The sequence below is a fragment of the Paenibacillus sp. FSL P2-0322 genome, assembly GCF_037975315.1.
GTDB classification, from domain to species: Bacteria; Bacillota; Bacilli; order Paenibacillales; family Paenibacillaceae; genus Paenibacillus; species Paenibacillus polymyxa_B.
Map to the genome: position 1 here is coordinate 447,501 of NZ_CP150243.1, position 115,343 is coordinate 562,843.

General features: G+C 47.8%; 101 protein-coding genes, 2 rRNA genes and 3 riboswitches (2 of these 106 cut by a window edge). Of the genes, 61 read left to right on the forward strand and 42 right to left on the reverse strand.

Annotation, left to right across the window (positions count from 1 at the left end):
- Positions 1–985 (forward strand): 23S ribosomal RNA (locus MKY24_RS02025); it begins 1,941 nt to the left of the window's first position.
- Between the two features lie 152 nt (positions 986–1,137).
- Positions 1,138–1,254: ribosomal RNA gene (rrf, locus tag MKY24_RS02030) — 5S ribosomal RNA — on the forward strand.
- A 179-nt stretch (positions 1,255–1,433) separates the two neighbouring features.
- Here the strand turns inward: rrf and MKY24_RS02035 are convergent.
- Complete coding sequence (locus MKY24_RS02035; RefSeq protein WP_023986660.1) at positions 1,434–1,592, reverse strand: hypothetical protein; 159 nt, start codon at positions 1,590–1,592, stop codon at positions 1,434–1,436.
- 294 nt (positions 1,593–1,886) lie between these two features.
- Between MKY24_RS02035 and MKY24_RS02040 the strand changes: the two genes are divergently transcribed.
- The 5 genes from MKY24_RS02040 to MKY24_RS02060 all read left to right on the forward strand — a co-directional run bounded on the left by MKY24_RS02040 (position 1,887) and on the right by MKY24_RS02060 (position 8,168).
- Positions 1,887–3,218, forward strand: coding sequence for an extracellular solute-binding protein (locus MKY24_RS02040; protein WP_023986661.1), 1,332 nt, complete (start codon positions 1,887–1,889; stop codon positions 3,216–3,218).
- A gap of 228 nt (positions 3,219–3,446) precedes the next feature.
- Complete coding sequence (locus MKY24_RS02045) at positions 3,447–4,337, forward strand: sugar ABC transporter permease (protein WP_023986662.1); 891 nt, start codon at positions 3,447–3,449, stop codon at positions 4,335–4,337.
- 14 nt (positions 4,338–4,351) lie between these two features.
- Positions 4,352–5,176: a carbohydrate ABC transporter permease gene (locus MKY24_RS02050; protein WP_028541244.1), complete on the forward strand. Its 825-nt coding sequence runs from the start codon at positions 4,352–4,354 to the stop codon at positions 5,174–5,176.
- 30 nt (positions 5,177–5,206) lie between these two features.
- The gene (locus MKY24_RS02055; protein WP_023986664.1) at positions 5,207–7,003 is read left to right on the forward strand and encodes a sensor histidine kinase; all 1,797 of its coding nucleotides are present in this window, start codon (positions 5,207–5,209) and stop codon (positions 7,001–7,003) included.
- Complete coding sequence (locus MKY24_RS02060; protein ID WP_023986665.1) at positions 6,984–8,168, forward strand: response regulator; 1,185 nt, start codon at positions 6,984–6,986, stop codon at positions 8,166–8,168. Before MKY24_RS02055 ends, MKY24_RS02060 begins: the two co-directional genes overlap by 20 nt.
- A gap of 72 nt (positions 8,169–8,240) precedes the next feature.
- On the opposite strand, the gene MKY24_RS02065 is transcribed toward MKY24_RS02060, so the two are convergent.
- Positions 8,241–9,146 carry a LysR family transcriptional regulator gene (locus MKY24_RS02065; RefSeq protein ID WP_028541241.1) on the reverse strand — a complete coding sequence of 302 codons (906 nt, stop codon included), beginning with the start codon at positions 9,144–9,146 and terminating at the stop codon, positions 8,241–8,243.
- 160 nt (positions 9,147–9,306) lie between these two features.
- Between MKY24_RS02065 and MKY24_RS02070 the strand changes: the two genes are divergently transcribed.
- The 6 genes from MKY24_RS02070 (at position 9,307) to MKY24_RS02095 (ending at position 16,020) form a co-directional block, all read left to right on the forward strand.
- Positions 9,307–9,897, forward strand: coding sequence for a flavin prenyltransferase UbiX (locus MKY24_RS02070; RefSeq protein WP_339201318.1), 591 nt, complete (start codon positions 9,307–9,309; stop codon positions 9,895–9,897).
- A 28-nt stretch (positions 9,898–9,925) separates the two neighbouring features.
- Positions 9,926–11,344 carry a non-oxidative hydroxyarylic acid decarboxylases subunit C gene (locus MKY24_RS02075; RefSeq protein WP_028541240.1) on the forward strand — a complete coding sequence of 473 codons (1,419 nt, stop codon included), beginning with the start codon at positions 9,926–9,928 and terminating at the stop codon, positions 11,342–11,344.
- 41 nt (positions 11,345–11,385) lie between these two features.
- A complete protein-coding gene (locus MKY24_RS02080; protein WP_339201319.1) occupies positions 11,386–11,610 on the forward strand; it encodes a non-oxidative hydroxyarylic acid decarboxylases subunit D in 225 nt (74 codons plus the stop codon).
- A 71-nt stretch (positions 11,611–11,681) separates the two neighbouring features.
- Positions 11,682–12,143, forward strand: a complete 462-nt coding sequence (locus tag MKY24_RS02085) for a pyridoxamine 5'-phosphate oxidase family protein (RefSeq protein WP_075153601.1) — start codon at positions 11,682–11,684, stop codon at positions 12,141–12,143.
- Positions 12,144–12,307: 164 nt separating this feature from the next.
- On the forward strand, positions 12,308–13,468 hold the full coding sequence (locus MKY24_RS02090) for a serine hydrolase domain-containing protein (RefSeq protein WP_339201322.1): 1,161 nt from the start codon (positions 12,308–12,310) through the stop codon (positions 13,466–13,468).
- A 215-nt stretch (positions 13,469–13,683) separates the two neighbouring features.
- Entirely contained in the window at positions 13,684–16,020 is a 2,337-nt protein-coding gene (locus tag MKY24_RS02095; RefSeq protein ID WP_023986671.1) for an Ig-like domain-containing protein, read from the forward strand.
- A gap of 69 nt (positions 16,021–16,089) precedes the next feature.
- On the opposite strand, the gene sdaAA is transcribed toward MKY24_RS02095, so the two are convergent.
- Together sdaAA and sdaAB are read right to left on the reverse strand one after the other, a co-directional pair.
- Positions 16,090–16,989, reverse strand: a complete 900-nt coding sequence (sdaAA, locus tag MKY24_RS02100; protein WP_013308429.1) for an L-serine ammonia-lyase, iron-sulfur-dependent, subunit alpha — start codon at positions 16,987–16,989, stop codon at positions 16,090–16,092.
- Entirely contained in the window at positions 16,979–17,668 is a 690-nt protein-coding gene (gene sdaAB / locus MKY24_RS02105) for an L-serine ammonia-lyase, iron-sulfur-dependent subunit beta (RefSeq protein ID WP_013308430.1), read from the reverse strand. The genes sdaAA and sdaAB overlap by 11 nt, the downstream gene beginning before the upstream one ends.
- A gap of 211 nt (positions 17,669–17,879) precedes the next feature.
- Positions 17,880–17,995: riboswitch (glycine riboswitch) on the reverse strand.
- A gap of 214 nt (positions 17,996–18,209) precedes the next feature.
- Here sdaAB and MKY24_RS02110 point away from each other — a divergent pair.
- The 7 genes from MKY24_RS02110 (at position 18,210) to MKY24_RS02140 (ending at position 26,845) form a co-directional block, all read left to right on the forward strand.
- The gene (locus tag MKY24_RS02110) at positions 18,210–19,799 is read left to right on the forward strand and encodes a DUF6359 domain-containing protein (RefSeq protein ID WP_053324470.1); all 1,590 of its coding nucleotides are present in this window, start codon (positions 18,210–18,212) and stop codon (positions 19,797–19,799) included.
- 325 nt (positions 19,800–20,124) lie between these two features.
- Positions 20,125–21,156 carry an ABC transporter ATP-binding protein gene (locus MKY24_RS02115; protein ID WP_023986673.1) on the forward strand — a complete coding sequence of 344 codons (1,032 nt, stop codon included), beginning with the start codon at positions 20,125–20,127 and terminating at the stop codon, positions 21,154–21,156.
- Positions 21,134–22,060 (forward strand): ATP-binding cassette domain-containing protein, encoded by a 927-nt coding sequence (locus MKY24_RS02120; protein ID WP_023986674.1) that lies wholly within the window; start codon positions 21,134–21,136, stop codon positions 22,058–22,060. Before MKY24_RS02115 ends, MKY24_RS02120 begins: the two co-directional genes overlap by 23 nt.
- 13 nt (positions 22,061–22,073) lie before the next feature.
- A complete protein-coding gene (gene opp4B / locus MKY24_RS02125) occupies positions 22,074–23,042 on the forward strand; it encodes an oligopeptide ABC transporter permease (protein ID WP_339201325.1) in 969 nt (322 codons plus the stop codon).
- Between the two features lie 28 nt (positions 23,043–23,070).
- Complete coding sequence (locus tag MKY24_RS02130; protein ID WP_023986676.1) at positions 23,071–23,979, forward strand: ABC transporter permease; 909 nt, start codon at positions 23,071–23,073, stop codon at positions 23,977–23,979.
- A 42-nt stretch (positions 23,980–24,021) separates the two neighbouring features.
- On the forward strand, positions 24,022–25,842 hold the full coding sequence (gene opp4A, locus MKY24_RS02135) for an oligopeptide ABC transporter substrate-binding protein (protein ID WP_028541232.1): 1,821 nt from the start codon (positions 24,022–24,024) through the stop codon (positions 25,840–25,842).
- A 160-nt stretch (positions 25,843–26,002) separates the two neighbouring features.
- Positions 26,003–26,845, forward strand: coding sequence for a LysR family transcriptional regulator (locus MKY24_RS02140; protein WP_233903875.1), 843 nt, complete (start codon positions 26,003–26,005; stop codon positions 26,843–26,845).
- A 27-nt stretch (positions 26,846–26,872) separates the two neighbouring features.
- On the opposite strand, the gene MKY24_RS02145 is transcribed toward MKY24_RS02140, so the two are convergent.
- The 4 genes from MKY24_RS02145 to MKY24_RS02160 all read right to left on the reverse strand — a co-directional run bounded on the left by MKY24_RS02145 (position 26,873) and on the right by MKY24_RS02160 (position 29,878).
- Complete coding sequence (locus MKY24_RS02145; RefSeq protein WP_339201327.1) at positions 26,873–27,523, reverse strand: amino acid ABC transporter permease; 651 nt, start codon at positions 27,521–27,523, stop codon at positions 26,873–26,875.
- A gap of 14 nt (positions 27,524–27,537) precedes the next feature.
- Positions 27,538–28,197 (reverse strand): amino acid ABC transporter permease, encoded by a 660-nt coding sequence (locus MKY24_RS02150; RefSeq protein ID WP_023986681.1) that lies wholly within the window; start codon positions 28,195–28,197, stop codon positions 27,538–27,540.
- Positions 28,198–28,268: 71 nt separating this feature from the next.
- Entirely contained in the window at positions 28,269–29,099 is an 831-nt protein-coding gene (locus MKY24_RS02155; RefSeq protein ID WP_068941025.1) for a transporter substrate-binding domain-containing protein, read from the reverse strand.
- A 41-nt stretch (positions 29,100–29,140) separates the two neighbouring features.
- A complete protein-coding gene (locus tag MKY24_RS02160; protein WP_028541228.1) occupies positions 29,141–29,878 on the reverse strand; it encodes an amino acid ABC transporter ATP-binding protein in 738 nt (245 codons plus the stop codon).
- 327 nt (positions 29,879–30,205) lie between these two features.
- On the opposite strand from MKY24_RS02160, the gene MKY24_RS02165 reads away from it, so the two are divergent.
- Positions 30,206–30,673, forward strand: a complete 468-nt coding sequence (locus tag MKY24_RS02165) for a cupin domain-containing protein (RefSeq protein WP_013308442.1) — start codon at positions 30,206–30,208, stop codon at positions 30,671–30,673.
- A gap of 89 nt (positions 30,674–30,762) precedes the next feature.
- Here the strand turns inward: MKY24_RS02165 and MKY24_RS02170 are convergent, their stop codons facing one another.
- From MKY24_RS02170 to MKY24_RS02185, 4 genes are all read right to left on the reverse strand, one after another.
- A complete protein-coding gene (locus MKY24_RS02170; protein ID WP_068941028.1) occupies positions 30,763–31,428 on the reverse strand; it encodes a class D sortase in 666 nt (221 codons plus the stop codon).
- A 115-nt stretch (positions 31,429–31,543) separates the two neighbouring features.
- Positions 31,544–35,059, reverse strand: coding sequence for a collagen binding domain-containing protein (locus tag MKY24_RS02175; protein ID WP_339201329.1), 3,516 nt, complete (start codon positions 35,057–35,059; stop codon positions 31,544–31,546).
- A 68-nt stretch (positions 35,060–35,127) separates the two neighbouring features.
- A complete protein-coding gene (locus MKY24_RS02180) occupies positions 35,128–35,271 on the reverse strand; it encodes a hypothetical protein (RefSeq protein ID WP_155613641.1) in 144 nt (47 codons plus the stop codon).
- Positions 35,253–35,333: riboswitch (cyclic di-GMP riboswitch) on the reverse strand. It overlaps the preceding gene by 19 nt.
- 50 nt (positions 35,334–35,383) lie before the next feature.
- Positions 35,384–36,265, reverse strand: coding sequence for an AraC family transcriptional regulator (locus tag MKY24_RS02185; protein WP_023986686.1), 882 nt, complete (start codon positions 36,263–36,265; stop codon positions 35,384–35,386).
- A 593-nt stretch (positions 36,266–36,858) separates the two neighbouring features.
- On the opposite strand from MKY24_RS02185, the gene MKY24_RS02190 reads away from it, so the two are divergent.
- Together MKY24_RS02190 and MKY24_RS02195 are read left to right on the forward strand one after the other, a co-directional pair.
- A complete protein-coding gene (locus tag MKY24_RS02190) occupies positions 36,859–38,115 on the forward strand; it encodes a DUF445 domain-containing protein (RefSeq protein ID WP_068941032.1) in 1,257 nt (418 codons plus the stop codon).
- Positions 38,116–38,148: 33 nt separating this feature from the next.
- Entirely contained in the window at positions 38,149–38,529 is a 381-nt protein-coding gene (locus tag MKY24_RS02195; RefSeq protein ID WP_023986688.1) for a TIGR02328 family protein, read from the forward strand.
- Positions 38,530–38,633: 104 nt separating this feature from the next.
- Here MKY24_RS02195 and MKY24_RS02200 read toward each other — a convergent pair whose 3' ends face one another.
- Entirely contained in the window at positions 38,634–39,308 is a 675-nt protein-coding gene (locus tag MKY24_RS02200; RefSeq protein WP_028541224.1) for an NAD(P)H-dependent oxidoreductase, read from the reverse strand.
- Positions 39,309–39,497: 189 nt separating this feature from the next.
- Here MKY24_RS02200 and MKY24_RS02205 point away from each other — a divergent pair, with 189 nt between their 5' ends.
- Positions 39,498–39,881, forward strand: coding sequence for a winged helix-turn-helix transcriptional regulator (locus MKY24_RS02205; protein ID WP_023986690.1), 384 nt, complete (start codon positions 39,498–39,500; stop codon positions 39,879–39,881).
- Between the two features lie 98 nt (positions 39,882–39,979).
- Here MKY24_RS02205 and MKY24_RS02210 read toward each other — a convergent pair whose 3' ends face one another.
- The 5 genes from MKY24_RS02210 to MKY24_RS02230 all read right to left on the reverse strand — a co-directional run bounded on the left by MKY24_RS02210 (position 39,980) and on the right by MKY24_RS02230 (position 46,944).
- Positions 39,980–41,227 carry a stalk domain-containing protein gene (locus tag MKY24_RS02210; RefSeq protein WP_023986691.1) on the reverse strand — a complete coding sequence of 416 codons (1,248 nt, stop codon included), beginning with the start codon at positions 41,225–41,227 and terminating at the stop codon, positions 39,980–39,982.
- A 236-nt stretch (positions 41,228–41,463) separates the two neighbouring features.
- A complete protein-coding gene (locus tag MKY24_RS02215) occupies positions 41,464–42,213 on the reverse strand; it encodes a YcnI family protein (RefSeq protein WP_339201331.1) in 750 nt (249 codons plus the stop codon).
- A 31-nt stretch (positions 42,214–42,244) separates the two neighbouring features.
- On the reverse strand, positions 42,245–43,963 hold the full coding sequence (locus tag MKY24_RS02220) for a copper resistance CopC/CopD family protein (protein WP_339201332.1): 1,719 nt from the start codon (positions 43,961–43,963) through the stop codon (positions 42,245–42,247).
- Between the two features lie 254 nt (positions 43,964–44,217).
- The gene (locus tag MKY24_RS02225) at positions 44,218–46,068 is read right to left on the reverse strand and encodes a diguanylate cyclase (protein ID WP_081365925.1); all 1,851 of its coding nucleotides are present in this window, start codon (positions 46,066–46,068) and stop codon (positions 44,218–44,220) included.
- Positions 46,069–46,350: 282 nt separating this feature from the next.
- A complete protein-coding gene (locus MKY24_RS02230) occupies positions 46,351–46,944 on the reverse strand; it encodes a DUF5317 domain-containing protein (RefSeq protein WP_025723384.1) in 594 nt (197 codons plus the stop codon).
- 202 nt (positions 46,945–47,146) lie between these two features.
- On the opposite strand from MKY24_RS02230, the gene MKY24_RS02235 reads away from it, so the two are divergent.
- The 5 genes from MKY24_RS02235 (at position 47,147) to nfsA (ending at position 52,702) form a co-directional block, all read left to right on the forward strand.
- Positions 47,147–48,376, forward strand: a complete 1,230-nt coding sequence (locus MKY24_RS02235) for a multidrug effflux MFS transporter (protein ID WP_316243213.1) — start codon at positions 47,147–47,149, stop codon at positions 48,374–48,376.
- 116 nt (positions 48,377–48,492) lie between these two features.
- Complete coding sequence (locus tag MKY24_RS02240) at positions 48,493–48,843, forward strand: metal-sensitive transcriptional regulator (RefSeq protein ID WP_013308456.1); 351 nt, start codon at positions 48,493–48,495, stop codon at positions 48,841–48,843.
- Positions 48,844–48,901: 58 nt separating this feature from the next.
- Positions 48,902–49,102 carry a copper ion binding protein gene (locus MKY24_RS02245; RefSeq protein WP_013308457.1) on the forward strand — a complete coding sequence of 67 codons (201 nt, stop codon included), beginning with the start codon at positions 48,902–48,904 and terminating at the stop codon, positions 49,100–49,102.
- A gap of 113 nt (positions 49,103–49,215) precedes the next feature.
- A complete protein-coding gene (locus MKY24_RS02250) occupies positions 49,216–51,672 on the forward strand; it encodes a heavy metal translocating P-type ATPase (protein WP_339201335.1) in 2,457 nt (818 codons plus the stop codon).
- Positions 51,673–51,958: 286 nt separating this feature from the next.
- Positions 51,959–52,702 carry an oxygen-insensitive NADPH nitroreductase gene (gene nfsA, locus MKY24_RS02255; protein WP_339201336.1) on the forward strand — a complete coding sequence of 248 codons (744 nt, stop codon included), beginning with the start codon at positions 51,959–51,961 and terminating at the stop codon, positions 52,700–52,702.
- A 148-nt stretch (positions 52,703–52,850) separates the two neighbouring features.
- Here the strand turns inward: nfsA and MKY24_RS02260 are convergent, their stop codons facing one another.
- Genes MKY24_RS02260 through MKY24_RS02275 form a run of 4 tightly spaced genes read right to left on the reverse strand, consistent with a single transcriptional unit; the run spans position 52,851 to position 55,777 of the window.
- Positions 52,851–53,723, reverse strand: a complete 873-nt coding sequence (locus tag MKY24_RS02260; RefSeq protein ID WP_075153605.1) for a TatD family hydrolase — start codon at positions 53,721–53,723, stop codon at positions 52,851–52,853.
- Complete coding sequence (locus MKY24_RS02265; protein ID WP_053326524.1) at positions 53,716–54,666, reverse strand: ABC transporter ATP-binding protein; 951 nt, start codon at positions 54,664–54,666, stop codon at positions 53,716–53,718. The genes MKY24_RS02260 and MKY24_RS02265 overlap by 8 nt, the downstream gene beginning before the upstream one ends.
- Before the next feature lie 44 nt (positions 54,667–54,710).
- Positions 54,711–55,487, reverse strand: coding sequence for an ABC transporter permease (locus tag MKY24_RS02270; RefSeq protein ID WP_075153606.1), 777 nt, complete (start codon positions 55,485–55,487; stop codon positions 54,711–54,713).
- Positions 55,484–55,777 (reverse strand): MTH1187 family thiamine-binding protein, encoded by a 294-nt coding sequence (locus MKY24_RS02275; RefSeq protein WP_016818835.1) that lies wholly within the window; start codon positions 55,775–55,777, stop codon positions 55,484–55,486. Before MKY24_RS02275 ends, MKY24_RS02270 begins: the two co-directional genes overlap by 4 nt.
- A gap of 242 nt (positions 55,778–56,019) precedes the next feature.
- On the opposite strand from MKY24_RS02275, the gene MKY24_RS02280 reads away from it, so the two are divergent.
- A complete protein-coding gene (locus MKY24_RS02280) occupies positions 56,020–56,202 on the forward strand; it encodes a hypothetical protein (RefSeq protein ID WP_144390571.1) in 183 nt (60 codons plus the stop codon).
- 7 nt (positions 56,203–56,209) lie between these two features.
- Here MKY24_RS02280 and MKY24_RS02285 read toward each other — a convergent pair whose 3' ends face one another.
- The gene (locus tag MKY24_RS02285; protein ID WP_023986704.1) at positions 56,210–57,253 is read right to left on the reverse strand and encodes an ABC transporter substrate-binding protein; all 1,044 of its coding nucleotides are present in this window, start codon (positions 57,251–57,253) and stop codon (positions 56,210–56,212) included.
- Positions 57,254–57,444: 191 nt separating this feature from the next.
- Positions 57,445–57,554: riboswitch (TPP riboswitch) on the reverse strand.
- A 270-nt stretch (positions 57,555–57,824) separates the two neighbouring features.
- Between MKY24_RS02285 and MKY24_RS02290 the strand changes: the two genes are divergently transcribed.
- The 6 genes from MKY24_RS02290 to MKY24_RS02315 all read left to right on the forward strand — a co-directional run bounded on the left by MKY24_RS02290 (position 57,825) and on the right by MKY24_RS02315 (position 65,324).
- The gene (locus MKY24_RS02290; protein ID WP_028541212.1) at positions 57,825–58,259 is read left to right on the forward strand and encodes a pyridoxamine 5'-phosphate oxidase family protein; all 435 of its coding nucleotides are present in this window, start codon (positions 57,825–57,827) and stop codon (positions 58,257–58,259) included.
- Between the two features lie 219 nt (positions 58,260–58,478).
- Positions 58,479–60,581, forward strand: a complete 2,103-nt coding sequence (locus MKY24_RS02295) for a bifunctional 2',3'-cyclic-nucleotide 2'-phosphodiesterase/3'-nucleotidase (RefSeq protein ID WP_339201338.1) — start codon at positions 58,479–58,481, stop codon at positions 60,579–60,581.
- A 275-nt stretch (positions 60,582–60,856) separates the two neighbouring features.
- Positions 60,857–61,918, forward strand: a complete 1,062-nt coding sequence (locus MKY24_RS02300; RefSeq protein WP_028541210.1) for an EAL domain-containing protein — start codon at positions 60,857–60,859, stop codon at positions 61,916–61,918.
- A 396-nt stretch (positions 61,919–62,314) separates the two neighbouring features.
- Entirely contained in the window at positions 62,315–63,328 is a 1,014-nt protein-coding gene (locus tag MKY24_RS02305; RefSeq protein ID WP_023986708.1) for an NAD(P)-dependent alcohol dehydrogenase, read from the forward strand.
- Positions 63,329–63,359: 31 nt separating this feature from the next.
- Complete coding sequence (locus MKY24_RS02310) at positions 63,360–64,517, forward strand: SMP-30/gluconolactonase/LRE family protein (RefSeq protein WP_053324490.1); 1,158 nt, start codon at positions 63,360–63,362, stop codon at positions 64,515–64,517.
- 18 nt (positions 64,518–64,535) lie between these two features.
- Complete coding sequence (locus tag MKY24_RS02315; RefSeq protein WP_028541208.1) at positions 64,536–65,324, forward strand: SDR family oxidoreductase; 789 nt, start codon at positions 64,536–64,538, stop codon at positions 65,322–65,324.
- A gap of 307 nt (positions 65,325–65,631) precedes the next feature.
- On the opposite strand, the gene MKY24_RS02320 is transcribed toward MKY24_RS02315, so the two are convergent.
- Positions 65,632–66,723, reverse strand: coding sequence for a hypothetical protein (locus tag MKY24_RS02320; RefSeq protein WP_339201340.1), 1,092 nt, complete (start codon positions 66,721–66,723; stop codon positions 65,632–65,634).
- Positions 66,724–66,995: 272 nt separating this feature from the next.
- Here MKY24_RS02320 and MKY24_RS02325 point away from each other — a divergent pair, with 272 nt between their 5' ends.
- Positions 66,996–68,693 carry an alpha-glucosidase gene (locus MKY24_RS02325; protein WP_053324492.1) on the forward strand — a complete coding sequence of 566 codons (1,698 nt, stop codon included), beginning with the start codon at positions 66,996–66,998 and terminating at the stop codon, positions 68,691–68,693.
- Positions 68,694–68,764: 71 nt separating this feature from the next.
- Here the strand turns inward: MKY24_RS02325 and MKY24_RS02330 are convergent, their stop codons facing one another.
- Positions 68,765–69,532, reverse strand: a complete 768-nt coding sequence (locus tag MKY24_RS02330; protein WP_075153609.1) for an HAD-IIB family hydrolase — start codon at positions 69,530–69,532, stop codon at positions 68,765–68,767.
- Between the two features lie 161 nt (positions 69,533–69,693).
- A complete protein-coding gene (pdaA, locus tag MKY24_RS02335) occupies positions 69,694–70,491 on the reverse strand; it encodes a delta-lactam-biosynthetic de-N-acetylase (protein WP_023986714.1) in 798 nt (265 codons plus the stop codon).
- A gap of 262 nt (positions 70,492–70,753) precedes the next feature.
- Here pdaA and MKY24_RS02340 point away from each other — a divergent pair, with 262 nt between their 5' ends.
- Together MKY24_RS02340 and MKY24_RS02345 are read left to right on the forward strand one after the other, a co-directional pair.
- A complete protein-coding gene (locus MKY24_RS02340; protein ID WP_023986715.1) occupies positions 70,754–71,776 on the forward strand; it encodes an ATP-binding cassette domain-containing protein in 1,023 nt (340 codons plus the stop codon).
- Positions 71,773–72,438 carry a methionine ABC transporter permease gene (locus MKY24_RS02345; protein ID WP_023986716.1) on the forward strand — a complete coding sequence of 222 codons (666 nt, stop codon included), beginning with the start codon at positions 71,773–71,775 and terminating at the stop codon, positions 72,436–72,438. The genes MKY24_RS02340 and MKY24_RS02345 overlap by 4 nt, the downstream gene beginning before the upstream one ends.
- On the opposite strand, the gene MKY24_RS02350 is transcribed toward MKY24_RS02345, so the two are convergent.
- Positions 72,435–72,809 (reverse strand): MerR family transcriptional regulator, encoded by a 375-nt coding sequence (locus MKY24_RS02350; protein WP_279835079.1) that lies wholly within the window; start codon positions 72,807–72,809, stop codon positions 72,435–72,437. The two genes, MKY24_RS02345 and MKY24_RS02350, sit on opposite strands and share 4 nt — an antisense overlap.
- A gap of 99 nt (positions 72,810–72,908) precedes the next feature.
- Positions 72,909–73,889: an aldo/keto reductase gene (locus tag MKY24_RS02355; RefSeq protein WP_028541203.1), complete on the reverse strand. Its 981-nt coding sequence runs from the start codon at positions 73,887–73,889 to the stop codon at positions 72,909–72,911.
- 275 nt (positions 73,890–74,164) lie between these two features.
- On the opposite strand from MKY24_RS02355, the gene MKY24_RS02360 reads away from it, so the two are divergent.
- From MKY24_RS02360 to MKY24_RS02375, 4 genes are all read left to right on the forward strand, one after another.
- Positions 74,165–77,581 (forward strand): S-layer homology domain-containing protein, encoded by a 3,417-nt coding sequence (locus MKY24_RS02360; RefSeq protein WP_339201343.1) that lies wholly within the window; start codon positions 74,165–74,167, stop codon positions 77,579–77,581.
- Positions 77,582–77,742: 161 nt separating this feature from the next.
- Positions 77,743–80,886: an ATP-binding protein gene (locus tag MKY24_RS02365; RefSeq protein WP_339201344.1), complete on the forward strand. Its 3,144-nt coding sequence runs from the start codon at positions 77,743–77,745 to the stop codon at positions 80,884–80,886.
- 156 nt (positions 80,887–81,042) lie between these two features.
- A complete protein-coding gene (locus MKY24_RS02370; RefSeq protein ID WP_339201346.1) occupies positions 81,043–82,194 on the forward strand; it encodes a response regulator in 1,152 nt (383 codons plus the stop codon).
- Between the two features lie 240 nt (positions 82,195–82,434).
- A complete protein-coding gene (locus tag MKY24_RS02375; protein ID WP_167348614.1) occupies positions 82,435–82,587 on the forward strand; it encodes a hypothetical protein in 153 nt (50 codons plus the stop codon).
- Positions 82,588–82,750: 163 nt separating this feature from the next.
- On the opposite strand, the gene MKY24_RS02380 is transcribed toward MKY24_RS02375, so the two are convergent.
- Positions 82,751–84,520, reverse strand: coding sequence for an alpha-glycosidase (locus MKY24_RS02380; protein WP_339201348.1), 1,770 nt, complete (start codon positions 84,518–84,520; stop codon positions 82,751–82,753).
- 151 nt (positions 84,521–84,671) lie between these two features.
- On the opposite strand from MKY24_RS02380, the gene MKY24_RS02385 reads away from it, so the two are divergent.
- From MKY24_RS02385 to MKY24_RS02405, 5 genes are read left to right on the forward strand one after another with little or no spacing between them, the layout of a single operon-like run.
- Positions 84,672–85,346, forward strand: a complete 675-nt coding sequence (locus MKY24_RS02385; RefSeq protein ID WP_076265154.1) for a response regulator transcription factor — start codon at positions 84,672–84,674, stop codon at positions 85,344–85,346.
- A complete protein-coding gene (locus tag MKY24_RS02390) occupies positions 85,346–86,776 on the forward strand; it encodes a HAMP domain-containing sensor histidine kinase (protein ID WP_339201349.1) in 1,431 nt (476 codons plus the stop codon). Before MKY24_RS02385 ends, MKY24_RS02390 begins: the two co-directional genes overlap by 1 nt.
- 59 nt (positions 86,777–86,835) lie before the next feature.
- The gene (locus MKY24_RS02395; protein ID WP_023986725.1) at positions 86,836–87,753 is read left to right on the forward strand and encodes an ATP-binding cassette domain-containing protein; all 918 of its coding nucleotides are present in this window, start codon (positions 86,836–86,838) and stop codon (positions 87,751–87,753) included.
- Entirely contained in the window at positions 87,750–88,466 is a 717-nt protein-coding gene (locus MKY24_RS02400) for an ABC transporter permease (protein ID WP_028541199.1), read from the forward strand. Before MKY24_RS02395 ends, MKY24_RS02400 begins: the two co-directional genes overlap by 4 nt.
- On the forward strand, positions 88,466–89,194 hold the full coding sequence (locus MKY24_RS02405) for an ABC transporter permease (RefSeq protein WP_160790951.1): 729 nt from the start codon (positions 88,466–88,468) through the stop codon (positions 89,192–89,194). Before MKY24_RS02400 ends, MKY24_RS02405 begins: the two co-directional genes overlap by 1 nt.
- A 72-nt stretch (positions 89,195–89,266) precedes the next feature.
- Here the strand turns inward: MKY24_RS02405 and MKY24_RS02410 are convergent, their stop codons facing one another.
- Positions 89,267–90,223 (reverse strand): L-lactate dehydrogenase, encoded by a 957-nt coding sequence (locus MKY24_RS02410; protein WP_339201351.1) that lies wholly within the window; start codon positions 90,221–90,223, stop codon positions 89,267–89,269.
- A 535-nt stretch (positions 90,224–90,758) separates the two neighbouring features.
- Between MKY24_RS02410 and MKY24_RS02415 the strand changes: the two genes are divergently transcribed.
- The 3 genes from MKY24_RS02415 (at position 90,759) to MKY24_RS02425 (ending at position 92,781) form a co-directional block, all read left to right on the forward strand.
- On the forward strand, positions 90,759–91,583 hold the full coding sequence (locus MKY24_RS02415; RefSeq protein WP_071559412.1) for a MerR family transcriptional regulator: 825 nt from the start codon (positions 90,759–90,761) through the stop codon (positions 91,581–91,583).
- 142 nt (positions 91,584–91,725) lie between these two features.
- Positions 91,726–92,547 carry a serine/threonine-protein kinase gene (locus MKY24_RS02420; protein WP_339201352.1) on the forward strand — a complete coding sequence of 274 codons (822 nt, stop codon included), beginning with the start codon at positions 91,726–91,728 and terminating at the stop codon, positions 92,545–92,547.
- A 114-nt stretch (positions 92,548–92,661) separates the two neighbouring features.
- Positions 92,662–92,781: a hypothetical protein gene (locus tag MKY24_RS02425; RefSeq protein WP_013369112.1), complete on the forward strand. Its 120-nt coding sequence runs from the start codon at positions 92,662–92,664 to the stop codon at positions 92,779–92,781.
- A 179-nt stretch (positions 92,782–92,960) separates the two neighbouring features.
- Here the strand turns inward: MKY24_RS02425 and MKY24_RS02430 are convergent, their stop codons facing one another.
- From MKY24_RS02430 to MKY24_RS02445, 4 genes are all read right to left on the reverse strand, one after another.
- Positions 92,961–93,146 (reverse strand): hypothetical protein, encoded by a 186-nt coding sequence (locus MKY24_RS02430; RefSeq protein ID WP_075153617.1) that lies wholly within the window; start codon positions 93,144–93,146, stop codon positions 92,961–92,963.
- A gap of 92 nt (positions 93,147–93,238) precedes the next feature.
- The gene (gene gntK / locus MKY24_RS02435; protein WP_028541194.1) at positions 93,239–94,786 is read right to left on the reverse strand and encodes a gluconokinase; all 1,548 of its coding nucleotides are present in this window, start codon (positions 94,784–94,786) and stop codon (positions 93,239–93,241) included.
- A gap of 41 nt (positions 94,787–94,827) precedes the next feature.
- Positions 94,828–96,189, reverse strand: coding sequence for a GntP family permease (locus MKY24_RS02440; RefSeq protein WP_025722432.1), 1,362 nt, complete (start codon positions 96,187–96,189; stop codon positions 94,828–94,830).
- A gap of 131 nt (positions 96,190–96,320) precedes the next feature.
- Positions 96,321–97,016 (reverse strand): GntR family transcriptional regulator, encoded by a 696-nt coding sequence (locus MKY24_RS02445; protein ID WP_069290934.1) that lies wholly within the window; start codon positions 97,014–97,016, stop codon positions 96,321–96,323.
- 193 nt (positions 97,017–97,209) lie between these two features.
- Here MKY24_RS02445 and map point away from each other — a divergent pair, with 193 nt between their 5' ends.
- The gene (map, locus tag MKY24_RS02450) at positions 97,210–97,956 is read left to right on the forward strand and encodes a type I methionyl aminopeptidase (protein WP_013308498.1); all 747 of its coding nucleotides are present in this window, start codon (positions 97,210–97,212) and stop codon (positions 97,954–97,956) included.
- 318 nt (positions 97,957–98,274) lie between these two features.
- Here map and MKY24_RS02455 read toward each other — a convergent pair whose 3' ends face one another.
- The 3 genes from MKY24_RS02455 to MKY24_RS02465 all read right to left on the reverse strand — a co-directional run bounded on the left by MKY24_RS02455 (position 98,275) and on the right by MKY24_RS02465 (position 99,550).
- On the reverse strand, positions 98,275–98,772 hold the full coding sequence (locus MKY24_RS02455; protein ID WP_023986735.1) for a cytochrome c biogenesis protein CcdC: 498 nt from the start codon (positions 98,770–98,772) through the stop codon (positions 98,275–98,277).
- 165 nt (positions 98,773–98,937) lie between these two features.
- Positions 98,938–99,414, reverse strand: a complete 477-nt coding sequence (locus MKY24_RS02460) for a disulfide oxidoreductase (RefSeq protein ID WP_339201353.1) — start codon at positions 99,412–99,414, stop codon at positions 98,938–98,940.
- The gene (locus MKY24_RS02465) at positions 99,398–99,550 is read right to left on the reverse strand and encodes a hypothetical protein (protein WP_023986737.1); all 153 of its coding nucleotides are present in this window, start codon (positions 99,548–99,550) and stop codon (positions 99,398–99,400) included. The genes MKY24_RS02460 and MKY24_RS02465 overlap by 17 nt, the downstream gene beginning before the upstream one ends.
- Before the next feature lie 99 nt (positions 99,551–99,649).
- Here MKY24_RS02465 and MKY24_RS02470 point away from each other — a divergent pair, with 99 nt between their 5' ends.
- Positions 99,650–100,276: a nitroreductase family protein gene (locus tag MKY24_RS02470; protein ID WP_023986738.1), complete on the forward strand. Its 627-nt coding sequence runs from the start codon at positions 99,650–99,652 to the stop codon at positions 100,274–100,276.
- A gap of 106 nt (positions 100,277–100,382) precedes the next feature.
- On the opposite strand, the gene mprF is transcribed toward MKY24_RS02470, so the two are convergent.
- Positions 100,383–103,025 carry a bifunctional lysylphosphatidylglycerol flippase/synthetase MprF gene (gene mprF / locus MKY24_RS02475; RefSeq protein ID WP_023986739.1) on the reverse strand — a complete coding sequence of 881 codons (2,643 nt, stop codon included), beginning with the start codon at positions 103,023–103,025 and terminating at the stop codon, positions 100,383–100,385.
- Between the two features lie 212 nt (positions 103,026–103,237).
- Here mprF and MKY24_RS02480 point away from each other — a divergent pair, with 212 nt between their 5' ends.
- From MKY24_RS02480 to MKY24_RS02490, 3 genes are all read left to right on the forward strand, one after another.
- Entirely contained in the window at positions 103,238–103,999 is a 762-nt protein-coding gene (locus MKY24_RS02480) for an AAA family ATPase (RefSeq protein ID WP_339201354.1), read from the forward strand.
- Positions 104,000–104,246: 247 nt separating this feature from the next.
- Positions 104,247–105,449, forward strand: coding sequence for a tetracycline resistance MFS efflux pump (locus tag MKY24_RS02485; RefSeq protein WP_028541191.1), 1,203 nt, complete (start codon positions 104,247–104,249; stop codon positions 105,447–105,449).
- A 222-nt stretch (positions 105,450–105,671) separates the two neighbouring features.
- Positions 105,672–106,724, forward strand: coding sequence for a lactonase family protein (locus tag MKY24_RS02490; protein WP_339201355.1), 1,053 nt, complete (start codon positions 105,672–105,674; stop codon positions 106,722–106,724).
- A gap of 119 nt (positions 106,725–106,843) precedes the next feature.
- On the opposite strand, the gene MKY24_RS02495 is transcribed toward MKY24_RS02490, so the two are convergent.
- Together MKY24_RS02495 and MKY24_RS02500 are read right to left on the reverse strand one after the other, a co-directional pair.
- Positions 106,844–107,800 (reverse strand): ArsR family transcriptional regulator, encoded by a 957-nt coding sequence (locus MKY24_RS02495; RefSeq protein WP_023986743.1) that lies wholly within the window; start codon positions 107,798–107,800, stop codon positions 106,844–106,846.
- A gap of 272 nt (positions 107,801–108,072) precedes the next feature.
- The gene (locus tag MKY24_RS02500) at positions 108,073–109,038 is read right to left on the reverse strand and encodes a hypothetical protein (protein WP_339201356.1); all 966 of its coding nucleotides are present in this window, start codon (positions 109,036–109,038) and stop codon (positions 108,073–108,075) included.
- 273 nt (positions 109,039–109,311) lie between these two features.
- Between MKY24_RS02500 and MKY24_RS02505 the strand changes: the two genes are divergently transcribed.
- Entirely contained in the window at positions 109,312–109,944 is a 633-nt protein-coding gene (locus MKY24_RS02505; protein WP_023986745.1) for an NAD(P)-dependent oxidoreductase, read from the forward strand.
- A gap of 33 nt (positions 109,945–109,977) precedes the next feature.
- The gene (locus MKY24_RS02510; RefSeq protein WP_339201357.1) at positions 109,978–111,693 is read left to right on the forward strand and encodes an NAD(P)H-hydrate dehydratase; all 1,716 of its coding nucleotides are present in this window, start codon (positions 109,978–109,980) and stop codon (positions 111,691–111,693) included.
- Here the strand turns inward: MKY24_RS02510 and MKY24_RS02515 are convergent.
- On the reverse strand, positions 111,677–112,171 hold the full coding sequence (locus tag MKY24_RS02515; RefSeq protein WP_339201358.1) for a hypothetical protein: 495 nt from the start codon (positions 112,169–112,171) through the stop codon (positions 111,677–111,679). The two genes, MKY24_RS02510 and MKY24_RS02515, sit on opposite strands and share 17 nt — an antisense overlap.
- Positions 112,172–112,341: 170 nt before the next feature.
- On the opposite strand from MKY24_RS02515, the gene MKY24_RS02520 reads away from it, so the two are divergent.
- The gene (locus tag MKY24_RS02520) at positions 112,342–113,178 is read left to right on the forward strand and encodes an HAD hydrolase-like protein (protein WP_023986748.1); all 837 of its coding nucleotides are present in this window, start codon (positions 112,342–112,344) and stop codon (positions 113,176–113,178) included.
- Positions 113,179–113,349: 171 nt separating this feature from the next.
- Here MKY24_RS02520 and MKY24_RS02525 read toward each other — a convergent pair whose 3' ends face one another.
- Positions 113,350–114,300: a beta-ketoacyl-ACP synthase III gene (locus MKY24_RS02525; RefSeq protein WP_339201359.1), complete on the reverse strand. Its 951-nt coding sequence runs from the start codon at positions 114,298–114,300 to the stop codon at positions 113,350–113,352.
- A gap of 245 nt (positions 114,301–114,545) precedes the next feature.
- On the opposite strand from MKY24_RS02525, the gene MKY24_RS02530 reads away from it, so the two are divergent.
- On the forward strand, positions 114,546–115,226 hold the full coding sequence (locus MKY24_RS02530; protein WP_025723692.1) for a DNA-binding protein: 681 nt from the start codon (positions 114,546–114,548) through the stop codon (positions 115,224–115,226).
- 115 nt (positions 115,227–115,341) lie between these two features.
- On the forward strand, positions 115,342–115,343 hold a 2-nt sliver of the coding sequence (locus tag MKY24_RS02535) for a patatin-like phospholipase family protein (RefSeq protein WP_025723693.1). The gene runs 805 nt beyond the window's last position; just 2 of its 807 coding nucleotides fall inside the window; its start codon straddles the right edge of the window (only 2 of its three bases are visible, at positions 115,342–115,343); its stop codon lies beyond the right edge, outside the window.

The following is a 115,343-nucleotide window of genomic DNA, read 5'->3' on the forward strand; positions in this document are numbered from 1 at the left end:
GCCGTAACTATAACGGTCCTAAGGTAGCGAAATTCCTTGTCAGGTAAATTCTGACCCGCACGAATGGCGTAACGACTTGGGCGCTGTCTCAACGAGAGATCCGGTGAAATTTTAATACCTGTGAAGATGCAGGTTACCCGCGACAAGACGGAAAGACCCCATGGAGCTTTACTGCAGCTTGATATTGAATTTGGGTACGATCTGTACAGGATAGGTGGGAGCCGTAGAACTTTGAGCGCCAGCTTGAAGGGAGGCATCCTTGGGATACCACCCTGATCGTATCTAGGTTCTAACTTGGTACCGTGATCCGGTGCGAGGACAGTGTCAGGTGGGCAGTTTGACTGGGGCGGTCGCCTCCTAAAGAGTAACGGAGGCGCCCCAAGGTTCCCTCAGAATGGTTGGAAATCATTCGAAGAGTGCAAAGGCAGAAGGGAGCTTGACTGCGAGACCTACAAGTCGAGCAGGGACGAAAGTCGGGCTTAGTGATCCGGTGGTACCGCATGGAAGGGCCATCGCTCAACGGATAAAAGCTACCCTGGGGATAACAGGCTTATCTCCCCCAAGAGTCCACATCGACGGGGAGGTTTGGCACCTCGATGTCGGCTCATCGCATCCTGGGGCTGAAGTAGGTCCCAAGGGTTGGGCTGTTCGCCCATTAAAGCGGTACGCGAGCTGGGTTCAGAACGTCGTGAGACAGTTCGGTCCCTATCTGTCGTGGGCGTAGGAAATTTGAGAGGAGCTGTCCTTAGTACGAGAGGACCGGGATGGACGTACCGCTGGTGTACCAGTTGTTCCGCCAGGAGCACCGCTGGGTAGCTATGTACGGAAGGGATAAGCGCTGAAAGCATCTAAGCGTGAAGCCCCCCTCAAGATGAGATTTCCCAGTATGTAAGACCCCTTGAAGACGACGAGGTAGATAGGTTGGGGGTGGAAGTGCAGTAATGCATGGAGCTGACCAATACTAATCGGTCGAGGGCTTATCCTAAGAATAAAACGCAAATGAGTTTCGGATCCAGTTTTCAGGGTGTAACCTTGAAAGTATGTACAAGTGACATATGATAAGCGCATGGCTATTCATTCACACAATAAGTGATGAACCGAATAACCGTACGGTAGAATTTGCACAGCAAATTCATGTTTGGTGGCGATAGCGGAGGGGTTCCACACGTACCCATCCCGAACACGACCGTTAAGCCCTCCAGCGCCGATGGTACTTGGACCGCAGGGTCCTGGGAGAGTAGGACGTCGCCAAGCAAGATAAAAGAGCACAGCCTTAACGGGCTGTGCTCTTTTTCCTATAACCGATTCATTTATCATTCACATGAAAGATCATTATCGTGGATTCGGTCAAAAGTTGTATGGTATCCTGGTTGTCCTTTGTATAGTGGTGCTTAGTCAGCATTTTTAACTGAGGACAGTATTAACTGGGGAAGTTAATCTATTTCAACCTGTTCTGTCTGAAGGACACTCAAGGTTTGAAGTTTACGGGTAATTTCTTTTTGCCACTTTGTATCTCCGACTTGTACGGCAAGATTGAGAAGATCCAAATAATCATCAATATGCAGGGAGGTTTTATTAAAAGTTTCTTTCACTGCGGTCCTGCCTCCTTTAAAGTCTATGTGTATTTATCATTTAATAATGATAATCATTATCAAACTATGATCTTATTCATATTATGCCTGTGTTCTAGATAAATTGCAAGTTATGATATGAATGAATTTTGAAGCACGCAAATGAGGGCTTGAAAAAACAAACCCTTCTCCTTAAGTTCACGCATTGTTCACGTCTTTTCTATGGAACATAATGAAAAGAACAAGCGGGCATTGAGTGTCCACCAATAAGGAGGGCAAATTGCGCAATGCTTCAACAAGAGGAGGAAAAAGACCATGAGCAGAACAAAAATGAAAGCGTTTGCCATTGTGATGGCGAGCGCCTTGGCATTGACGCTGGCAGCTTGTAATAACGGACAAAGCGCAAGTCCGGGAAATTCAGGAGAACCGAGCAGAGGCACCGCAACGAAAGATGTTACGATTACCTTTCAGAACATTAATCCTGATCCGAGCACCCCTTCGTACAAAATGATTAAGCAAATTGTAGGTCAATACGAGCAGGATCATCCTCATGTCAAAATTGAATTGGATTCGCTAAATACAGATCAACAAAAGCTTAAGCTGAAAACACAGGCAGCGGCGAAGGAAGTACCTGATATCACGATTGTAAACCCAGCTGCACAGATGAAGCCATTCGTAGATGCCGGGCTGCTGGCTCCATTAAACGATGTGGCTGATAAAGAGGGGTTAAAAGATACGTTTCAGAATGGACTTCTTAATTACTATAGCTTCGACGATAAGCTCTATGCTTTTCCGGACGGTAACAATATAGAAGTGGTGTTTTACAATAAAGAACTGTTCAAGCAGGCGGGAATCCAGAAGTTGCCGACCACCTTTGACGAGCTGATTACGACGGTCAAGACGTTGAAGGCGAAGGGAATTACTCCGATTGCCATTGGGGAAAAGGATTCATGGACGGGTTCCCTCCTTTTTATGAATATTTTGTTGCGTACAAATGAAGGGCCGAATTTTCTCAATGATGTACTGGACGGTAAAAAGACGTTTAACGACCCAGCTTTTGTGGAAGCGGTGGATGCATTTCAGGAATTGGTGCAGGCAGGAGCTTTCCCGGATGGAGCTACATCTATTGACTACAATGCAGGTGGTAATATTTTTAAAACAGGAAAAGCCGCGATGTATATCATGGGTACATGGGAAACGGGGTCTATTGATGCTTCTTCGGTAGCGGGTAAGGTAGGAGCGTTTCAATTCCCTACGGTGAATGGCAAGGGTGATGTGAATGAGTATGTAATTGCGCCGGGCAGCGCATTTGCGGTATCTGCGAACAGTGAACATTTACAGGAGACGAAGGATTTTCTGCACTATTTTATTACGGAGATGCCCAAAATTCAGTTTGATCTGAAAAATGCGATTGGCAGTGGTCAGAAAATGAAAGGTGATCTGAAGGAAGCGGGCTACTCCGAGTTAGCGATTAGTCTTAATGAGCTGTTCAAGAATGTAAAAGGGGGCGATCTCGCTTTTGATAATACGATGAATCCGGCTATTGCGCAGGCGCATCTGAGTAGCATTCAAAACCTGTTCGTGCAAAAAGAAGACTCTGCACAAGTTGCCAAGGAACATCAGAACACTTTTGAAGCGAATAAATAAGTGAGGATTTTGCAAAAATCCAATAAGCGACTCCCAATGAACAATATATAGATCGAAATGGCCTAGTTCGTCTAGATATTGAACTTTGGAGCGACTGGAATCGAATTTTGCAAAATCCTGAAGTAGCTGACACTAGGGAGGGGGCAGAGTGCTCTTTCCCTGATTGGAAATCATGTAGGTTGTGCATCCTCAGAAGATGTTCAGAATCAACACAAAGGAGATTAGAGCATGAATGTACTGAAGGTGCCAGCACGTACCATTGCCGTTTTCGTGCTACCCTGCCTGTTGTTGTATACCTGTATGGTATTTGTTCCGATTCTGGTGTCGGTGTATTGCGGATTGCTGGATTGGAACGGAATCGCCGAGGCAAAGTTCGTGGGGCTGGCTAATTTTGAACGGATTTTTACAGCAGATTCAGTGTTCTGGCCGTCCGTGAAACGGACTATGATGTTCGCTGTGTTTTCCATGCTGGAAATTCCGTTCTGTCTGCTGCTGGCGATCTTGCTTAATCGCTATGTGCGTAAGGCCAATACGCTGGTAACGATGTATTTTCTGCCGGTTATTCTGTCGGTGGTTATTATCGGGCAGCTGTGGAAGACGATCTATAATCCAGCCTCGATGGGTGGAATGCTGAACGGTATTTTGCTGGCGATTGGGCTGGAAAGCTGGACGCGCTCATGGCTGACGGAACCGCAGATAGCGATGTACGCCCTCTATTTTGTATCGTTGTGGCAGTATTTTGGCTATCATTTACTTATCCAGTTTACCGGTGTACAAAATATACCGAATGAGCTGTACGAAGCAGCCAAAATTGATGGAGCTGAAGGATTCAAAGCAGACCGCTATATTACGCTGCCGCTCATTGTACCTATTTTCAAGATATCAATTGTATTAGCATTTATCGGCTCCCTGCAATCGTTTGATTTGATCTGGGTGATGACGGGTGGAGGACCAGCTCATGCAACGGATACAGTATCTACGTATATGTACAATATGTCCTTTTTATCGATGAAATACGGATATGGCAGCGCATTAGCTTCAATTCTCGTAGTGATTTGCTTGTCATTTACAATTGTGATAAATTTTGTTTTCAAACGAATCGAAAATAAGGTAAGCTAAAGGAGATGGAACTGTTGAATGCCTTAAAAAAAACGGGAGTCTTTTCCTTATTGGCAATCTTAATTGTCACGCAGCTGTATCCACTCTTTTGGCTGCTGACCTATTCGTTGAAGACGAATGAAGAGATATTGAGCTCAAGCTTCTTTGCACTCCCTCAAGTGCCCCAGTGGCACAACTATCAGGAAGCCTATGAATCAGGGAGCTACTTGCGTTATTTAGGAAACAGTGTACTGGTGACTGGGGTTACGATGATTTTCGTCATTTTGTTAAGCTCAATGGCTGCTTATGCGATTACACGTTTTCGTTGGCGCTTCGGGGCTGTTGTGCTGACTTTGTTTCTGATCGGGATGATGATCCCGATGCAAGCTACGCTGCTGCCGCTGATGGTGATGTTTAAAAACGTCCATATTCTGAATACGTATTTCTCACTGATTTTACCCTACATTGCTTTTCAGACACCGATTGCGGTCTTCATCCTATCCGGCTTTATGCGGTCCATTCCCCACGAAATTGAAGAATCCGCTTACATTGACGGAGCAAGCATTTATCGTATTTTCCGCAGTGTAATCTTACCCATCTCGATTCCGCCTATCATGACGGTATGTATTTTAACTTTCATTAACATCTGGAATGAATACATTATGGCTGCCACCTTTATCTCGTCCGAGAAGCTCAAAACTCTCCCTTTCGGCGTATATACGTTCGTCAGCCAGTATTCTGTGAACTACGGTAATATTGGTGCTTTTCTAGTCATGGGTGCCTTACCGGTCATTATTATTTATTTTGTTCTGTCCGAAAATATCACCAAGGGCATGGTTGCGGGAGCGGTTAAAGGATAGGCGGCCGATGCGAAAGGAGCGCACGGAGGTATGCTGCGCCGTTTTCAATCCATTCAATACCGCTTGTTTGTTCTGTTCCTGTTGAGCATGTCCGGCATTGTGCTGGCGGTCAGTCTATTATTTTACAACCGTACTACGGTGCAGTTCCATGATAAGGTCAGCGAGCTGGCGCGTAAAAATGTATCCCAGACGGCAGGCCTGTTCGAATTGCTACTCGGCAGCTATAACAGTCTCTCCAAATCGATCAGCAACAATATGGATTTGGTTCGTCTGTTGACGACGGATAGTAGTGATTTACCTGCTGTCAATTACATCAACGAACGTACGATTACGAATATTCTGGGCGCTATCTATTATTCGCGTGAGGATCTGATTGGCATCCATGTCATCACAGACACAGGCAAGGTATATAACTATGGCAATTATATGAATGTCATTGATACTCATTACGAACATACGGAATGGTATAAGGAAATTCGAAAGTCGGCGGGCAAAATTGCATGGCTGGGCGTGTATCCTCACTCTGTCATTGATCAGGTGGAAACCAGACCCGTGTTTGCGTTTGGACGGCAGCTCTATGATCTGGATGAACACAAGCCGATTGGTATTGTCCTGTTTGAGGCTGAGCCGCGTTCTGTTTTGTCCGCTCTCCACAATTTGCGGTTAGGCACCAATAGTCAGGTATATTTGTTGGGTCATGAAAATCGAATTGTGTCGGCCACTTCCTCTGATCCGCCACCGGATTTGCAAAATCTAGAGCAGCAGGTACCGGAGGAGGATGTTATTGTAAATCGAAGTAATGAAAGAGTTGTAATCGCTTCCAAGTTGCCGTTTGCCGACTGGTCTGTGATTAGTGTGACACCTAGTGAGGATCTGAACGTGGAGTTGGTGCAAAATCAAAGGTACTTATTTATCGTGGCACCTATACTTATTATTGTGTCGGCGTTAATTGCATCTATCGTCTCCAGAGGCATTTCCCTTCCACTCAAGCGAGTCATTCGGGAAATGAAGCGGGTAGAGACAGGAAATTTCCGTCATACGGTAAACACCAAATCCTATGAAGAAATCAACCAACTAGCTACCTCTTTTAACCATATGGTAAGACGGATTGCAGAGCTAATCGAGCTGGTGCGTATATCATCGGTCAGTGAAAAAAATGCGGAGCTGCACGCGCTACAGACGCAGGTCAATCCACATTTTCTGTATAATACGCTGGATATGATCTATTGGATGCTGGATGAAAAGGGACAAGATCAGCTCGGAGAGGTGGTTCTCTCCTTATCCCATATGTTCCGTTACAGCAGCCATTGGGAAGAGGGGGCCGATGTAAGCCTTCGTGAAGAAGTGGAGCAGGTTGGGCACTATCTCACCATTATTCAAACTCGGCTGGAGGGTAGGGTATCTGTAGACATTAGCATTGATGAACGATGGATGGATATCCGCCTGCCGAAAATGACCTTACAGCCATTGATTGAAAATGCAGTGAAGCACGGACTGGAGCCTCTTCATGCGGATACAGGTGGCAAGCTGCTCGTCAGAGCGGAGGAATATGACGGTGTATTGAGCCTGCACATCATCGACAACGGTGCAGGGATGGAGTACGAACGATGGGAGGTGGTCCAGGTCGCTTTGGCAGAACCCGGCAAACAGGCGGGCAGCGGGCAGGCGGGAGGCATCGGCCTGCAAAACCTAAATTTACGGCTACGGCACATGTTCGGAGAAGAGTACGGCCTACGGATCTCTAGCGCACCTGGGGCCGGAACAACAGCCACTGTAAGTGTGCCTCTGCCACAGAAGGAGGAGAAACATGAATATTCTGATAGCTGACGATGAAAATATGATTCGGCAGGGGATTCGGCGTACCATTGGCCAAGCTCTACCAACCTGCGGCATTCATCTCGCTGCTTCCACCGAGGAGGCAGCAGGCATTCTGGCGGAGCATCCTGTAGATATTGTATTAACTGATATCCTGATGCCCGGTATGGATGGTCTGGAATTCATGCGTATTTCTAAGCGAAAGCATCCTCATCTGCAGTGGGTTGTCATTTCGGCCCATTCCGACTTCCATTATGCACAAAGAGCAGTAAAGCTGGGTGCCAAAGACTACCTGTTAAAGCCGATTGGTAAAAAAAAGCTGCTGGAGTGCATTGAAATACTGGCAGCCGAAGCGCTTGTGGCCTCGCAGCAGGCGAACGAGGGTAGGCTTCTCAAATCCAATATGGTTTATTTGCGTGAAGCCGTTTTCCAACGCTATGCCCTTGGACTGGATACGGGCAAGCTGGATATACAGCCTTTTGTCGAAAATTATCCGGAATTCCATCTCTTCATGGTTCGCATGGAACCTGATCACAAGCAGACACATCTGGAGCATTTTATGATTGAAAATGTACTGTCCGAGCTCATTGAGGCAGGAGGCAGCGGCTTTGTCGTCAGTCTAGACCGCCATAGTCTGCTGGGCATTGCAAGGGTAAGAGATGAGGCAGAGGCCGCACGGCTAGAGACGTTGCTCGAATCCCATTTGAAGCGTTATGTGAAGGTGCCCCTACAAATTACACGTTCGGGTGTTCATCACAATTTTGCCTCCATACCTGAAGAGGTGGCGCGACTAAGACGTACGCCAGAGGAGATTGCAGCCGCAGCAGCGGATACAGGAGAATGTCTCCGCAAAGGCATGCATACGGTAGATGTGGCATTGCAATACATTCGGGCTCACTTTACAGAGGAGCTGTCGCTGGAGAAGGTGGCTTCAATCGTATTTTTGAATCCGGTGTATTTCAGCCAGTTATTCAAGCAAAAGACGGGACAAGGCTACAAGGATTACGTCATTTGCTTGCGTATGGAGGAGGCGAAGCGGCTGCTCAGTGATCCTCATCTGCGGCTGGCTGATATTTCAGAGCGGATCGGCTATCAGGATATGAGGCATTTTACACAGGTATTCCGGCGCAAATGTGGAATGACTCCAACCGAGTATAGACATCAGGGAGTCAAATAAGGCGGTATCAACGACCGAATGAAGGAAGTTCTTCAAGCATCAGACTGTTTCAGGAGTAGAGCGGTAGAGCATCTACTCGGGAGCAGTCTTTTTCGTGTCTCCAGCTTGTAGCAGTTCAACAAATTTGCGAGCTGCATTGGATAAATAACGATCCTTGCGCCATACGACGGCAGGCCGTGTGAAGGGGAATGGCTCCTTAATGGAGAGTGTGCGAAATCTGTCCCCGTATTCTTGTCCCAAGCCAGCGTCTGGAATGATAGTAATTCCCATGCCTGTGGAAACGAGTGAGAGAATGGTCGATATTTCAGGACAGTCCAGTACGACGCGCGGAATAAGATGGTGTTCCTGAAATTTGCGGATGACGGTTTCGTATAGTCCGTGTCCTTCTGTTCGGCGTCCCAACAAGAGGTCATAGCTGGCAGCTTCCTGTAATGTAATTTCCCCACTGGGATGGCGATCTGCCCATTCACACGGAAGAACCGCAACAAAAGAAACGCCCTCCAGTTCAATCGTATGGTACGATTTGTCATCTACCGGAAGCAGCAGCAGGGCCAGATCCACTTTATTTTGGTGCAGCAGTTCTTCCAGATGATGTGTGTCTCCGTGTCCTATTTTAACGTATACCTCTGGAAAATCCTGATGAAAGCGGCTGAGTTGTTCAGTAATCAGAGACATACAGGCGGATGACGTGCCTATAGCAAGTGTGCCGGTTACTTTGTTTTCAAACTCCCCAATTTCTCTACAGGTGTCCTCCATTTCAGCCAATAATCGCTTGGCGCGTGTATACAGTGTATATCCGGCCTCGGTTACCTCCCACTTCTTTCCTTCACGGTAAATCAGCTTTACGCCAAGCTCGTCCTCCATATTTTTGAGTTGTTGACTCAGCGGAGGCTGGGCCATGTTGAGCGTTTTGGCGGCCTTGGTGATTTGCCCTTCCTCCACGATGACGCAAAAGTAATGCAGATGCTTCATGTCCATTGGGATTCCTCCTTATTTCTAAACAACGCTTCAATTTGAATACTTTTAAAGTATGTATTCCATATATTATATATATTTTTCGTGTGCAAGGAACGGGCGTATAATTTTTGACAGTAATGCATGGGTGAACATAAAACGATGGGATGGAAGGAGGGGACATATGAAGAAAATCATTGTAGGAATATCGGGAGCGACAGGGTCGATCTTTGGTATCCGTATATTACAACAATTACGAGAGGCTGGAGTCCAAAGCCATCTGGTGCTATCCCCGTGGGCTATTGCGAACATTCCCTATGAGACAGGCTACACGGTGAAGGAAGTGGAGGCAATGGCGGATGCAGTCTACTCGTATAAGGATCAGGCTGCGCGTATTTCCAGCGGCTCCTTTCGAGTAGACGGCATGGTCGTCGCTCCTTGCAGCATGAAGACCCTTGCCTCTATTCGTATAGGTATGGCGGACAACCTGCTTACCCGATCAGCGGATGTGATGCTGAAGGAGCGAAAGAAGCTGCTGCTCATGACCAGGGAAACACCATTAAGCAGTATCCATCTGGAAAATATGCTGGAGCTGTCACGTATGGGCGTGATGATCCTGCCGCCGATGCCTGCCTTTTATAATCATCCTGCAAGTATCGAGGAATTGGTGGATCATATTGTTTTTCGCGCATTGGATCAGTTCGGTATTGTCACAACTGCAGCCAAACGTTGGGATGGAATGAAGCAGACTGACTCCAGTCTGCACCAGAATTGAGAAATCGAAAGACGAAGGAGAATGAAGGATGGCTTATAAAGACTTTCGCGATTTTCTACACACCTTGGAAAAGGAGGGACAATTACTCACGATCAGCGATGAGGTAAAGCCGGAGCCGGACCTCGCAGCAGCTAACAGAGCATTAAACAATCTTGGAGATAAGACGCCTGCTCTCTTTTTCAACAACATCTATGGATATACGGATGCTCGTATTGCAATGAATGTGATGGGCTCCTGGCCCAATCATGCCCTCATGATGGGAATGCCCAAAAACACGCCGCTCAAGGAGCAGTTTTTTGAATTTGCCAGACGCTATGAACAATTTCCGGTGCCCGTGAAGCGGGAAGAAACCGCTCCTTTTCATGAAGTCGAGATTACAGAGGATATTAATTTGTTTGATATTTTGCCGTTGTTTCGTTTGAATCAGGGGGACGGAGGGTTTTATCTGGATAAAGCAATTCTAGTTTCACGCGATCTGGATGACCCGGACACCTACGGTAAGCAAAATGTCGGTTTGTACCGGATGCAGGTAAAAGGCAAGAACCGTTTGGGCATCCAGCCTGTACCACAGCATGATATTGCGATCCATATCCGTCAGGCTGAGGAGCGCGGCGAAAATCTGAAGGTGGCTATTGCCCTCGGATGTGAGCCTGTGATTACAACGGCTGCTTCTACGCCGCTGCTGTACGATCAATCCGAATATGAGATGGCGGGCGCCATTCAGGGTGAGCCTTATCGTGTGGTCAAAGCGAAGAATGCAGATCTGGATCTGCCTTGGGGAGCCGAGGTCATTTTGGAAGGCGAAGTGTTAGCAGGTGAACGTGAGTATGAAGGTCCATTCGGTGAATTCACAGGTCACTATTCCGGCGGTCGCGCGATGCCAGTCATTCAGATTAATCGTGTATATCACCGCAAACAGCCTATCTTTGAGCATCTGTACATCGGGATGCCTTGGACGGAAACGGATTATATGATCGGTGTGAATACAAGTGTACCGTTGTTTCAGCAGCTTAAGGATGCTTTTCCTAATGAAATCGTAGCCGTTAATGCCATGTATACGCATGGGCTGGTCGCTATTATTTCCACGAAAACCCGGTATGGCGGCTTTGCAAAGGCTGTGGGAATGCGTGCGTTAACGACTCCGCATGGATTAGGGTATTGCAAGCTGGTCATTGTGGTGGATGAGGATGTCGATCCGTTCAATCTGCCGCAGGTCATGTGGGCTTTATCCACCAAGCTTCATCCAAAGCATGATGCTGTCATTGTTCCTGGCTTGTCTATTTTACCGCTTGACCCAGGCTCTGATCCGGCAGGTATGACGCACAAAATGATATTGGATGCGACGACACCTGTAGCACCGGATATTAGAGGACATTACTCGCAGTCGCTCGATTCCCCGTTGGGTGTAGCAGAATGGGAGAAAAAGTTGAGCCAAATGCTTCGTTGAATATTTTTAAAAACAAAAAAAGATTAAAGGAGTGCTGACAGATGCATATTTGTCCCCGTTGTGAATCTAATCGTTCGGAGGTTGTTACCCGCTCGCCAGTTAAAGGCGCCTGGGAGGTTTTGTTGTGCCCAGTATGCCTGTTCACATGGCGGACCTCAGAACCGGATATCATTACTGATCCAGCAAAGTATAAATCGGCGTTCAAGGTAAACCCCAAAGATATTCCGAATGCTGCTCATGTTCCTCCTATTCCAGAGCGGATATAGGGTCGTTCGTAAGTAGCCGTAAATTATGGTACTTTGAAGTTATAGGCTAAATGTAAAGGGGATTATACTTCATGCAGACACCAAGGATCGGTAAGGAACTGTTCACGCTACTGGACGGTAAGGTATTGGAGGACAAGCAGCATGAAGCAATGATGCTGCTGACGGTCACGGAAGATCAGTGGCCGCACATAGCGATGATTAGTGTGGGCGAAGTTGTAGCGCTGGACGAGGGGAATTTGCGTCTGGCACTATGGCCAGGCACGACCACGACGGGCAACATGATTCGTACCGGGAAGGCGACGCTTGCGGTGTTTACCGGGGGGAAGGCGCATTATGTGCGGTTGTCGCTGGAACATCTGCCTGCTTTGCCCGAAGCCAAGCATGTACGTGAGCGATTTGCGGCTCATGTTTTTGCAGCCAGAGAAGATTCGGCCCAATATGCGGATATCTTGACAGGTGTCACGGTCCGTCTCAAGGAACCGGAATTGGTGATCCATCGCTGGAAGGAAACGGTGGCCGAGCTGTTAATGTAAAGCCATCTGATTATGACAAATAATCTATGTATTTACCAAGTTTACCGTTAAAATAAATGCGGGGAATAAGCGCTTACAAGGGATCGCGCTGAGCTTGTTGGAACAGGAAATTAGAGCGCGAGGGGAAGCCTGTTTCTTTTGAAGGAAAAATAGGAGGGATGAATATGTCTCGTTTTGACAAGGTAGATCAGCTATTGAAACATTTCGTAGCAAATGGGCCAGCAGGTTGCGGTTGTGCCATTGCCCAGAATGGTCAAGTGTTGTATGAAGGATATCATGGATATGCTGATCTGGAAGCCCGAAAGCCAATCACTGAGGATACAGTGTATCGCTTGTTTTCCATGACAAAGGTTGTTGTCTGTACGGCTGCACTTATGCTGTACGAACGCGGGCAATTTTTGTTGAATGAGCCCTTGTATGAATATTTTCCCGAATATCGTAATGCGCATGTATTCAAAACCGCTCCTAACGGATACACCTATGTGGATAAGGCGGAGAAACCCATTTTAATTAAGCATATATTCAATATGAGTGTGGGTCTTCCCTATGCTTCCGAGTCTTCAGAGACAGGACGGGCCATGCAAAAGGTCCTTAGAACGTTAAAGGAAAAGCAGGGGAAATATGATCTGCGCACAGAAATTAAAGCGCTTTCTGAGATTCCACTTTCATTTGAGCCGGGAACACGCTGGTTATACGGATATGGACATGACCTGGTTGCAGGTCTTATTGAAGTGATTTCAGGTAAATCATTAGGGCAATTCCTAAAGGATGAAATATTTGATCCGCTTGGAATGAACAATACAGGTTACCGATATCGTGGAGATATTGAATTGCGAATGGCCTCCTTTTACCAACGAACAGACGCCGGAGAGCTAGAAAAAATAGAGGGTTTCTTGGATGAATATCATCAGCCCGATGCTATATATGAAAGTGGGGGCGCAGGTCTGTATTCGACAGTTAAGGAGTACCTTATATTTTCACAAATGCTGTCGAATGGAGGTATGGTAGATGGTGTGAGGCTATTAGGGAGAAAAACTATTGATTTAATGCGCACCAATCATCTGAATACAGATCAATTATTGGATTTTACTAATTCTTATCATACAGGTTATGGTTACGGACTGGGCGTGCGCACGTTAATTGATAAAGCGGCTGGGCATGCAAATAGTTCTATTGGAGAATTTGGCTGGACGGGAGTAGCAGGCACTTGGGTTTCTATAGATCCAAGCGAACAATTCTCCGTCGTTTATATGCACCAACTGGCTCCTAATATGGAAGAATACCATCATTTGAGAGTTCGCGCAGCAGCTTATAGCTGTTTGTAAATGCGAGGTTGTGGGTCTGTTGGGTAAACTCTTCACTATGGCTCTGAAGCTACACAAATTGTAATGTCTAATCTTTATCAGAAATGATCTAGTTAATAAGGACCAAATTTCCTTCGAAGCCTAAACTATTCTTTTCCATATGACGACATAAAACGTAGGTGTAAGGATTTTGCGAAATCCTTAATTTAAGTTTTGGAATGGGAGGGAATTAGATTTTGAAGAATAGATGGTCCGGTTTTCTGGCGTTGGTCATCCTGATTTCAAGTTTTACATCATATGCAGGGTTTGCATCTGCTGCGGATGCGGTGCTTTCCAAGATTGTCCTTTCCTCTAACGAGGTAACTTTGCAGCAGGGAGATACGGCTGCGTTGACGGCTACTGCTGTTTTTAGCGATGGGACAACCTCGAATGTAACCGTAAGCACGGATTGGAAAAGTGATAATACAGCTATTGCTACCGTGTATAACGGTACAGTTTCGGCCAAGGCTGAAGGGGAAGCCACCGTGGTTGCGACCTATAAAGAGAAGGTGCAATCGGTTCAGGTACATGTAACGAAAAAGGTTAAGGCGCTGACATCCAGTGTACAAAGCCTGAACTTGCGTTCAAGCGGTACAGGACAGGTTGATTTGACAGCGACATACAGTGATAATACAACAGCTCAGGTTTCGGGTGATGCTACTTGGACCTCCGATAATCAAAAGGTAGCCACAGTAGTTAACGGATTGGTTACCGCTCAGGGAGCAGGTACAGCCAATATTAAGGCCGTATATGGTCAACAGACCGTAACCATTGCTGTGCAGGTGGAGCAGGTTAAACGTCTCGATGTCAGTTCATCAGAGGTTTCTCTTTTGCTGAAGGATACTGAGAAGGTTAAACTTACGGCGACGTTCCCGGATGGATCGGTACAGGACGTAACAGAGTCCGCTGAATGGAGCTCCAGCAATGCAGCTGTGGCGGATGTACTGAAAGGCACCATTACCGGCTACAGCGCGGGAAAGGCGACAATTACAGGTAAATATGGCACGATGTCCGCTACGATTTCGGTAGATGTCGATCAAACGAATAAGCTGAAAGCCAGCGAATCCAATATTTTTCTCCGTCTGGATGAATCTAAAAAAATACAAGTTTCTGCCGTTTATCCGGATGGGACGGTAACGGATATCACAGATAAAGCTACTTGGACATCAAGCGATGAAAAAATTGCGACTGTGAATAAGGGAACGATTATGGCCATTGGAGCGGGTTCGGCTACGGTGACCGCTAAGTATGGAGATAAGACTGTTTCGATCAAGACAGATGTCGAAACCTCCAGATATTTGGATTTGAGTGAGGACAAGCTGAGCCTGAATGCCAAGGAATCCAAAAAGCTCAAGCTGACCGCAACGTATGTAACAGGTACGGAAGAAGATATCACAAGTAAGGCAGAGTGGAAGTCCAGCAATGAAGATATCGCTTTTGTCAGTGCGGGAGAAGTCACGGGTTATAAAACAGGTGAGGCTACGATCACCGCTTCTTATGGTGGCAAAACAGTTACAGCTACGGTATCCGTAAATGTACCCGGTGATCTGTCTCTGTCCTCCAAAACGGCAACGATTGATATTGATGAGGACTATACTGCAACTTTGACGGCTACTTATGCGGATGGGCGTAAGGAAGATGTAACACAGGATGCAGAATGGGCTTCAAGCGCGGAAGATATTGCTTCTGTGTCCAAAGGAACGATTACGGGTAAATCCGCTGGTAAAGCGGTTATTACAGCGACCTATAATGGCAAAAAACTGACGATTAACGTACAAGTAGGCCTTGTAGACCGTCTGGAAACAGACTCGCGTGTAATTGCGCTTGGTGCTCAGGAAACGAAGCAGCTGAAAGTAACAGGAGTTAAGAGTGGCGGTACAAAAACAGACGTAACCAAGGACGCCACCTGGACAACTAGCAATGTAAAAGTGGTTGAAGTTAGCGAAGGTTTGATCAAAGCGAATGGTAGCGGTAAGGCAACGGTGACTGCTTCATATGGCAAGCAAAACATTACGTTTACGGTAGAAGTGGACGTAGCGCAAAAAATTGAAGCGGATGCAATCGCGCTATCGCTCAAATCTGGAGATCAAAAAACCATTGCGATTGTGGTTAAATCGAGTGATGGTAAAGAAAAGGACGTTACGACCCAAGCTGAATGGAAAACGTCTAATTATAAGGTAGCCACTGTTAAAAAGGGTCAGGTTACTGCGGTTAGCTACGGTAAAGCTAACATTCAGGCGAAGTTTGGCGGGAAGGTAATCAGCGTACCCGTGGATGTTGATACGCTTAAATACCTGCAAACAGACGAAGTTGCTTTGAATTTGAAGGCAGGACAGCTGGCCAAGGTTACGGCTACAGCCACGTATAAGGATGAGTCGGAGAAGGATGTTTCCAAACCGGCTGTCTGGTCCTCGTCCAGAATTGTTGTTGCGACCGTCAAAGACGGTAACATTAAGGCACAGGGCAAGGGCAAAGCAGTAATTACTGTGAAATATGCAGGTAAAATGACGAAGATACAGGTAACCGTTCAGTAAAAAAGAGAGCAAGCATACGTCCAAGGACGACATGCTTGCTCTTTTTTTAAGGAGGCTACCGCTTATAAATTATGACTTATCCTTCTTGGTCGGTGTGTTGCGTGTAAGTGATTCGGTCAAACGCTTGCCAGTCGGCGTCTGGGCCAAGCCGCCTTTGGCGGTCTCGCGGTGCTTCGACGGCATCGCACTGCCGACTTCAAGCATCACGTCAATGACTTCGTCAGACGGAATAGCGCTGCGCACACCCGCCAAAGCCATATCCGCTGCGGCAAGCGCAGTCACGGCTCCCAGCCCGTTGCGCACGATGCACGGAATCTCCACGAGTCCAGCGACGGGGTCGCAAATCAGGCCGAGCGTGTTCTTAAGAGCGAGGCCCACGGCGTGAACAGCCTGTTCAGGCGTACCACCACGCAGCTCGACCATAGCGCCAGCAGCCATCCCGATAGCTGAACCAATCTCAGCCTGACAGCCTCCCTCCGCGCCAGAAATGAAGGAGTTGTTGGCGATCACGTAGCCAATGGCTCCAGCGGCGAACAGGCCGTTCACCATATGCTCATCATCCCAGCCGAACCGCTCCTGCGCACTGATGAACACACCAGGGATAACCCCACATGAGCCTGCGGTAGGCGTGGCCACAATGCGACCCATGGATGCATTAACCTCCGACACGGAGAGGGCATAAGCCATGGCAAGCGCGGAGGCATCACCGGAGCAGGTTTCCCCTGACCGCAGATACTCGGCTAGGCGCTTGCCGTCACCGCCCGTCAATCCACTGCGGGATACGGTGTCTTGTGTCTGACCGCGATGAACGGCTTCCTTCATGACTTCATAATAATCAGACATTTGGCGAAAGATTTCTTCCTCCGTTGTATTCGTCTCTTGTACCTGCTCTTGAATCATCAAACGGCCAATTGTGGTGGATTCTTCAGCGCATAAAGCGCTGATTTCATGCAGATGGCTAAACCGCATCGGATTCAGCTCCTTTTTTCAAATTAATCATCTTAATTTCATACATATGAGGTAAAGAACGCAGTTCCGCAATCAGTTCAGCTGGAGCAGAACTGTCCGTTTCAATGGCGGTGAGTGCTTCACCATCCCGGCCTTTGCGATCTACGTGCATATAGGCAATGTTAATGTGGGCCGCGCCCAGCGCTGAAGTTATCGCGCCCAATGTACCGGGCTTATCCGAGTGGAGAAGCACCAGCGTAGGCAGCTCCCCGGTCAGATTGACCCGGAATTCGTTAAGCTGCTGGACATGGATGCTGCCGCCGCCGATGGAGGAGCCCAACAGTGTGCGCTGATCCTCGCCCTTCCACAGCTCGAAACGGACAGTGTTCGGATGAGGCGCGGGGAGTCCGCTGACGGCGAATTCCACGGCCATCCCGGCTTGCTCTGCCCATTGCTCGGCATCCGGAATCCGGTGATCGTCCGTATCGTAATTAAGCAGCCCTGCGATGAGCGCCAGGTCTGTACCGTGTCCTTTATACGTGTCGGCAAAGGAGCCGTACAGCGTCATGCGGGCACGGTCAGGCTGCGTCCCGAGCCAGTGCCGGGCAACGCGTGCGAGCCGCACCGCGCCTGCGGTGTGTGAACTGGAAGGTCCGGTCATGGCCGGACCGATAATAGAAAATACATCTTTGAAACGCATGGTGTGGCCCCCTGTATGTTCTAATACCATACTATATGGTATTTCCGCGTCTTTGCGCGGTTATGACGGTTCTTAATGCTGACGCACAATGTGAGCACAAAAAAGGACAGGATAAGGAAGTTTCCCTTATCTCTGTCCTCGTTACCTGAGAGTTTCGTGCGGTGTTCTTACCGCCTTACCCCTTGGGTGGCTTGCGCTCTCTCCAGAGTTGCGTCAGATGACGATACATGGACCTGAGAGATTATCCGTCAGCCGGGTGCTGACGTCTTGCTCCTTCGGTGCCGCCAGAGTGTAGGCTCCCTGGACAGACTCTCCCGTCATCTTCATTCGCGTATACCGTTCTACATGTCTTCCTTAGCGTAATGTATGCCGTGCTCAGTGTCAATCACAGGTTTAATTTTTACATAAACAGGTGCGTTTCCAATAAAAAAGATTAAAATTTACATAATTATGGATGAAACCAGGAAGGAATTAGAAGATTGGCGGCTAATCTGATAAAGGACAAGTATATTTATGGAAATCATAGGAGGGATATTGACGTATGGTAAAAGGCTTGCGATTCACAGGTTCACGCTTAAAAGGGATGTTGCATCTAGCAGCGATCGTATCACTGCTGATTGGGATCTTCGTTCCATTCGGTCAGGTCAAGGCGGAGGGAGCATTGACAGTAGCCGAAGCACTTCAGCGCCAAAGCAGTGGAGGTACGGTGACGGTGGAAGGTTACATCGTCGGACATGCTACCGGATCGAAAACGGCTAACTTTTCTTCCCCGTTCGCGAATGATTTTAACGTACTGATTGCCGATCAGGCAAATGAACGTAATACGTCTAATCTGTTGGATGTACAGCTGACTTCAGCGTACAGAGGGCAATATGGGCTATCAGGCCATCCTGAGCTGATCGGCAGCAAAATTCGTGTGACGGGTACACTCGGCGCCTACAATAATTTTGGTGGAGTGAAAAGTCCAAGTGCTGTTGAACTGGTGAGCGGAAGCGAGCCGGGGGAACCAGGCGAACCTGGCAACCCGGGTCAACCCGGTACTACACTGCCGGATGGAAAAGGCAAAAAGGTGCTGTTCGATAATACGCACGCACAGACCGCTGGTGCAGCAGATTGGGTCATTGAAGGCGCCTTCTCCGACTTTGCCAATGGACTGCGTAATGTAGGCTTTACGGTAGACCAATTGAATCGTCCCATTCCTTTTACTTATGGAGAGCAGGCTATAACATATGATAAGTTACGCCAATATGATGTGTTCATTATTGGTGAAGCGAATGTTGCCTTTAAGGCATCCGAGCAGGCTGCCCTGCTGCAATACGTGAATAGCGGGGGGAGCGTCTTCTTCATCTCCGATCATTATAATGCGGACCGTAACAAAAACCGTTGGGATTCCTCCGAGGTTATGAATGGTTACCGTCGTGGAGCCTATACTAATCCGGCCAAGGGCATGACTGCAGAAGAAGCTGCATCACCGGCGATGCAAGGATTAACAAGCTCCGATTGGCTGGCGGCCAACTTTGGCGTTCGTTTCCGTTACAATGCGCTGGGTGATGTGAATGCTACCGACATTGTAGCCGCAGATCAATCTTTCGGCATTACCAAGGGTGTGCGCTCGATTGCAATGCATGCAGGATCTACGCTGGCTATTATTGATCCTACCAAGGCTAAAGGCATTGCTTATATCCCTTCAGGCACGAAAAAATGGGGTAATGCGGTAGACCAGGGAGTTTATAACGGCGGGGGCCGTGCGGAAGGACCTTATGCTGCTATTTCCAAGGTAGGTCAAGGCAAGGCAGCGTTCATCGGTGATTCTTCCCCTGTAGAAGATGCTACACCGAAATATGTGCGTGAGGAAAACGGACAGTCGAAGAAGACATATGATGGTTTTAAAGAAGTGGATGATTCCACCTTCCTGGTGCAAACGGTTCAATGGCTTGCATGGAAGCAGGACTACACGAAATTGTCTGATGTGGCAGGTTTGACTCTGGATCAGCCAACGAAGCTTCTACCATTTGAGGAGCCTGCGGCTTCCACAGAACCGCAGCCTGAGCCTTGGTCTGCTCCAGCAGCAGGCTACAAATGGTACGATCCTAGAACGTTCAAGTCTGGCTCCTATGGAGCGGCTTCATAATTATCGCCAGAAGCTCAATGTGAGCTGGTATTAGTTAGTCGTTTGATCCCTGCAGAGGGATCAGGCGACTTTTTTTGTGATGAAAATTAACCTGTGGTTGGTTATTTCATTACATTTTGTGCCAGAAAGGCCGCGCTACTGCTGGATCATTGATTTTTTAAATGATGTTGATAGCATAATCTTAATTGATATATCCATATACTGGTGATAGGATGTATTCAAATTATTCCGACAAAAACGGTATGTAATGTTCATGAGAGGTTTTAAACATCAAACATGGTGAGAATAAGCGGGACAAGACCATGGAGAATGGAGGAAGCGCGCATTGAATACCGGACCCGTGTTGGAAATTAAAGGATTATCCGTATCTTTTCGCATCAAGGATCAATATCACCCCGCAGTCGACCATCTGGATCTGACGGTCAACCCCAATGAAGTGCTGGCTGTAGTCGGAGAATCCGGCTGTGGCAAAAGCGCGCTGGCGCTTTCGATCGCACAACTGCATGACATGGAACGCACGCGTGTAGAGGGAGAGGTCCTTTTTAAAGGCACGGACCTGAACCGTCTTTCTTCAGGGCAAATGAATAAAATCCGCGGAGCGGGCATTGGCATGATCTTTCAGGACCCGCTGACAGCACTCAACCCGTTAATGAGCATTGGTAAGCAGATTGAGGAAAATCTTGATTATCATACGTCACTATCTACGAAGCAAAAAAGGGAACGTGTGCTGGAGCTGCTGGAAAGCGTAGATATACCGAATCCTGTGCGTGTGTATGAGCAGTATCCGCATGAACTGTCAGGAGGGATGCGTCAGCGTGTGATGATCGCGATTGCCATAGCTTGCCGACCTTCTCTTATTATCGCAGATGAACCAACTACTGCGCTCGATGTAACGATCCAATCGCAAATTCTCGACTTGCTCAAACAGCTTCAACAGGAGAGTGGGAGCGGAATTATCTTGATTACGCATGATCTTGGTGTTGTGGCAGAAGTAGCCGACCGCGTGGTGGTCATGTATGCCGGAGAAATCGTGGAGAGCGCTGATGTTTTTGAATTATTCAGGCATCCACAGCATCCGTACACGCGTTCTTTGCTTGCTTCCATGCCGGGATCGCATACCAAGGGGGAATCACTGCATGTCATCGGCGGCATTGTTCCCTCATTACAAGATATCCCCCGCAATAGCTGTCGCTTTGCCCCGCGTATTCCCTGGATTCAGCAGAGAGTGCATGAAGACCATCCCCAACTAAATGAAATTTCCCCTGGACATTGGGTCCGTTGTACATGTTACCAGCATTTTCATTTTGAAGACGAGGCAAAGGGGGAAGCTGCTCATGGCACTACTGGAGTTAAATGATTTGAGGGTCCACTATCCGGTGCGCGGTGGTTTCTTCCAGCGTGTTATCGATCAGGTGAAAGCAGTGGATGGCGTGTCGATCAGCATTGAGGCAGGCCAGACATACGGGCTGGTGGGAGAATCCGGCTGTGGAAAAACGACGACAGGCAGGACGATCATCGGTCTAAATAAGCTGACGAGCGGACGGATTCTTTTTAAGGGAAAGGACCTTGCGGCTCTGAGCCGTAACAACCGTCATCCGCTGCGTAGAGACATTCAGATGATTTTTCAGGACCCCTACTCTTCGCTCAACCCGCGCAAGCGCGTATTGGATGTCATTGCTGAACCGCTGCGAAATTTTGAAAGGCTGAGCAGTGAGGGGGAACGGAGGAAAGTACAGACGTTGCTGGAAAAGGTCGGCTTGAACGCCGATGCAGCCTACAAATATCCGCATGAATTTTCCGGGGGGCAACGGCAACGGATCGGGATCGCGCGTGCGCTGACATTAAACCCCAAGCTGATCATTGCTGATGAGCCGGTGTCGGCACTGGACGTTTCCGTGCAGGCACAGGTGCTGAATTTTATGAAGGATGTGCAACGGGAATTTAATTTGACGTATTTGTTCATCAGTCATGACTTGGGTATTATCCGCCATATGTGCGACCAAATCGGTATTATGTATCGAGGCCGTCTAGTGGAGCAGGGGAGCGAGCAAGACATTTATGAGCGTCCACAGCATCTGTATACCCAGCGCCTCATTGCAACCATTCCCAATATTGATCCTACAAAACGGCTGGAAAATGCCCAAAAAAGGCGAATGCTCTTATCCTCCTACAAAACAGAGCTGCCCAAACATCTAGACGTGAGTGGAAAGCCGTTTGCACTAAAATCAGTAAGTCCATCCCATCAAGTCGCGCTACCATAAGGGGGGTACAGAAATGTGGAAATTTACACTGCGTCGGCTGCTGGTTATGATCCCTCAACTTTTTGCACTGAGCGTGCTTATATTTTTCCTGGCTAAGGCTATGCCGGGGGATGCACTGACAGGACTTATTACTTCGACACCCAATCTGAATCCGGCCGCACTGGAAGAACAGCGACAAAGACTGGGACTGAATGATCCGGTGTGGGTGCAGTATGGGAACTGGCTCGTCCAGCTTGCTCACGGGGATCTGGGCAAATCTTATGTACATAAAATTAGCGTTACCGATCTGATTGGCAGCCGTCTGGGGAACACGTTCTTTCTGGGCGTAGTAATTCTGGTTCTGACGTATCTGATCGCCATTCCGCTCGGCGTACTCAGCGGTCGTTATCAGCATAGTCTGCTGGACAAAACCGTAGTGGGCTATACCTATCTCAGCTTTGCGACACCTCTATTTATACTCGCGTTGTTGCTGCTGTACGTATTCGGATTCAGGCTCAGCTGGTTTCCAACCAGCGGCAGTGTGGATGTAGGCGTGGAGCCGGGGACATGGTCATATTACGTGAACAAGTCGTATCATCTCATTTTACCGGCGGTTACAGGCGCATTGCTCAGTACAACGGCTACGATTCAGTATTTGCGCAATGAGGTCATTGACACACGACTGAAGGATTTTGTGAAAACAGCGCGTTCCAAAGGGGTGCCCGAAGGTAAAATTTATTCCCGCCATATTTTCAAAAACTCTCTATTGCCGATTGCTGCCTTTTTGGGCTATGACCTAACGGGAGTAATTGCAGGCAACATTTTTCTTGAATCTATTTTCGGTTATCCGGGGTTAGGCCAATTATTTCTCCAGTCCATCACTCAACGGGATTTTTCAGTCGTGAACGCACTGGTCATGGTCTCCGGCTTCTTGGCGCTATTAGGGACCCTTTTATCTGATGTCATCCTAAGTAAAGTTGATCCCCGCATTCGAATCGAATAGCGAACAAGTCTAGAGAAAGGGAGGGATTATGGTGTCTATACAGGTGGAGGAGGTCTTCACGCCAGAAATCATTCGTAAATCACCATCCAGTTGGTCTGTACTGCGTCGTGAGCTGGTGCGTGACAAAATGGCCTTGGTTTCCATTGGCTTTGTAATTCTGTTTTTGATCTTTATATATGCCTCTGTCCTGTTTGTAAATCAGGATGTTGTCACGACGGTGGATTTGGGCGCGATCCGTGAAGCTCCAGGCTCAGTGCATTGGCTGGGCACAGATCGAGCGGGCAGGGATATTTTTGGCCAGCTGGTCATTGGAGCCCGCAATTCCTTCACCATCGGCTTTACGATTACATTGTTATCCGCCGCTATTGGCTTAACGTTAGGTTTGCTGGCTGGTTTTTATGGGGGACTGGTCGATAACATCATCATGCGGATCATTGATTTTATTCTGGTACTTCCATTTCTGATGTTGGTCATCGTATTTGTCAGCATTGTACCCAAAAGCGGCATAGGGTCCTTTATTTTCATTATGACTGCCTTTTTATGGATTGGAAAAGCACGTCTGATCCGGGCCAAGGTGTTGTCGGAGCGCGAACTGGATTATGTGCAGGCTTCCAAAACCCTTGGCACACCCAATTGGAAAATCATCTGGTTTGGCGTGCTGCCTAATCTTAGCTCGGTCGTGATCGTCAATCTGACCCTCAGCCTCGCGGGAAATATCGGGATTGAGACCGGGCTTTCTTATCTCGGTTTTGGCTTACCGGAATCTACTCCAAGCTTGGGTACACTGGTGAGTTATGCGAATGACCCGGATGTTTTGCAGAATAGCTGGTGGATGTGGTTGCCTGCCTCACTGCTTATTTTGGTGCTAATGCTGGCGATTAACTTTATTGGCCAGGCGCTCAAACGCGCCACGGATGCCAGACAACGATTGGGTTAACCGAAGTTCAAGGATAAGGACAATGACAAGGAGGGATTTACAATGGTTAAACACTGGAAAAAAGGAATTCTGCCTGTTCTATCTGCAATTTTGGTGCTTTCTCTGGCCGCATGCAGCGGTTCGCCTTCCGCTTCGAATGGAGGGAAATCGTCTGACGGTACAGGCGGCACAGGGTCCGACAGCAAGCAGGTGAATGCCACAGCGCTGGAGAAGGCGATCAAGAACGATAAGGCCCCGATTAAGGGTGGCATCATCAATTATGCACTCGTGTCTGATACCCCTTTTGAAGGTATTCTGAATCCTGTATTTTATGAAGGCAATCCTGATTTTGAAGTCTTCCAGTTTTTCTACCCTTCTATGTTTTCGATTGACTCCAATCTAAATATTGATAATAAAGGAGCGGCGACGATTTCCTTTTCCCCAGACAATAAGGCGGTGACTGTAAAAATTGATCCCAAACTGAACTGGACGGATGGTAATCCCGTAACGGCAGAGGATTATGCTTTTTCCTATGAAGTGATCGGTCATAAAGACTACGAAGGTCCGCGTTATGATAGCTTTATGACCAACATTGTGGGCATGGAGGATTATCACGCGGGTAAGGCCAAAACCATTTCTGGCATCAAGGTGCTGAATGAGAAAGAGGTTACCATTCACTTCAAGGAACCTAATCCTTCGGTGAAATCGGGACTTTGGTCTACACCACTGGAGAAAAAGGTATTTCAGAATATCCCCGTGAAAGATATGGCCGGATCTGATCCTGTCCGTAAAAATCCGATTGGCTATGGACCGTTCAAAATTAAATCAATGGTCACAGGTGAATCTGTGGAATTCGTCAAAAATGAAGATTATTTCCACGGTGAGCCCAAGTTGGATGGTCTTCATCTGAAGGTGGTGAACCCGAATGTCATTACCGAGGCGCTGAAAAGTGGAGAAGTCGATTGGGCCAGCTATCCAACCACCCGTTACAATGAGGCCAGTAATCCGAAAAATGTACAGTTTCTCGGTCAGGAGGAATTATCTTATAGCTATGTGGGCTTTAAGATGGGCAAATTCGATCAGGCCAAGAATCTAAATATCATGGACCCGAACGCCAAGCTGGCGAACAAGTCATTGCGTCAGGCCCTCGGCTATGCGCTGAATAATGAGCAGGTCGGCAAGCAGCTCTATCATGGACTTCGGATTCCAGCAACATCCCTGATTCCGCCTGCCTTTAAGGGATATCATGATATAAATGCAAAGGGCATCGCGTATGACCCGGACAAGGCGAAAAAGCTGCTGGACGAGGCAGGCTATGTGGACACCAATGGAGATGGATACCGTGAGGACCCTAAGGGCAAGGAACTGGTGCTCCATTATGCGGCAATGAGCGGAGATGCGACAGCTGAATCGCTGGCAAAGTTTTATTTGCAAAACTGGAAGGATGTCGGACTTCATGTCGAGCTGGTGGACGGTCGTCTGCTTGAGTTCAATTCTTTCTATGATCGTGTGCAGAAGGATGACCCCGGCATTGATATTTTTGGCGGCGCATGGAGTACAGGTACAGATGTAAACCCTAGTGGGCTGTATGGACGCGGAGCCAGCTTTAACTACTCGCGCTTTACCAGTGAAGAGAATGATAAGCTGTTGCAGGAAGGGGTGTCTGTGAAAGCCTTTGACGACAATTATCGTAAAGATATATACAATCAGTGGCAGGCGTATATGAGCGAGGAGGCGCCCATTGTACCGACGTTATTCCGTTATTCGCTGGAGGCAGTGAATAATCGGGTAGCTAATTACGATATTACCCGTGGCAAGGAGTATGATGCAGACACGTTTGCGAATATTACGTTGACTGCGGAAAAAGCCGAAGTAGCCCAATAATCTAAAAAAGCGCAACAACCTGAAGAAGAAGCGCGAACCGGATGGATCCGATTTTGCGCTTCTTTTGACCTTTTAATGCAATCATTCTGGGGATTCTCGAAGGGAGAGAAGGAAGACGGAAATACGTCAGCTTCAATACTTCATTGCCGTATGCGAGGAACTGCATTTTACGAAAGCTTCGGAAAAGATCGGAATCTCCCAACCCACGCTTAGCTTGCAAATTAAGGCGTTGGAAGAGGAATTGGGCATGACGCTTTTTGACCGTGCAGGCAAGAAAATTAAAATGACAGATGCCGGAAAATTGTTGCTGCAACACAGTGCACATGCGCTCAAGGATTTACAGCAAGCAAAGGCTTCCATTGAGGAGTTGCGCACCGAGCAACGCGGGAGTTTGCGGATTGGTATCGCATTACCGGAGCTGGAGGAACCATTGCAAGAAATGCTTATCCATTTTCATCAGTCATTTCCTAAAGTCAGCCTGCACATCCATCCATCATTTGATGTAACAGAACAGCTGTTGGATAACCGAGTGGATGTTGGCATTACGCTGCATTCGGGTACGGATGAAAGGCTTGTCCAGCTTCCTCTTCGTACGGAGAACTACTGTCTTGTTGTTCCGGTAGAGCATGTGTTTTCCAACCGTACTTCCATTACGCTGGACGAATTGAGGCATGTACCCTGGGCGATGCAGCCAGAGTGTCATCCCGGCAGGAAACTGATTGAGAAGTGCTTCCGTGATCGTGGGTATCCCTTTGCAACCGTCTTGGAGACAAATTCCATACCTTCAATCCTGCGCTGGGTACAGGAGGGACTTGCCGTAACCCTACAGACGGAGTCCCTTGCGGCAGAATTGGATCGCTCACAATTTTGCACTGTACCTATTTTGTGCGGCGTGCTCCAGGGTCAGCTAGAGTTGATTTATCAGTCTGGCCGTTATCAGGGAGAAGCGTTGAAGCGATTGATTGAAAAGATACAAGCTGTACTAACAGTGCGTTCCAACTAGTGGCAACCCTGATGAGTATCAGGAGCTTTAATGTGTACGAACTTCCAGCCTGCGTGCAATCAGTGACATACTGTAATTGACAGCAAAGTACAGGAAAGCTGCGAACAGCAGGGCTGGAATGACAAAAGATTGATTTTGCCCACCGACAATCTGAATGTTATGCGTCAGCTCCGGCAAACTGATAATGACAGCCAGTGAGGTATCCTTGAATAGGGAAATGAACTGGCTGACAATCGGGGGCACCATGCGACGAAGCGCTTGGGGCAGAATGATATGCCATAAGGTTTGAGAATAGCTTAAACCGGAGGAACGTGCGGCTTCCACCTGTCCTTTATGGACCGAATTCAGACCGCTGCGCACAATCTCGGCGATCATGGCTCCCTCGAAGATCGACAGGCCTGTAATGGCTGCCCACTTGAGGGAAATCGAAATTCCGATGGATGGTAAAACCATGCCGATGAAGAAAATAATGAGCAATAATGGAAGATTGCGAATGAGATCAATGATAAAGGCTGCAACCTGTGAAATAACAGGTAAGCGGGTAAAGCGCAGAATGCCGAATAAGATACCAAGAACGAAGCTGAACACGATAGAGTAAATAGCAACCTCCAGTGTGAGCAGGAAGCCCTCCAGTATAAAACGCACATTAGGCCACACAAACAATCCACCGAAATCCATACGGGCTTCCCTCCTTAGGATGTTTTGGACAGACGCCGTTCCATATAAAGTACAAGAAAGCTAAGCGGAACCGTCAAGATAAGATACAACAGCGCCGTGATGGCGTAGACTGTGATGGGCAGGAAGGTATCCGAGTTAATGAGGTCCGAGTAATACATTAGGTCCAGTCCGGCCACAATAGCCAGCACGGAAGAGTTTTTGACCAGATTAATGAATTGGTTGCCGATCGCAGGCAGTACAATTTTGATGGCTTGCGGTAAAATAATGCTGATCATCGTCTGGTTGTAACTCAACCCGGAGGACCTTGCCGCTTCAAATTGCCCCTTGGGCACAGATTGAATGCCGGCACGTATTGCTTCAGCAATAAAGGAGGCTGTGTATACAGTCAATCCGAGCGTTCCAGATACGAATCCGTCCAAAGGGATGCCCAAAGTAGGAAGCCCGAGATAAAAAAACAGTACGACGATCAGCAATGGGATATTGCGGATGACCTCTACATAGACGGTACCAATCCAGTTCAGCCATTTAAAAGGCGCAATTCGGAGGATGGCAATAATAGCCCCCAGAATAAAGCTTCCGATCAAGGCAATGACACTAGCTTGAACGGTATGAAGCAAGCCTTCTCTGAAACGGTCGCTATGATCGAAAAGTACGTTGATATCAAAAGTAAGCATCTGCGAATTTACCTCCTTATCCAGACTTAAGAAAGGAAGGAGCTCGCAATCGCGGCTCCTTCACAAGAATACTATTCGGGTTTAACCCCAAGCCATTGCTCGTGGAGCTTATCGTATTCACCGTTGCTTTTCAGTTCCTTGAGCGTATCATTAATAGCTTGTAGCAGTTCGGTTTGCCCCTTCTTCACTGCGATGCCGTAAGGTTCCTCTGTGAAGTTCCCGCCTACAAGAGTATAATTCGGGTCTTGCTGCTGCATGCCGAGCAGAATAGAGTTATCCGTAGTCAAGGCTTCTCCTTTACCTGCTTTGAGGGCGTTGAAAGCATCCTGATAGTTTTCGAATTCCAATATCGTTGCTTCAGGTGCTTTTTCACGGATATTTTTGGCGGAGGTAGAGCCTTTCACGGCGAGCACCTTGGTATTCGAGGTCAGAGACTCCAGCCCGGTGATGGGGCTCCCTTTTTTCACAAGCAGAGATTGCCCGGCGTTAAAATAGACGTCGCTGAAATCAACCTGCTTTTTACGTTCGTCCGAAATGGTCATCGTCGCGATAATGGCGTCGATGTCCCCGTTTTGCAATAAGGTAATTCGTGTTTTGGACGTGACTTCTTTTAGTTCAAGTTTGGTTTCATCGCCAAAAATATGTTTGGCTACAGCCTTGGCGATGTCGATATCAAAGCCCTCTACTTTTCCGCTAGCCGGGTCTTTCAGTCCGAACAGCTTGGTATCGTATTTCACACCAACGACCAGTTTGCCACGCTGTTTGATCGCTTCCAGCCCGTTGGCTGCTGCCGGCTCATTCCCCGACGTTGCCGCTCCTTCTTTGCCTCCACAGCCTGCCAAGACGAGCAGACAAGATAAAGCTACCAGCACCAAAGTACTCCATTGAAATCTTTTTCTCATCAGAACATTCCCCTTTCGATTTACGCTACATTGGTAGTCTATTAATGATGAATCAGACGGCTCAGGAACAGGCGAGCCCGTTCTTCACCCGGATTCTGAAAAAATTCGACAGGTTGGCTGTCTTCCAAAATTTGTCCTTTGTCCATAAAAATCACGCGGTCCGCCACTTCACGTGCAAAGCCCATTTCATGAGTGACAATGACCATTGTGATGCCCTGATGGGCGAGCGAGCGCATAACATCCAGTACCTCTCCGATCGTTTCGGGATCAAGTGCTGAAGTAGGCTCGTCAAACAACATAATTTTTGGATTCATCGCGAGCCCGCGGGCGATCGCGACCCGCTGCTGCTGTCCACCGGACAATTGAGCGGGGTAGCTCTGTGCCTTTTCTTCGATTCCGACGCGCTTTAGATAGGTGATGGCTGTTTGAGTAGCTTCTTCTTTCGAGATGCCCAGTACCTTCATAGGTGCCAGTACAATGTTTTCAATCACCTTTTTGTGGGGATACAGATTGAAATGTTGGAACACCATCCCGATATTGCGGCGGAAGGCATTGATATCAATCTTTTTGTCATGTACAGGGATCTCGTTAACGATCAGCTCCCCATCCGATATCGTTTCCAGACGATTGATGCAGCGAAGCAGGGTGCTTTTACCCGAGCCGGAGGGACCGATGATTACGACGACCTCGCCCTCCTTAATCTGAAGATTAATGTCTTTGAGTACATGGAAGTGACCGTAATGCTTGTTGACGTTGCGAAACTGGATCAGAGAGCTCACCCCTTTTTAGGCTTGGATACATAGCTTAGTAGACGGATTGACATGATCAAGCTCTATTAGAATTTAAAAATTTCTCTCATGATACTATAAGCTTACAATAAAAAACAAGATTTTATGTCACTAAACTTTACGTGTAATGTATTTTGGTGTGTTTTTTGCTAGTAAACTGTTATTTATATGTTGAAAACGAATAAATATCCGTAATTTTATGTTATTAAATTTGACATAAACTATTGATCCTCGACATGCCAAGGGAGAAACGTGACAAAAGCAACGCTATGTTTTACAGTAGGGAAGAAGGAATTTAGGGTAAAGGAAGGTTAGACAATGACGAAAGCTATTTCACCGCTAGTAACGGCATTGGGCATGGAGCCCCATCCAGAAGGCGGCTGGTACAAAGAGATGTGGAAGGCCCATTTCCAAATTCCGAAGCCTGTACTGCCGGATGTGTATTCCGGTCCGCGCTTTGCAGCTTCGTCTACGTATTTCTTGCTGCATCCGGGTGAGTTCTCCGAGTGGCATGTGGTCCATTCTGATGAGCTGTGGTTATATCATAGCGGAAGCCCTGTAGAGTTGAAATTGGGTGGAAGTGGAGAAGAGCCTGGTGAAGAAACTGTGATTATCGTCGGTGCGGATGTGGAGGCAGGACAGCATCCACAAGCACTCGTTCCAGGAGCAGTATGGCAAACGGCACGTCCGCTTGGGGATGAGCCCGTGCTGGTAACCTGTGTGGTTGCACCAGGATTCCACTTTGATGATTTCAAGCTGATTGCCAAGAATCCAACTGAATCATGATGTGAGCATTGGCGGGTGTATTTCTGTAATGAACAGGAATGGCCCGCCTGATTTATGTTTACTCATAGAAATAGGGCTTTAAAATAGCTTTAGGTGCTTAGTTTCGCCTGAACAATGAGACGATGGGTGGGGTTTACGAGAGGGTCACATGTAATCAGTGTAAGCAGCTTTTGTTTTTTGAAGCTTTTCAGAACAGACACGTCCGTAGGATCGACCACCTTCAGGCTATAAACGCTATATACATATTGGTTACCCCGAGCGTTAACAACAATCTTATCCCCGATCTTCAATTCATTTAGACGATTAAATAAACGTCCAGAGGTACGGGCTCGATGAGCAGCAATGGCGGCATTCCCCGCTTGTCCCAGCGTCCCCGTTTCCGGCATATGTACAGCCGCGTGTCTCATATTTATCCTCGTTGCGCCTTCCAATACAGGGAGCTTTAAAGCAATACGACTTATACTAATAGTGGCTATGGGAGTTTGTTCATTAGCGCTTACCATGGGAGCAGGGGATGGGGAAGTATTTTGTCGTGCTTCACTAACCGGAACTTCTGTAAGACGAGTGGACAAGCGAGCATAGCTGTCCGTAAGACTGGGGGGCCATAGCGCGTCGTTTTTTCCAGATGGTAGCTCTGCTGCTTTTAATAGCTTGCTTTGTTCCTGATCCTCATTCCATTCTGTCGCTTTAGGAAACAAAATAAAAAGTAAGCCTAACACAATAAATACGTAGGAAAGTTTACGCAGACTCAGCAATCTCGCCTCCCCTAAGCAATATACGGATTATACATATTTTTTGAAAAATGCCCCATTCCCAACTCATTCCAATCGGGAATGGAATGAGTCGGGAGATCAGGGCAGGTGATCGGTTTTATTTTTTGTTTATTCGTGTGAATTTCAAAAATACGCCCCATATAACCATCGCTATGCCTGTCAAATAGAACGGAACGGGGCTGCTTTCACCTGTTTGGGGCAATTGGTGTACCGCAGGTGTATCCTCCGGATCTTCAGGTTCTTTTCCCGGAACCTTGAGACGGATCTTAGGTTCGGGATCGTCTTTCGAATCCACCGGAGGAGGAGGATCTTGATGAGGCATGACGGCTGGCGGCTCCGGCTCCGGCGGTATAGGCGCAGGTTCCTCCTGTGGAGGGACTATGTCCTCCGGAGACTTTGGCAATGACGGAGGAACGGTTATAGACGGAGTATCGGGTATTTCCGGATCTTTGTCATGTTTTTTACCTGAGCCTCCGGACGGGGGTGAAGGGTCTGGATGAGTAGGCGTTCCTGGTTCGTTTTTCTTTTCTTTACGATTGGTGATCACAACCCTCTTTACACCAGAGCTTTGTCGCAGTGTTGCGTCTATTTTGATCTCGAGCTTGCCCTCGGTGACTTTATAGCCCTCCGGTGCTGCCAATTCTTCCAAGATATAATCGTCATGAAGCAAGGAGGAAAAGATGATTTTGCCTTCCGCATTGGTGGTCTGAATGAGCGGGGCTCTTTTTTGACCTTTATCATAGAGCGCAAACTGTGCGCCAGGCAGTACCTTGTCAGGCATATCCTGATCTACCTTGGTCAGCTCAAGACTTTCGGTCACACCCCCGCCAGAACCGGAGCCGGAAGACGTTCGTACGATGATTTCCTGGCTGGTTTCCCGCATCTCTGTCGTCAAGCGATCCCCCTCAAAGGCAACCTTATTACTCACCTTGGCTTTGTCTTCAGCATGAATGAACGATTGGTATTCAAGTATAAAAGCAGTGGAAATATCCTTGGCAAAAGTAACTTCAAAAGTTTGCTGGCCTTGAGCGTCTGTCTTGATATACAGCTTGTAATCTTGGTTTCTAATCAACTCGGTGCTTTTGGTGGTATTTCCGTTGGCAGCGATTATTGTAGAGTACAAATGAAAGGAATCCTCAATTAGGATTTGATTGTTGCTAGGCTGATCTATAATTTTAGCGTTGGATACATGGGACTGTCCTTCATTGATGCGGATGCTCCAATCGATCTTATTTCCATTTTGTGTACCGACTTTAGATACATATTCTCCGCCATGAGGTACCGCGACTTGCGCTGCCCATTCAGAGACTGTTTTTTGTCCATCCAGTAGAAGGGCTTGATTGTGGATTTCTTTTTCAATCAGTTCTCCTTCCAATGAAGTTTGAAAGGTAATCCAGTAGGGAGTCTGTATTTGCTCCTTGAACTGGATACGCAATTCATTACCATTTTGCTCGGAGGGAGGAATAATGGTGTATTGATCTGCTGGGATTTCAGCCCCTTTTTGTACGCCATCCCACCATCCCAGCAAGGTCATATCGTATACTTTTACGGAGGCGGGCAGTAACTTCTGACCTTGCAACAAGGGGTCTCTCACTTCCGCGTGATTCAGGATCTTGCGATTGTAGTTAGCTTTAATGTCCCAGGTAATGAGCTTGGAGGTTGCATTATAGCTTCCTTGCTTGGCACCGTTTCGTTGTGTCATAAAGTCCGGCCAGATCGGGCACTCCACTCCTTGCGATGATCTTTCTCCGTCTTCAAACTGGTATTCTATATGGGATTTATTACGAAACTCGGGCTTCGTCGTATCCGTTTTCCAGTCATTATTATAGGTGGTTGAATACTTGATTGTATAAGCCTTCTGAATGGCTTTATGAAAAATGAGTGTAAATCCTTGTTTATAGTCCTGTGATAGCGGAACCAGCTCATAATCCGTGGGCGCACGTAGCTCCGTTGTTCCGTCAACACTTTGAATTTTCAGGGTGTCTGGTAACAAGGCCAAGCCCCCGTTTGGAAACACATCCTGAATGACAATATTTTTCATGGTGTACAAGTCTGTATTGATGGTAATCACCCAAGGTATGATTTTGGTGTTGTAATTGGGTGTGTCATACATTTTAGTCATAACTCCGCTTATGATTTCCGTCGATACGATCTTCTGCGTTCCATCTGAAGTTATGATGTTTATAACTTTTTCATTTTCATAGACACGGCCTCTGGCTTGAGTCTGGTATCGGATGGTATAAGCTGAATCTACGTCGAAGTTGAATTGAAGTTTGAAGCCGTTGCGGTCCGGATAATCAACTGGGATGACAGTATACGCCCACGATGGGAGCTCCTCCAGTGTGTTTCCCTTAAATACTTTCAAAGAACCGGGCAGCAATTCTTGAGTTTTATTGAAATGATCAATTAAAAGAGCTTTGGCTTCGGGGATTTTTGTCTCGCTGAAGTTATATCTTATGGCCCACGAGAGTGTTTGTGTGGCATGATCATATTTTTCAACCTTTTTGGACAAAAATTCACCACGTTCCACCTGAACAGTAGCGGTAGCAACAACGTTCTCTATCGCATCTCCTGAAAGCGTTGCTGTGTTGGAGAAACGAGTTTTATCGCCAATAATACGCGTGGAATATTGAATCTGATAGGCCGTGTTAATGCTATCGTCTTGAAAACGAATCACAAACCCTGTCCCGGCTTGATCTGCTTCAATGGCATATTCACTTGCATTCACTAGGTCTCGAACAACGGTCGAGCCGTCGATATTGACTTGTAGATGATAGAGCCGGATAGAGTCTCTTCTGAGTTCCAGCCCTGAAGGAATGGGATCGGTGATGAGGGCATGCTTTACGGTGTTTAGCTGTTTGTTCACATCAATGGTCCAGTCGATCTGATTGGTGCCCTCTATTTTCCCTTGTTTGCTTAGGGTTGGCCCTGACTGGGGTTTTACATTCACGATGACCGTTTGTACCCCGCCTTTGATCGGAATCGCAATGATGATCTCTGTACTGCCTTTCACCGTTTCTTTCGTAAACTCGGTTTTAACTTGTAGTTTGCCGCTGACATTGGAGTGATTCTCTACATATTGGTTAAAGGTCATGATAACCTTGCCCTGACGATCTACTGTGAAGTATCCCACGGTTCCGTCGGTAGTGACTAACGGAGATGAGATATCAGAGTAGATGACAAACTGTTCTGGTAAATGAAAGGTGAAGGTGTCCCCTGACTTATAGGTATTGTCAGGAAGCTCCCATTCATAGCCTAGTTGGATGGCTGATCCGATGTCGAATTGGCTGCCAGGACTATATACCGCATCAATGACACGCCCTGCTTCGTCGGTCAGGTTCAACTTCGTTAGTATGCTCTGCGGAGCTGTATCATGTTGAGACTTTGAACTGACTGCTCCTTGAACGAAGGGGACCGTGTTTGAAGGAATCTCCCCAGGAGGTTCAAGGTTTGGGACAACGTATACAGCATCTGTAACGGTAGGTGTAGGATCAGATACAGCACTCTGCGGCAGTTCTGGGGCTGGAGCATCTGCGTAAGCCAGCGTTGCGCTGAAAAAGCTTTGGACAATGAGCAATAAGGCAATGATCATTACATTTATTTTTGTTCTCATGCTCCAAGTGATTCTCCTATTCATCGTAATATGGCAATGCTTCGTTCGAAATTAGTATATTCAGCATGCTAGGCTGACATGACTATCCCAATAGAAAAAAAGCCCTGATCATAGCGATCAGGGCTTTCTTCGAGAGAGGCATAGCAATTTGTGATGGATCTATGTAAAAAAGACATAATAAAAAGCTCGTTCATCTGGTAGCTGGCTGCCATCCGGATAGGAAGGCCCTATAGTTTTGCGTCACTGCCTTTCGACAGTTTTGCCATTAACTTGAATAGCTTGTGCGTCTATCATCTATCAAACTGATTTCATGTAACCTCTCATTTACAACTTGGAACGGTTCCCCCATTTTTTGCGGAAGGAATGAGGTGTTTCTCCTACATGCTCCTTGAATAGGTTAATAAAATGGCTCGTATTGGGAATCCCTACGTACCTTGCGATATCCACAATGGACATGTCACTGGTTTTAAGCCAGCTTTGAGCGGCTGTGATACGGACATTAATGAGATAATCAATCGGAGAGAAACCGATCTGCTTTTTGAAATTTTTAGCCAGATTAAACTTGTTTAATTCAAACATGTCTGCCAGCGAGTCCAGTGTTATTCGCTCACAGTAGGACTGATCCAAATATTGCTGTACCCGGCGTACTTCGCTGAGGGTTTCAGCATTCACATGCGGATGATCATAGGGATGTTGCAAAATGCACATTAGTATTTCACCAATGAGCCTGGACGTTAGCAGCTCAGCGGAAAGACTTCTGTCAGACTGCCCGCAAATCAGAGCATGGAGCTTATCCAATATAATATGCGGATTATGCATGGAAATGACCGGTTTATTATGCTTGGCAAATTGTTCGTAAAAATTTTCGATCAGGTTGCCATACAGGTACAGGCTGATATACTCCCAGGATTCATGACCGGAGGTGCTGTATTGAACATATTCCTCGCAATTAATAAAGAACAAATCTTGAGGTTTTATGATATATTTCTTGTCCCGGTACAGTAATTCTCCCTTACCAGACAACGTAAAGACAAGCAAAAAAGAGGCAAGTTCTTTCCTTTCCATCGTAAAAGCAGAAGTTTTTTGAAAGTAGCCTAATTCCTGGATATATAAAAGGGATTGCTTGGCAAAAGCGGAGGGAGTGCGTACAATTACGACCGGATCGCCATTCCAGAGGCCCACGTTGTTTTTTTGGTCTGTTGTCATATTCAATTCCTTTACAAAAAAGCAATTTTATCTAGCATATCTTGGTTTGATTTACCAATATATAATGGCTGATTAAACATGATTTCCTATTTATAAAAGTTTATTTTATCACAACAAATATGTCTATATATCAAATTATGTGTGTGAGCTTTATGGGAGTCTCGCTTTTTATGGATATTTAATCTGATAATCCATATGAAAAAGTCGAATGCTGTTGAAAGAATCTGGGGTTATCATGGATTCAAATCCTTTCTGAGGTCAAATACCAAAATGGTACTGAAAAAAGGTATCTTATGCCCATTCAACTTTCTTGTTCACTTCTCCTTTCGGTTTAAAAAAATTGGGACTTGGTTTTGTTAAAATGGTTCGTAAGGCTTATTATTGAAAATAAGAGTTTGGGCCCAGTACTGTGATTTTGTTCACAAACATGAATGTAAAAAAGAGAGATATATGCATAAAAAATTACGCAAAAAGTGCCCTTGCGCGTTTCATCAAAAGTGCTTTCAACTTTGGAAATGACACGGGCAATGATATGATGGGTAATACAGGTATAGTGCTTTACTTACTCGACAGTCAGTTTGGAGGATTACAGGATGGGAAAACCAAAAAGTACGAAAACCGCAGCGGCTTGGTCGCTCGTTATTCTAGGGGCAGGCTTTGCAGCCACATTGCCCTTCCAGCAATATGGCTGGGCTCGTTTATTAGCCGGAGCTTTTGAGGCAGGACTTGTAGGGGGACTGGCAGACTGGTTCGCTGTCACTGCTTTGTTCCGTCATCCGCTAGGCATTCCGATACCACATACGGCGCTGCTTCCTAAAAATAGGGACAAGCTCACGAATGCATTGGTGAGTACCGTGGAAAATAACCTGCTAAACAAAGACAGCATTGCGTCTAAAATTGCAGATATTCGTTTGGCCGATTTGGTACTGGGCGGTGTGGAAAAAGGAATGCGCACGCCGGAGGCGGCGGCATCCATAGATGTTCTTGCCAAGCGTCTCGTCCAGTCGCTCCCGCTCGCGGAATTGGCTCCGGTCATCGTGGCAGAGCTCAAGCGGCAGGTGACTGACTTTGACACCGGACCGCTGCTGGAGGCGCTTGCTCGTCAAACCAGCGAGAAGGGCTATGATCGCCGCGCACTGGATTACACGCTGGAGCAAGCCGAGTCCTGGCTTTTGCGACCCGAAACGGGTTATACGCTGGGCACCTTAGGGATGCAGGCTGTTAGTGGTTTGCAGGTGAGCGGGCTGATGCAGTTTGCCTTGAACGCATTCCTCGGCTATCTGAACGAAGAGCGTATGGGTGAAATGATTCGTCATTTCCTGCTGGATCAGGTAGCAGAACTGCAAAGGGAAGAGCACCCGCGCCGCCAGGCCGTGCTGGATGGTCTGAGAACACAGGTGACCCGATTGGCGACGAAAGATACGGTTCAGGAAGGGTTGAACGGCTGGAAGGATAGCCTTGTTGAAGCCTGGGAAGGCGATGCGTCAGTGCTGGGCAAAATGGAAGAACTGCGTATACGCTTATTGGACTACATGGAAGACGGAAGCTATGTGCAGACCTATATTTTACCGCTATTGGATCGGATGCTGACTGATTTAAGAGGGAATACCGAGCTGCTGGACAAGATCAATGTGCGAATTGTGGAAGGTATTACTGGACTGGTGGAAGCCAACCATAGTCGAATTGGTAACTTGGTACGCGAAAATGTAGACAAAATGGATAACAAATCCCTGATTGCACTGATGGAGGACAAACTGGGACAGGATTTGCAGTGGATACGTATTAACGGCGCAGTTACAGGCTTCCTGATCGGCATTGTGCTGACAGGTATCCGTATGCTAATCCAATAGACCAGAAAAAGCTACAGATAGGGTTGTGGAAGCATGAGGCTTTGGCATGAACATTTGATCGACAGGTTACCCCGTCCGCAACTGCTGGGGCAACATCGTGAGTGCTGTGCCCTGCGCGGGAATGGGTGGGGCAAGCCACACGCCACCGTGAATTATGTGTTCGATTATCACCCAATGCTGCTGGTGCGCTATCATAGGCTCATTATGGACGAAATGAAAAGCAGAGGGTACAATGTTGATCCACTATGGGAACAGCCGTTGTATCGCGGTAAGCAGTGTGAGCCTTGGGAGGCGGAGCTGGGTGAGGAACTGGCAGGCGCGGGTGCATATGTGGAGCATGACGATGAGTATATGAAGGAGTGCCTGGATAACCTGGCTTCCAAGGGTATTTTAATAGAGATTGAAGTGACCTAAAAAAGACGGGCTGCGGTATGTTCATCATTCAGATGAAGTGCCGCAAGCCCGCTTTTTTGATGCTTCAGTGTTCAGTGCTTGGGGGAGAGACTCGGGATATTAGATTACAGAATCCAGCGGGTGACCTTTTCCAGCGGTTGTCTGGATTTTTCCCGCTTGGGTTCATGAGCGCGATAACCGAAGGCAGCAATGACTGAAATATCGAGCAGCCCGTTTTCTAGCAGTCCTTCTTCCTCCAAAATGGCATGCACCTGATCGTAGTTAAAGCCCTCAATTGGACAGGAATCAATACCGATCTGAGCCGCCGCTGTCATCATATTGCCTAAGGCAATGTAGGTTTGCTTGGAAGCCCAGTCAAATAACGTACGTTCGTTTTCCAGTAAGCGTTGATTTTCACCCTGGAAAATCTTATAGCGGCCTGGCAGTGAGGCAAAGTCCTCCTCAGACATACCTTTAACCTCTTTATACATATACTCCACGTAAGGAGAATCATAACGAACATCCTTGCGCGCCAAAATCAGGACGACGTGGCTAGCCGCAGGAATCTGCTTTTGACCGCCGCTGGAAACTGCAGCCAGCTTTTCTCTCAATGCCTGATTTTGTACAACTACAAACTGCCATGGTTCAAAACCAACGGAGCTTGGAGAAAGTCGCCCGGTTTCGAGAATGAACTGAAAATCCTCTTCTGGTATGATGCGATTGGGATCGAATTCTTTCGTGGCGTGCCTGAACAGAAAGGCGTCCAGAATTTCCTGTTTTTTAGCTGATGTATTAGACATAAAATGTACTCCTTTTGATATGGGTTTAGTTGGTACTCTATGGGTTTTCTGCTACTATAATGAGAGCTGATATCGAATATATAGTTATCATATAGAAAGTTTTTGCAGGGAACAAGTACGCACATATTTGTTCCTTGTCATGCGTCTGGGGCTATTGGTTTACACATTCTACAGAAAGAAGGGGTATACATGGCACAGGAGATGGAACATGCAGTTAGCGTTAATTTTGGATGTCCGGTAGCGAAAACCGTCGGGGTTATAGGCGGCAAGTGGAAGGGAGTCATCTTGTATCATTTGACGACAGGACCGCGGCGCTATAACGAAATTCGACGGACCTTGCCTAATATTACACAGCGGATGCTAACCTTGCAGTTGCGTGAACTGGAGAGAGATGGCATTGTGCACCGTGAAATTTATAATGAGAACCCACCGCGTGTGGAATACTCGCTTACCCCGTTGGGAGATACGTTAAGGCCGTTGCTGGATTTTATGAGAGACTGGGGGATCTTCTATGGAGAACAGGGTTGCGAGCCTGTGACGACAACTTCCAAATCAGGCAAGCACTTTTGTTAAAGGGCATGAAGAAAGCCCGCCAAATGATTTCATAGAAGACGCATAAGAAATCATTAGCGGGCGGAATAAGGTCTGGGTTATTTAGATAAAATGTGCACTTATTTAAACTCGATGGCTTCGTTCATCTGCGCCCAAGCCGTTTCTCCAATGATGCCCAAGCGCCAGATAGCGATTCCTTTGAGGTCATAACGTTTGGCTAAACCGATCTTGGCGTTAACGGTGCTATCTTTTTCACTACCCATCGAAATCCCCAAAATGAGCTTGTCGCGCGAGGTTTCCTTCAAGGCCAGTTGTATGGCTTCATCCACTTTATCCAAAGGCTCAGGCGTAGCCTTTTGTCCGTAATCATAGGCCATGATGATCAGATCGTCCGCCAGATTGCCCAGCGTTTTGTAGTCATAGCCAGAGTAAGAGCTGTTCAGCGGATGTAGAACGACGGTGAGCTTGAGTCCAGCCTGATGCGCTTTGGCCGATAACTTTTGAATAAAGGCGTTGTAGTCTGAACGCGCTTTGGCTTTATCGCCGCTCCAGCCCAATCCTTCCAGATCTAGCGTAATGCCTTTAAATTGTTTGTCGGTGGCGGTACTGACGATTTGGGAAATGGTTTGTTCTTGAAGCTGCGCATTTTCCAAAACCTTGGTCAGTTCGTGATTGCCATCTCCGGAATAGACCATCAGGTAAGGGGAAGTCCCCTGGCTGTCTGCCTCCTGCACAATGGACTCCGGCGTTACGGTTCCAGCGGCTTGAGGCCATTTGTATTCTTTGCCGTTTGTCGTAAATTGTCCGTTCGTATCAATTCGACTCCAGCCGAAGGCAACTGCGTTAAAATCCGGTATTTTGGATTTTTGGTCAAAGGAAGACAGCGCATAGAAGCCTACTGTATACATAGCTTCACGTGGCGATGTAATGGAGACCGTCCGTGTTCCCTGGTTCCAGTTCACCGTGGCTCCAAACTGCTGCCCGAAAAAGCCCAGCGGAATCATGGTGCTGCCGTGCACGGTTTGCGGAGCGGCTGTTAGTTGAACCGTTTGTCCGTCCACTGTGGCATTGCGGCTACCCATCTTTAGAACCACCTGTTTGGTAGCAGAGCCTTGCGCTTTGGTAGCAGTGATGCTTTGGCTGGCTTGATCCCATTTCACTGTAATGCCGAGAGCCTCAGAAATAGCGCGAAAGGGAACCATGGTCGTGCCGTTCATCATGGCAGGTTGTACGGGGAACGGTAATGGATATCCGTCCAGCATAATGCTGATCTTGCCGGTCTCGGCTTGTGCCAAGGGGCTATAGATGCCCGCTGCGGTACTCAGGAAAATAGCGCTAGATAACAGAGCCTTATTTACGATTTTCATCCTATGATCTCCTATGCTCAATAGATTGCAATGCTATCATGTTAGAATCGTGAGGTATCTACCATTTTACCAAAAAAATGATAGAAAGGTGAATGTGAAATAATAGGATGAGATGAATTTGAATATGTATTAAAGCTGAATATTAATCGTGTTCTTTCATACAAAAAAGCTGACCCCTTTAACTAGGTGTCAGCTTTTTCTTTTTAAAACGATCTTAACTTCATTCGTAACCCAGATTACTTGCGGCGCTTGAGTGCAATGCCGACAGCTGCGGCACCAAGAACGACTGCAATGATCGAGAGGACGAGTGCTGTCGTTTGTGCAGTAGAGCTGGCAGGAGCAGAAGCAGCAGGGGCAGCTTCTACAGCATTATTCGAAGCAGGTGCGGGACTGCTGCTATCTTTAGTCGTATCTGTGCTCGCGTGGCCTGCTGCCATACCCGCTGAATCGTGTCCGCTGTCTGCGGCAGGGGCAGGAGTTGCGGACGTGGCATCCGCCGTGATTTCGGTAATAGAATGAGGGTTGTTACTTCCTTCATCGCCTGTCCATTCCACAATACTTCCGTCACTATAATATTGGAAGGCGTCCCAGGCTGCTGCGGTATTCTGGTCTGCATTTTGCGCTACAAAGCTGAAACGTTGATACTGACCCGCTTGAATGCCGTCTTTTTCAGTCGTCCAGGTCACGGTGGTTACTTTGCCAGAGCTGTCTTTTTCGGTGGCTACCTTCCAATTCGGTACAGGCTCGTATTGTTTGAAAACGACCTCTTTCGGAATTTTCAAGGCGACTTTGGTGGTTGGAATGTTTTTTTCCACGGGTACTTTCAATGTGTACGTTTCCCATGCATTAGGTTGTGAAATAGAAGGCTTAACTGTCACATGTGCACTGGCCATGCCTGCAAAAAGTAAGGCACCCGCCGCAATTAGACCCACAGAGGTTGCAAACCTGGAAAATCTGGATTTTGCTGTTTGAATCGTTGTATTCATATTCATTTCGCTCCTTTTAAGTATAAAATAATTATTTTTTACCGCCTACATACAGGGTAAATTCAGCATCAACCGCATCGAGTGATGCCGTCAGAGCATGTACTTTTACCGCCCATGTTCCTTCGGAGGTCATCAATTCCTGACTGCGGAATGGTTGTTGTTGCTTTACGGGCAGAACAAATTCCTGTTGATCTTGGTCAGGGTCTGCTGGAGTGAGCGTTAACGTGACCTGCTGGATTCCCGAAACGGCAGCACCCTTGCTATCCTGAACGGATACCTTAAATTCATTGCTGCCCACAGCATTGGGGCTGACTGCCAGTGTAACGTTATATTCGCCCGTAGTGCGAGTCTCCTCAAACGGTACAGCAGGTGCCTGGCCGGGTGACAGGTGAGTGAGCACCGCGGTCAACAGCATCACGAGCAGGCCGACGGACAACTCGGCACGCAATCCCCCAGCGGCTCGCTTGCTCGCCGCCGCTTGCCGTGCGCTGCGGAACTGGCTGGCCGCGAAGACCAGCATGACTAGCAGCAGCGCTGCTTTGCCGAGCAGAACGAGTCCATAGGACGTGTTCAGCAGCATGGAGGGAGCCGGAATGTACAGCACGGCTCCATATATACCGGTGGCGAGTAACGCTGCCACCATCGCAATGCCCCAGCCGGCGAAGCGGCGCAAGGCGGCTTGTCGCAGAGTTGCCCGTTCGGATACGGGCAACTCTGCTCCGGCAACCGGCAGGCACACGACCATGACGGCAAGTGAGCCGATCCAAAAGGCTGCTGCCGCGAGATGGACGAAGTCCGCCGCAATGGCTGGAGCTGGATGCGTAGCCGCTGCCGGATGGCCGACAAAGGCCTTGGACAGCATGAGGCATAGCGTTAGGAGAGCCGAGCTGTATCCCCAAAGACGGCGCTGGCGATTCGAAATGCTGTGATCCAGCGCGTAAATCAGCGTTACGCTTAGGAGTAGCACGAGAATCATCTGGATAAACCAAATTTGTCCGGCTCCAGTAAACTGGAGAGCTTCTCCCAGAATCGGGAATGAGAAGCCCTCCCTGATGGAAACCCCGGCATCCCATGAAGCCTGAAGTGGCAGGCTGATCAGAATGGCGGCAGACGTTATGCCGTAGCCGCTCCATAGCAGCTTAGTCCAGCGGGGCAATGTTTCAAAGGGCCGCTGATTTTGCTTATGCTGTTCACTTCGATTCTTGTCTTGGCTTATGCTCGGTAAGATGAACAGCCGGAAACAAATCGCTCCAAAAAGCAGCGATAGTCCTATGTAAAGAAACCAACGGACAGCGATTAAGTCGATTCGTGATGTCCCTGAGCCTTCAGATGCGGCAGCTTGATGGGTAGGCGCATTGGAACCGCTGCCTACTTGAAATGGAATAACTCCATTAACCGGATGTCCGTCTGCGGATAAAGCTCTCCAATTGACGGAGTAAATTCCATTTTTCATCCCTGGAATCAATTGGATTTCCATGGTGGCTTTGTGATTCGGGTCAAGCTGTGCTTTTCCTGTGTCGACCCGCTTGCCTGTTTCATCGGTCACTTTGATCGACATGAAGGCAGATTGCAAATCTTCATTGAAGGTGATGGTCACCTGAGAAGGCGACTTGTCCAAAACCTGATTTTCGGTCGGACTGGATTCAATGACAAATGCATGAGCCCACGAAGAGTGAGGAAACAGGATCAGAAGGGGGAGACACAGCAATAAAAGACAAGCCACACGGGCTGGTCTGGACAGGTACAACATGCCTGTGAAGTCACCTTCTCTCGATTACTTGAAGCGAGGATATCCCCATTTGTAACATTTTATACGGACAAACCCCTTCCTATCTTAATCATAGTGCATATAGCGTGAATAGATGGAGCGAATTATGACATTTATATGAAATTTGAAATAATAAGCATTATACAAAATGCCAATCATATGAAAACCCCTAGCGTGGTTGAATTCAGGACGATTTCAACCACGCTAGGGGCAAAGAGGAAGAGCCTATGAAGGAACTAGAGCCCTGTTTCCATGAGATCCGTGAAAGCAGATTGCTTATGTTGAATATAATGGATAAAAATAGCCGTTAGTTTGGGATCGAATTGGCTACCCGAGCAGGCACGTAGTTCTTCAATGGCCTCCTCGAACGTTTTGGTGGGTTGATAGGGGCGCTCGGTTGTCATCGCGTCAAAAGAGTCGATGATCGTCAGCATCCGACATAAACGTGGAATTTGCTCGCCCTTAAAGCCAAACGGATAGCCTCCTCCGTCATAACGTTCATGATGCAGCTCCACAAAAGGAACCAAATCTATGAATCGTTCGTTGGCTTCGACAATACGTTTGCCCCACATGACATGCGCTTGCACCATCTGCCATTCCTCACCGGAGAGCTTCTCTTTTTTATTGAGGATATTCCAGGGAATTTCCAGTTTACCAATGTCATGAATGAGGGCACCTAGTATGAAACGCCGCTTATCCTCTGGTCCAAGCTGAAGCACATCGCTCATGTCTGCTGCATATCTGAATACCCGCTTGGAATGCTTGAAAGTGTTAATATCCTTGTACAAGAACAAATTAAGCTGCTGCTCAAGATCGCGAATATCCTGCCCCAGATCGACCTCGCGCTCCACTTCATTTAAACTTCCGTGCGTATGAACGATGTTTTTGCCCTGTTTCTTGGCGTAGTACAGGGCTTTATCCGCCAGATCGACCAGCTGTGATTTGTCGTAGATGTCAATGCGGCTTTGTGCAATACCTGCGGAGAAGGACAGACAGCCGTGTGGAAAAATTTCAACACCCTCATAACGAGAATCATTTAATCTTTTTCGAATAGCATTGACTGTTTCATATGCTTGTTCAGCGGTATGCTCGGGCATAAGCAGAGTAAATTCTTCTCCACCGTAGCGGGATACGGTGATGTGGGTGCCGGAGGTTTCCTTCTTAAGAAACTCACCGAGAAATCCCAGTAGCTGATCGCCTTTAAGATGACCGAAATGATCATTGTATTTTTTGAAATCATCAATATCAATCAGCGCCAGACTGAGAGGAGTATTCTCGGATCGGGATATATTCAATTCAGCTTCAAGTGTATTTTCAAAGTAGCTGTGATTGTATAGCCCTGTTCTGCGATCCATGTTCGCTTTTTCTTCGATTTCCCGATACAGCGTGAACATTTGCTTGAATGCGTGAGACAGGAGCATGCTTAGCCCAAGGAACAGCAAAAGTCCTAAAATGCCGTTGTTATAAATCAGTGTAGTCAATACCAAAGACAGAATGAGTGTACATAAGTATACGAGCAGGGATTCAGCCAAAAAAGCCTGTTTAAGCTCATTGAAGGACCCTTTGTATGCGATATAAAAGTAGATGCCCAGTGTGATGGTGTTCACCGCAAAGTAGCAAATCAACGCCAGCAGGTAGGAAGCGAAATGATCTTGGTTTAAAGCTCCCTGCGTTCCGCCGCTTAGTTCAAATACTGTTGAAGACAGGAAAATGGAAAGGGCGTAAATGGAAAAATTGACGGTATGCTTCCACCAGGACAGCTCTGTGTGCCGGAACATGGCAATGATTACATTTAACAACAAAATCAGAATAGCAATTTCGGTGCCATGCACAAAAATACAAGCCAGATACACGGAGGAATCCATGGACTGCTTGTTACTGGCCGGTGGTAGCTGGAATGTAAAATGCTCCAGAATCAGAACTGCTCCCAATAGGGAATAGATCGTGACCCACTCTGTTGTCGTATAGTGCAAAAAGGACCATTGGTTCGTATACAGGAGGACGATCACGCCTGCCAAACATATGAAAAACACATATATTCCCGTCGCGGTAACCCGTTCTTGCAGCTTTTTTATTATACTCATCATTTCTTCTCCTGCCTTGTCGTATCTTGATGTCAAAGCTACCAGGGGTGAATGGGATAATTTACAATTTTGTAATCGAAAATTTCACATGAAAAAACAGGCCGGAATCCAGCCTGTTTTGTTGAGCCTGTGCTTCCTTTTTTTCTTATCGGTGACTAGCCCCCGATTTTGTAACCGGAAGTCAAAGCAATTATGACAGAAGCTACGATAATAGCATTGATAATCACACGGGAGTATTTCAAGTTTTTCATAGGGTTCCCTCCCTTCCTTGGAATAAGGTGTGCACTAGGCGTGGCGGGGATTGGTTTCTTGCTGCTTATCCTTAGTTCTCTTCACGACCATAATGCTTTGGATAAACAGGAACATCCCGAAATTCATGACAACATCTCCAATACTAATTACCTGCGTGCGGGGATAGGGCTTGGAGAGAGGAATAATGTCACCAAGCAATGATAGACGCGTGCTCGCATCCATCATGTAATGTTTCGAGATGACACTTCCGGATTTAAGCATATCTGTATAATAGGGACCCAGCACCTCCGAAGCGCTCAACGAGACCGGCATCCTGCCGCCATTCACCGCCATAACGATAAAATTCATCAATACGCCGATTATAATAAGCTTGAATCCCTTATGATGTCTGTTCAACCAGAGAAATATCAATCCAACCACGTAGACTCCCATAAATAGATACCCGTTAATGGCTGCCAGCCAAGCCCACTTTTCCTGGAAATAAAAAATAATGAATTGTACCAGCAGCAGCACGGGGAACATCCAGCCGGCTATAAGGCGAATTTGACTGAAACGGATCAGACCTTGCCGCCAGCCTCCTCTGAACAGACCTACAATGAGACCTAGTAGCACTCCATCATAGACCATTATCATTCTCCAGATTCCACAAATTTTTTGTTTTGGTTACCGTATAATTCGACCTGAAATTGGTAAATTCCTGCCTGATATATAGCAGTTTTGAAAAAAAATTGCGGATTAGCGTGTAATTATTCGAAGCCAGACGAAATGAGTGATATCATGATACATTGAAGTAATTATTTATATTTTTTTGAAAAGGATGATTATTATTATGAACCGGTTATCCAATACTGTTATGGTTGCCGCAGATATGACCAAATCGCGAATATTATGGATCGCCTTTGTCCTGGGTGCATTGAGTGCTTTCGGGCCGTTGTCCATAGATATGTATTTGCCGTCGCTGCCTACATTAGCCGACAATTTGCATACGACCACTTCGCTGGCGCAGCTTAGTTTAACCGCCTGTCTGTTGGGACTGGCCGTTGGCCAGATCGTTGCTGGTCCGCTTAGCGACGTAAGGGGTCGCAGAGGACCGCTGGTGATCTCGCTCATTCTGTACGCTGCTGCTTCGCTGTTATGTGTGTTTGCGCCGAATATCGGTATGCTCATTGTGCTTCGCTTTATTCAAGGGCTTACGGGGTCGGCGGGGATCGTGATTTCCAGAGCTGTAGCCCGTGATCTATACTCGGGCAAAGAGTTGACACGTTTTTTCTCACTACTTATGCTGGTGAACGGCGTGGCCCCCATCGCTGCACCAGTACTGGGCGGTGTCATTTTGAACTTTGTTTCCTGGCGTGGTGTATTCATGGTGCTTTGTGTAGTCGGCGTGGCTATGCTGATTGCCGTCGTATTGGGTTTGCCAGAAACGTTGCCAACTAACCGCCGCTCATCCGGTGGCTTGAAGCAGACGCTAGGAACACTCGGTCACTTGTTTGCCGATCGACGCTTTATGGGCTATGCCTTCTCACAGGCGCTGATTACAGGAGCGATGTTCGCGTATATCGCTGGCTCACCATTCGTGCTTCAGGATATTTTCGGGGTTTCTCCTCAGACGTATAGCATCATTTTTGCAGTGAATGGTTTGGGGATTGTACTGTTTTCGCAGTTGACGGGTAGACTCGTGGGTCGCTTCAGCGAACGACAGTTACTCTTGTCGGGTCTGGTAATTGCGGCTGTAGCCGGAATTAGCTTGCTTACTGTAGCCTTTGCCGGAGGCCAATTGTTTGCTGTTTTAGTTCCTCTGTTTTTTGTCGTTTCCTGCGTAGGGATTGTGAGTACAACGACGACTTCATTGGCAATGCAGAGTCAACAGCGCTCCGCAGGCAGTGCGTCCGCCATGCTTGGTTTGTTGCCTCTATTGCTTGGCTCCATCGCTTCACCGCTAGTAGGCTTGGGGAGTGGAACAACCCCCGTACCGATGGCGGTCGTTATAGCTATAGCCGAGGTTGGTGCGCTATTAAGCTTTGTCGTACTTGCTAAGGAAGCACGCGCGAAGGCTTAAAATAGGGCGAAAAAGTGACATTTTTCTGGAATGTTGACATACCCCACGGGGGTATATTATGATAGGGATATAACAAATGCATAAATGCATATATACACCACACAGGAGGCTGATGTATGGCTGAGGAGCAACCTGTTTCCCACACTGAAGTCCATGAGAATCACTGTGGAACAGACGGGGAAAAGACAGTTAGAAAAAGTCATCATTCGGCAGAGTTCAAGAACAGCCTCGTATCCCGGTTGAACCGTATTGAAGGTCAGGTTCGCGGAATTAAGGGCTTGATTGAGAAGGATACCTACTGTGACGATGTACTGAACCAGATTGCGGCTGTCCAGTCCGCGCTGAATGGTGTTGGTAAGCTGCTGCTGGAAGGGCATATGAAAAGCTGTGTCATTGAGCGCATGCAGGCAGGAGAGCAGGAAGTGATTGACGAGCTGCTGGTTACGGTCAAGAAGCTAATCCGCTAAAAGTAATACCCATACACATAATCGGGTGCATAAAGTACCCCCTGAGGAGGAAAAGAAAATGGCACAAGTTACATTGAACGTAGAAGGCATGAGCTGCAATCATTGCGTGAAAGCAGTAGAAGGGGCTTTGGAGAAAGTTGGCGCTACCGGCAAGGTCAGCCTCGAAACGAAGCAAGTGAATGTAGAATATGACGAGTCCAAGCTGAACGTTGAGGCTCTGAAAACAGCCATTGAAGACCAGGGCTATGATGTTGTTTAAGCTGAAGATGCTTTATGTGTGAACAGACTTGTTTCGAAGGAGAAGCTTCCATATTAGAAGCTTTTTCTTTTTGGATATGATATACCCCACTGGGGTATAGGAGGAGGGTTATCATGGAAAACCGTGCGACCGACGGTGACAAGCAGACAACGCTTCATATTACGGGGATGTCCTGTGCCGCCTGCGCAAGCCGTATTGAGAAAGGTTTAAATCGAATAGATGGTGTGGCACAGGCTAATGTGAATTTGGCTTTGGAGCAGGCGTCGATATCCTATGATCCCAAGCAGGTGGAGATCCCTGAGTTTCGCGATAAAATTGCTTCTCTTGGGTTTGGAACTGTAAGTGAAGAAGCCAATCTGAATGTGACGGGCATGACTTGCGCGGCCTGTGCAACCCGGATTGAAAAGGGATTGAATCGGATGCCTGGTGTAACAGGTGCCACGGTAAATTTGGCGATGGAAACAGCTCATGTGGAATATGCAGCTGGGAGTATTGCGGTTGGTGATCTGGTGAGCAAGATTGAACAGCTAGGCTACGGAGCGATTCCGCAGAGCGCTGAGGACAATATTGCGGATGTGCGCAGTAAGGATATCCATCGTAAAAAATGGAAGTGGATTGTGTCTGCAGTGCTGTCATTTCCGTTGTTGTGGGCAATGGTGGCTCATTTTTCCTTTACATCATGGATTTATGTGCCAGAACTGTTCTTGAATCCATGGTTCCAACTAGTGCTGACAACGCCGATTCAGTTCGTCATTGGTTGGCAGTTTTATGTGGGCGCGTACAAAGCGCTTCGTAACGGCAGTTCGAATATGGATGTGTTAGTTGCACTGGGTACATCTGCGGCTTATTTTTACAGCTTGTACCTTACTCTGCGTCCGTCTGATGTCATGGAGGGAATGGCGGGAATGCCTGTCATGACCATGCCAGAGCTGTATTACGAGACAAGCGCGGTGCTAATTACGCTTATTTTGGTTGGTAAATGGTTCGAAGCGGTAGCCAAAGGGCGTTCGTCCGAGGCGATCAAGAGCCTGATGAGTCTACAGGCAACGACGGCACGTGTAGTACGTGATGGACAAGAGCTTGATATACCGATCGAACAGGTACGTGTGAAGGATATCTTTATTGTACGACCCGGCGAGAAAATTCCTGTCGATGGTGTGGTCGTGGACGGACGTTCGGCAGTGGACGAATCCATGTTAAGTGGTGAGAGTCTTCCGGTTGAAAAAGAAGCAGGTTCCGCAGTTACAGGGGCGACGCTCAATAAAAACGGGGTACTACGTATCCAGGCTGAGCGTGTGGGTGGTGATACGGCGTTGGCCCGTATTATTAAGGTCGTGGAAGATGCGCAAAACTCCAAGGCTCCGATTCAGCGGATTGCGGATCAGATTTCCGGTATTTTTGTCCCCATTGTTGTTGTTATCGCTGTGTTGGCCTTTATCGTCTGGTTTTTCCTTGTGACGCCGACTGATTTTGCAGGCTCACTGGAGAAAATGATTGCAGTTCTCGTCATTGCTTGCCCTTGTGCGCTCGGATTGGCAACCCCAACGTCTATTATGGCAGGATCGGGACGTGCCGCTGAATACGGTATTCTGTTCAAGGGCGGCGAGCATTTGGAGATGACCCGTTCAGTCAACGCAGTGGTGTTGGATAAGACAGGTACAGTTACGAATGGCAAGCCAGAGCTGACGGATGTTATGGTTGGAGCAAGCGGCTTGGCTGAAAAGGATTTGCTGCGTTTGCTCGGTGCGGCAGAAAAAAGCTCGGAGCATCCGCTGGCGGAAGCCATTGTAAAGGGGATTGCAGATCGAGGCATTGAGCTAGTAGGACCGACAGATTTTGAAAATATTCCGGGTTATGGTGTGAAGGCGTATGTGGAAGGTAAGCAGGTATTGGCGGGTACACGCCGATTGATGAGCAGGGAAGGCATCGCGATAGATGACTCAGCTGAGCAGCATATGAATGAGCTGGAAAGCGCAGGGAAAACCGCGATGCTTGTTGCTGTGGATGGTGCCTATGCTGGATTGGTGGCCGTGGCGGATACGATTAAAGAAACGTCACGGGAGGCAGTTACCCGTCTGCGCGCGATGAACATTGAAGTGATCATGATTACGGGTGACAATGAACGGACTGCGCGGGCTGTTGCCGCCGAGGCTGGAATTGAACGAGTGCTGGCGGAGGTGCTGCCTGAAGGAAAGGCTGAAGAAGTGAAACGGCTTCAGGAGCAGGGCATGATCGTAGCTATGGTTGGGGATGGTATTAACGATGCGCCTGCGCTGGCTACTGCTAATATTGGGATGGCGATGGGCACGGGAACGGATGTGGCAATGGAGGCGGCGGATATTACCCTCATGCGTGGCAACCTGAACAGCATTCCTGATGCGATCGAAATGAGCCGCCGGACCATGACAAACATACGGCAAAATCTGTTTTGGGCGCTCGGTTATAACGTGATCGGTATTCCGATTGCCGCTTTGGGCTTCCTTGCCCCATGGTTGGCGGGAGCAGCCATGGCATTTAGCTCTGTTTCGGTCGTGCTGAATGCACTGCGTCTCCAACGGGTGAAGCTGTAAATGTATGGATGTATTAGCAGGATAGCGTACTGTCGGACATCTGTTGCGAGATAAAGTTATTATCAGAGTATAGAGCAAGTACGCACAATTGGTTTTCTGCGTGCTTGCTTTTTGTTGCGTTTGTTTTTTTAAACCATTCAACTTTCATCACGTTAGGTTGCTTATCATTCGCGAAAGTTCCATAATATTTGTAGGAGTGCCATGCAAGCATGCAAGAACTTCTTCGTATACTCACAGGCTTGAAGTAGATAAAGAGCTTATATTATGGATTAGGAGTGAAGCAGTCATGAATGATACGATTTCCTTGTTGATGAACCACCGGTCTGTGCGAAAATTCAAGTCAGACCCCATTACCGACGAGCAGCTCGCAGCTATTGTGGCAGCTGGCCAAATGGCTTCCTCGTCCAGTAATGTGCAGGCATATACCGTTATTGCCGTTACCGAGCCTTCTTTAAAAACAAAACTGGCCGAGTTGGCAGGAGGACAGGCTTACGTTGAGCAATGCCCCGCGTTTCTGGTATGGTGCGCAGATCTATACCGTCTGAAGCAGGTCACACTACACCATCAGCCAGGTCAGCCTTCCTATGAAGGTTCCGTTGAAAATTATACGGTTGCGACCATTGATGCCGCGTTAGCCGCACAAAATGCAGCGGTAGCCGCTGAATCACTGGGCCTGGGCGTCGTCTACATCGGCGGCATTCGTACTAAAATAGCAGAGGTATCTGAGTTGTTAGGGTTGCCAGAGCTGGTGTATCCAGTGTTCGGTATGTGTATTGGTGTACCGGATCAGGAAACGGGCTTGCGTCCACGTCTTCCACTGTCCGGTGTTTTGCATATGAACGGTTACGACAAAAATCAGACGATGAAAGCTGTAGAGGTATACGATCACACATCAGCGGAATATTTGAAGGAACGTACAGGCGGTCAACGCTCTACGCCATGGTCTGAGCAAATGGCTGCGAGACTGACCGAGCCAGCGCGCTTGCAGTTGAAGCCATTTTTGGAACAGAAGGGTTTCTTGAAGCAATAAAAGCTGAGTGGCGACAAAAAACTCTGCAAAATACAAGAACCTCCTTATTTACGCATGATGAAGTCCCGCGTAAATAAGGAGGTTCTTTGCTTTGGTTGCATGTTGTGGTTGTAAACCTTCCAGTCAGTAAATAGCTGGTATGCCTTTATCAATCAGATAGTGAGTAAAAGCGTCTCGTATTTTCATAAAATAATTGACGGACGGCAGATTCATCTTGATGGGTCAGTTTGCTGTACGCACGAATGACGTCGGCAGTCATCCGGGGATGTGTCTCTTGTCCAGTAAAAGGTCCCTCGAACGGCCAAGGACCATCTGTCTCTGCCATGATCTGATCAGACGGATACTGTCTTGCCAAACTGCGGATCTCTTCTTCGTACAAGAGATCCGGTGTGAAGGAGACATAATAGCCGTTCCGGGCCATACGTTCGATCGTGGCGGTAGAGCCCTTGAACCAGTGAAAATGCGCCTGTGTGATGCCATGACGTTCCAAAAGGTCACAGGCGATGTCTGCGTCCTCATAAACGGCGTGCAGGACAATGGGCTTGTTATGCTTGCTTGCAAACTGGATAAAGCGCTCTAGTAGCACTATGTAGGGAGCGAGGTCAAAAGGTGAACCGCTCTGTGAGGCTTCCAGCCGATTGTAATAGGGCAAGCCGACTTCACCCACGGCGACCATCTGCTGTACATGTTCGTCCATCCAGTTGAACAAGAGTTCAAGCTCAGCTTGCGGTGGAAGAGCCTGTTCGGGATGAAAGCCAAAGGCTGGTCGTACCAGCCCGGGGTAACGCTTGGCTAACTGCAGATTGGCTCGGCTGGAGCCCAGATGCATCGACACGGCTATCACGGCTTGGACGCTGCTATTGGCAAGTGAAGCGAGCAATAATTCCTGTTGTTCGGGCGGGTAGCTGTCTACATGAATATGCGCGTCGATCAATGGAGCGGGTCCAATTGCGGTCAAATCCAAGCCTGGCTTTGTTTGGCTGTTCCATTTCAATGCACATCGAACTTTTACGTCACTCATGTCGATTCAATCCATCTTCTGGGATATTCTTGTGGACGCTCTGAGCATTGTCCATGTCGCCGTCCAGTTTATGTTTTTCCTCGCGCATCCAGCTGGTCATGGTCCGCTTCCATTCAATAAAGAGCGGATCGAGGGTGATTTCTTCCCTACGCGGGCGGGGAAAAGGGACATCTACGACATGCACCACTGAAGCAGGTCGCGCCGACAGCACATAGATGCGGTCGGAGAGCAGCAACGCTTCTTCAATGCTGTGGGTAATAAACAGCACAGAACGGCGGTTCTTTTCCCACATCCGTAATAACCATTGCTGCATGTCTGCACGTGTCAGCGCATCGAGTGCGCTGAACGGCTCATCCAGCAGCATTAATTCCTGTGGGCTGAGCAGTGCGCGAAGAAAGGCTGCGCGCTGTTGCATTCCACCAGACAGCGTATGTGGATACGCCTTGGCGAATTTACCAAGTCCAACCTGTTCGAGCCATTGCAAGGCTTCTTTGCGACGCTCGCGTTCACTGGCGTACTGAGGGGGTACTGCTGTATTTTTACGTGGAGCATTTTCCTGCCCAAGCAGTACGTTGTCCAGCGTGGTACGCCACGGGAAAAGGGCGGGCTGCTGCGGCATATAGCTGATATGCCCACGTTCACCAGTCATGTCCCGTCCGTGCATACGGATACGTCCCTGCTGTGGTTTGAGTAGCCCGCCGATGATGTGAAACAGCGTGCTTTTGCCGCTGCCTGACGGACCGATGAGGGAAACGAATTCTCCTGGCTTGACTGTGAGGGATACATCCTGCAGTACGGGCAGTAGGCTTCGCTTTTCGCGGAAGGCGAGGCTGATCCCGTCCAATTCCAAAGCAGGAGGAGCGGTTGAAGGACTCTGCTGTTCCCCGGTTCGTTGTTCATTAGCCACGTTGTATGATGATAAGTCAGTCGGATGCAGACTCATACGCGCCACGTCCTTTCTTTGCTGTATGTAATTCAAGGAGGAAGCTACTCTCGATCGGGTTTCCAGCGAACCAGCCATTTCTCCAGTAGTAAAATAACCACAAACATGAGTAAGCTGAGTGCAACAATAATGCCGATGGCGGCAAAAATGAGGTCCGTGCGATAGGCCGATTTTTGCAGCAGCATATAATATCCAATTCCTTCACTAGCTCCGATCCATTCCGCAATGATCGCACCCATCACACTATAGGTAGCAGCAATTTTAACGCCAGAAAAGACTTGCGGCAGGGAATGTGGCAGCTCCAGCTTCATAAAAATAGCCATGCGGCTTGCACCCGACATCCGCATATAGTTCATCATCGTACGGTCTGTTCGAGTCAGCCCGTCCATGGCTGCTACAGCCACGGGGAAAAAGCATACTAGGGTAATGACCATCAGCTTGGGCAGCACGCCAAAACCAAACCACACCATGAGCAGCGGTCCCAGGGCGATGATTGGAATGTTTTGGCTCAGAATAAGCAGCGGATACAGGGCGGATTTGAGAAAAGGGATTGTATGAAGAACGATGGCGATCAACAGTCCCGTTGCTGTCCCTATCGCGAATCCCGCAAGTGTCAGACGAATCGTAGCCCATGTATGGGCACCAAGCAGCGCCGTCTGGGCCATGCCCTCTTGTACGATGAGGGATGGAGCAGGCAGCAGCCAGGATTCAACATGCAAATAGGAAACCGCCCCCTGCCAGGCCGCTAAAAAGAAGAGGACCGCCACAAAGGGCGGCCATACGCTTTTCCACCAGGATGCGTTCTTGCCTTTCGGATTCATGGGCGATATTTCTCGGTCAGCTTGTTCATGCTGATGCCTTGTGGGTTATGTGCGATTTTGATCTGTGAAATGACGCTGGGACTGCCCGCTTCCGTCAAAGCCTCGTGCATTTCTTTAACCACTTTCAGCAACTCGTCGAGCTCGCCCTCCATGGTCGTATCCAATGGATTCACCTGATGTTTGACACCGGAGCGCTGAATGACCTCAATCGCCTTATCTACATACGGGTAAGAGTCCTCGTTATTAGGAGTTTTAGGGATTACTTGAATACTGAGCAGTGTGTTAGCCATGCAAATTCACCTGTCCTTTATTTGGAGTGTTATTAAAAAAATATGGTGGTTTAAGGCGGGGAGACCGCTTCGCGTTTCATTTGATCTTACGATCGCTGCGCTTCTCCAGATTCAAATGAACCACTACGCTGCCAACCGCCTTAAAAACACCCTATTTTTAAAGCTGGTTTGTGTGGCATTTTTAACACACAAGCGCACCTACTTAGCGCTTAGATAATATGAGAAACTAAAGAATAAACCAAGTGGAACGAGAACGAAGTGGGCGGAATGGTGCTGTACAAGCGTTAACATTCGCCTTTGTACCCAGATTTCAACCTCTGGATATTTATAAAAGAAATCTGGGTACAGCAGCGATGGGAAGCACCATCCGACTGCGTAGTGGCGCTTCGTTCACTTCTCTAGTTCAGTCTTATTTAGCGTTTTAACAAATGATCAACGCTTGGGCAGGAAACCGTTTGTGAAGGCTTTATCGACTTCCAAAGGCTTGCTGAGCAGCTTGCGTTCGTACATCCAGTCCGAATAGTTTTGCCATACCTCCGGTTTTTGCACACCCCATTGCGCGGCATCGTCCTGATAACGCGGGCTTAGCCATTTTTGGCTGGCAAGTACCAGTTTTTTATCCAGCTCCGGTACAGCTTTGCTTAAGATGTCTGCGGCTTCTTCCGGATGAGCGATAGTGTATTCATAGCCTTGTGCGGTAGCGTCCATGAACGCTTTGACCAGCTCGGGATCATTTTTTATTGTCTGTTCGTTGCTCACAATTACAGGTGTATAGTAATCGAGGCTTTTGGAATAATCTTTTACATACAGCATATCCAATGGCTCACCTCGAAGCTGGGCCTCGATTCCGGTCCATGCGTAGAAAATCCAGGCAAAGTCGATATCCCGCTTCACGGCTGTAAAATAGTCTGCATTGCCCATGTTGATGATCTTCACTTTGCTCACATCGCCTTTGTCTGAATCCATGATGGATTTCATGACCGCTTCTTCTACGGGAGAGCCCCAACCGCCGTATTTTTTACCTTCAAAATCTTTCGGGCTCTTAATTCCACGATCTACCGGGGCTGCGAAGCCTGAGGTATTATGCTGAATCACCGCAGCGATGGATACAAGCGGCACGCCTTGCGTACGAGCCTGTGTGACGCCTTCTTGGTAGCTGATACCAAAAGGTGCAGCATTAGAAGCAACCATTTGATCAGCTCCGCCTGAACCAGGTTGAACAATTTGGACATTCAAACCCGCTTTTTCGTAAAATCCTTTGTCCTTAGCGACATAGAGTCCCGTATGATTCGTATTGGGTGTCCAGTCGAGCACGACTTTAACATCTTTGAGCCCCTTTGCCGGAGTAGACGTTTGAGTGTCGGTAGCGGGAGCCGCTTCTTGGGATGTGGGGGGACTTCCACCGCAAGCGGTCAGGGTCAGGGCCATGAGCCACAGACTGATCAGTCCCAGGCTTAATATTTTCATGCGCTTCATCGTTGTGTTCTCTCCTTTAATTACCCGTTATCCGTCCAATCAGACAGCTTAAGTTCCCCATTTTCTAAAAATAACATCTGCCGGATGCGATCTTTCCAACAACTTAATCTTCAACAAAAAAAGCGCCCCGAGTTTCCGGGACGCTTGCGCTTGTATATACCAAAGTAAGGGATGGTCCTATGTAAAAAAGGCACATCTTGCTTAAGCATTCCTACGCTGGCATTACCCAGATCAGGTTGTAAGGGTCAGTGTCTTGGGACACACTCTCAGCCGGCCGATTCCAGCACCCCTGGCATTGTATGGTTTAATGGGTTCATTTATTCGGGTTTACTACGACGATTATATGCCTTGAATGCGGGTCTGTCCAGCATGAAGGGAGAGGTGACGGTTCATTTGCCGAACGACAGGGTACACTTTTACTGTGAGCTTTGATCTGAAAATGAGCATGAATCAATTCGATTCGATCCGGTCATGTTATTTTCAGAACAGCTACGCAAGTAGGTTCAGATGGGCTGGTGCCCAATGGCGTGGCCGTAGAGAATTCTAATTCGTGAAAAGGAGTTGTTGTACTGTGGGTAAAACGGAAACATTGGATCGCAACCAACTGGAACAAGCCATTGTGAAGGCTTTGGATAACAACAAATTTTGCTCGTTAGGTACGGTAGAGGGTGGCAAACCGAAAGTACGCTATATGGCCCTTTTTAACGATGGAATGAACATTCATCTGGCGACAGATCGCAAAACTCATAAAGTGGATGAGCTAAAGGACAATCCGAATGCTTATCTGCTGCTGGGTTATGAAGTTGGCGGTACGAAGGAAGTCGTAGAAGTGGAGGCTACCGTCCAGATCACAGCTGATGAGGGGCTGCGCAAACAAGTGTGGAACGATTCCTTGAAGGAATGGTTTTCCGGACCGGATGATCCCGATTATGTCATTCTGGACGTGAATCCGACACGCATTGAGTATGTGGGTCAGCAAACTGAGCGCCAAGTGTGGAATAAATAATAAGAATATAAATGGACAAACCAGTAAATCTCCGAGTTTTTTAGGAGGTTTGCTGGTTTTTATTTTTGAGAAAATTAATTATTTTTTCATAAATAATTTAAGTAAATGACTACTCTTTTATCTGGCGTTGGATTAAAATAGAAATGGTGGGTTCAAGGCTTACATATATGTGCAAAAGTATGTATATGAGGCATACACCTTAATGAGGAGGGGTATATTTTGTTATTTCGTAAAAATTGGTTTAAAGGGTTTACAGCAGCAGTTGTGGCTTGTAGCATGCTGGTGTTTTCGGCCGCTCCATCCTGGGCAGCTAGCGATTCTCGCGATAGCGCTACGGTGAATTTGCGGATCATGGAAACAACGGATATTCATGCGTCGCTGATGAACTATGATTACTATTCAGACAAAGAAACCAACGAATATGGCTTGATTAGCACAGCTGGTTTAATCCAACAGGCGCGTAGTGAAACAAGAAACAGCATGCTGTTCGATAACGGTGATTTGTTACAGGGCAATCCATTAGGCGATTATATGGCCAGAAACAAAACCTATGAAAAAGAAGGCGGTGTCCATCCAGTCTACAAGATGATGAACTTGATGGGCTATGATGCGGCGACAGTGGGTAACCACGAATTCAACTACGGTCTCGATTTTCTGGAGAAATCGCTCAAGGGAGCCGATTTTCCTTACGTAAATGCGAATGTTTATGTTGACAAGGGGGGGCAAGCTACTAAAAATTATTTTACCCCTTATCGAATTCTTGATAAAACGGTAACGGACGAGAAGGGCCAAGAGCACATCCTTAGAGTGGGCGTCATCGGTTTGGTCACACCACAAATTATGCAGTGGGATGAAGCCAATTTGAAGGATAAAGTCGTTACGAAGGATATTGTGGAAACGGCGAAAAAGTTTATTCCTCAAATGAAGACGGAAGGTGCTGACATTATTGTCGTGCTTGCGCACACAGGTTATGAGGATGTGCCGCAAACGCCAATGATGGAGAATGCCGTTAAATATTTAAGCCAGGTGGACGGAATTAACGCTATTTTGTTTGGGCATGCTCATAAATCTTTCCCCGGCCCTGATTTTAAAGAAATGAAGGGTGTAGATCTAGATAAAGGAACCATTAACGGCGTACCGGCTGTGGAAGCTTCCTCATGGGGCAAGGATCTGGGTATTATTGACCTGAGCCTGGAAAAGAGAAACCGCGAGTGGAACGTAACTAACTCTCAGTCTGAAGTACGTCCGGTTGTGAGTACCACTAACCAGGCTGTGCAGTTTACTCCTGACTACAAACTGACAGATTCGATCAAGGAAGAGCATCAAGGAACGCTGGATTATGTTCGCCAACCTGTTGGAACAACGACTGCACCGATTAACAGTTATTTTGCATTAGTGCAGGATGACCCTTCCATTCAAATTGTGACGAATGCACAGAAATGGTATGTTCAAAACCATCTTAAAGGGACCGAATACGAAAATCTTCCCGTATTGTCGGCAGGCGCTCCATTCAAGGCCGGTGGTCGAAACGGAGCCGAGTATTACACCAACATTCCTGAAGGTACGATAGCGATTAAAAACGTGTCCGACCTGTATGTGTATCCGAACACGGTTCATGCTGTAGAAGTGACCGGTGCTGAAATTCAGGAATGGCTGGAGTGGTCTGCAGGTCAGTTCAACCGCATTGATCCAAAGCAAACTGAGGAGCAATCGCTGATCAACAAAGATTTCCCAACCTACAATTTTGATGTCATTGACGGTGTGAATTACCAGATTGATGTAACTCAGCCTGCACGATATGATGCCAAGGGAACTATTATTGATTCTTCAGCTCATCGTATCAAGGATCTGCAATACAATGGGAAGGCTATTGATCCTGTGCAGAAATTTATCGTAGCTACCAATAACTATCGTGCTTCCTCATCCAAACTGGCTAACCCAGATGGCAAACGAATTGTGATGGCAGCACCGGATGAAAGTCGCCAGGTCATTATTGACTATATCCGTACGAACGGAACGATTAATCCATCGGCGGACGGCAATTGGTCTATTGCTCCTTTTGGTCAGGCAAAGGTTACTTTCGAGTCCTCTCCTGATGCCAAAGACGTGCTGGCAGGAAATCAACAAATTTCATACTTGAGCAGCGCGGCAGACGGCTTTGCCAAATACAGCTTAAAAGCTGGCGCTAAGCCTAGTGCAGCAACCACTCCTGTAAAGGAAGCTGTGGCTCCCGCGAAAGCAACAGCAAAACCAGCTGTTAAAACGACCAAACCTGCAGCTGTTAAACCAGCTAAAACAACGAAGCCGAAGGCGTCCAAATAACTTCGGATTTTAGTTTCCACTCAATATCAGAATGAAGCAGCAAGTCTCTTTAACCAAGAGATTTGCTGCTTTTTTTGATGCCAAAAACAGCAGCCCCGAATTTATCATGATTGCAAAAAGTTTTCTGATTTTTGTCGAATATATACTTAAGTCCTAAGTTGTCGTTAAGAATAAGCTACTTTTTTGTAAAAACACGTAATTATATAGTGCTTTTGTTCTAGTTATTTGTGATATAATGGTGAAAAAACCGGAAAATTGTTCCGAGGAGGACCATTATGACATGCAGCAATTGCAGCATCATATTACCTATTAAGGATCAAGGATTGCTCAGAATTAGGCATTCCAGGGTGTCGCTTACTCCAGCATTAGATGGTTTGGGTATGCTATCGGAACAACTGAAGCAGGAACATGGACGTGAGGGCAGCATAGAGTTTCGCTTTGACAGCCGTTCAGAGCTGGAACAGTTGGTTAACGGACTGGCTCATCTGCCGCAGGAATACCTGAACCATATGCAAGTTGTGGTAACGGGCTTGCATTATATCGAAGGATATGAGGACTGGCTTTTATTTAGTCAATTGCAAGCCAGACTGCAACATCCAGATATCGTGAGTATTATTAAGGATCAAAGTTTTTCCAGCCATATGCAGCCTATTGTTGATCACAAGCTGGATATTATCGGGTTTGAGTTTTTGCTGCGTCCGTCACATGCAGAGAGACCTTTTCAGCCTTTCCGGCTGTTTGAAATCGCCCGTGAAGCTGGCTTGCATGCTCATCTGGATCGCTCGGCTCGTATTTCCGCTATTGAAAAAAGTGCAACATGCCTTCCGGCGGGAATTAAACGTTTTATTAACTTTCTCCCTTCCACCATTTATAATCCGGCTTATTGCTTGAATCACACCTTTGAGACGATTGATCGGTTATCCATGAGTACGAAGGATTTTGTATTTGAGGTCGTAGAAACGGAAGAGATAGACGACCTTAATTTTTTGCATCATATCTTTGATCAATATCGCAATCGAGGAGTTTCGGTTGCCCTGGACGATGTGGGGGCAGGTTATTCTACGACAGAGCTTATGAATTGCCTTCAGCCGGATTATGTTAAAATTGACCGCAGTATAATTGACGGCTGTCATAGTAACAGTGATCAGAAGCGGCAAATTACAGGGATTGTAGAATCGGCTTTTCGTTTTGGAGGCCAAGTGTTGGCTGAAGGCGTAGAGCAGATGGAGGATTTTGAATTTTGTCGTGAAGCAGGTGTGTCACTGGCTCAGGGTTATTTGTTTGGCAAGCCGGAGCCTGGTCCGCCCTCCAATTTTATGCTTAGTAGCGTAATATAGTCAGGAACAAATTTAAGTAGACGTAGTTTATAAAAATTGGAGCTTAAATAAGGCTGTGGCATAAGCAAATTCCAATTCTATTGGACAGCGCTTTATCACCATTAATGTAAAAAACGCGAGTTGCAGAGGTTATTTCACCCCTGCAACTCGCGTTTTTTGGTCTGCTTGCCCACCTGAGTAAGTTCTGGACAAGCGAAGCCACTTAGTCTCCAATTTTACTTGGTAAGGAACGTTAAAAGCCCGGAGGCAGTTTACGACCGTTTTTATTTTTAAAGTAAAGATTGACGTCTTGAAGACAATTGGATACAGTGTATTGTATAAGAAACAGTGTTTCTTTCGTAATACACCGTATCCATACTAGGTAAAAAGTTTAACATTACAGGGAGGACAACCAAAATGAAAGCAGTGCAACTGAAAGACGGTTTTGGCTTTGAAGAGTTAACCTTGACGGAACTTGACATACCGGTGCCGGGACGGCTGGAAGTTCTGATCCGCATAAGGGCAGCGTCCCTGAATTACCGGGATTTGGTGATTATCAACGGGCTAATGCCGATCGGCATTCAATTTCCCTTCATTCCGTTATCCGATGGAGCGGGTGAAATTGTAGCTGTGGGCGAAGGGGTGACAAAATTTCAGATTGGACAAAGGGTAGCGGCAAATTTACAACAGAAATTCATTGGCGGGAGCACGAGAGCGGAGGTCTTAAAGGACAGTCTGGGAGGCCCGCTCAGTGGAGTGGCGTCTGAATATATCGTTCTGCATGAAGAAGGGGTCGTCGCCATTCCGGATCACCTTTCTTGGGAGGAGGCTTCCACCTTGCCGATTGCAGCATTAACCGCATGGAGCATGCTGATGGAATCCGGTGGGCTGCGAGCGGGGGATACGGTACTCTTGCAAGGAACAGGCGGTGTTTCCATCTTTGGGCTTCAATTTTCTCTGATGGCGGGAGCAAGGGTAATTATCACATCGAGCAGCAATGACAAGCTGGAACGGGCAAAGGATCTCGGCGCATGGCAGACAATCAACTATTCGGAAGTTCCCGAGTGGGATAAGGTGGTTCTGGAGCTGACAGACGGCGGAGTCGACCATGTCCTGGATGTAGGGGGAGCGGCAACAATGGCGCAATCCATCAATGCACTTCGTACCGGAGGGACTGTGAACATGGTCGGCTTCTTATCGGGCTTGACTATTCCTGAGTTTGATGTCACCAGCATTTTGCAGAAGGCTGCGACGATTCGCGGCAGCCAAGTCGGTAACCGGGAACATTTCGAAAACATGAATCGTGCCATTTCCCGCCATCGTTTACATCCTGTCATTGACCGGGTATTCCCGCTCAGCCGAATCGGCGAAGCCTTCGCACTTTTGGCTGAAGGAAAACAGTATTTCGGTAAAATCGTCGTTCAATTATAAATATTATTCACATCACATAGGAGGCACTCTAATGCCCAGTAAACCCGATTTATCTGCCAAAGATTCTCAAGGAAGAAAGACTAAGAAACCGCGTAAATGGGTACGCAGAACCGGATTATCGCTGTTGGCGGTAATCCTTCTGGGAGTGGTTATTTTTATGCTCATCCCTTCCCCTGTCCAGCCTGCAAAATGGCTTGCACCTTCGGCCCCCTCTTTTGAACAAGCGGGTCCATGGCAACAAAACAACAAACTCAGCTCCGCAGAGCTTGTTACAATTGCCCCTAAGTTTCCCGAATTTATCACCTTTGACAAGGAAGGAAATTTATATACGGGAGACTCCGACGGGAAAATTTATAAGGTTGCCTTTGATACAAAGGGCAATCCGCAAAAGGCCCAGCTATATGCAGATACCAAAGGAACGCCCAATGGACTTATGTTTGACGCAAGTGGAAATCTGATCGTTACGGATGTTAAGAAGGGGCTGCTGTCGGTAGATCCTTCCGGAAACGTGACGGTGTTGGCCAATCAAGTCGACGGCACACCGATCTATTTGGCCAACGAGCTGGATATTGCCAAAGATGGTACCATTTATTTTTCTGACACCTCCAATTATGGCAGTGTAGTCTTCAAAGAAATCGCCGAGAACAAGCCACATGGACGTTTGCTGAAATATGATCCGGCGACCAAGCAGACGACAGTTCTGTTGGAAGGCCTTTATTTTGCGAACGGGGTTGCCTTGTCTGCGGACGAAGATTTTGTGCTTGTGGCAGAGTCGTATCACTACCAATTGACCCGATATTGGCTCAAAGGGCCGAAGAAGGGAACTTCGGATATTTTTGCGGATAATCTCGCCGGTTTTCCGGATAACATTACGCGTGATGATCAAGGCCATTTCTGGGTCGGTCTCTTCACAACACGTATTCCCTTTGTAGATCAGATGCATGGAAGCCCGTGGCTGGCTGGAATGATGGCCAAATTGCCTCAATCGCTGCTCAGCGGTGCAAGCGCACCTGTGAAGCATGGGCTTGCTATAGAGCTTAATCCGCAGGGTAAACTTATCGGAAGCTGGCATGATCCTGAAGGCTCGCTTTATGGGGTAACCACGGCTGTAAACCATGACGGATATTTATATATAGGTACAGCTCCTGGAGGCAGCCAGGGTGTTCATCGTGTGCTTTTAACCAAATAAGCTTGGGGAGGGTATAACATGATATTGGATGAATTGAGATTATCCTGGAAAGCGAAGGAAAGCCTTGCCGGGAAAGTAGCTTTGGTAACAGGCGCAAGCAGCGGCATTGGGGCATCGATTGCAAAAAAACTGGCAAAGCGAGGCGCGTATGTAGCTGTATTGGCACGCCGTCAGGAACGATTGGATGAATTGGTTCGCGACTTGCACCAAGAGGAATTGTACGAGGTCATGGCAATACCTGCCGATATCCAAAAAGCTGAAGACGTACAGCAGGCGGTCCACGCCATTCTTGAACGCTGGGGACGGCTTGACATTATCGTTGCCAATGCTGGCTTCGGGTATCGAAGCCCACTGGCAGAAGTGGAACTGGAAAGGTGGGAGGAGCTTTACAAGACGAATGTGCACGGTCTTGTTCTGACACTGAAGTACGGACTTCAGCCAATGAGGGAACAGGCCAAGGGGGATGTTGTCATTGTCTCCTCTATTGCAGCGAAGGAAGTGGTTGCCGGAGGAGGACTATACAGCGCTACCAAGTACGGCGTTAGTGCCATAGCCTCCGCATTGCGTTTGGAGACCAGTACGCAAGGAATTCGTGTAACTGCGATTCACCCCGGGGCGGTGGCGACGGAATTTTCGCAGGTGGCCGGATATCCCGAGCAGGAAATTCGGGCGTTTGCTTCGAGCGTTTTGCCGCTGCATCCCGATGATGTTGCAGAAGCTGCCCTTTATGCACTAGAGCAACCGGAGCATGTCAATATTCCAGAGTTGACCATTATGCCTTCGAGGCAGGTCCAGCGGTTCAAATAGAGCGATATTTATTCTGACACAAACCGGGTAACCGGGGATGGTCATCGCCGATGCCGGGTATGGCGGCGAAGAGGACTACGTGCCTTCGCTTGACCATAACCTGCTCAAATGGGTGAGCATGAACCAAAAAGCGCGAGCTACAGGGGGGAATAACCCTTGCACTCGCGCTTTTTTATACTAATGACGAAGCGTGACTGTCCAATAAAGTTTAAAACCAGCTTTGGGACAGCTCCATTTACTATAGAGCAGACCATATTCTGTGAAAATTTTGGCTCCACGTTCGCTCATTCAGTCATCGTGAGCACAGCTATAGTGTAATGACGTATAGCCCCAAGGGTGTGGTTGCGCTCCCTGCAACCATGAAGCTGAGATCATAGCTAGATCTGCCGGGAGGGACGCTGATATCAGCCAATCGGCATACCTTGGTATTATCTCGTAGCAGAGGGATACCATATACACGATCATCCACACGCACAGACCCGGCGAACGCGCCCCCACGTGGATTGGCATAGATTCGTACGATACGTACCTCGTCACTGTCATTAACGATGGGAATCGTCGCGTTGTATATGGTTCCGAATTGTCCGCGATTATCTAGCGCAGGCCCCAGCTCGCTGCGTGCCCCGGTAAACAGCAGATCGGCAGGAGTCTCGCCGTTCAGCTTTTTGGTGGCACACGCCCGGTAGTTGGCGCTTTGCCCGACCACGTACTCTGGCATCCGCGCATTCGTTTCGGAAAAGGACCACACCCCTCGTGGATGCGCCTGTGGTGGAGGTACGGGAGGAAGCGCATCCATATGAATCTGGCGCAGATCCGTCTGCGTATTCTTGCTGATCACGGTGCGAATCACATAATCCAGCGTACCGTGGCCTTCAGCAAATTCTACTGTGAGGTCATAGATGAATCCGGCCAGTGATCCTTCGGGCAGCTCAAATTCCTCCAGCAGGGCGGTGCCTTTGCCGAATTTATGACGGTCTGCTGGCTTCAGACGTTCCATCGTACCCGCCAAACAGCTTTTGGCAATAGACTGCCCGACATCTATAATCCAGTTGCCATCCTCAGGCACAATCTTAAGGGCACGTTCAATATGACGTACTTCTAGTTTAGCAGCGCTTCTGTTCTCTACGGTGATGCCCAGTTTAACAGCGCTGCCGATTTTGTTATAATGCCAGCCGAAAATGCGATGTTTGACTGTTCGGGTTGTCGTGCGAACCACGTCATGCCACAGGGTGGCTTGCTCGGTAGGTACCGTCACATGGGTAAGCGTCTCCGGGTTATCGCTAAGCATCAGGCGGCGTGTTCCCCCCTCAGTGGCTGACTCCACGTCCACATGGATGTTGGGCGGGATCACAGCAGTTTCCACAATCAGATCCTTTGGCTCCTTGGGTCGATGGTTCATGTAAATTCCTCCTTTTATTCAAAAGTGGCACCGCTTTGAGTACATGTATATGGGCAGTTCATAAATATAGGTAACGCCAGGTCCACTTTTACAACCTGTTTTGCAAAATATTTTTTTAAAATAAATCTCCGTAGGTTATAGCGGCTCTGCTAATGCGTCGAAGCAAGCTTACAAGACTCTTGTTCCCCTACACCAACGATTCGCAGACAGGTATTGCGTGTATGTTAAGAGCATAAGCTATTGGATGTACAGAGAAGCTACAGGAGGGAAACATGCCTAGAAAAATATGGTGGAAGGAAGCCGTTGTATATCAGATTTACCCGATCAGTTTTCAGGATTCTGACGGAGACGGTAAAGGAGACTTGCGAGGCATTTTGTCCAGGCTGGATTATTTGTGTGAGCTGGGTATTGATGTAATTTGGATTTGTCCGGTATATAAATCGCCTAATCACGATAACGGATATGATATTAGCGATTATTATGCCATTATGGATGAGTTTGGAACAATGGAGGATTTTGACGAACTGCTTCACCAGGCGCATGAACGAGGCATCAAAATCATGATGGATTTGGTATTAAACCATACATCGGATGAGCATCCGTGGTTTACGGAGTCACGCTCGTCCAAGGATAATCCGAAGCGGGACTACTACATATGGCGAACAGGCAAAAATGGCGGATATCCGAACAACTGGGAATCGTATTTTTCCGGTTCAGTGTGGAAATATGACAAGCTTACAGACGAATATTACATGCATCTATATTCCGAGCATCAGCCAGATCTGAACTGGGAAAATGAAGAGATGGTGAGCGAGCTCTACCGCATGGTGGAATGGTGGCTGAAAAAGGGAGTCGATGGCTTCCGTTTTGACGCCATTGCCCATATTGTCAAAGCGGAGGGGCTGCCGGATGCCGATAATCCTGACAAACGAACCTTGGTACGTGCCTATCAGCTCTTTTCCAATCTGGAACAGGTACATGTGCTTCTACGGATGCTGAATGAAAAATTACTGGAGCGTTATCCCTTAATGACAGTTGGCGAAACGTCTGGTTTAGGACCGGAACAGGCGCTTGATTATGTGGGGGACCAGCGGCATGAGCTGAATATGGTTTTCCAGTTTGAACACATGTTTATTGATGCACAAGGGCTAGGGACGGAAAAATGGAAATCCAAGCCGTGGACACTGGTGGAGCTGAAAAAAATAATGAGCAGCTGGCAGACAGTGCTTCATGAGGAAGGATGGAATGCCAATTATCTGAACAATCATGATCAGCCGCGGGCCCTCTCGCGATTTGCTAATGATGGACAATATCGCGTAGAGTCAGCCAAAATGCTGGCAACCTTCACACATATGTTAGAGGGTACGCCTTATATTTATCAAGGTGAGGAAATTGGCATGACGAATATCGCATTCCCGTCAATTGATGATTATCGGGATGTGGAAACGTTGAATTATTATGAGCAGCAACGGAAGATCGGTGAGTCTGAGGAACAGATTATGGCAGAGATCTGGCGGAAAAGTCGGGATAATGCGCGTACTCCCATGCAATGGAATGCTGGACCTTCAGCCGGATTTACCGATGGAGAGCCGTGGATGAAGATTAATGATAACTACACACACATTAATGCAGAGGCAGAAAGAAATAATCCGGACTCGATTTTCCACTATTATCGCAAGTTGATTGCTCTGCGCAAACAACATGAGGTCATAGTCTATGGCCAATACAAGCTGCTGTTGCCGCTAGATACGGAGCTGTATGTATTCACTCGTTTGCTGGGAGAAGAGCGTTTGCTGGTCATTTTGAATTTCTTTGATCGTGATCCGGTGTACCACTGGCCCGAGGAGGACTTTCCTGTCGCTAAGGCGGAGTTGCTGTTGTCCAACTACGAGCCGGTACAAGGGGAACAACTGCACGCCTTGAAGCTGCGCCCCTATGAAGCCCGAGTGTATAAGCTAAGCGTGCAATAGGCGTTGCTATCTGTAGAATGGTAAAAGGAAGGGAAGGTTCATAGAGAGACCTTCCCTTTCTTGGCGTTTGGCTAAATGGTAACTGTTTCAGCCAACTCACGTATTTTGGCGATAATCAGGTCTTCTTGATTTTCCCCCTCATTAGGGATCGATTCAGTCGCGAAGGCAGCCAGTTCAGCATGGTGATGAATCATGACAGCATGGTGTGCCTCCCTGAACATCGGTATATCATTCGCATCATTGCCGAAGGCGATAAATTGACGGGGCTGCACACCAAGCTTCTGAAGTGCGTTCCATTTGTGGATATTCTGTGGGCTGATGTCCAGCACTTGTTCATTACGGTGTTGATGGATGACCACGCCGAGCGGCGAAAGCTTGGCGGCCAGCTCATCCATATCGTCAGCAGTTAAAATGAGCATTTTTACGATGGATTTCAGGGAAGCCAAAGGCAGCTTTTGCGCCAACTTGCTGATATCCACATTGTTGAGTATAGGATGATCAGCTGCACCCGTATATGCATAATCCCACTCGCTGTCAATCAGGTAGGTGGTTTGGTGTTCCTCCAGTAGTGCGAGCAAGGCATTCTTCACATCTGGTAAAAAGGATTCCACGTGAGTTATACTGCCTTGTTGGGAGATCATAGAGCCGTTGCCACCAATCAGAGCATAGGTGTGAAAGCGTTTAGGAAGTACGGGTAACATGTCGCGAATCGGCCGTGCCGAGGCAAAAATGACTTCATGTCCCGATCGGGACAATTGTTCCAGACAGCTTGCGATCTTATCCGACACACACTGACCCTTAAAGCAAATCGTTCCATCCAGATCAAATACAAAATGCATGATATACCTCCAAAAAATAGTGCTTTCCAATTCATTTCTTACAGTCATTATATCCATTACCTTCCTTGGTCGTAAACTAAAAAGCCCGATTCACACTGGCTACCATGGGCAGGTGTGGATCGGGCTCATTATGATATCGACTCATTAAATTCAATTACTATTTAGTGATAATGTTTCACCTTAAGGTCGTCTAGACTTTTAAACTCATACCCTTGCTTGCGAGCCTCGTCGATGATAGAAGCAAGCGCCTCGGCATTGTCCTTGGATACGGAATGGAGCAGAATAACCGCACCAGGATGGAGCTGACGCATGACTTGACGATAGGCATAGTCCGTTCCTTGCTGTATATTTGTGTCCCAGTCCTTGTAAGCTACAGACCAGAATACGCTCGTATATCCGGCTTCTCGACAGGAAGCCAATGCTTTTTCACTAAAAATGCCGCGAGGCGGCCGGACATATTTCATTTCTTTTTGCCCGGTTAGCTCTGCCGATGCATTTCGTACCCGATCCAGCTCAGACCGGATCTCTGCCGAAGAAATGGTGCTCATATCAGGATGGCTCCATGAATGGTTTCCGATAATATGACCCTCACTTGCCATGCGTCGCATCAAAGCAGGCTGGTCTTTTACAAAATGCCCTGTCACAAAGAAGGCGGCTGGGACCTTTTTGGCCTTCAATACATCCAGCACTTTCGGAGTATACCCATTCTCATAGCCGTTGTCGAAAGTGAGAAATAATTCTTTTTTAGTCGTATCCCCCAGAAAGATGCCACCTTGTCTTTCGATCAGGTGCATAAAGCCTTCTTGTGCGATAGAAGGCAGCTCCCCTCCCTTACTTTTTTTAAATCCAAAATGATAAGGCTGTCCGTCAACAGTCTGAGTGGCCCATGCGGGTTCCGCCGTAACTGCCAACATCCCCATAACTGCAACGCATAGCCACAAGGTAAATATTCGCTTCATCTATGTTCCTCCGCTTCCGTCCCGTTCGGGTAAGGTGTGTATGCTTCGGCATATTTCATACCATCTGCAATACCATGCTGATTTATGCAAGGACATGGACTAACCAGACTCAAAACACATATTGACATGAATATTAAATCGAAGTAGTATACTTTATAAAACTTACTAGAATACTCGGATTTAATTCGATCGTTCATGCCAAAGAAAAGAAATCAGCTCAGAACATCTTACATACTTGTGAGAACGGAAGGAGTTAGGACTCATGATTGAACTTAGGAATGTATCCAAAACCTACGTGAGAAAAGGCCTAAGTATTGAAGCGTTAAAAAATATAAATATCAAAGTGGATAAAGGAGATATCTTCGGGTTTATCGGATTCAGTGGCGCAGGGAAAAGTACGCTGATCCGTTTGGTCAATCGTCTGGAGAAGGTAACCAGCGGAGAGGTTCTTGTTGAGGGGGAACAGTTAAATACCTACTCGACCTCTGGGCTTCGGAAGGTAAGGAAGAAGATCGGAATGATTTTTCAGCATTTTAATCTGCTGGAATCGAAAACAGTGTTCGACAACATTGCAATTCCGTTGGTGCTGCTTAAGCGCAACAAACGGGAAATAGAGGGGCGTGTAAAAGAGCTCTTGGCGTTCATAGGATTGTCCGACAAGGCGAATAGCTATCCCAACGAGCTTTCCGGCGGACAAAAGCAGCGTGTAGGGATTGCACGGGCGCTTGCGAGCAACCCGTCCATTTTGCTCTGTGATGAGGCAACCTCGGCACTTGATCCGCAGACCACACAGTCTATTCTCGACTTGCTTCGCAAAATCAATAAGGAATACAAGATCACCATTTTGATCATTACCCATGAGATGTCGGTGATTCAGCGAATTTGCAATAAGGTAGCCGTAATGGAAAAGGGGGAAATCATAGAGCAGGGCAATGTCCTGGAGGTATTCGGGCAGCCGCAGCACCCAACGACACAGAGCTTTGTACGCACGGTCATTCACGATACGGTACCCGAGAGTGTGCTGCAAACGTTCGAACAGCAAGAATCGCAGCGAATATACAAGCTGGAATTTATAGGGCAGGTTGCTTCTGATCCGGTGGTTCATGAATTGATTCGGCAGCATGATATCCACGTGAACATTTTGTTTGCCAACATGACGGAGATTCAAGAAACGACAATTGGCTATATGACGATCCAACTGCGCGGCGGACAGCATGCCGTTCAGCAGGCTGTTGATTTTCTCAAGAGCAAAGGAGTCCATATTCAGGAGGTAGAGAGTCTATGATGATTACAGGAACTACGATCACCTGGGATCAACTGTGGGAAGCTTTGTATGAATCCGTGCTCATGGTCAGCATATCATTATTCATTGGTGCCCTGATCGGTATCCCTATCGGTATTTTACTCGTCATCACTCGTCCGGGTGGAATTCTGGAGAACAAATGGCTGCATAATATTTTGAATCCGATTATTAATATTGTTCGTTCCTTACCGTTTATTATCTTGCTGATTGCGATCATTCCGTTAACCCGTCTGATTGTGAATACATCCATTGGGACCAGTGCGGCAATTGTCCCCTTGATTGTATATATTGCGCCATATATCGGCAGGCTGGTCGAAAACTCGCTGTTGGAGGTGAATCCGGGGATACTGGAGGCAGCAGATGCGATGGGGGCGACTCCATTCCAGGTCATTCGATACTTTTTGCTTCCTGAGGCATTCAGTTCTCTGATTTTGTCGTTAACGACAGCATCTATTGGTCTGATTGGTGCTACTGCTATGGCTGGTGCGGTCGGTGGAGGCGGAATTGGCGATCTGGCGATCGCGTATGGCTATCAACGTTTTGATACGCTGGTTATGCTGATTACCGTCATCATTCTAGTCTTGTTTGTTCAAGGTGTTCAGTCCTTGGGAAACCTGCTCTCCCGCAAAGCACGTAGGGGTTAAATTAGATGTTTTTCTTTTTTACCTATTGTCTGTTCATAGCTTGTAATTTTATAATCCATGCGTTCCAATACGTTGTTCATATCTTCCATTTTTGCAATGAGCTGCTTACGCTGCTCCATTAGGAGTTCTTTTCTAGCATTTATCGTTTCATCACCCTGCTGGAACAACCTAACGTACTCAATCAAAATTTCAATGGGAAGCCCTACGCCTCGCATGCATTTGATATATTCAACCCATCTGCAGTCTTCTTCCGTGTAATCCCTGATTCCACTTTTATTACGGTTCACACGCGGAATAAGTCCGATGCGTTCATAATAGCGGAGTGTATCCTGAGATAGTTCGAATTTTTTGCTTACTTCTGCGATTAACATGCAGACTTCACCTCCTGATTTCTGATCAAGAAACGCCCTATGTAAATGGATAGGGCGTTCTTGTCGTTTCTTATTTCGAAACTGTCATTTCATCCATATTTACTGAGCGCCAACTACCGGATGAGGAACATATGGCTCTTCCAGCAATGCAATTTCTTCAGGTGTTAACGTAATCGAAAGAGCAGCTACTGCATCTTCGAGATGAGACGTTTTCGTAGCACCGATAATGGGAGCTGTTACCGGTTCTTTCTGTAGCAACCAGGCAAGTGCGATTTGAACGCGAGGAACTCCACGTTTTTCTGCGATGGCCGCAACCTGCTCCACGATCAATCGATCGGTATCGGCAGTCGCATCGTATTTAGATTTCGCAACCTGATCGGTTTCGGAACGATGTGTTGTTTCCTGCACATCACGCGTCAATCTTCCACCTGCAAGCGGGCTGTATGGAATCACACCGATTTTTTCTTCTTTACAAAGCGGCAGCATCTCTCTTTCCTCTTCACGATATAAGAGATTTAAATGATTCTGCATTGATACAAATCGGGTCCATCCATTCTTTTCAGCAACATGTAACGCCTTCAGAAACTGCCATGCGTACATGGCAGAAGCACCAATATATCTTGCCTTCCCAGCCTTCACAACATCATGTAATGCTTCCATCGTCTCTTCAATAGGGGTATTGTAATCCCAGCGATGGATTTGGTACAGATCCACATAATCTGTCCCCAGTCGCTTAAGGCTCTTATCTATTTCACTCATGATAGCCTTTCGGGAAAGTCCCGCACCATTCGGGCCTTGATGCATACGGAAATGAACCTTTGTCGCGAGGACAATTTCATCTCGATTCGCATAATCCTTTAAAGCCCGTCCAACAATTTCTTCGCTAGTTCCATCTGAATATACATTCGCGGTATCAAAAAAATTAATACCTAGCTCCAGGGCATTTTTTATAATTGGACGACTGCGCTCTTCATCTAGTATCCATGGGTGAATCCACCGTTCTGCAACCCCAAAGCCCATACACCCAAGACAAAGCCGGGATACATCCAAACCGGTATTTCCAAGTTTCACATAGTCCATTTAATTATACCTCGCTTTCCTAGATATTGTTTTCTTCAAATGTAGTCTACTCCAGCTACTTACACCGGATATTATTACATTTGGAGTTCACTCCAAGTCAAGCGATTTTGTTGCGTGATGCCATCATATAGGTCTTATTGTTCAGAATCGGTTCAGTGGGACTTCGTATAATTTTCTTAGCATAGTTCCTTGGTTGCATAATCCGTAGAACTAAACATGACTAAAGACTTTGATAAAGCAGGATATATGCCAATAAATAGCGTCTAGGAGTGGAAATGTTGAAACTTGTAAAACGAAATAAATGGATTGCATCTGCGATGGTATTAGGTATTGCTTCAGGCTCAATCGTATCTCTGCCTTGGATGGGCGGCGCTCAGACTGCTTATGCAGCAACAGCAGATACGCAAAGCGAAACTGGATTTGTAGCACAAGCTCGCACCTTGGGTTTGATGACAGGCGGTAAGCAGGGCGATTTTATGGCGCAAAAGAATTTGACCCGCGCAGAGGCGGCTAAAATTTTGTGCAGTCTGTTCCAGTTGGAAGTTAACAATCAGCCGCAAACTTCTTTTATGGATGTATCGTCTGATGCATGGGGCGCTCCCTATATTGAGGCTGTACGTGCAGCCGGGTATATGACAGGCAACGGGGAACTGTTCCGTCCGGGGGATGCCATTACCAAGGAAGAACTGATCGTATCGCTAGTACGTGCAATGGACTTACAGGATGCCAGCACAGCGAATGCACAGCAAAATGCAGTTCAGGTTGCCCGCTCTTACGGTCTGTTATCAGAGGATGCTTCTGCAACGGATTTGAAAAATCCATTGAACCGGGAGAGTGGTGCAGAAGTATTCGTCAGCCTGCTGGATCATCCGGTAGGAGAAGTGAAATCAGAGGGCAATACCGTTCGCATCGGAAATATCCCTTACCAGTTGGAAGGGTCTTTGCAAGGTTTGTTCGGTGAAAATAACAAAGCTGTATTAAAAGGGGCGAAATTCGACCTTAACCGTAACTTGCGTACGCTGACAGGTGTGAATAAGCTGGAAATTAACGCAGACGGTGGCGTTTTTGATGGCAAGGGTGTGTCTTTTGAGGGGCGCCTGATCGTTAATGGCTCGGTAACCTTGAAGAACATGTCCTCCACAGGGGTATTGGAAATCAAAGGTACAGGGAATCAGCCTGTATCGGCCATTTTAGAAAATACGGCATGGTCCGGTGTGGAGCTGGGCTCTAAGGATGCCAAGCTGAGAGCAACCGGGACAACGAAGATTGACAACCTGACGCTGAAAGATGATGCATCGATCGTGACCGAAGGAAATGCCGCGATTAGCCGCGTTTCGTTGCAACAGGGACTGGGCAAGCTGTTGGTTAGCGGTAGTATTGGTTTGCTGGATGCATCACAATATGTGGGTGTTCCTTTTATTACGCTGGCTAAGGGGGCTGCAATCAACCAGCTTAACCTGCCGGAACAAAAACAGCCACAGGATGTTATCATTAACTATGATGCGATGAAAGAAGCTGTTAGTCTCGTAAATGGTACGAAGAACTCATCCTCTGCTGGATCGGTTGTCACGGACACAGATAGCAAAGATAAGAAAAAACACGATAGTGACATTATCAGCGTAGACCGCAGTCAGCTGGAGACAGAAGTCCATGCAGCCAAAGAACTACTGGAGCGTGCAGGTGAGGGTGGAACGGATCAGGCGCTTTACACGGCCGCAGCGAAGGAAAGCCTGTCCATAGCAATCAATCAAGCTATGCTGGTACTGAACAATACAGCAGCTACACAGGCAGAGGTAGATCAAGCGCTCAGCACATTGAAGCAGGATGTTTCTGTGTACACAGCCTCAGCCACAGAACCAGTGATTGGGACACAGGAATTAACTAGACTGATTCAGGTAGCTTCGACTACCCTTGAACAAAACCGAATGGTTGGCGACGAATTCCCGCCTCTTTGGGATGAATCACTAAGTCAAGCTATTCAATTTGGCAACAATGTGTTGGAAGGGAATGCTCCTCAAAATATTGTGGATCGGGAAGTAGTAAGCTTGCGTCGAGTAATTGAAGTCTACAATGCATCAGTAAAACTCAGAGATACCTATCTGCATTTTCTCGATGTAACGGATCGTGTGGAGAATATGAAAACTGACAAAGCGCGTTACAAGTCCTTAGTGAGGGAAGGATTAAGTGTATATGTGAACCCATTAGCTACAACTGAGCAGTTGGACGAATGGACACGAAAAATAAAAGATACGACAGAAGCATTTCTGGCATTGCAAGCAGCAGACTTTTCAGTGCTAAAAAATACTTTACAAGAAGCGCAGGTTATCTACGATCAGAGTGGCTCTCAAAATGTTGAACTGGGCAACCTCATTCAGGAATATACAGAGAAGATGCACACCGCTATGACGCAGCAGGACGTATTGACCTTGAACATGGAGCTGAGTCAAAGACTTGCGGAATTCACTGCTCCAGTGCCTGCTACAATTCGGGAAAAACTGCAGCAGCTGGTTCAAGACATTCATCTAAAACTGCTGTCTAACCCTGTAGCTCGTAATTACTTGAATACGGAAATGCTGTCTTTAGAGCAACAAACAGCACAAGCCAACTTTGCACTCATTATGCCGTTTACTCCTGAGGAGCAATTGGTGATCTCTTATAATCAATTAAGTCAGGCTAAAGGGACCTATATTGAAAAATATAACGAGAAAAGACTACAATTGAGAGCCGAAATCATTGAAATGCAGGCATCGATCATTGGATTTTTGGTGCAAAATTCAGGCGCATTAAGCGCTGAAGCCCAGCAAGCCTTGTCTTCTGCATCAGAGCATGCCTCCATTTTCTTAGGTCTGCCTAGATTTGAATTGCAAGACGTGGTTCCTGTATACGAGGAGTTGCAACAGGTACAGAGCCAGTATGCTGTACCAATAGCAGTGGATACTACGTTGTTAAGTTTCAACATAAATTTAGCTAATAATGAAGTTCAGACGTTCGGCCGTCATTATACCGAACAAGATAACGAAGAACTTCAAGGGTCAATTAATCAGGCAAACCTTGTGCTTAATAATCCGGATAGCACACAGCTGCAGGTAGACCAGGCTAACACGGATTTGATTACAGCGTTTGCGAACTACCAATCCAAATGGATAGTAACTGATCAGGATATCAATGAGCTCAAGACCATTGCGAACAATCTGCTCACAGCAAATGGTACAGATCCTACGACGGTCTACTTTCACAGAGTAGTGGATGCATTCAATCGTCTGGACCAGTATTATCCTATGCCGGAAATTAAGAAAAATTATATGAATCTGGAAGATGCGATTCAGGAGTATAAAGATTTTGTAGCCAGCCAGCAACAAAACAGCGGAACAGGAAGCAGCGACAGCAGTGGTGGAGCAACGCCGCCAAGCGATAGCAGCGGAACAGGAAGCAGTGACAGCAGTGGTGGAGCAACGCCGCCAAGCGATAGCAGCGGAACAGGAAGCGGCGACAGTAGTGGTGGAGCAACGCCGCCAAGCGATAGCAGCGGAACTGGAAGCAGTGACAGCAACGGTCGAGAAACACCACCAAGCGATAGCAACGGAACAGGAAGCAGTGACAGTAGTAGTGGAGCAACGCCACCAAGTGATAACAGCGGAGACGATTCAGGCTCGATTCCTGGCGGTGGTAATGATGAAGGCATGATTCCTTAATAAGGGAAATACAGGAAGTAAAGGATGTATAGAAGGGGACGATTCCGCACAGATTTTTGTCTGCGGCGGGCGTCCCTTTTTGCATGGGGAGCGCTTCTAATACAGCTGGTTAGAATAACCGATACTAAAAGATAGACGATATTGAAAAGAGCGGGGGATTTATGAAAAAACAGGGCGTTTTATTTTTTATTATACTTCTGCTTGCGGTTGCGTTGCCGGTGTATCCGTTGGTGTCGGGTGTTTTATCCGGGAACAGTCATTGGAAAGCTCACAACGGTGTTATTGATTTGCGTAATTGGCACCCCGAAAAGGAAGGCCCTGTACAGCTGGGAGGGGAGTGGGAATTTTACCCCAATCAGCTTGTGCAACCTTCAGCCTTTCATGAAATGCAAGATAAGGATTGGGGAAATCATCAGAGTTCTTCAGAGTTGAAGCTGGAAACGAGATCTTCTGCCAAGATTGTGGATGTGCCTGGTAGATGGAATCAGTGGATGCCTGAGGGACAGGCGACCGGATATGGAACCTATCATATTCGTATCCTGTTGCCTGAAAAAGCGGAAAATCTGTACGGCATCTATATGCAAAACATTCGGAGTTCCAGCCGAGTATGGATTGACGGAGCAGAGGTAGGAGCGAGTGGTATTCCCTCTGTTTCTGCCGACAAAGGCAAGCAGGGCAATGCTCCTTATGTTGGATTTGCAGCGGTAGATGGACAATCGGTAGATATTACCGTGCATGTGGCTAATTATAGTTATTCCTCCGGTGGGATCATTTACCCATTGTTATTTGGGGATTACGAGAGTATTACGCATAGCCGGGAAGTTGCAATGGCAGAGGACACCGTACTGATAGCGGGTTTTTTTATGCCTACCGTATTTTTTATCATGCTGTATCTTTTACGTAAAAAGGAGAAGGCATTGCTTTACTTAGGATGCTTTTGCATCGCGGCTTTATTTTACATTCTGACACATGGAGAAAAGCTGCTGGTCTGGGGAATACCGGACTTACCTTATGAATGGATACTGAAAATACAGTCGTTCTCTTCAACGCTGTTCTACTATTTTTTGATCCGGTATGTTCATCTTTCGACGCAGATTGTTATGAATCGGATCGTGCTGCGCCTCTATAATATTACAACCGCACTGATGCTAGGTATGGGGCTAATGTTGCCTACACTGATACTCTCATCCTTTGAAGCGTTTATTCTTCTTTTTGGCGTAGTTAGTGTGGGATATGTATTACTGATCTTGATTCGTGGACTTCTTCAACGGACGGATGACGCTGCACTGCTAGTCATTAGTATTATGAGCATACTTATGATTGTAGTGACTAGTTTTGTGTATATTTTGGGCTGGGGAGATGTGCGCGGGGTGACAGCCTATGAAATGCTCATATTCGTATTGGCTCAAACGCTTCTGCTGGCCAAACGTTTTGTACATTCGTTTATGGAGGTTGAGAACCTGTCACGACGGTTGCTAACACTGGATGGGTTAAAGGACGAATTCCTGGCGAACACGTCACATGAGTTGCGCACTCCTCTACATGGAATTATTAATATCGCTCAATCCATGCTAGACCGTTACGGGGCACAATTCAATGAGCCGCAAAAGCACAACTTGTCCTTGATTGCGAATGTAGGACGAAGACTTTCTTATTTAATTAACGATATTCTGGATTTTTCTAATTTGAAAAATGGAAGATTAGCCTTAAATCGTCGGCCTGTTAATGTACAGGCAGCTGTAAATTCCGTGCTGGAGGTATTGGGTCATACGGTGGGTAAGAAAAAGCTGCAATTCGTCAAAGAATGGCCCAATTCGTTACCCAAGGTGGATGCGGATGAGGATCGGCTGATTCAGATTTTGTACAATTTGTTGGGTAATGCGGTGAAATTTACGGAGGAAGGCGAAATCGTAATCTCTGCCAAAGCGGGGAACCGCGAAATGGAAATCAGTGTGAAGGATACCGGGTCCGGTATTGCCCAGGAGCATCTTTCGCATATATTTGAACCTTTTAACCGAGGGGCAAATGCTGAGGATGAAGGATACAGTGGGACAGGGCTTGGATTAGGAATAGTCCGTCGCCTGGTGGAGTTGCATGGTGGTCATATCCGGGTAGAATCTAGATTGGGCAAGGGTTCGACCTTTTATTTTACACTACCCTTGGCGCAGACCGGAACGTTGGCACATGAAGCTCAAAAAGATGTTTCGTCTGCGGTTATATTGCAGCCTGGCGTGACGTCGGGTCAGAATGTGATTCCGCATGAAGAGGATGCACTGGAGCAAGTTCAGACTGTTCCCTACAAAGTGCTGGCTGTAGATGATGATGAGGTTAATCTTCGGGTGCTGGAGGAGCTATTATATACCACAGGTTGTAGCGTGGTGGCAGTGGATCATGCCGAGGAGGCACTTCACATGCTGAATGGCCGTACCCGATTTGACCTAGTCATTACGGATTGGATGATGCCGGAAATGTCCGGTATTGAGCTGTGCCGACGGATACGGGAACGGTATTCCCTGTCCGAGCTACCAGTGTTGCTGCTGACGGCACGCGACCTGCCCGGCGATATCCGCGCGGGTTTTATGGCGGGAGCTAATGATTTTCTACGTAAGCCTGTTGATGCTGAGGAATTAAAGGCGCGTGTGCGCACGCTGTTGAACATGCGTCATTCGGCAGAGGAAGCGGTGCGTTCGGAAATGGCCTTTTTACAGGCACAAATTAAGCCGCATTTTCTGTACAATGCATTGAATGTTATTGTATCGACCGTAGCCGTAGACCCGGATAAAGCAGCGGAGCTGCTCATGGAGCTGAGTCAGTATTTGCGGGGCAGTTTTGATTTTCAGAACAGGGAGAATACGGTACCGTTATCCAAGGAGCTGGAATTGGTAGAATCGTATGTGGCACTGGAAAAAGCACGATTTGAAGAACGTTTGCAGGTGACCGTAGAGGTAGGAAGGAACATCCGGTCGCTTATCCCGCCATTAAGCATTCAGCCTATCGTGGAAAATGCGATACGACATGGTGTGATGCAACGGGCAACAGGTGGAACCGTGCGAGTGGTTGTGCAGGAGGATGGAACCGATTTTGTAGTCAGCGTGACCGATGACGGCGTAGGGATTCCGTCCGAGCGACTGGAACAGCTGTTGTCGGAGGATCATGTATCTTCCAGCGTGGGACTGCGGAATATCCATCGCCGTCTTATCCATATGTATGGAGAAGGATTGCGGATTGAAAGTAATTCAATGCAAGGGACGACGGTAAGCTTCCGTGTGCCGGAAACGATCTCGCCCCGGAATACCGATGAATAAAAAAAGTACAGTACATTTGTCGGAAAAGCTAATGTCGCGTCCGCGATGATACGATATATAAAATATAAGGAATTAAAAATTGTAAGGATAAAGCAGATAGCATGTAAATAGAGCATCATGATGGATGGTTGCAGCAGGAAGGGAGTACAGACACAAATGAAGGCGATTTTGATTGATGATGAGCGGTCGGCATTAACCTACTTGGAACGGTTGCTGGAGGCGGACGGACGGTTAACGGTAATGGGCAAATATACGTCTGCACAAGCAGGGCTGGATCATCTGGCGGTAGAACGTGCGGATATTGTTTTTATAGATATCGGAATGCCAGAGATGAATGGTCTGGAGGCCGCCGAGTGGATTCAACAGCTGGATTCCCATATTCATATCGTCTTTGTGACCGCGTACTCGGAATATGCTATTGAAGCGTTCGAACTGCAAGCACTGGATTACTTGTTAAAGCCCGTTCATGCCCGGCGGCTATCCAAAACGTTAGATCGGATTGCAGCCACGCTGGCTGATCCTCGTTCTTCCAGCTTGGGAGTTGCAGCAGAGCAATCCCCCAAGGTACGTTGTTTTCAAAAGCTTGAAATTTTGGAGGATGGACAGGAAGCCGTAGGAGCGAAACCCTTCAAATGGCGCACATTAAAGTCACAGGAGCTATTTTCCTTTTTACTACACCATGAAGGGGAATGGGTGAGCAAAGAACAATTGCTGGATGCGCTATGGCCTGAATATCATTTGGACAAGGCTGTTGTTCACCTGCACACGTCCATTTACCAAATCCGCAAGGCATTGAAAGAACGGATGCAAGATACGAAGCTGGAATACAATCTGGATCGCTACCGCTTGAACCGCAATGGCTGGATTACAGATGTGGAGCTATTCGAGCGGGGAATATCCGAATGGGCTGCATCCGGTAGCGGCGGTACGCCGCGTATTGAGAGCCTGTTGGCTCTATACCGTGGCAACTATCTGGAGGAGTACGATTACCCGTGGGCGTATGCAAAAAGGGAGAAGCTGCGCAGTATGTATCTGGCATGTGCTTCTGAGCTGGCGAGAGACGAGCTTCGCTCAGGTCGTACCCGGCAGTCTGTTCAGCGCTTACTCAGCCTCCAGCAACGGGAGCCGTACTCAGACGATATCTGCGGTCTGCTGCTGACCGCCTATGCCCAACTGGGCGATTATACCGCTGCTCAAAAGCATTATGAAAGCTTCGTCAGAATACTGGAAGATGAGTTGGGTGTTGAGCCGCAGCAGGTGACGCACCAGTTGTACGTGCAATTGAAAACACAGACGCTACCTGCGTAAACTGCTGTACTGGCTCAGGTAGCGCTAAAAAACCGCTTCAAGGTATCTCCTTGGAGCGGTTTTTTGCATGGATGGAAATTTCGTTTTTTTGTGTGAATCACCGAGCCTCTTTTCTCTATGATCCGCTATTCGCCGCTACCTGTTTTCTACAGTGGCATATTCATATAGCATATCTCTTCACGGTTGAGTCGTAATTGAGAGGTTTAAGGAACTCACGTATATATTTAAGGAGGTATTGCATTGGGAAGAACGAGACGAACTGGATTTAAGAATAAAAGAGTTTCGGTGGTCGTCAGACAATCTTCTTCAGCTCAGACAGGACAAGGCGGTAACCCCATTTCGATCAATGCTTCGGATGTTGGGGTAGTAAGAACAGATGTTAAAAATAAATAAACGGCTTGGATAGAAGTTCTTATTCGACGTAAAGAGACCATCAGGAACAAGTAAACATCTTGTTCCCGGTGGTCTCGCTTTTTTTGCCGTTATTCGGCAGGTACCTTCATCAGCATCCGCCTATATAGGCGGATGCCTTGCTTCCCGTCTTGACATCGTCCTCTTAAGCAGGTTTTACTGACCGAGCAGGTGCTGCCTTCAGTACAGCGTATCCGTAGGGTGGAAGCTTGGCGTGCAACCCCTTCGCTCCTATGGACCACTGGCTTTCGCCAAAGGCTAATTGCCATTCCTGCTCAGGAATGTCCAGTTCAAAAACGTGCTCCTCATCGGAACGGTTGAGCAGCACGAGCAGCACCTCTTCCTCGCTGCGGCGCTCGTAGGCAAGTGAGGTGCCCTCTGGCTGTGCCTCCAGAAAGGTGATGCTTCCCTGATCACGGAGGACCGGGTGCCCCTTACGAAGCGCAATCAGTTCGCGGTAAAAGTCGAACAGCTCGCGGTCCTGCTTGTCGGTGTCCCACTCCATGCACTTGCGGCAGCCTGGATCGGCATCTCCATCCAGACCGATCTCATCGCCGTAATAGATGCAGGGTGCGCCCATGTACGTGAACTGGAACAGGGCGGCCAGTCGCATCAGCCGCTTGTCATCCCCGCACAGTGTCAGCAGGCGTGGTGTGTCGTGGCTATCCAGCAGATTGAAGGCAACCTCGGATGCTTGCTGCGGATAGCGGGCCAGCTGTCGTCCGATGGCGAAGGCAAAGTTTTGGGCATCGGTCACTTTTTTGACGAAAAAATCATTCACCGCGTAGGTGAACGGATAATTCATCGTTGCATCGAATTGGTCCCCCTGAAGCCATTCAGACGATTCATTCCACATTTCACCCAAAATGTACGCATTCGGATTGGCCTGCTTGACTGTAGTGCGGAATTCCCGCCAAAAGGCGTGATCCACCTCGTCTGCCACATCCAGCCGCCAACCATCGATGCCGATTTCTTCGATCCAATGCTTTGCCACCTCCAGCAGGTACTTTTTCACCTCAGGATGTTCGGTGTTCAGCTTGGGCATCATCGGTTCCAGCCCGAATGTATCGTACGTCGGTGTGCCATCCACCACTTCCAGGGGAAAGCTATGTACATGGAACCAGTCCTTGTAAGGTGAGGCATCGCCTTTTTCCTGCACGTCAACGAACGGTTTAAACGTACGCCCTGAATGGTTGAAAACCGCATCAAGCAGCACCCGAATTCCTCGTTCGTGGCAGGCATCGATCAGTTTTTTTAATGTCTTTTTGTCCCCGAAATGCGGGTCCACCTCCATATAATCCTCTGTATCATATTTATGATTGGTCGTTGCCTTGAAGACAGGGGTCATATATATGGCGTTAATCCCTAGCTCGTTCAAGTGATCCAGGTGATCCAGAATCCCCTGTAGATCGCCACCGAAAAAATTGTCTCTTTGTGGCGTTCCGCCCCATGTCTCTGCACCTTCTGGGCTGATGGAGGGGTCACCGTTCGCAAAACGTTCCGGGAAAATCTGATAAAATACAGCATCCTTCACCCATACAGGTGGCTTCAGAATATCAATCGGGTTCAAAAACGGATATTGGAACAGACTGTCTGCGTTTTGAGGTTCCAGGGTGGTGAAGTCGTCCTCGTTCATCCAAATACGTTCCTCACCGTCTTCTAGCAAAAATCCATATTTCAGCCGACGATGAGTAGGTTTTACGCTGCATTCATAGTAATCAAACCTGCCATCGGTAGCGAATTTGGACATCGGGACAAGCTGTCGGGTGCGGTCCCAATCGTATTTATCTCCGGTGAGAGCATGAACGGTATTCAGGTCATTTTTCTTCGCACGTAGCCGTAGAAATATCGTTTCATCATTATAACCAAAAGCCCAATTGCGTTTCGGGTGATGGTATATCGCTTCCAGCAGCATCGGGTAGGCCTCCTTTTTTCACGAGCATTCAAATTTGAAAATGTGAAGCGTATGTCGTATAAGGTAGTTATTAACCTTTTTAAGTGGGTCATGTACCATAAATGCTATAATGCCCATTACATAAAAGAAAAACGATAAGTAGGTGCCCATGATGAAAACAAATGTGTTATACATCGAAGATGACCAGGATATTGGTGCTTGGACGCATCAGTATTTGGAAGAGCGGAATTACGCTGTAGTATGGCTTCGCAGCGGGGAGGGGGCTGTGGAAGCAGCCCGTACGTGCCAACTCGTGATTTTGGATGTGATGTTACCCGGTCTGGATGGATTCACCATGGGGAAGCGGCTCAAAAAAGAGTACCCGGAGCTTCCCATTCTCATGTTGTCTGCCCGTACATCCATTGACGATAAGCTGCAAGGACTGGATTTCGCCGACGATTATGTAACCAAGCCCTTTCACCCGGACGAGCTCATAGCACGTATGGAGATTTTGCTGCGCCGATCGGGAACCGTGCCGGAAGAATCCTTACAACTGGGGCATCTCTCTGTCTTCTCTCCTGATAACCGTATTGTGAACCGTGATACCGGGGAGGAAATTACACTGACAGGCAAGCAATATCACATTTTTGCTTATTTGCTGCGGCATTTGGGCCAAATTATGACAAAAGAGCAAATGTATGAAGCAGTGTGGGGGGACCCATATATTGACGGAGACAAAACTTTAATGGTCCACATCCGACACCTTCGCGAAAAGCTGGAGATTGATCCTGCGGCACCCCGCATCATTGAGACGATCCGTGGTGTAGGATATCGGGTGAAAGCATAATGAGCAGGACGCGCAAGGATTGGAGGAGGCTACACCCCAGCTCTAGGCCGGGTCAGGGAGGTCGGTTTCGCAGTTCACTGTTGTTCCGTTATCTGGTCATTATTGTGGTTGCTATGATGCTGTTGCCCATTGTGTTGCCTGTTACAGCCTTGATATATAGCGTGTTATTGAATTGGGGGGCGGAGCTCAAGCCTAAAAACGCTTACTATCCCTCTGCTACCCATACTGAAAATAGCTGGCATCGCGAAGCTGTAGCCTTGAAGGGAGCCGCACCAGAGCAAATCTCAGCCCATCTGCGCAAAATACAACAAGATATGTTCCCTAAATCACAAATATTTTGGGTGGATACCGCAGGTAGAACAAGGTTGGAGTTACCGACACAACCTAACATGCCAAAACAATGGAACGCTGCGCAGGCTATAGCTTTTATGAAGCAAGCAAGCTATGAGGGGCCGTTTACGGTAGTAGCCTTTATTGGCGGGGGCAAGAATGATGTGAATCAGGGCTATATGGTGTTAAAAGTGCCTCGTTCGTTCATTGAACAGCCACCTACAGATAGTAGCATGTTGATGTACTATCTCTTTTTTATCGTATTGATTCTGGGCACTTTTATATTCGTATCTCTTCTGTTTTTTGGAGGCATTCGGCGAAGACTGTTGCAGCTTCAGGCCGCCATGTCGCAGCGAGGAGAGGATGGCTTGCCTATTCTTGTTACCACTGGACGCCCGGATGAAATCGGCAAGCTGGAGGAAGCATTTAATCAGATGGTTGAGCAGTTGGCCGAGAGTCGGGGACGTGAGCGTCAGGAGGAAGAGCTGCGGAAGAGACTGGTCGCGGATCTGTCACACGATATTCGAACGCCGCTTACGGTCGTGCGTAGCCATCTGTATACACTAGATGGTGAAAATCTGAGCAGCAGAGGGAAACAGTCGATTACACTGATGGAAAACAAGCTAAAAGACCTTGGGAGTCTGATCGACAATCTGCTCACCTATAATCTGCTAGCTAGTGGAAAATACACTATGAATAACACACCACGTGATATCCTGCGGCTAGTGCGGGAGTGTGTAGCCAGCTGGTATCCGGTGTGGGAAAAGGAGGGCTTTGAAGTGGATATCGACCTGCCCGAACATAGCATGGTGTGGAATGTCGATGAGCAAGGCTTCCGTCGTCTGCTGGACAATCTCTTTCAAAATGTAGTTCGCCATGCTGCCTCAGGCCGATATATCGGTGTTCAAGTACAGAAAGATAATGGGACAGAGGCATTGGTTATCACAGATAAAGGGCCCGGTATGGAGCAACAGTCCAGTGAAAAAGGGGCAGGGATTGGTTTGGCGATTACAGAACTGCTGGCTCGCGAAATGAATTTGGAGAGGGAGATTTTCAGTTCATCAGCCGGGACAAGAATTCGTTTTTTAAACAAAACTTAAACTCAGAGTTCCCTTGGCTTTAAACTTGGCACGTTACGATAGGTGTCGAGGTGAGGAACTTGAACGAATACATTATTGAAACGAACAGTCTCAGCAAAATATACAAAGGCCGCGCGGCGGTTAATCAGCTGGACCTGAAAATAGCTCGAGGAGATATTTACGGATTTCTGGGTCCCAATGGAGCGGGGAAAACGACAACGATCCGCATGCTGCTTGGACTTATTCGCCCAACTCGAGGAACGATCCGTATATTCGGCAAAGATATTCGCAGACATAAGCTCGATATCTTGCGTAAAGTCGGCTCGTTGGTGGAGTATCCTTCGTATTATGGTCATTTGAACGCAATTGAAAATCTGGAGGCCATTCGCCGTATTTTGAATGTACCCAAGCAAAACATTGCGGAAGTGTTGGAGGTCGTCCGACTGACCAAGCATGCCAAACGTCCAGTCAAAGGCTACTCCCTGGGCATGAAGCAGAGACTGGGTATTGCAGCAGCCCTGCTTGGGAATCCCGAAGTGCTCATTTTGGATGAGCCTACGAATGGTTTGGACCCGGAGGGTATTCAGGAAATGCGCACATTGATTCAGGCGATGCCCAAGCAACGGGGGATCACCGTGCTGGTGTCCAGCCATCTGTTGAGCGAGGTAGAGCATATGGCGAATACCGTGGGTATTATCCGTGAAGGAGAGCTGGTCTTTCAAAACACAATTCATAATCTCCGTCAGGAATCCGCAGGCGGAATTCGGATTGTAGTGTCGGAACCGGAAGCAGCCCAATTGATTGCGCGTGAGCAGGGGTATCATTCGGTGAAGGACGGCTCGGCGCTGGATTTCGAGAACATGAATGATGCGGCTGTTGCGCTGCTGGTCAGAAGATTGGTCGAAAATACGCATGCCGTATACCGTGTGGAGGAACGCCGCAAATCGCTGGAGGATATGTTCATGCAAGTGGTGGGCAAAGGAGGAACTTCCTTATGATGCTGCGGGCGCTCACGGCGGATCTGCTCAAAGCACGCAAAAAGGGAATCTGGTTCCTGGTGTTTCTCGGTCCCCTTGGGCTGGTGGCGATGCAGGCGCTGAACTTTGGACTCCGCTATGACTATCTGATTCCGCGATACAAGGGCCATTTGTGGGAATCCTTGATGGATAACATCGCTATGTTTGTCCCCCTTGCGCTGGTGTTAGGAGCCACTATGGTCGCTTCCATGTTGGCGAATGTGGAGCATATGTCTAATTCCTGGAAGCAGCTACTGGCCTTGCCGATTTCCAAATTCAGCGTCTATATGGCCAAGCTGACGCTGGCGATCGGGATGCTGTGTGTGTCCTGTGTACTCCTGACGGTAGGGACGTGGGTGTTGGGCATGCTACTCGGCTTCGGAGGAGAGCCGGCGCCGATTGGAGAATTACTGCGGCTTGGATTTTGGCCTTTAGGCGGCACGCTGCCTATGCTCGTATTATTGTTGTGGTTAACGGTCACGTTCCATAATCAGGCTCTGCCTGTAACACTGGGCATTACGTTAGGCATCGGCAGCTTGTTTGCTTCACAGCTGTCCGAATGGTTTCCGTTGGCCTGGCCTCAATTCGCATGGGTTGCACCTCAAGCGTGGATGTTTGCGTCCGTCGGGTGCGGAACGGGTGTGCTTCTCAGCCTGCTGACAGCGGCCCATTTTAGCCGAAAGGATGTGGCGTAATGTTCGGAGGATATGTACGGCTGCTTTCTGTTGAACGTATGAAAATGGCGAAATCGCCCGTCTGGCTCCTTGCGCTCGTCAGCCCGGCTATTGCCGTCCTGATTGGTTTGCTGGCAAACCCGGGAGGGAATTGGCAGGTGTTGTTGTCTGCCATGCTTACAGTTCATGCGCTGCTGTTCATGCCGATGCTGACCGCCGTATTTGCATCTCTGGTCTGCCGATTCGAGCATGGGGGCGGCGGTTGGAAGCAGCTGATGTCATTGCCATTGTCCCGCACGAGTCTGTATGCGGCCAAGCTGACCATCATTATGGCCTTGGTCGGATTGACCCAGCTACTGTTCGGAGGAGCGTTGCTGGGTGTTGGAGTTGTGCAGGGTATGAACGGACCGATTCCATGGGCCGTGATCGCTCAAAGTTTGCTCGCCGGCTGGGTAGCCTGCCTGCCGCTGGCTGCGTTGCAGTTGATGGTGTCCTTCCTGTGGTCCAGCTTTGCCGCACCGCTTGCGTTGAATTTCGTCTTCACCGTGCCGAATATTCTGGTCGCCAATTCTCAAACCTACGGTCCGTACTATCCATGGACACAGCCTTTATTGGCGATGATGCCGAGTGGAAGAGACAACTTCGGGGCGTTCATGGTGCCAACTGATACACTGTTGACGGTTATAATAGGTAGCTTTGTCGTATTTACGTTGGCGGGACTGACAGTATTTCGTTATAAAGAGATATAGGGCGAAATACGGGGATTGCAAAAACTCCTTATCCTAAATGAGGGTAAGGAGTTTTTTTACTGTGCTATTGGTTTACACTAAGCCTGAAATGGCACGGATATTATTGCTGATAAGGTGGCAAGAGGCGTCGAACTTGGCTTGTTCTTCCGGACTTAGCTCCAGCTCGATGACCTCTTGAATTCCTCTGCTGCCGATAATCGCCGGAACGCCCGTGCAGACATCGGTGTGTCCGTACTCGCCGTCCAATACAGCAGAGACCGCTATAATTTTACCATCATCATTTAAAATGGAACGAGTAATGTACGCCAGCGCATTGGCAATACCAAAATAAGTGGCGCCTTTGCGGGTGAAGATCTCCCAGCCTGCATCCCGAGTTTTACGGGCAATGTCGTCCAGATCGACGTGGCTGAATCGTTCCTTATGCTGACGCAAAATGTGTAAAAGCGGCTTGCCGCCAATCGTGACGTGTGACCAGGCAACGAATTGGGATTCGCCATGCTCCCCAAGAGCATATCCTTGCACGCTGCGTGGATCTATGGAAAATACTTCAGAAAGCAACGTCTTGAGTCGGGATGAGTCAATGGAGGTGCCCGTGCCGATCACCTTGTTGCGCGGCAGACCGGATATATTTTGTACCATATACGTTACAATGTCGACAGGATTAGCGGCAATGACGAATATACCGTCGAAGCCACCCTCCATAATCGCGGTTACAATCTCTCTGGTAATAAGCACTGCGTCATCCAGCACAGATAGGCGGTCTTGACCCGGTTTAGGGTTGGCTCCAGCCGTTATAATCACAACGTCCATATCCGTGCAGTCTGCATACGTGCCTGCACGCACCTTGGTACGTGTGGACGTAAAATCCATACAATGGGACAGATCCAGTGCATGGGCCAAAGCCCGATCATACGTGCGGTCAATCATCATGATCTCATCACAAATGGACTGATTAACCATTGAGTAGGCACAGCTCGAACCGACCATTCCCGCGCCGACAATAGCTACTTTCCTTGCCTTCCCCTTCATCTATGTTGCCTCCTCGTTCCAGCGAACGTTAATATGCTACAAATTATGCCTGAAATACATTTTACGTTACATAACATAACATATTGCTGATCTTTTGAAAATATCCATTTTTTTGCCTCCATTCTGGGAAATTAAAATAAACTGTGAATAGAGGTGTTCTTTAGGATTAATTATAGAGTGAACGTGAATTATCAATACTTTTACTGGAAGATAGAAGAGCATGTTTCAATTTATATTTAAGGTGAATTCTGTGCAAATTATAACATGAACTATGTTGATGGAAGGAATAGTGACGTGAAAATAATGAAAGTATGACATTTATGTGACGTACTTTAAAGAGTTTCAAGGACATACTTGAACGGAAGTATGCTCTGCAATGTCGTTTCTTGTATATTTACAAATATTCCGTTATGACAAAGGTTCTTAGCAGTCTGCAATATTAGAACATTTTTGCCAAAGGGTTTCCAATGGATTTCGCGAATTCTACATATACAAGCTAATTTCTTTCCATACCATCCGGGGAGGTAATGATTAAATGGAAGAAAGCAAATCGACAACGGAAGCAGCAAAGCAGTTGGGAATCGGGGCGAGTACCCTTCGTAAATATGCAGCGGCGCTGGAGGAGCAAGGGTATGTGTTTCAGCGTTCCGCGAATCAATCGAGAATGTTCAGTGCTGAGGATGTTGAGTGCTTGAAGGTGATGCGGTGGGCATTGCGTGAACAGCATATGACGATGGAGCAGGCGGTTCAGGTGGTGCTTGAGAGAGTGACCGCTCCCTTTCAAATGGAGGATGAGGAATTCCGCTTGCCACCCATCTCGGATGCTGAGTCACTGACCGCAACCTGGGAAGAAATAATGGCGGCGGCTGAGGGCAGGGAAGAGACGGTCATGCAGGCGCAAGCTGCTGCTACGGTTGAACTGACAGAGTTACAGGATGAAATGAATGCTCAGGAACTGTCAGAGGAACCCATGATGCAGCTACAGTCGCAGGAGGAGTTCCAGACTTTGGCATCTACCATTGAGTATAGATTGGAACAAGCACCTGTATCCGTACAAACGCAGGAGTCCGTAGAGCCACAGGAACTGGCGCAGATGCAGGACATGGTGCAAAACGCTTTGTTGGAAATGCGGAGCCGTTTGGAGGAGCTGGAAGCAGAGCACAGCCGTTTGGTGGAAAAGAATATCAACCTGTCTAACCAACTGGAGGATCAAAAACGCTGGATGAAAGAAAGGATCGACGAGGAACGGGACCGGCAGTTAATTACGAATTTGCGTACCTACCAGGGCAGGCAACGAAAATCGCGCAGTTCGTTGTTGTCCTGGCTTGGTCTGACACCGCGCAGACGCAGAGAGGCATAACCAGCATCTTTTCTGATAAAGACCATCAGACCTTCCCGGTTCTGATGGTCTTTTATCGTGGATGGTATAATAACGGAATACAAGAATACGAACAAGCCGCATAAGAAACGTTGCTGCGGCATGTAGAGGAAAGGATATAAGTATGTTTGCTTGGTTGCGGAACGCATATGAATCATGGATGGATTATCCGAAACAGCCTGGTGACTTGCTGAGCGGACGTTATGATGTTTGTTCGCTTTTAGGCATGGGGAGCTATGGTCTGACCTATCTCTGTCTGGATCGGAACAGCGGACAAGAGGTGGCGGTGAAATTGCCCAGACCGAGCAAACGGGCGAAGGCAGTTCAGCTATTGCAGCGAGAGGCTCATATTATGCGGCAGATGGAACACCCCAATATTCCGAAGCTACTCGAAAGTGTCGAGCATTCGAACGGAATAGTTGTGGTCATGGAATACATCTCTGGCATGACGCTAGAGGAGCTTATATTTGAACAGGAGCGTTCCTTTACAGAACAGGAATGCGTTGTCTACATTTTGGAGTTAATGGAGCGAGTTCTGTATGTGCATGAACGGGGCTATATCCATCGGGATATCCGCATTCCCAATGTGATTCACCGCGAGGGGAAGCCTTACCTGATCGACTTTGGTCTTGCTCTGGCGGTGGGAGAGCGACAGGAGGATGTATTTACCGAATCCACGCTGGAAAAGCGCGCACCCGAGCGACAGGATGTCGCCGTCTACAGCGATTTGTACGATGTCGGACATTTAATGCTTTTTATGCTGTATAGCAGTTACGAGCCTCAGCCGGATCAACCGCCAGCAAGCTGGCAGGAAGAATTGAAACTGAGTTCACCTGTGCGTCATATGCTGGAGCGTCTTTTTCAGATTCGGCCACGTTATGAGAATAGCCGACAGTTTATGCAAGAGCTGGAGGAAGCATTGTTGCTGCTTGAGATTAACCCATAGATAGTCCCTAAAAATAAACAGGCATTCGCCGCAAAAATGGGGGAATGCCCCCCTTACGCATTTGACCAGGTCTACATACAATGATTCTGTAAATGAGCGAAGGGAGTGTTGTAAATGAGTCATATGTGTGGAGTAGGCGGTATGGGTTGCGGCGTAGGAGCATGGACCTCTGTAGGAGCGATTCTTGTTCTGTTTATTTTGCTGGTGATCATCTCTAAAACCCTGTTTCTGTAATTTCGGTCATAACCGATTTCCTGTAAAATGCACAGATGTTGCCCTGCATAACGAAGGGCGCACAACAATAAAGCGAAGGCCCTTGAGATGAGAAGGGTCTTCGCTTTATAGGGTTTGAAGGAGCCTGTGGCATGCTTCTTGTGGTACGCTCTATTCCGTCGCTACTTCTTGTTGATTGGCTAAGAACTGGAGTAATGACGGCGTTTATCTTTGTAATATCGGTGCCCATTGTGGCTATTCTTGTAACCGTCTGAAGAAGAATGGTGTTTACGTTCACGTTCGTAATAATGGTCTGAGCTGCTGTATCGCCGCTTATGAGAATGAGAGGTGGAATGTAGCAGGCGGTGCAGTAATTGTTTAAGCATCGTCTAATCCTCCTTCTTACCCTGCCCAACTGACATAGACAGGTTTTTATAAAAAGGTAATACGCAGCAGCGTTAGAACAGGTTCCACTAATTTAAGATTGTAGGGACTTGGCCTGAAATTCTGCAATATCCTTGAACTCTTCTTCGAATTTACGTGAAATGCGGATATAAATCGGTAGTAAATCACGATAAATATCCACGTGTTCTGCTACAGGTTTGTGCTGGTGAGTGGTACCGATCATACCGGACACAGCATCCAGCGAATCAATCCGTCCCAGCGCGTACAAGCCCAGAATAGCTGCGCCCAGACATGAGCTTTCCAGACTTTCGGGGATAATGACTTCCTGATCGAAAATATCCGCCATGAGCTGTCTCCATAGCTCCGAGCGTGCAAATCCACCAGTGGCGTGAATGACTGACGGTCTGTCGATGACTTCTTCCATGGCGAGCATGACGGTATACAAATTGAACAGCACACCCTCCAGAGCGGCGCGAATCATATGCTCTTTTTTGTGACGCAGGGACAGACCGAAGAAGGAGCCGCGAGCATTTGGGTCCCACAGGGGCGCACGTTCACCGGATAAGTACGGAAGAAAGAGCAGACCGTCGGAGCCAGGACGTACCTGTTCCGCAATTTGGGTCAGCACATGATATGGATCAAGTCCCAGTCGTTTGGCCGTTTCCACCTCGGAGGCTGCAAATTCATCCCGGATCCAGCGGAAGACTATACCTCCATTGTTCACCGGGCCTCCGATGACCCACAGCTTTTCGGTTAAGGCGTAACAGAAAAAGCGCCCTTTGGCATCCGTGAGCGGCTTATCAACTACGGTACGGATGGCTCCGCTGGTGCCGATGGTAACCGCGACAACTCCAGGTTTGATCGCATTCACACCGAGGTTGGACAAGACACCATCGCTGGCCCCGATTACAAAAGGAGTCGTCTTCAGTAGACCCATGTCATGCGCATAGGTCTCATCCAGCCCTTTGAGCACATGAGTTGTCGGCACCAGCTCGGATAGCTGCTCCTTCGTCACACCTGCAATGTGCAGTGCTTCCTCATCCCAGTCCAGCTGCTGCAAATTCATAAGTCCGGTTGCAGAGGCAATCGAGTGGTCCACGACATATTGGTGGAATAACCGGGCAAAAACGTACTCCTTAATGGAAATGAATTTATACGTCTGGGCCGCAATATCCGGTAAATCCCGTGTAATCCACATCAGTTTCGTTAGCGGTGACATGGGATGAATGGGCGTTCCGGTACGTAAGTAAATGTCGTGTCCGTTGTATTCATGTTTGAGCGCTTCGGCCCATTTGGCGCTACGGTTATCTGCCCAAGTGATGGAGGCGGTCAGCGGTTTGCCGTTCTTATCCACCGCCAGTACACTGTGCATGGCCGAACTAAAGGAGACGAACAGCACATGCTCGGCTGACACTCCGCTTTGTTTCATGATCTCTTGCACCGTCGTTACGACAGCTTTGAAAATATCTTCCGGGTCCTGTTCTGCCGCATCCGGCTCAGGTGTATGGAGCGGATAGCCCACATGGTGCTGGGCGGCAATATTGCCGTTTTCTTCGAAAAGCACCGCTTTGGTACTGGTTGTGCCGATATCGACGCCGATCATATATCGGGTGTCTGTCATATTCAATCTCCCCTTCACTTACCGTTATTAGCTCATTATCGTTAAATTAACACACTCAGCAGCATAATCAAACCGAAAGCGACCAGGGAGAGGATGGTTTCCATAACGGTCCATGATTTTAGAGTCTGCGGAACCGTCATATTGAAAAACTCTTTAATCATCCAAAAACCGGCGTCATTCACATGAGACAAGATCAGCGACCCTGCTCCTGTAGCAAGGACGACCAGTTCGACATTCGCGCCGGGTGTAAGTGCCAGTACAGGTGCGACAATACCAGAGCCTGTCGTCATCGCGACTGTCGCTGACCCAGTGGCTACACGAATGAGCGCAGCGACCAGAAAAGCAAATACAATCACATTCATATGGGCTCCTGTAGCGACCGCTGCAATGGCCTGACCTACACCGCTGTCAATCAATACCGTTTTAAATGCACCACCGCTCCCGATGATTAAGATAATAGAGGCTGTTGGTGCCAGACATTCACTGGTAAAACGGGACAAGTCCTCTTTCTTTAGACCACGTGCATAGCCTAGCGAGAAAAAAGAAAACACGGCCGCAATTAGCAATGCCATAACCTCATCACCAATGAATTTGAAAAATACAGTGAGTGGATGTGTATTGGCCGGGTCTACGATTTCAGCGACTGATCCGCTAAGCATTAGAATAACAGGCAACAAAATGGTGAACAAAGTAATCCAAAAAGGAGGCAACGAACGTCCCGTCGTATTTCTGAACTGCTCGTCCAGCCTCTCGGAAGGTCTGACCATGATTCTTTTGCCAATCCAAGCGCCGAAGACCGGGCCCGCAATAATGGCGGATGGGATGCCCACGATGAGTGCATATCCTATCGTGCGTCCAATATTGGCGTTAAAGGCTTCAATCGCGATCATCGGAGCCGGGTGGGGTGGCAAAAGGCCGTGTACCGTCGATAGTCCTGCCAGCATCGGAATACCGATTTTCAGCAGAGACATATTCATTTTACGGGCAACCGTGAACAGAATGGGAATTAATAAAATAATACCAACCTCAAAAAATACTGGAATACCCACGATAAAGCCTACAATCATCATCGCCCAATGAACGCGTTTTTCACCAAAACGATCCATCAGTGTGGTCGCGATGCGTTCGGCACCGCCGGATTCTGCCATCATTTTACCGAGCATGGTGCCTAAACCGATCACGATGGCGATGGAGCCGAGCGTACTGCCGAGCCCCTTGGTGATGGAGGCAGTAACTTCATGTCCCGGCATCCCGTTAACCAGTCCGAGAAATACCGACGAAAGCAGCAGTGAAACGAAGGGATTCCATTTGAATTTGGCAATCAGCAAAATCAAAAGAATGACGGTAACTAGCGCCCATATGAGCAGGGACGCGTTATGACTCAAGCCGAGTAATGTGTTCATGAAGTAATGCCTCCTTATTCATATAATGTAGCTAAATGTATACTTGTCGACAACTTTAATGTAAAAGAGAACCGCGCCAGCAAGAAACGCATGAAGCGCGGTACATCGACTCTTTGTCACGCATGTTGCGGCTAGGACGATGTCTTTCTGTAGGGAGACAGAACGCTATCGTTAACCGCGTTGCGGGTATCTCGGTAATGATCCTCAATAAATCCCGATAACTCCTGAGCATTCCCTTGACTTAAAGCGTTTGCAAAGGTTCGATGTTTGTGAATCGTGACTTGTGATTCTTCGATGTTGGACGCAAATCGTTGTTCTGTCGCAGCTAACATGACCGTCAGGATTAGCTGTCTCATACCGTTCCAGGTATGAAGAATACGGGTATGGCCTGCTTCCAGAACCAGAGCCTCATGAAAATTAAAATCCTGAAGAGAAAATTCAACGACATCCCTGTACTTGAGAGCGACTTCCATTTTGTCAATCATCTGATTCAGAACAGTCACCAATGTGGCATTATCACTATGTACATACCTTTGTACAACAAAATGCTCAATCAGCATTCGCACATCGAATAGCTCCTCCATATCACCGGGTGTCATGCCGACGACAACCGCCCCCATGCGCTCCAAACGGATCAGTCCTTCGCCCGAGAGTGCCTTCAAGGCTTCACGCACCGGAGAACGACTGGTACCAAAATCGGCAGCAATCTGATTCTCAGATAGCACAGTACCTGGCGTCTGAATACCCCGTATAATCTGAAGCCGAAGTTCACAAGCAATCCTTTCCCCAAGCGATGCGCCCTGTAACCAGGTTGTTGGATATTTCATAGGATACTCCTATCTTGGAAATAATTTTGCATACTGGTATACAAGTTATGGAGTATTATATACCCCGTTTAAGATCCTTGTAAACGGTGTCAGTTGACATCGGTTCCATTTCGCTGCTTTTAGCGTTACAATAGAAGCAGAAAAAAGAAGCAGTGAAAAGTGGAACGAACACGGAAAAGAAGGAGACCGTTTAATGATTATCATTAAAACCAAAGAACAAATTGAAAATATGAAAAAAGCTGGAGACATTTTGGCTGCTTGCCACCGGGAAATTGCCAAAATGATCAAGCCAGGCATTACGACACTGGAAATCGACGCTTTCGCAGAATCCTTTATGAAGAAGCATGGCGCAACACCGGAGCAAAAGGGCTATAACGGCTACCAGTTTGCAACATGTGGCTCACCTAACGATGTGATTTGCCACGGCTTTCCGAATAAGACACCGTTGAAGGACGGGGACATCGTGACGATCGACATGGTTGTGAATCTGAATGGCTGGCTGGCAGATTCCGCTTGGTCGTATGCGGTAGGTAATGTGTCTGAGCAGGCGCAAAAGCTGCTGGATGTTACCAAGGAATCACTGTATAAAGGGATTGAGCAAGCTGTTATCGGTAACCGGATCGGAGATATTTCCCATGCGATACAAACCTACGCGGAAGCGGAAGGCTTCTCGGTCGTACGCGAATTTATTGGGCACGGCATCGGGGAAGAGATGCATGAGCAACCGCAGGTTCCACATTACGGACCGCCGCACCGTGGACCACGCTTAAAAGAGGGCATGGTCATTACAATTGAGCCGATGCTCAACACAGGCACATACCGCAGTAAAATTGATGCCGACGGCTGGACCGCACGCACGTTGGACGGCGGCTTGTCTGCGCAATACGAGCATACGCTGGCCATTACAGCAGAGGGTCCGATTATTTTGACCCAGCAATAAAGCAGGCATCCATCGGTAGCATACAGACTAACGGGTTGAATGAGCTAGACATGTTACAGAAAAAGGGGCTGTCCAGAGGACGGTCTCTTTTTCTATAAGCATCCGCTGCATGTCCGTTCCAGTCCCAGGCATGTTCAGGCAGATCGAATGCTGTACACTGCGAAGACAGAGGGACGCAATCGAGTAGCTCCTTTTTCCGGAATGCATAATGTAGACCTGATAGACCAAAAAGACCAAAAAGACACGGCTCCTGTTAGGAGAACGTGTCTTTTTGGTCTATACAGCAACATGCGAGCATGCATGTTAAAAACCTGTTTGTCAGATGCGAACTTCCGCCTCGTTCGGAACGAACTGACGATATTGGAAATACATACGAAGCCGCCAGTGTAACAAGGTCCCGAAGGCTAGGATGAAAAATAGCCCTGCTGTCTGCGGAATGGTAATGTAATGCTGAATAAATTCATGCAACAGCAATCGGATGATCAGCAGGCTGATCAGGATAAAAAAGAAGGTACGTGAGCGTTGCACGAAAACCAGCCCTTCTTGCAATTCAAATTTGGTGCTGCGGATCAACGGGTAAGAAAAAATAAACCAGCCGACCAGAAAAGCGCCTAGCGCCCAAAGCCAGGGAACCCGTACTTCCGGCACCACAAACATCATAAAACCGGTGCTCATGCCGAGCGGTGGGATGATGATTTTTTTGGCATTAATCGGGCGATGACCTGTCTTCATACGGATGAAAATAGCCGATATAGCGATTAAGATCATACCGAAGGTTGCGCCATATTGCAGCAATGGGGTGCTAATATGAAACATGGACTGGCCCCCTCTATAAGGAATATAAGCGTTATTGGACAGACTGCAAACCTTTTACATTATAGCACATATGCAATGGATATATTTAGTTACAGTCTTTCCTCTGGCAAGCGGATTATACGCCTCTTGGTGGTAACGGGTCCTATAATTAGGTCTCTTTCATACTTATGCGAGTACCTTTGCTTGTACCTCTCCTTGAGCTGATTTTTTCTCCTGACGCATGATATAACCCATGGCTGCAATAATAAGGATAAAGGCGATCAGTGCGAGAAAAGGAATGGTGATAAAATCGAACCAGTTCAGGTAATCCTGTTCACAGGATACTCTGCCGCAGGAAGTTGAAGTTTGCGCAGCTGCTTTGGCAGCTGCATGGATGCGCTGAATGATAAAATGATAGGCCGAAATCGCGCCTCCAATGATAGCCAACGGCATGACGTAACGACGTATCCCCGAATCTCCTCGAAAATATGCAATTCCGAGCAGAAGGGTCAGGGGATACATCAGAATGCGCTGAAACCAGCACAGCTTACAAGGCTCATACCCCAAAATCTCGCTGAGATACAGACTGCCCAATGTGGCCACACAAGCTACAACCCAGGCGGCAAACAAAGCAATATCCGTTTTTTTAAACGATCCAATCATAGTAACGCTCCTTTTTTAATTCAAATGAGAACAAAATGAACTCACCCGTGTCTTGTCCCATCGGCAGGCATATGCCGATATGCATGTCTTTATCCGTATTGTACTGTATTTTGAGTGCAGGGTCATACTTAAACATATTGACATCATTCACTATCATTTTTATAATTGCAGTAGTTTGGGAAGTTAATGAGGATTCAAGTTAGATATATATTAAGAAATTAGGAGAGTGCCTAGAATGTCGAGCAGTCCAAAAAATGAAACCCTATCTACTATTAGTGAAAGACACGCGGTAAAGAGCTATGTTAAGGATTTTAAATTGCCAGAGGAAGATTTGGAGGCTATTTTGACTGCCGCGATAGAAGCTCCTTCCGCTTGGAACCTTCAACATTGGAAATTCCTTGTCATCGAAAGCGAAGCGGACAAGCAAAAATTGCTACCTATCGCCTACAATCAGGGTCAAGTAGTGGAAAGTTCCGTTACGATTGCTGTATTGGGTGATTTGGAAGCAAACCGTAACACCGTCATTTATGATCAAGCGGTAGAAGCAGGCGCACTGCCAGCGGAAATCCGTGACGCATTGGTAGGTCAAATCAACGGCGCGTACCAAAACCCGCAAGTAGCTCGCGATGCCGCCATCCTGAACTCTGCTTTTGCAGCACAAAACATTATGCTGGCTGCTAAATCTCTGGGCTACGACACTTGCGCAATGGGCGGTTTCATTCCAGCACAATTGATCGAGCAATTCAATATTCCGGCACGTTACCTGCCAACCCTGCTTATTAGCGTAGGTAAGGCACAAGTACCAGCACGTCCATCAGGACGTTTCCCACTGTCTGAAGTTGTTGTAAAAGGTAGCTTCTAAGAAGATTTGTGAATGTAAAAGGGTGTTCCTGCAACCGTTCGTGGTTGGGGAACACCCTTTTTTACGTCGTGTTAGGCTGTCAAAAGCCTTTTGGTTAGCCCTTTGTTTAGTCCGAGCGTTTGGACACGAGATATACCAGCTCCAGCGTCAGGATCGGTAGAAAGACAGAAGCCGGATAGGCCAGATAACGCGGCTCCCATTGCGGCTTGAACTTATCCTTAAAGCGCCGAAGCCCCTGAAAGCCGTAAAAATGTCCCCCGTATTGAAAAACAAGTCGAGCCAGCTTTTCCTCGCGCAATGCCTTTTCGCTTTGCCCTACCTGGGACAGCGGTGCCATTCCCAGATTAAATGTCGTATATCCACTCTCCTTGGCCCACTCAATGACCCGTGTGAATAAATAATCCATCGTGCCATTTGGCGTGTCAGGCAAGTGGCGCATCAGGTCAATGGAGACCGTCCGTCCATGATCATAGGCAGGGGCCATCGTAGCGAAAGCGATAACTTTTCCTTCAGAGTCCTTTAGCAATGCAATCGGCGCCAACTGAAGATAGGGCTCTTTGAACCAACCGAGTGAATATCCCTTCTCCTTGCGCCCGTCCAGCCAAATATTCGAAACATGTCGCATCTCCTCAATCAGTGACGCCTCTAGAGGCGGTTGGATGATTTCGAATGAGTAGCCATCGCGGTCAAAGCGGTTTTTGGCGCTGCGTAGCGCTTGATTGCTTTTGCCCGTCAGTGTAAAGGATTCCAGCGGCACCAGTGCTTCCTCGCCCAGTTTGAAAAAGCGATAGCCGTTCTCGTGATAGATGGACAAATACTCCGGTGATGCCTGATAAAATACAGCCGTTAACGCATACCGATCTGCGAACCGCTGAAATTCCTGAATCGCTTCACTCACGCGTTCTTTTGGACCGAGTGGGTCACCTAATACAATCAGTTTGTCCCGACTGCGAGCATAGGGAATGACGACCTGTTCATTTTTGGTCCAATACAGATATTTATCGCCCAGAAAAAGCATGTGGGAAACGAGATTACCACCCTGTCGTTCCAAAAATTCTTTTAGCTTATCGAGCTCCTGTGCGTCGGGTAGATTGCTGATACCACGCTGAGGTCGAAGAAAGAAATACACCGTCAGGAAAACCCATGCCAAAATCAGACTAAACACGGCAGTAACTCCGTAATCGCTGCGGTTCATAAAAAAGTCCAGATGGACCTTGGCGTGCAAATGGCGCATAAACGGAGTATTGGAGCCTGCCCCAATGATAAAATAAGCCCCAGTTACGAGTAGAGATAATCCGCCCCATATTAAAATATTGTGCCGATTCAGTGGTGCACTGACCCGATAAAACCGCGAGCGCGAGATCCATAGCATTAACGCCACGAATAGTAGGAATAAGGCTTCTTCAAAATCCAGACCTTTAATGAAGGTGAAAATGGCGCCGGCCAGCAGCAGTATCAATGTCAGTCGTAATGCTCTGCGAATACGCAGAGAGATTCCGTGGGACAGGACGACAAGCATAATCCCGATGATGACTGAGATTTCATGCGACAAGCGCATGACGGGCAGGCTGAGCAAATGCTCAGCAAAACGGAGCCGATATAACAGACCTGGCGTAGCTGCCGACAAAAGAAGCACCACGCCGGAGATGAGTACCAGCTTACCAAGCGCCCATACTCCTAGATCTGCCAAAAACCGGAATTGACCAGGCCAGCCCCATACCTTCTGCCACGCATTAAGGGAGTAGTCCCAGCCGGTCTCAGCTAGCTGATTCAGGCGCTCGTTACGCGGAATCATTTCCAGCGCGGCTAATACCAATCCGATGAGCCACGGGATGATGTAATAAAAGACACGAAAGACCAGCAGCACAGCCAGTGCCCGATCTGAGTTGGCTCCCGCCATTTGCAGCCCGAGCAGGGCAATGATGTCGAATGCACCGACCCCTCCGGGTGCAAGACTGATCAACCCGGCAATCGCGGCTATTACATAAATGCCGAACACAGCATGCATCGGCAGTTCATGGAGCAAGTGCGAGCCGATCCATGCAAAGGTAAGGCCAGCTAGCAGCCATTCCAGCAGGGAAGCACTGATGGAAGCGGAGATGGTGGACCAGGAAAGCTGTCCTTCTCCCTTGTTGAACCATGTGGAGTACCGTTTGGAGCGCTGCATGATCAGAAATAGCGGCAGGTACAATGCCATTCCCCACAGCGCCCAATGAAGCCAAGGATGAGCATCCAGTACAGGCTGTACCGGATACAAATGGACAATGGCTCCCCAAGCCAGCAAAGATAGTCCGGTAATGACGACTGGCGAAAGAAACACGACCGCAGAGGTGATGACACCCAACGGCACCCCGCTTTTTTTATACAGCACTGTGCGAAGTCCCGCTCCTGTAAAGCCTGCAAAACCAAAGACATTATTGAAGGTATTGGAGATCCAGGCATAGCGAAATGTCGTTCCAGGCTTGACCTGAAGCTTGAAATGATGCCTGATTACGTAATCGTATGCGCTCATAGCCGCCACGGCAGCTAGTGAGAACAAGCCAATCTCGATCAGAAAGGTGGCATCCATTCGCCGCAGCTCATGAAGCATACGCGCCAGATTAAAGTCTTTTAGTTCTCGTCCGGCCTCCCATATAATAAAAGCCAGTACAGCCAGTGGTAGCAGAATACGTGTCAATCGTTGCCTGTAGACGGTCATCACGAACTGTACGATTTTAAAGGATTGAATCGGTTTGTGATTAGATTTCATAGATTCACCTGCTTGGAAAAGAATGAGATGTACACGGAATGAAGTGCTTAGATTTCATGCCCGATGAACATTACTATATATTATACCTGTAATAATCGTTTGAATAACAACAGAAGGGTTACGAAATGGGGTTTCAGTTTGATTGCTGTAAATAATTCCAATATAATGATGGAAAACCTAGTGAATTGCTTGGCAATGGAGCTGAACTGGACATGAGTATATGGGATCGTAATCTTTTTATACGTCGCCTGGAGCTGATATGGCCTCCAGATGCTGACAAGAGCCAATATCCGTTTAACTTAAAAGCCTTACACCAGTGGAATGAACTTAAATTCCATCCTTCCGTTACCTATATTATTGGAGAAAACGGTGTAGGTAAATCGACGCTTATGGAGGCAATCGCGGTCGCGTGGGGATTTAATCCAGAGGGCGGTACTAAAAATTTTAATTTTTCTACACAAGCCACGCATTCCTCACTGCATGAGCATATCCGGCTGGTGAGAGGGATAGAAAAGCCGAGGGATGGCTTCTTTTTCCGGGCGGAAAGCTACTATAATGTGGCGACTCATATCGACGAGCTGGATCGCGAAGGAGGAGGGCGACCGATTCGAAATTCCTACGGGGGTAAATCGCTGCATGAGCAGTCGCATGGCGAGTCTTTTTTTGCTGCCTTTGTGCATCGGTTTGGAGGACAAGGATTGTATATTTTGGATGAACCGGAGGCTGCGTTATCGCCTTTGCGCCAGATGGCCATGCTTGCACGGATTCACGAGCTGGTGCAGCAGGGCTCACAGTTTATCATTTCTACTCATTCCCCCATTTTGATGGCGTATCCAGATTCCATCTTGTATCATCTGACACATGAAGGGATCGACATCCGGACACTGGAGGAAACCGATCATTTTATCATCACCAAGCAATTTCTGAATAACAAGGAAAAGATGATACAGGAGCTATTCGAAGATCCACAATAGGGATCGTAGGGACCGCCAGACCGTTCCAGAAATTCACCCTGGTCGTTCGTATGAGAGGGACAACATCGCCATTTCAGGTTGTTCCTTTTTGCTGTCCTGTCAAAGGAAAGATTCAGGGTTATCGGAAGTATTTTATGATTGTTATTTGTCTCTCGCTCTATTAATATAATGAAGAGTTTTGCTGAAATGGTTGCAAAATAAGATTTTCGTATACGAAATAAAGAACCTGAGGAGGACAAAACGCAACATGTCAGATTCACAACAGTTGAAAATGGGACCGCTGGTCATTTTGATGATTAATATGTTTATTGCCATGCTGGGAATTGGCCTCATTATTCCGATCCTCCCTAAGTTTATGAGCTCCTTGGGAGGCAGTGGTGAAACGGGTGGTTATTTGGTTGCTGTGTTTGGCTTAACCCAATTCCTGTTTTCGCCGCTAGCGGGGGAATGGTCCGATAAATACGGACGTAAAAAAATGATTATTATCGGTTTGGTAATCATGACGGCTTCTTCTGTATTGTTTGCGATTGGGGAATCGTTGACCACATTGTATATCTCCCGTTTACTGGGTGGTGCAGGGGCAGCCTTTATGATTCCTCCGATGATGGCCTATATTGCTGACATTACAACGGTCCACAATCGCGGTAGAGGAATGGGGCTGTTGGGTGCCGCCATGTCTCTTGGCTTTGTGATCGGTCCTGGTGTGGGCGGTTTGCTGGCAGATATTTCGATTCGTACGCCCTTGTATGTTTCGGCGGCCGTATCGGGCGTAGCTGCACTGATTTCCTTGATTATGCTACCCGAAACCTTATCGCTGGAAAAACAGTTGAAGTTTCGGAATGTCAAGGCCAAACGGGACAATGTGATTAAACAGTTTGCCCTTTCTTTCCGCAAGCCTTACTTTATGCTGCTGATTATGATATTCACGTTAACCTTTGGACTGACACATTTTGAAACGATGTTTCCTTTCTTTGTGACGGGGAAGTTTCATTATAATGAGCGTGATATTGCTATCATTATTACCGTAGGTGCACTGGTCGGAACCGTGATTCAAGCTGTGGTAATCAGTCCGATGTTAAACCGTTTTGGCGAAAAAGGTGTCATCATCGGTTCCTTTCTGTTTTCGGCGATTTCCCTTGTGCTTATGCTGCTCTCTGGCAACTTTTATTATGTACTCGGGGTATCGCTCATCTTCTTTACCGCTACGTCGTTGCTTCGGCCAGCCATTAATACTGCTTTATCCAAAATGGCGGGGGATGAGCAGGGAGTTGCAGCTGGCATGAACAATGCTTATATGAGTATTGGTAATATTCTAGGACCTGCGCTTGCGGGTACATTGTTCGAGGTGCATATCAATTTGCCATACATTTTTGGGGCAGCCATTCTCATTCTTAGTTTGGGTCTGGCTGTAAAATGGAAAAGCAGAGATACGCAAACCACAGCGGTTTAATGTTGTTCTTTTCGTGAAATTAGTCTCTTTTGGTGTGAACTGTGACGTTCTTGTGAACCGCAGATGGCGCCGAAGGAGGCTATTTTTTTTGCATACATCGCGAAACGTTAATGAAACGACAGAATCTTGGGTAATAATGCATGATGAGTTTACAACAAGACAAAAAGTAGAGCTAAAAGCCAGATAATATGTAAAAAAACAGCTAGAAGGAGATGAGAGCCGATGGAAGAGCGGAATGAGCAGTTATTTTATACAGGAACTTATGCGTCTCGTCAGGAAAGAGGAATATATGTATGTGCTTTGCGTGTGACCAATGGTGATCTGCGCATTGTTGGAGGTGTGGAAGGAATGGAGAGGCCTTCTTTTCTCGCTCTACACCCGGATGGGACGAAGCTGTATGCTGCCAGTGAAACAGAAGGAGGCGAGTTGTATGCGTATCAGGTGAATGCCCAGACGGGGGAATTACATCCTTTGGATCGAAAAGGGACGGAGGGAGCGCATACTTGCTATGTTTCCGTAACAACCGATGGACGATATGTGCTGGCTTCTAACTATTCAGGCAGCAATGCCGTTGTGTTCCTTGCGACGGAAGCAGGAGGATTAGGAGACATGTCGGGGCAAGTTCAGCATACCGGCTCAGGTATTCGCCAGGACCGCCAGGATGCGGCACATCCGCATTCGATTATTCCAGATCCTTCAGGACAGTATGCCATGGTATGTGATCTGGGACTGGACCAGATTGTGGTATACCGTTTGACAGAGGATGGAAAACTGGTGACCCATCGTGAGACAGATTTGCCACCCGGTTCTGGACCGCGTCATCTGGTTTTTCATCCTTCGCGTCCATATGCTTTTGTCGCCAATGAGTTGAACAATACAGTCGCTGTGTTTAGTTATAACGAACGTAATGGTGAGCTTACATTGCTGCAAAGCCTGTCCACACTGCCAGAAGGCATTATAGATGTAGAAAATACAGCAGCCGATATTCGGATTACGCCCTGTGGACGCTTTTTGTATGTGTCAAACCGCGGCCATGATAGCATCGTGCTATACCATGTCGATCTGGACAGCGGCAAGCTGAAGACGGTTGAATGGGTGGAAACCTTCGGCAGCACACCGCGTAACTTCAACATCTTGTCCGGTTATCTGGTAGTAGCGAATCAGGATGGAAACAACATCGTATCTTTTGCCATCCATAGTGAGGATGGACGGCTGACCCGAACGGGATATGTGCTGGAGGTTCCTTCACCTGTATGTATTGAACCTGTTCGCTAATCGGATAGCATGTGGCAAAAGAGTACGATATAAGTGGATGAAAAATAAAACACGGCGCTTTGTTTCCCATGAAAGGCATGGGCCAAACGCCGTGTTCAGGTCTTGAAGTGGTCTAAAAGCTATTTGCTGCTATCGCCAGCTTCTACCGCTACTGTTTTGGCATGATTTTCTGTATGTTTGTAGTACAAACGGAACAGGATATCCTGATTGTAGTTACCGAATCCGGTACCGAACAGGGTAACCCCTCCAACATGCTGGGCATCATCCAATATGGCAATGCGGAATTTCCATTGCTTCTGATCAATTAGCACTTGGCTTAAAGTCACGTCGGATATCTGCTTGCCATCCATAAAGGTACCTTCGGAGGTAACGCGAAGTCTTTTAAGGAGACCATATTGATTGATAAAATCAGGCCACCATGCAGGTGTGTATTTACCACGGTTATCCCCGAAATCCCCTGGGCTGGTCCATGTACCCAAATTCACATCATTTAGGAAAAAAGTGATATCTGAAGGCCAATTATCATTGGTAAAAGGGGCCTCGGATGATAGTTCCATCGAAATTTCCAGTTCCTCAGCTTTTTGGCTGGACAGTAGGAAATTCGGCACCTTATAATCCATATATCCCTGGCTAAACCACAGAATTTTGGAATTGAAGCGCTCAGGGTCCAAGAATGAACGAGGCTCATCGAATTCACCAATGATCTTTTCGACGGTAGCCAGTCCGCAGGTCGCCTGTATTTCAAAATCTGTAAAGTGTCCGACAGAAATCTCCGTCTGATGGAATTGTCGTACATCCTGCTGGTAGCGTGGCATGGCGATTTCAATTTTGTCTGTAGCCAGTGAGCACACTTTCTGTACCCCGCCTCGTCCAGGCAGCATTTTGGTCGAAATAATGGACGCTCTCTCCAGTTTCTTGACATGCATCGTCATAATCGCACTGCTGAGCCCCAACGCTTCCGCCAGCTCACGTATATTCATAGGCTTCTCCGCAAGCAGAACAATCATGTTTAGCCGAACCTCACTGGCCAGCGCTTCATATACGGGAAGTGATTTTTCAGAAATGTCCAGTTGCATAGTTCCTCCAATTCTAACGCACATCATAAATTGATGGTAGTTTAACATATATGGATTTTTTTCAATAATCATACATAAAAAACGATATGATTTACATTTATATAAACAATATACCCTTTCCTTGATCACTGGCACAAGCCTAACCCCTCAAAAAGCCGGAAATTGTTCAAAAAACAGGACACCCCATGAACTCTTTCTTTGTTGTTGGGATGTCCTGTGATGGTATGTGATTTGCAGGGTGGATACAGGGTAGAGTCAAGTGCCTTTGGTGCTTAGGACCGGATATGTCCTTCTGCCAAAGAAGAGCCAGCCGTTTTATCTTTATCTGCTGCGTGTACATCCTGATGTTGAGAAGCATCTGCCTTGATCAAGCCGGGGTGACCAACATAAGGACGATCGCTGCGCGAGCGGCCTCGGGTAAGTCGGAAGCCAATCAAGAACAGCACAAGCTGCACAGCCAGTATGTAGGGAGACGCTTCCGGTCCGATCCATTGAAACAGAGCGACAGCGGCGATTACCATGCACAACAGGCTTGTTGGAAAATGGGATGCCGTCACGTCCAGATCATTTTGCCTGCGCAGGGTCATCAGCCGGTATACATACAGTAGGGCGATCAAGCCGGAAACGAACCTCATCCATGCATACCCTATGAGCCATGAGGCAGATTGTGCAGTGTCGGGCAGACTAACATCGACATGGCTGGAGGCTATCAGTTCCACAACCAGCCTTGAGACCAACCAGACGATTCCTGCCAGCGCCAACGGACCAGCTGCTGGACGTAATAGCTTCCACAATGCTGTTCCCCAGCCCGGAGCATGAGATTCCAGCAGAACAAGACGCCGTTCCTCGATGAGTTTGTTCATTTCACGCTCCAGTGATTTGAGAAGCAATTCTCTGCGGAACGTATCACATTCCCGAAGGGATGCTTGAACCTGCTCTTGAAGGTGAGGGGTCAAATAGGGAGCAGCTTTGGTTTCCTGAAGAGCGTGGATGAGTCCGTTCTGGTACTGCTTTTCGCTGTTATTGAACCCATTCTGGGTAGCGGTTTGGAGACAACCAGCTAATCGTCCATAGATACGCAGCGATTCCTGTAATTCTTCCAGCCGCTGCTGACGCGAATTTCGAAGCTGGGCTGCACTGTGAACATACAGCCATACCAGCAAAGATAACGCCAGCAGGAAGGCAATCAGACCGGGTGAGATATATGCGACTAACGCCGCGAAGTCCGTCGGGGACACCCGCAATCCCTCCTTCCATTGTTCTTTCTACACTATTGCACAGACTACACAGGCATTTCAAGGGCTTGTATACCTTTGACCAGGATATATGAAGTATTTTTTGGTAAAATAGACAAGATACAAGCAGGAGGGTAGATTCGGTATGGATAAAAATATAAAAATTGCAACAGAAGATCATGAGACATCGAATCGATATCTTGCACGGGTTTAAGCTGGAGATAAAACGGATAAATAACAGTAAGTAAATTATAGACAGGAAGAAGGCATATTTATATGAAAGTTATTATTTTTGGAGCAACTGGAACCATTGGTCAAGCGTTAGTAAAGGAAGCAATCAAGCGCAAGTATGAAGTGACAGCAGCGGTCCGCGACCCCCAACGTGTGACGGAGCGAAGTGAATACTTGACGGTGGTTCAAGCAGATATTCTAAATCCGAATTCCGTTACGGAAGTGGCCAAAGGGCACGATGCTATCATTAGCGCGTACGGTCCCAAGTTTGGAGAAGAGGAAGAACTGCTCGAAGCGACTCGTTCTTTGCTGGAAGGAACCCGGCGTTCCGGCGCGGAGCGCATACTTGTCGTTGGCGGAGCGGGAAGTCTGAAAACAGAAAACGGTGAACGCCTCATGGATACCGCCGAGTTTCCGGAGGAAGTGAAGCCGCTGGCGGCTGCCCATGCAGATGCACTGGAGCTGTACCGCGCTGCGGATGTAGACTGGACCTATTGTAGTCCTGCCGGAATGATTGAATCGGGAAAACGTACAGGACAGTTCCGTATTGGCTTGGATCATTTGGTGGTTGACGAATTAGGCCATAGCCGTATCTCGGTCGAAGATTATGCGGTAGCCCTGATTGATGAGTTAGTAGAAGGGGAATTTGTCAATTCCCGTTTTACAGTCGGGTATTAATAAGCAGGGATAGCCATATGGGAGGCGAAAAGCATGTATATGGTGACCGCCGAAGAAATGCGGCAATTGGATCGGTACACAATTGACAGGCTGGGTATCCCGGCCCTTACGTTGATGGAAAATGCCGGGTGCGCGGTAGCTGACGAGGTATTGAAGCTACGTGCCGAGAGAAGTGGGAAGAGCAATGGCGGCTTCTCAGTAGGCACTTCTGATCTAACACGTGGGATTGAGCGTGCTGAAGTGTTAGGGCCGCAGTGGGCAGAAGAGGTTACACACACAGGGCCGGGGGATATACCGGGACATGGCGGTGTTATACGGACAGAGTCGTGGAGTCAAGGACGACATGACTTACGGGAACGAGAACACTGGTATATCCTCGTAGGTAAAGGCAACAACGGTGGTGACGGACTGGTAGCGGCCCGCCATCTAACGGATGCAGGGCTGCGTGTCACCGTTGTGTACGTCGAGCCGCCAGACACGCTGCGCGGTGAAGCGGCTGCGCAGCGCGATATCATCGCGGCTCTGGGAATCCCGTCTGTCCTCTATGGGCGGGATTCCCTCGACCTGTGCGGCGCTTCTGGCATCGTCGATGCCCTGCTGGGTACGGGCACGCAAGGCCCGCCGCGCGAACCCTACGCCTCGCTGATCCGCGAGGCCAATGCCAGCGGCGTGCCGCTCGTGTCGGTAGACGTGCCTAGCGGCCTCGACGCCGACACAGGTGCGCTGCACGAGCCGTGCATTCGTGCGCGCGTCACCGTATGCCTCGCCTACTTGAAGCGTGGGCTCGTCCAATATCCGGGCGCCGGGACTGCAGGCGATGTGGTGGTACGCTACATCGGTATTCCACCCGGCCTTGCACGTGAGTGTGGCGTGCAGCTGCGGCTCTTGAACCGTGACACGCTGCGCGCTGCACTGGATGTGGATGTAAGCCGCAGCCGCGTGCCGGACGGGCACAAGGGCACCTACGGCCATGTTCTCGTCGCGGCCGGAAGCCTGCGCATGAGCGGCGCGGGCTTGCTGGCCGCACGTGCCGCTCTGCGCATCGGCAGCGGCCTTGTCACGTGGGCGGTGCCCGAGGCGTTGTTGCCGCGCGTCATTGGCGCCGCGCCGGAACTGATGCTCGCTGCCGCAGCAGCAGGCGGAGACGGCGAATGGAATGCCGACTCCGCAGACGAGCTGCTACAGCTCGCGCAGGCACGTGATGTGCTGGCCGTCGGCCCCGGCCTCGGCCGCTTTGCAGGGGACACCGGCTGGCTGCGCCGCCTGTGGGAAGAATACGGCGGTCCGCTCGTGCTTGATGCGGACGCCTTGAACATCCTCGCCTCGGCGGGGCCTGAGCTGGAGGCTTGGAAGCCGAGAAGTGCGGCGGTCGTACTAACGCCGCACCCCGGTGAAATGGCTCGTCTGCTGGGCATACCGACAGCAGAGGTGCAGCGTGACCGCATCACCCATGCCCGGGAGTACGCCCGAACACGTGGGGTCACGCTGGTGCTCAAAGGAGCGCGTACCGTCATCGCTTGTCCTGACGGAACAGCCTACGTCAATACCACAGGCCATGCTGGGATGGCGACAGGCGGTGCGGGCGATGTGCTGACAGGCATCATCGCAGGTTTGCTGGCCCAGGGCTTGAATGCTTCGCAGGCAGCAGCCTTTGGCGTGTATCTGCATGGTGCGGCTGGAGAAACAGCCGCACGTCATCGCCAGCATCCTGCCTCTGTGATAGCTGGCGACATTATTGAAGCTCTATAGGCCATAGCAGCAGTGGCAGGAGGAAGGCCAGCATGATCTGTAATCCATATTCACGGTTCAGCCAGTACCTTCCTCCATAATACAGGAGTGTAATCCCTGCACCTGCTATGCCGTTGCTCCATGAAATGCCCGTTCCGGCAGGCGACATCAAAGAACCTAGCAGGAGAAAGACACTGAATCCTGCAGCGAGGTATAGGGTGAGCTGCTCGGGCTTACGAAGCCAGGGTAAAAGATCGCGTAGCGCATCAGCGGCAAGAGCGGCAGGAAGGGCAAAACCATAGGCCCACAGCTGCGCGGTCAGTTCACCACTATTGCCTGCTATAGTCAGAGGAATTCCTGTTATTTCCTCTGTCAGATAGCAGTAGACCCATAAGAGACCAAAAACCAATCCTCCACAGGCCAGTTTATTCAGCGCATAACAACCAAGCTCCATCCGCCAAGGCATTTTGGAATTAAATTCATTCCAAGGCTGTCTCATGTTGCGACTCCTCCTCTTATCACACTCGGTATTCATAACCAATCAAGGAATTTATTTTCAATTACAATCCGCTTACCGTTTACGACACTTCAGTTTACGTTAGCTGTGTATCATGTTCCTAAGCAAAATAAAGATTGCGGATAGCCGCGGTACGGAAAGGCGGGGATTGCATGATACAGGCGGTTATTTTTAATCTCGAAAGTACATTGTTAGACCCCGGAGGACGAGGCTTAACCCAGGGAATGCGTGACATTTTCAGATGGAAAGGTATACAGGTAACTGAAGAACAGGTGTCTCATGGGCGAGGAATGCCGATCCGGGATCATATTGCGAATGTGCTGGGACTTTCAGAGGTTCGGAAAAAATGGCTGGAGTGCTTTGGTGCGCATCCTGGCAGAGCGGATATTGAGCATATTTATCTTGAGCTTGTCCCTGTTCTCCGCTCCTTGATCCAAGGGGCTGAGCCTGCTATCGGTATAGACAGGGCGCTGCAGGAGTTGCAGGATCGTCGCATTCAGTCAGGCGCCACTGCATCCTGTCCGATGGAAATGCTCAGTCACAAGTTTACGCCTGCACAGTCACCCTATACGTTGGATTGTATGGTAGCCCCTTGTGAAGTTTCGCAGGGGAGGCCTTATCCGTGGATGATCTATGAAATTGCACATCGCTTGCAGGTATTCCCACTTAGCGATATTGTGAAAGTAGGAGATACAGTAGCCGATATGCAAGAGGGACGGAACGCCGGTGTATGGACGATTGGTGTGTTGAACCATAACGAAAGCGTGACGACCGCAGCTCAAACGACCAGCCATGAAGCGGATGACAGAGTGGCTGAGGAACGGCGCAGACAGAGTGTATATGGTTTGAAAAGGGCAGGAGCCCACATCGTGATGAACTCGGTCGCTGACTTGCCGCGTATTTTGCGTGAAATCGAAATGCTCCAGCATACGGGAGGCTATCCTTCTTATACGAAACAGGTGAAAACAGCCGCGCTACCTCCATCATAAGAACAGGTATGAGTCTGGAGTGCTTGAATACACACTTCTAGGTTATATGTATGCACCTACTCGGATAAAGGTGAACTCTGCTTGGCTTTCAAAACATAAAAATGGAGCACTAGCTACGTTTGCGAATGCTCCATTTTAGTTTACTCCTTTTTGTCTGTTGAACTGAAGAATTTATGCGATCTGAATAACTTGAACACCCCAGGCTAATCCTGCGCCGAAGCCAGCCAGGACGACAATATCACCAGCTTGAATTCGCTGCTGTTCCATAGCTTCCGCGAGCGCAATGGGAATAGAAGCAGCTGACGTATTTCCGTATTTTTCGATATTTATAAAGAACTTATCCAGTGGAATTTTCAACTTAACTGCCGCATGTTCAATGATTCGGATATTGGCCTGATGCGGAATGATCAAAGCAATATCATCTATGCTTAATCTTAATTCCTCCATAACTTTAGTCAGCATAGATTCCAGAATGCGCACCCCAAACTTGAAAACCTCTCGTCCATGCATTGTAATAGGCCCTGTGACGGGGGAGATCAGCATGTCTGCTCCACGTTCTTCCGAGCCAAGCAAGGAAAAAGACGAGAAAGCACCGGGATGAGATTGAAGGACAACAGCACCTGCTCCATCTCCAAATAAAACGGCGGTATTACGGTCCTGCCAATCTACGATTTTGGAGAACTTGTCTGCTCCAATCACCAGGACGTTGTGGTATGCACCCGCCTTCATCATGTCACTGCTGATCGAGAGGGCATATACAAAACCGGAGCAGGCTGCCGATAAGTCGAATGCAGGTGCGCGGCTTCCTAGCTTTTGCTTGACCAACATGGCCGTGGAAGGGAAAGCATAGTCAGGGGTGGACGTTGCCACTACAATAAGATCCACATCTTCCGATGATAATTGAGCACGGTGTAAAGCATGAGTTGCAGCCAGGACGGCAAGATCAGAGGTTTCTGCGGATGCTTCTGCGATATATCGCTGACGGATACCTGTTCGCTGAATGATCCATTCATCGGATGTATCCAGAGATGCGGCTAATTCCAAATTGGTGAATAGTGATGCCGGTACATAGAATCCTGCACCCGTAATAATAATGCCGTTGGGCTTGAGAGCTGATTGCATGAACGTTTCCCTCCAATAAAATAATCACACAAAAGACCGTAAAGACCAAAAAAACCAAAAAACGATATGGATAAAAATATAACACAAGCCAATTAAAAAGGAAATATGTAAAAGAGCAGCCCGCTGTGTGAGAATCAATAATCATTATGAGGCTTGCTTATATGGGTATTCAGTGCTAATATTTAGACACAAAAAACCCAAAAACGAATTCAAAGAGAATTACACAGGGAGGTTACAACGCTATCGTGTCACTTACTAAACGCCGACTGCAATTTTTGCATACATTAGTGGAACTGTACCAAAAAACAAAACTACCTATTCATTATGAGGCCTTGGCTAAATCATTAGGGGTTAGTAAGTGGACGGCCTATGACATGCTGAAAGAAATTGAAAAGCTCGGGTTTATTACGCGCAGCTATGAGGTGAATACCAAGGTAACCGGACGTTCACAGGTTGTATTTGTACCTACAGATAAAGCTTCGGATTTGTTCAACCAGTCCCGGAATGAATTAGTGGATCTGGTGGATTGGAAAAAAACCGTCGAGAATATCTCGGGACTGCTCAAGGATTTGAACAATACAGGTCCCAATGAGGCGGTCCGAAAAATTTGGGCTGAAATTCCTGAAGCCAGTGTCAGAATCAATTTTTGCGCCTATATTATAGGGCTGCTTTTGATGTACTTGAAGAAGCTGGGAGGTAAAAGAGGTCCCTGGATTCAGCGGATTGTCCTTACAGCGCCAAGCAAGGAAATGGGCATGACCATGTTTGTTGGCACTGTGTTGGGTATGGCCTTACAAACGATGAACGATGAACTAGGCCTTGAAATTACGGAGCTGGTTTCCCGTTTTCTGCAATCCATTTCGGATCTTTCTGACGAGGAAAAAGGGTTGCTTTCCGATTTTCTAAGCGAGGCTTTTCATTTTTGAATATAACAGGAATGAGTCATTTGTGAGGAGAGGAAGCGGGCCTCCTTACGTTTAGTTTTTGGGTCTTTTGTGTGTTTGGACGCATGCAGTAAATACATGTAAAGGGGTTGCGTATAT

Bases quoted from the DNA above. Each gene is read 5' to 3' on its own strand.
- MKY24_RS02275 (WP_016818835.1), bottom strand. From the start codon at position 55,777: ATGGCTAACACACTGCTCAGTATTCAAGTAATCCCTAAAACTCCTAAT.
- MKY24_RS02055 (WP_023986664.1), top strand. From the start codon at position 5,207: ATGCTGCGCCGTTTTCAATCCATTCAATACCGCTTGTTTGTTCTGTTC.
- MKY24_RS02060 (WP_023986665.1), top strand. From the start codon at position 6,984: ATGAATATTCTGATAGCTGACGATGAAAATATGATTCGGCAGGGGATT.
- MKY24_RS02175 (WP_339201329.1), bottom strand. From the start codon at position 35,059: ATGAGAACAAAAATAAATGTAATGATCATTGCCTTATTGCTCATTGTC.
- MKY24_RS02460 (WP_339201353.1), bottom strand. From the start codon at position 99,414: ATGATTGGATCGTTTAAAAAAACGGATATTGCTTTGTTTGCCGCCTGG.
- MKY24_RS02210 (WP_023986691.1), bottom strand. From the start codon at position 41,227: ATGAAAATCGTAAATAAGGCTCTGTTATCTAGCGCTATTTTCCTGAGT.
- MKY24_RS02120 (WP_023986674.1), top strand. From the start codon at position 21,134: ATGGCACTACTGGAGTTAAATGATTTGAGGGTCCACTATCCGGTGCGC.
- MKY24_RS02200 (WP_028541224.1), bottom strand. From the start codon at position 39,308: ATGTCTAATACATCAGCTAAAAAACAGGAAATTCTGGACGCCTTTCTG.
- MKY24_RS02225 (WP_081365925.1), bottom strand. From the start codon at position 46,068: ATGATGAGTATAATAAAAAAGCTGCAAGAACGGGTTACCGCGACGGGA.
- MKY24_RS02320 (WP_339201340.1), bottom strand. From the start codon at position 66,723: ATGAACCATCGACCCAAGGAGCCAAAGGATCTGATTGTGGAAACTGCT.
- MKY24_RS02315 (WP_028541208.1), top strand. From the start codon at position 64,536: ATGATATTGGATGAATTGAGATTATCCTGGAAAGCGAAGGAAAGCCTT.
- MKY24_RS02180 (WP_155613641.1), bottom strand. From the start codon at position 35,271: ATGGCAGCCAGCTACCAGATGAACGAGCTTTTTATTATGTCTTTTTTA.
- MKY24_RS02220 (WP_339201332.1), bottom strand. From the start codon at position 43,963: ATGTTGTACCTGTCCAGACCAGCCCGTGTGGCTTGTCTTTTATTGCTG.
- nfsA (WP_339201336.1), top strand. From the start codon at position 51,959: ATGAATGATACGATTTCCTTGTTGATGAACCACCGGTCTGTGCGAAAA.
- mprF (WP_023986739.1), bottom strand. From the start codon at position 103,025: ATGAAATCTAATCACAAACCGATTCAATCCTTTAAAATCGTACAGTTC.
- MKY24_RS02330 (WP_075153609.1), bottom strand. From the start codon at position 69,532: ATGCATTTTGTATTTGATCTGGATGGAACGATTTGCTTTAAGGGTCAG.
- MKY24_RS02245 (WP_013308457.1), top strand. From the start codon at position 48,902: ATGGCACAAGTTACATTGAACGTAGAAGGCATGAGCTGCAATCATTGC.
- MKY24_RS02070 (WP_339201318.1), top strand. From the start codon at position 9,307: ATGAAGAAAATCATTGTAGGAATATCGGGAGCGACAGGGTCGATCTTT.
- MKY24_RS02385 (WP_076265154.1), top strand. From the start codon at position 84,672: ATGAAAACAAATGTGTTATACATCGAAGATGACCAGGATATTGGTGCT.
- MKY24_RS02350 (WP_279835079.1), bottom strand. From the start codon at position 72,809: ATGTTAATCGCAGAAGTAAGCAAAAAATTCGAACTATCTCAGGATACA.
- MKY24_RS02340 (WP_023986715.1), top strand. From the start codon at position 70,754: ATGATTGAACTTAGGAATGTATCCAAAACCTACGTGAGAAAAGGCCTA.
- MKY24_RS02235 (WP_316243213.1), top strand. From the start codon at position 47,147: ATGAACCGGTTATCCAATACTGTTATGGTTGCCGCAGATATGACCAAA.
- MKY24_RS02515 (WP_339201358.1), bottom strand. From the start codon at position 112,171: ATGAGACAGCCTTGGAATGAATTTAATTCCAAAATGCCTTGGCGGATG.
- MKY24_RS02430 (WP_075153617.1), bottom strand. From the start codon at position 93,146: ATGCTTAAACAATTACTGCACCGCCTGCTACATTCCACCTCTCATTCT.
- opp4A (WP_028541232.1), top strand. From the start codon at position 24,022: ATGGTTAAACACTGGAAAAAAGGAATTCTGCCTGTTCTATCTGCAATT.
- MKY24_RS02465 (WP_023986737.1), bottom strand. From the start codon at position 99,550: ATGTTTAAGTATGACCCTGCACTCAAAATACAGTACAATACGGATAAA.
- MKY24_RS02305 (WP_023986708.1), top strand. From the start codon at position 62,315: ATGAAAGCAGTGCAACTGAAAGACGGTTTTGGCTTTGAAGAGTTAACC.
- sdaAA (WP_013308429.1), bottom strand. From the start codon at position 16,989: ATGCGGTTTAGCCATCTGCATGAAATCAGCGCTTTATGCGCTGAAGAA.
- MKY24_RS02090 (WP_339201322.1), top strand. From the start codon at position 12,308: ATGTCTCGTTTTGACAAGGTAGATCAGCTATTGAAACATTTCGTAGCA.
- MKY24_RS02480 (WP_339201354.1), top strand. From the start codon at position 103,238: ATGAGTATATGGGATCGTAATCTTTTTATACGTCGCCTGGAGCTGATA.
- pdaA (WP_023986714.1), bottom strand. From the start codon at position 70,491: ATGAAGCGAATATTTACCTTGTGGCTATGCGTTGCAGTTATGGGGATG.
- MKY24_RS02505 (WP_023986745.1), top strand. From the start codon at position 109,312: ATGAAAGTTATTATTTTTGGAGCAACTGGAACCATTGGTCAAGCGTTA.
- MKY24_RS02250 (WP_339201335.1), top strand. From the start codon at position 49,216: ATGGAAAACCGTGCGACCGACGGTGACAAGCAGACAACGCTTCATATT.
- MKY24_RS02230 (WP_025723384.1), bottom strand. From the start codon at position 46,944: ATGGTCTATGATGGAGTGCTACTAGGTCTCATTGTAGGTCTGTTCAGA.
- MKY24_RS02185 (WP_023986686.1), bottom strand. From the start codon at position 36,265: ATGACAACAGACCAAAAAAACAACGTGGGCCTCTGGAATGGCGATCCG.
- MKY24_RS02510 (WP_339201357.1), top strand. From the start codon at position 109,978: ATGTATATGGTGACCGCCGAAGAAATGCGGCAATTGGATCGGTACACA.
- MKY24_RS02325 (WP_053324492.1), top strand. From the start codon at position 66,996: ATGCCTAGAAAAATATGGTGGAAGGAAGCCGTTGTATATCAGATTTAC.
- MKY24_RS02215 (WP_339201331.1), bottom strand. From the start codon at position 42,213: ATGAATACAACGATTCAAACAGCAAAATCCAGATTTTCCAGGTTTGCA.
- opp4B (WP_339201325.1), top strand. From the start codon at position 22,074: ATGTGGAAATTTACACTGCGTCGGCTGCTGGTTATGATCCCTCAACTT.
- gntK (WP_028541194.1), bottom strand. From the start codon at position 94,786: ATGACAGACACCCGATATATGATCGGCGTCGATATCGGCACAACCAGT.
- MKY24_RS02195 (WP_023986688.1), top strand. From the start codon at position 38,149: ATGAGGCTTTGGCATGAACATTTGATCGACAGGTTACCCCGTCCGCAA.
- MKY24_RS02520 (WP_023986748.1), top strand. From the start codon at position 112,342: ATGATACAGGCGGTTATTTTTAATCTCGAAAGTACATTGTTAGACCCC.
- MKY24_RS02155 (WP_068941025.1), bottom strand. From the start codon at position 29,099: ATGAGAAAAAGATTTCAATGGAGTACTTTGGTGCTGGTAGCTTTATCT.
- MKY24_RS02065 (WP_028541241.1), bottom strand. From the start codon at position 9,146: ATGGACATGAAGCATCTGCATTACTTTTGCGTCATCGTGGAGGAAGGG.
- MKY24_RS02040 (WP_023986661.1), top strand. From the start codon at position 1,887: ATGAGCAGAACAAAAATGAAAGCGTTTGCCATTGTGATGGCGAGCGCC.
- MKY24_RS02370 (WP_339201346.1), top strand. From the start codon at position 81,043: ATGAAGGCGATTTTGATTGATGATGAGCGGTCGGCATTAACCTACTTG.
- MKY24_RS02165 (WP_013308442.1), top strand. From the start codon at position 30,206: ATGACGAAAGCTATTTCACCGCTAGTAACGGCATTGGGCATGGAGCCC.
- MKY24_RS02400 (WP_028541199.1), top strand. From the start codon at position 87,750: ATGATGCTGCGGGCGCTCACGGCGGATCTGCTCAAAGCACGCAAAAAG.
- MKY24_RS02260 (WP_075153605.1), bottom strand. From the start codon at position 53,723: ATGAGTGACGTAAAAGTTCGATGTGCATTGAAATGGAACAGCCAAACA.
- MKY24_RS02130 (WP_023986676.1), top strand. From the start codon at position 23,071: ATGGTGTCTATACAGGTGGAGGAGGTCTTCACGCCAGAAATCATTCGT.
- MKY24_RS02440 (WP_025722432.1), bottom strand. From the start codon at position 96,189: ATGAACACATTACTCGGCTTGAGTCATAACGCGTCCCTGCTCATATGG.
- map (WP_013308498.1), top strand. From the start codon at position 97,210: ATGATTATCATTAAAACCAAAGAACAAATTGAAAATATGAAAAAAGCT.
- MKY24_RS02285 (WP_023986704.1), bottom strand. From the start codon at position 57,253: ATGAAGCGCATGAAAATATTAAGCCTGGGACTGATCAGTCTGTGGCTC.
- MKY24_RS02425 (WP_013369112.1), top strand. From the start codon at position 92,662: ATGAGTCATATGTGTGGAGTAGGCGGTATGGGTTGCGGCGTAGGAGCA.
- MKY24_RS02240 (WP_013308456.1), top strand. From the start codon at position 48,493: ATGGCTGAGGAGCAACCTGTTTCCCACACTGAAGTCCATGAGAATCAC.
- MKY24_RS02045 (WP_023986662.1), top strand. From the start codon at position 3,447: ATGAATGTACTGAAGGTGCCAGCACGTACCATTGCCGTTTTCGTGCTA.
- MKY24_RS02390 (WP_339201349.1), top strand. From the start codon at position 85,346: ATGAGCAGGACGCGCAAGGATTGGAGGAGGCTACACCCCAGCTCTAGG.
- MKY24_RS02145 (WP_339201327.1), bottom strand. From the start codon at position 27,523: ATGGATTTCGGTGGATTGTTTGTGTGGCCTAATGTGCGTTTTATACTG.
- MKY24_RS02110 (WP_053324470.1), top strand. From the start codon at position 18,210: ATGGTAAAAGGCTTGCGATTCACAGGTTCACGCTTAAAAGGGATGTTG.
- sdaAB (WP_013308430.1), bottom strand. From the start codon at position 17,668: ATGCGTTTCAAAGATGTATTTTCTATTATCGGTCCGGCCATGACCGGA.
- MKY24_RS02445 (WP_069290934.1), bottom strand. From the start codon at position 97,016: ATGAAATATCCAACAACCTGGTTACAGGGCGCATCGCTTGGGGAAAGG.
- MKY24_RS02470 (WP_023986738.1), top strand. From the start codon at position 99,650: ATGTCGAGCAGTCCAAAAAATGAAACCCTATCTACTATTAGTGAAAGA.
- MKY24_RS02355 (WP_028541203.1), bottom strand. From the start codon at position 73,889: ATGGACTATGTGAAACTTGGAAATACCGGTTTGGATGTATCCCGGCTT.
- MKY24_RS02205 (WP_023986690.1), top strand. From the start codon at position 39,498: ATGGCACAGGAGATGGAACATGCAGTTAGCGTTAATTTTGGATGTCCG.
- MKY24_RS02415 (WP_071559412.1), top strand. From the start codon at position 90,759: ATGGAAGAAAGCAAATCGACAACGGAAGCAGCAAAGCAGTTGGGAATC.
- MKY24_RS02265 (WP_053326524.1), bottom strand. From the start codon at position 54,666: ATGAGTCTGCATCCGACTGACTTATCATCATACAACGTGGCTAATGAA.
- MKY24_RS02150 (WP_023986681.1), bottom strand. From the start codon at position 28,197: ATGCTTACTTTTGATATCAACGTACTTTTCGATCATAGCGACCGTTTC.
- MKY24_RS02410 (WP_339201351.1), bottom strand. From the start codon at position 90,223: ATGAAGGGGAAGGCAAGGAAAGTAGCTATTGTCGGCGCGGGAATGGTC.
- MKY24_RS02490 (WP_339201355.1), top strand. From the start codon at position 105,672: ATGGAAGAGCGGAATGAGCAGTTATTTTATACAGGAACTTATGCGTCT.
- MKY24_RS02085 (WP_075153601.1), top strand. From the start codon at position 11,682: ATGCAGACACCAAGGATCGGTAAGGAACTGTTCACGCTACTGGACGGT.
- MKY24_RS02075 (WP_028541240.1), top strand. From the start codon at position 9,926: ATGGCTTATAAAGACTTTCGCGATTTTCTACACACCTTGGAAAAGGAG.
- MKY24_RS02420 (WP_339201352.1), top strand. From the start codon at position 91,726: ATGTTTGCTTGGTTGCGGAACGCATATGAATCATGGATGGATTATCCG.
- MKY24_RS02495 (WP_023986743.1), bottom strand. From the start codon at position 107,800: ATGCAACTGGACATTTCTGAAAAATCACTTCCCGTATATGAAGCGCTG.
- MKY24_RS02455 (WP_023986735.1), bottom strand. From the start codon at position 98,772: ATGTTTCATATTAGCACCCCATTGCTGCAATATGGCGCAACCTTCGGT.
- MKY24_RS02525 (WP_339201359.1), bottom strand. From the start codon at position 114,300: ATGCAATCAGCTCTCAAGCCCAACGGCATTATTATTACGGGTGCAGGA.
- MKY24_RS02310 (WP_053324490.1), top strand. From the start codon at position 63,360: ATGCCCAGTAAACCCGATTTATCTGCCAAAGATTCTCAAGGAAGAAAG.
- MKY24_RS02405 (WP_160790951.1), top strand. From the start codon at position 88,466: ATGTTCGGAGGATATGTACGGCTGCTTTCTGTTGAACGTATGAAAATG.
- MKY24_RS02360 (WP_339201343.1), top strand. From the start codon at position 74,165: ATGTTGAAACTTGTAAAACGAAATAAATGGATTGCATCTGCGATGGTA.
- MKY24_RS02300 (WP_028541210.1), top strand. From the start codon at position 60,857: ATGACATGCAGCAATTGCAGCATCATATTACCTATTAAGGATCAAGGA.
- MKY24_RS02190 (WP_068941032.1), top strand. From the start codon at position 36,859: ATGGGAAAACCAAAAAGTACGAAAACCGCAGCGGCTTGGTCGCTCGTT.
- MKY24_RS02380 (WP_339201348.1), bottom strand. From the start codon at position 84,520: ATGCTGCTGGAAGCGATATACCATCACCCGAAACGCAATTGGGCTTTT.
- MKY24_RS02365 (WP_339201344.1), top strand. From the start codon at position 77,743: ATGAAAAAACAGGGCGTTTTATTTTTTATTATACTTCTGCTTGCGGTT.
- MKY24_RS02345 (WP_023986716.1), top strand. From the start codon at position 71,773: ATGATGATTACAGGAACTACGATCACCTGGGATCAACTGTGGGAAGCT.
- MKY24_RS02080 (WP_339201319.1), top strand. From the start codon at position 11,386: ATGCATATTTGTCCCCGTTGTGAATCTAATCGTTCGGAGGTTGTTACC.
- MKY24_RS02485 (WP_028541191.1), top strand. From the start codon at position 104,247: ATGTCAGATTCACAACAGTTGAAAATGGGACCGCTGGTCATTTTGATG.
- MKY24_RS02270 (WP_075153606.1), bottom strand. From the start codon at position 55,487: ATGAATCCGAAAGGCAAGAACGCATCCTGGTGGAAAAGCGTATGGCCG.